Annotated in this window: 79 protein-coding genes, 1 tRNA gene, 2 pseudogenes and 1 riboswitch; of the genes and pseudogenes, 41 read left to right on the top strand and 41 right to left on the bottom strand. The window is 66.7% G+C overall.

The features are described from left to right. From BTE28158_RS28460 to metF, 20 genes are all read left to right on the top strand, one after another. The coding region (locus BTE28158_RS28460; RefSeq protein ID WP_174920209.1) for a chemotaxis protein CheW at positions 1-1,393 on the top strand (1,393 nt) is incomplete at its 5' end. 48 nt (positions 1,394-1,441) lie between these two features. Next, a complete protein-coding gene (cheW, locus tag BTE28158_RS28455) occupies positions 1,442-1,957 on the top strand; it encodes a chemotaxis protein CheW (protein WP_059601930.1) in 516 nt (171 codons plus the stop codon). Between the two features lie 37 nt (positions 1,958-1,994). Then, positions 1,995-3,941, top strand: coding sequence for a methyl-accepting chemotaxis protein (locus BTE28158_RS28450; protein WP_174920207.1), 1,947 nt, complete (start codon positions 1,995-1,997; stop codon positions 3,939-3,941). 3 nt (positions 3,942-3,944) lie between these two features. Continuing rightward, on the top strand, positions 3,945-4,931 hold the full coding sequence (locus BTE28158_RS28445; RefSeq protein WP_174920205.1) for a CheR family methyltransferase: 987 nt from the start codon (positions 3,945-3,947) through the stop codon (positions 4,929-4,931). Continuing rightward, entirely contained in the window at positions 4,928-5,674 is a 747-nt protein-coding gene (gene cheD / locus BTE28158_RS28440) for a chemoreceptor glutamine deamidase CheD (RefSeq protein ID WP_059601924.1), read from the top strand. The genes BTE28158_RS28445 and cheD overlap by 4 nt, the downstream gene beginning before the upstream one ends. Beyond that, the gene (locus BTE28158_RS28435; protein ID WP_059601922.1) at positions 5,671-6,762 is read left to right on the top strand and encodes a protein-glutamate methylesterase/protein-glutamine glutaminase; all 1,092 of its coding nucleotides are present in this window, start codon (positions 5,671-5,673) and stop codon (positions 6,760-6,762) included. Before cheD ends, BTE28158_RS28435 begins: the two co-directional genes overlap by 4 nt. Before the next feature lie 67 nt (positions 6,763-6,829). Next, positions 6,830-7,225, top strand: coding sequence for a chemotaxis response regulator CheY (gene cheY, locus BTE28158_RS28430; protein WP_006754880.1), 396 nt, complete (start codon positions 6,830-6,832; stop codon positions 7,223-7,225). A 1-nt stretch (position 7,226) separates the two neighbouring features. Further along, positions 7,227-7,958: a protein phosphatase CheZ gene (cheZ, locus tag BTE28158_RS28425; protein WP_059601920.1), complete on the top strand. Its 732-nt coding sequence runs from the start codon at positions 7,227-7,229 to the stop codon at positions 7,956-7,958. Positions 7,959-8,233: 275 nt separating this feature from the next. After that, on the top strand, positions 8,234-8,737 hold the full coding sequence (locus BTE28158_RS28420) for a DUF2844 domain-containing protein (protein ID WP_124628642.1): 504 nt from the start codon (positions 8,234-8,236) through the stop codon (positions 8,735-8,737). 16 nt (positions 8,738-8,753) lie between these two features. Beyond that, positions 8,754-10,007: a DUF3443 domain-containing protein gene (locus BTE28158_RS28415; RefSeq protein ID WP_151051835.1), complete on the top strand. Its 1,254-nt coding sequence runs from the start codon at positions 8,754-8,756 to the stop codon at positions 10,005-10,007. Between the two features lie 164 nt (positions 10,008-10,171). Continuing rightward, positions 10,172-10,669: a VOC family protein gene (locus BTE28158_RS28410; RefSeq protein ID WP_124628638.1), complete on the top strand. Its 498-nt coding sequence runs from the start codon at positions 10,172-10,174 to the stop codon at positions 10,667-10,669. Positions 10,670-10,713: 44 nt separating this feature from the next. After that, a complete protein-coding gene (locus tag BTE28158_RS32635; RefSeq protein ID WP_239007174.1) occupies positions 10,714-11,412 on the top strand; it encodes a DUF805 domain-containing protein in 699 nt (232 codons plus the stop codon). 305 nt (positions 11,413-11,717) lie between these two features. Next, positions 11,718-12,917 carry a flagellar biosynthesis protein FlhB gene (gene flhB / locus BTE28158_RS28400; RefSeq protein WP_151051837.1) on the top strand — a complete coding sequence of 400 codons (1,200 nt, stop codon included), beginning with the start codon at positions 11,718-11,720 and terminating at the stop codon, positions 12,915-12,917. After that, a complete protein-coding gene (flhA, locus tag BTE28158_RS28395) occupies positions 12,914-15,016 on the top strand; it encodes a flagellar biosynthesis protein FlhA (RefSeq protein WP_151051839.1) in 2,103 nt (700 codons plus the stop codon). Before flhB ends, flhA begins: the two co-directional genes overlap by 4 nt. Further along, positions 15,013-16,755 (top strand): flagellar biosynthesis GTPase FlhF, encoded by a 1,743-nt coding sequence (gene flhF / locus BTE28158_RS28390; protein ID WP_174920203.1) that lies wholly within the window; start codon positions 15,013-15,015, stop codon positions 16,753-16,755. Before flhA ends, flhF begins: the two co-directional genes overlap by 4 nt. Continuing rightward, the gene (locus BTE28158_RS28385; protein ID WP_151051527.1) at positions 16,748-17,557 is read left to right on the top strand and encodes a MinD/ParA family ATP-binding protein; all 810 of its coding nucleotides are present in this window, start codon (positions 16,748-16,750) and stop codon (positions 17,555-17,557) included. Before flhF ends, BTE28158_RS28385 begins: the two co-directional genes overlap by 8 nt. A gap of 24 nt (positions 17,558-17,581) precedes the next feature. After that, a complete protein-coding gene (locus BTE28158_RS28380) occupies positions 17,582-18,316 on the top strand; it encodes an RNA polymerase sigma factor FliA (RefSeq protein WP_059452641.1) in 735 nt (244 codons plus the stop codon). An 84-nt stretch (positions 18,317-18,400) separates the two neighbouring features. After that, a riboswitch (S-adenosyl-L-homocysteine riboswitch) is annotated at positions 18,401-18,517 on the top strand. 34 nt (positions 18,518-18,551) lie between these two features. Continuing rightward, complete coding sequence (ahcY, locus tag BTE28158_RS28375) at positions 18,552-19,970, top strand: adenosylhomocysteinase (protein WP_059533465.1); 1,419 nt, start codon at positions 18,552-18,554, stop codon at positions 19,968-19,970. Between the two features lie 106 nt (positions 19,971-20,076). Continuing rightward, the gene (locus BTE28158_RS28370) at positions 20,077-20,430 is read left to right on the top strand and encodes a phage holin family protein (protein WP_006477367.1); all 354 of its coding nucleotides are present in this window, start codon (positions 20,077-20,079) and stop codon (positions 20,428-20,430) included. Between the two features lie 24 nt (positions 20,431-20,454). Then, positions 20,455-21,285 (top strand): methylenetetrahydrofolate reductase [NAD(P)H], encoded by an 831-nt coding sequence (gene metF / locus BTE28158_RS28365; RefSeq protein ID WP_059601901.1) that lies wholly within the window; start codon positions 20,455-20,457, stop codon positions 21,283-21,285. A gap of 89 nt (positions 21,286-21,374) precedes the next feature. On the opposite strand, the gene BTE28158_RS28360 is transcribed toward metF, so the two are convergent. Together BTE28158_RS28360 and BTE28158_RS28355 are read right to left on the bottom strand one after the other, a co-directional pair. Beyond that, positions 21,375-22,853 carry an amidase gene (locus BTE28158_RS28360; RefSeq protein WP_151051525.1) on the bottom strand — a complete coding sequence of 493 codons (1,479 nt, stop codon included), beginning with the start codon at positions 22,851-22,853 and terminating at the stop codon, positions 21,375-21,377. A gap of 81 nt (positions 22,854-22,934) precedes the next feature. Continuing rightward, positions 22,935-23,627, bottom strand: coding sequence for a dienelactone hydrolase family protein (locus tag BTE28158_RS28355; protein ID WP_151051523.1), 693 nt, complete (start codon positions 23,625-23,627; stop codon positions 22,935-22,937). Positions 23,628-23,897: 270 nt separating this feature from the next. On the opposite strand from BTE28158_RS28355, the gene BTE28158_RS28350 reads away from it, so the two are divergent. Together BTE28158_RS28350 and BTE28158_RS28345 are read left to right on the top strand one after the other, a co-directional pair. Beyond that, positions 23,898-24,977, top strand: coding sequence for an NAD(P)H-dependent flavin oxidoreductase (locus BTE28158_RS28350; protein WP_151051521.1), 1,080 nt, complete (start codon positions 23,898-23,900; stop codon positions 24,975-24,977). Positions 24,978-25,396: 419 nt separating this feature from the next. Further along, positions 25,397-26,539, top strand: coding sequence for a branched-chain amino acid ABC transporter substrate-binding protein (locus BTE28158_RS28345; protein ID WP_059601894.1), 1,143 nt, complete (start codon positions 25,397-25,399; stop codon positions 26,537-26,539). A gap of 101 nt (positions 26,540-26,640) precedes the next feature. On the opposite strand, the gene BTE28158_RS28340 is transcribed toward BTE28158_RS28345, so the two are convergent. Beyond that, positions 26,641-27,855, bottom strand: a complete 1,215-nt coding sequence (locus BTE28158_RS28340) for an MFS transporter (protein WP_174920201.1) — start codon at positions 27,853-27,855, stop codon at positions 26,641-26,643. Positions 27,856-28,131: 276 nt separating this feature from the next. On the opposite strand from BTE28158_RS28340, the gene BTE28158_RS28335 reads away from it, so the two are divergent. The 3 genes from BTE28158_RS28335 (at position 28,132) to BTE28158_RS28325 (ending at position 30,833) form a co-directional block, all read left to right on the top strand. Further along, positions 28,132-28,791 carry a HugZ family pyridoxamine 5'-phosphate oxidase gene (locus BTE28158_RS28335; protein ID WP_151050112.1) on the top strand — a complete coding sequence of 220 codons (660 nt, stop codon included), beginning with the start codon at positions 28,132-28,134 and terminating at the stop codon, positions 28,789-28,791. Between the two features lie 354 nt (positions 28,792-29,145). Beyond that, a complete protein-coding gene (locus BTE28158_RS28330) occupies positions 29,146-29,439 on the top strand; it encodes an H-NS histone family protein (RefSeq protein ID WP_006491875.1) in 294 nt (97 codons plus the stop codon). A gap of 236 nt (positions 29,440-29,675) precedes the next feature. Further along, complete coding sequence (locus BTE28158_RS28325) at positions 29,676-30,833, top strand: cation diffusion facilitator family transporter (protein ID WP_059601887.1); 1,158 nt, start codon at positions 29,676-29,678, stop codon at positions 30,831-30,833. Positions 30,834-30,860: 27 nt separating this feature from the next. On the opposite strand, the gene BTE28158_RS28320 is transcribed toward BTE28158_RS28325, so the two are convergent. From BTE28158_RS28320 to BTE28158_RS28310, 3 genes are all read right to left on the bottom strand, one after another. Further along, entirely contained in the window at positions 30,861-31,331 is a 471-nt protein-coding gene (locus BTE28158_RS28320) for an Lrp/AsnC family transcriptional regulator (protein WP_006477376.1), read from the bottom strand. 79 nt (positions 31,332-31,410) lie between these two features. Beyond that, complete coding sequence (locus tag BTE28158_RS28315) at positions 31,411-32,070, bottom strand: 3'-5' exonuclease family protein (protein WP_059601885.1); 660 nt, start codon at positions 32,068-32,070, stop codon at positions 31,411-31,413. Then, on the bottom strand, positions 32,067-32,711 hold the full coding sequence (locus BTE28158_RS28310; RefSeq protein WP_151050110.1) for an MBL fold metallo-hydrolase: 645 nt from the start codon (positions 32,709-32,711) through the stop codon (positions 32,067-32,069). The genes BTE28158_RS28315 and BTE28158_RS28310 overlap by 4 nt, the downstream gene beginning before the upstream one ends. A gap of 662 nt (positions 32,712-33,373) precedes the next feature. Between BTE28158_RS28310 and BTE28158_RS28305 the strand changes: the two genes are divergently transcribed. Next, positions 33,374-33,985: a septal ring lytic transglycosylase RlpA family protein gene (locus tag BTE28158_RS28305; RefSeq protein ID WP_124628615.1), complete on the top strand. Its 612-nt coding sequence runs from the start codon at positions 33,374-33,376 to the stop codon at positions 33,983-33,985. 95 nt (positions 33,986-34,080) lie between these two features. Here BTE28158_RS28305 and rsmI read toward each other — a convergent pair whose 3' ends face one another. Further along, complete coding sequence (rsmI, locus tag BTE28158_RS28300; protein WP_059601879.1) at positions 34,081-34,959, bottom strand: 16S rRNA (cytidine(1402)-2'-O)-methyltransferase; 879 nt, start codon at positions 34,957-34,959, stop codon at positions 34,081-34,083. A gap of 46 nt (positions 34,960-35,005) precedes the next feature. On the opposite strand from rsmI, the gene BTE28158_RS28295 reads away from it, so the two are divergent. The 5 genes from BTE28158_RS28295 to BTE28158_RS28275 all read left to right on the top strand — a co-directional run bounded on the left by BTE28158_RS28295 (position 35,006) and on the right by BTE28158_RS28275 (position 37,459). Then, positions 35,006-35,434 carry a YraN family protein gene (locus tag BTE28158_RS28295; RefSeq protein ID WP_174910515.1) on the top strand — a complete coding sequence of 143 codons (429 nt, stop codon included), beginning with the start codon at positions 35,006-35,008 and terminating at the stop codon, positions 35,432-35,434. A 128-nt stretch (positions 35,435-35,562) separates the two neighbouring features. After that, a complete protein-coding gene (locus tag BTE28158_RS28290; RefSeq protein ID WP_059601875.1) occupies positions 35,563-36,147 on the top strand; it encodes an SIS domain-containing protein in 585 nt (194 codons plus the stop codon). A 17-nt stretch (positions 36,148-36,164) separates the two neighbouring features. Next, a complete protein-coding gene (locus BTE28158_RS28285) occupies positions 36,165-36,962 on the top strand; it encodes a BON domain-containing protein (protein ID WP_059601873.1) in 798 nt (265 codons plus the stop codon). Continuing rightward, positions 36,959-37,318, top strand: coding sequence for a c-type cytochrome (locus BTE28158_RS28280; protein WP_124905320.1), 360 nt, complete (start codon positions 36,959-36,961; stop codon positions 37,316-37,318). The genes BTE28158_RS28285 and BTE28158_RS28280 overlap by 4 nt, the downstream gene beginning before the upstream one ends. A 65-nt stretch (positions 37,319-37,383) precedes the next feature. Further along, a tRNA-Ala gene (locus BTE28158_RS28275) sits at positions 37,384-37,459 on the top strand. A 468-nt stretch (positions 37,460-37,927) separates the two neighbouring features. Here the strand turns inward: BTE28158_RS28275 and BTE28158_RS28270 are convergent. From BTE28158_RS28270 to BTE28158_RS28220, 11 genes and pseudogenes are all read right to left on the bottom strand, one after another. Continuing rightward, positions 37,928-38,209, bottom strand: a complete 282-nt coding sequence (locus BTE28158_RS28270; protein WP_006761785.1) for a PAAR domain-containing protein — start codon at positions 38,207-38,209, stop codon at positions 37,928-37,930. 11 nt (positions 38,210-38,220) lie between these two features. Beyond that, a complete protein-coding gene (locus tag BTE28158_RS28265) occupies positions 38,221-39,108 on the bottom strand; it encodes a DUF4123 domain-containing protein (protein ID WP_151050108.1) in 888 nt (295 codons plus the stop codon). A gap of 32 nt (positions 39,109-39,140) precedes the next feature. Continuing rightward, positions 39,141-41,321: a T6SS phospholipase effector Tle1-like catalytic domain-containing protein gene (locus BTE28158_RS28260; protein ID WP_151050106.1), complete on the bottom strand. Its 2,181-nt coding sequence runs from the start codon at positions 41,319-41,321 to the stop codon at positions 39,141-39,143. Continuing rightward, positions 41,318-41,842, bottom strand: a complete 525-nt coding sequence (locus BTE28158_RS28255; protein ID WP_420868014.1) for a DUF3304 domain-containing protein — start codon at positions 41,840-41,842, stop codon at positions 41,318-41,320. Before BTE28158_RS28255 ends, BTE28158_RS28260 begins: the two co-directional genes overlap by 4 nt. A 117-nt stretch (positions 41,843-41,959) precedes the next feature. Beyond that, positions 41,960-44,483: pseudogene (locus BTE28158_RS28250) on the bottom strand (type VI secretion system Vgr family protein). Positions 44,484-44,761: 278 nt separating this feature from the next. After that, positions 44,762-45,124, bottom strand: a pseudogene (locus BTE28158_RS28245) (type VI secretion system Vgr family protein); the annotation flags it as partial. Beyond that, positions 45,090-45,449 (bottom strand): T6SS phospholipase effector Tle1-like catalytic domain-containing protein, encoded by a 360-nt coding sequence (locus BTE28158_RS28240; RefSeq protein WP_239007173.1) that lies wholly within the window; start codon positions 45,447-45,449, stop codon positions 45,090-45,092. The gene BTE28158_RS28240 and the pseudogene BTE28158_RS28245, both read right to left, overlap by 35 nt. Positions 45,450-45,456: 7 nt before the next feature. Then, positions 45,457-46,074: a DUF3304 domain-containing protein gene (locus tag BTE28158_RS28235; protein ID WP_151050102.1), complete on the bottom strand. Its 618-nt coding sequence runs from the start codon at positions 46,072-46,074 to the stop codon at positions 45,457-45,459. A 249-nt stretch (positions 46,075-46,323) separates the two neighbouring features. Beyond that, complete coding sequence (locus BTE28158_RS28230) at positions 46,324-46,527, bottom strand: hypothetical protein (RefSeq protein WP_239007172.1); 204 nt, start codon at positions 46,525-46,527, stop codon at positions 46,324-46,326. Positions 46,528-47,092: 565 nt separating this feature from the next. Continuing rightward, positions 47,093-48,490 carry an enolase C-terminal domain-like protein gene (locus tag BTE28158_RS28225; RefSeq protein WP_151050100.1) on the bottom strand — a complete coding sequence of 466 codons (1,398 nt, stop codon included), beginning with the start codon at positions 48,488-48,490 and terminating at the stop codon, positions 47,093-47,095. A 65-nt stretch (positions 48,491-48,555) separates the two neighbouring features. Continuing rightward, positions 48,556-49,896: an MFS transporter gene (locus BTE28158_RS28220; RefSeq protein ID WP_124628566.1), complete on the bottom strand. Its 1,341-nt coding sequence runs from the start codon at positions 49,894-49,896 to the stop codon at positions 48,556-48,558. Positions 49,897-50,197: 301 nt separating this feature from the next. Between BTE28158_RS28220 and BTE28158_RS28215 the strand changes: the two genes are divergently transcribed. After that, positions 50,198-50,821 (top strand): DUF2239 family protein, encoded by a 624-nt coding sequence (locus BTE28158_RS28215; protein WP_174920199.1) that lies wholly within the window; start codon positions 50,198-50,200, stop codon positions 50,819-50,821. Between the two features lie 16 nt (positions 50,822-50,837). Next, entirely contained in the window at positions 50,838-52,175 is a 1,338-nt protein-coding gene (locus BTE28158_RS28210) for a carotenoid oxygenase family protein (RefSeq protein WP_151052698.1), read from the top strand. Between the two features lie 13 nt (positions 52,176-52,188). Here BTE28158_RS28210 and BTE28158_RS28205 read toward each other — a convergent pair whose 3' ends face one another. From BTE28158_RS28205 to BTE28158_RS28190, 4 genes are read right to left on the bottom strand one after another with little or no spacing between them, the layout of a single operon-like run. Then, a complete protein-coding gene (locus BTE28158_RS28205) occupies positions 52,189-53,355 on the bottom strand; it encodes an ABC transporter permease (RefSeq protein WP_059607761.1) in 1,167 nt (388 codons plus the stop codon). A 4-nt stretch (positions 53,356-53,359) separates the two neighbouring features. Further along, positions 53,360-54,514, bottom strand: a complete 1,155-nt coding sequence (locus BTE28158_RS28200; RefSeq protein WP_059607762.1) for an ABC transporter permease — start codon at positions 54,512-54,514, stop codon at positions 53,360-53,362. A gap of 18 nt (positions 54,515-54,532) precedes the next feature. Further along, complete coding sequence (locus BTE28158_RS28195) at positions 54,533-55,231, bottom strand: ABC transporter ATP-binding protein (RefSeq protein WP_059607770.1); 699 nt, start codon at positions 55,229-55,231, stop codon at positions 54,533-54,535. A gap of 10 nt (positions 55,232-55,241) precedes the next feature. Then, a complete protein-coding gene (locus tag BTE28158_RS28190) occupies positions 55,242-56,447 on the bottom strand; it encodes an efflux RND transporter periplasmic adaptor subunit (protein ID WP_151052364.1) in 1,206 nt (401 codons plus the stop codon). A gap of 174 nt (positions 56,448-56,621) precedes the next feature. Between BTE28158_RS28190 and BTE28158_RS32630 the strand changes: the two genes are divergently transcribed. After that, positions 56,622-57,050 (top strand): hypothetical protein, encoded by a 429-nt coding sequence (locus BTE28158_RS32630; RefSeq protein ID WP_244107999.1) that lies wholly within the window; start codon positions 56,622-56,624, stop codon positions 57,048-57,050. A 78-nt stretch (positions 57,051-57,128) separates the two neighbouring features. Here the strand turns inward: BTE28158_RS32630 and BTE28158_RS28180 are convergent, their stop codons facing one another. Further along, the gene (locus tag BTE28158_RS28180) at positions 57,129-57,896 is read right to left on the bottom strand and encodes a Mut7-C RNAse domain-containing protein (RefSeq protein ID WP_174920197.1); all 768 of its coding nucleotides are present in this window, start codon (positions 57,894-57,896) and stop codon (positions 57,129-57,131) included. On the opposite strand from BTE28158_RS28180, the gene BTE28158_RS28175 reads away from it, so the two are divergent. Both BTE28158_RS28175 and BTE28158_RS28170 read left to right on the top strand, forming a co-directional pair. Next, positions 57,820-58,863: an NAD(P)-dependent oxidoreductase gene (locus tag BTE28158_RS28175; protein WP_279608048.1), complete on the top strand. Its 1,044-nt coding sequence runs from the start codon at positions 57,820-57,822 to the stop codon at positions 58,861-58,863. The genes BTE28158_RS28180 and BTE28158_RS28175 overlap by 77 nt on opposite strands. A 71-nt stretch (positions 58,864-58,934) precedes the next feature. Next, the gene (locus BTE28158_RS28170) at positions 58,935-59,576 is read left to right on the top strand and encodes a LysE family translocator (protein ID WP_124628550.1); all 642 of its coding nucleotides are present in this window, start codon (positions 58,935-58,937) and stop codon (positions 59,574-59,576) included. Positions 59,577-59,649: 73 nt separating this feature from the next. Here BTE28158_RS28170 and BTE28158_RS28165 read toward each other — a convergent pair whose 3' ends face one another. Then, positions 59,650-60,927 carry an MFS transporter gene (locus BTE28158_RS28165; protein ID WP_174920195.1) on the bottom strand — a complete coding sequence of 426 codons (1,278 nt, stop codon included), beginning with the start codon at positions 60,925-60,927 and terminating at the stop codon, positions 59,650-59,652. A 97-nt stretch (positions 60,928-61,024) separates the two neighbouring features. Here BTE28158_RS28165 and BTE28158_RS28160 point away from each other — a divergent pair, with 97 nt between their 5' ends. Then, the gene (locus BTE28158_RS28160; RefSeq protein WP_059607769.1) at positions 61,025-61,945 is read left to right on the top strand and encodes a LysR family transcriptional regulator; all 921 of its coding nucleotides are present in this window, start codon (positions 61,025-61,027) and stop codon (positions 61,943-61,945) included. 204 nt (positions 61,946-62,149) lie between these two features. Here BTE28158_RS28160 and BTE28158_RS28155 read toward each other — a convergent pair whose 3' ends face one another. The 7 genes from BTE28158_RS28155 to BTE28158_RS28125 form a co-directional block, all read right to left on the bottom strand. Further along, on the bottom strand, positions 62,150-62,983 hold the full coding sequence (locus BTE28158_RS28155; protein WP_059608521.1) for an OmpW/AlkL family protein: 834 nt from the start codon (positions 62,981-62,983) through the stop codon (positions 62,150-62,152). A gap of 16 nt (positions 62,984-62,999) precedes the next feature. Continuing rightward, positions 63,000-64,241, bottom strand: a complete 1,242-nt coding sequence (locus tag BTE28158_RS28150) for a DUF2957 domain-containing protein (protein ID WP_059608520.1) — start codon at positions 64,239-64,241, stop codon at positions 63,000-63,002. Between the two features lie 155 nt (positions 64,242-64,396). Next, the gene (locus tag BTE28158_RS28145; RefSeq protein ID WP_124905739.1) at positions 64,397-65,815 is read right to left on the bottom strand and encodes a DUF2957 domain-containing protein; all 1,419 of its coding nucleotides are present in this window, start codon (positions 65,813-65,815) and stop codon (positions 64,397-64,399) included. Between the two features lie 426 nt (positions 65,816-66,241). Continuing rightward, positions 66,242-67,192, bottom strand: a complete 951-nt coding sequence (gene argC, locus BTE28158_RS28140) for an N-acetyl-gamma-glutamyl-phosphate reductase (RefSeq protein WP_124628539.1) — start codon at positions 67,190-67,192, stop codon at positions 66,242-66,244. A gap of 187 nt (positions 67,193-67,379) precedes the next feature. Continuing rightward, positions 67,380-67,952 carry a flavodoxin family protein gene (locus tag BTE28158_RS28135; protein ID WP_044846329.1) on the bottom strand — a complete coding sequence of 191 codons (573 nt, stop codon included), beginning with the start codon at positions 67,950-67,952 and terminating at the stop codon, positions 67,380-67,382. Positions 67,953-68,181: 229 nt separating this feature from the next. Then, positions 68,182-68,784 carry a YbhB/YbcL family Raf kinase inhibitor-like protein gene (locus BTE28158_RS28130; RefSeq protein WP_059608516.1) on the bottom strand — a complete coding sequence of 201 codons (603 nt, stop codon included), beginning with the start codon at positions 68,782-68,784 and terminating at the stop codon, positions 68,182-68,184. Positions 68,785-69,005: 221 nt separating this feature from the next. After that, positions 69,006-69,692 carry an orotate phosphoribosyltransferase gene (locus BTE28158_RS28125; protein ID WP_006752465.1) on the bottom strand — a complete coding sequence of 229 codons (687 nt, stop codon included), beginning with the start codon at positions 69,690-69,692 and terminating at the stop codon, positions 69,006-69,008. 461 nt (positions 69,693-70,153) lie between these two features. Between BTE28158_RS28125 and BTE28158_RS28120 the strand changes: the two genes are divergently transcribed. Further along, complete coding sequence (locus BTE28158_RS28120; protein ID WP_124628535.1) at positions 70,154-72,424, top strand: NADP-dependent malic enzyme; 2,271 nt, start codon at positions 70,154-70,156, stop codon at positions 72,422-72,424. Positions 72,425-72,562: 138 nt separating this feature from the next. Here the strand turns inward: BTE28158_RS28120 and BTE28158_RS28115 are convergent, their stop codons facing one another. Further along, a complete protein-coding gene (locus BTE28158_RS28115) occupies positions 72,563-76,153 on the bottom strand; it encodes an indolepyruvate ferredoxin oxidoreductase family protein (protein ID WP_151050632.1) in 3,591 nt (1,196 codons plus the stop codon). Between the two features lie 320 nt (positions 76,154-76,473). On the opposite strand from BTE28158_RS28115, the gene BTE28158_RS28110 reads away from it, so the two are divergent. Next, positions 76,474-76,665, top strand: coding sequence for a hypothetical protein (locus tag BTE28158_RS28110; RefSeq protein ID WP_124905731.1), 192 nt, complete (start codon positions 76,474-76,476; stop codon positions 76,663-76,665). A gap of 139 nt (positions 76,666-76,804) precedes the next feature. Here the strand turns inward: BTE28158_RS28110 and hppD are convergent, their stop codons facing one another. Next, positions 76,805-77,902 (bottom strand): 4-hydroxyphenylpyruvate dioxygenase, encoded by a 1,098-nt coding sequence (gene hppD / locus BTE28158_RS28105; protein ID WP_124905729.1) that lies wholly within the window; start codon positions 77,900-77,902, stop codon positions 76,805-76,807. A 211-nt stretch (positions 77,903-78,113) separates the two neighbouring features. Here hppD and BTE28158_RS28100 point away from each other — a divergent pair, with 211 nt between their 5' ends. Continuing rightward, positions 78,114-78,638: an Lrp/AsnC family transcriptional regulator gene (locus tag BTE28158_RS28100; protein ID WP_059608511.1), complete on the top strand. Its 525-nt coding sequence runs from the start codon at positions 78,114-78,116 to the stop codon at positions 78,636-78,638. A gap of 69 nt (positions 78,639-78,707) precedes the next feature. On the opposite strand, the gene BTE28158_RS28095 is transcribed toward BTE28158_RS28100, so the two are convergent. From BTE28158_RS28095 to paaA, 8 genes are all read right to left on the bottom strand, one after another. Further along, positions 78,708-79,355 (bottom strand): GNAT family N-acetyltransferase, encoded by a 648-nt coding sequence (locus tag BTE28158_RS28095; protein WP_151050630.1) that lies wholly within the window; start codon positions 79,353-79,355, stop codon positions 78,708-78,710. A gap of 234 nt (positions 79,356-79,589) precedes the next feature. Continuing rightward, positions 79,590-80,195, bottom strand: coding sequence for a TetR/AcrR family transcriptional regulator (locus tag BTE28158_RS28090; protein WP_006757885.1), 606 nt, complete (start codon positions 80,193-80,195; stop codon positions 79,590-79,592). Between the two features lie 23 nt (positions 80,196-80,218). Continuing rightward, the gene (locus BTE28158_RS28085) at positions 80,219-81,034 is read right to left on the bottom strand and encodes a DUF1835 domain-containing protein (protein WP_059608510.1); all 816 of its coding nucleotides are present in this window, start codon (positions 81,032-81,034) and stop codon (positions 80,219-80,221) included. 129 nt (positions 81,035-81,163) lie between these two features. Beyond that, positions 81,164-82,252, bottom strand: a complete 1,089-nt coding sequence (gene paaE / locus BTE28158_RS28080; protein ID WP_124628526.1) for a 1,2-phenylacetyl-CoA epoxidase subunit PaaE — start codon at positions 82,250-82,252, stop codon at positions 81,164-81,166. Positions 82,253-82,254: 2 nt separating this feature from the next. Next, entirely contained in the window at positions 82,255-82,818 is a 564-nt protein-coding gene (paaD, locus tag BTE28158_RS28075; protein ID WP_059608508.1) for a 1,2-phenylacetyl-CoA epoxidase subunit PaaD, read from the bottom strand. Positions 82,819-82,843: 25 nt separating this feature from the next. Continuing rightward, positions 82,844-83,647 carry a 1,2-phenylacetyl-CoA epoxidase subunit PaaC gene (paaC, locus tag BTE28158_RS28070; protein WP_124905727.1) on the bottom strand — a complete coding sequence of 268 codons (804 nt, stop codon included), beginning with the start codon at positions 83,645-83,647 and terminating at the stop codon, positions 82,844-82,846. 10 nt (positions 83,648-83,657) lie between these two features. Continuing rightward, entirely contained in the window at positions 83,658-83,942 is a 285-nt protein-coding gene (gene paaB / locus BTE28158_RS28065) for a 1,2-phenylacetyl-CoA epoxidase subunit PaaB (protein ID WP_006752453.1), read from the bottom strand. A 36-nt stretch (positions 83,943-83,978) separates the two neighbouring features. Further along, on the bottom strand, positions 83,979-84,977 hold the full coding sequence (paaA, locus tag BTE28158_RS28060) for a 1,2-phenylacetyl-CoA epoxidase subunit PaaA (protein WP_151050628.1): 999 nt from the start codon (positions 84,975-84,977) through the stop codon (positions 83,979-83,981). Positions 84,978-85,174: 197 nt separating this feature from the next. Between paaA and BTE28158_RS28055 the strand changes: the two genes are divergently transcribed. Then, positions 85,175-86,440, top strand: a complete 1,266-nt coding sequence (locus BTE28158_RS28055) for an SGNH/GDSL hydrolase family protein (RefSeq protein WP_151050626.1) — start codon at positions 85,175-85,177, stop codon at positions 86,438-86,440. The last annotated feature ends 152 nt before the right edge of the window (positions 86,441-86,592 follow it).

The raw sequence follows: 86,592 nt of genomic DNA, 5'->3' as shown, positions 1-86,592 counted from the left end.
ATTCGCGCAAGCCGCCGGTGCCGCACCGGCCGCCGCCGCACCGCAAGCGCCGGCGCAGCCGAGCGCCGCCGCGCAACCGGCGCCGCAACCCGCGCCGCAACCGCAGGCCGAACCCGCCGCGCCGGCTGCCCACGCTGCCGCGCACCACGACGACAAGCGTCCGCGTCCGGCCGCCGCCGCATCGGGCGCCGAAGGCAGCTCGATCCGCGTCGGCGTCGAGAAGGTCGACCAGCTGATCAACCTGGTCGGCGAACTCGTGATCACGCAGGCGATGCTCGCGGAAACGGCGAGCGCGTTCGATCCGGCGCTGCACGACCGCCTGTTCAACGGGATGGCGCAACTGGAACGCAACGCGCGCGACCTGCAGGAAGCGGTGATGTCGATCCGCATGATGCCGATGGACTACGTGTTCAGCCGTTTCCCGCGCCTCGTGCGCGACCTAGCCGGCAAGCTCGGCAAGCAGGTCGAGCTCGTCACGTTCGGCCAGGCGACCGAGCTCGACAAGAGCCTGATCGAGCGGATCATCGACCCGCTCACGCACCTCGTGCGCAACAGCCTCGACCACGGGATCGAGACCGTCGACAAACGCGTCGCCGCGGGCAAGGACGCGGTCGGCCAGCTCGTGCTGTCGGCCGCGCATCACGGCGGCAATATCGTGATCGAGGTCAGCGACGACGGCGGCGGCCTGAACCGCGAGCGGATTCTCGCGAAGGCCGCGAAGCAGGGGATGCAGGTATCCGACAACATCAGCGACGACGAAGTCTGGCAACTGATCTTCGCGCCGGGCTTTTCGACCGCCGAGACGGTGACCGACGTATCGGGCCGCGGCGTCGGGATGGACGTCGTGAAGCGCAACATCCAGTCGATGGGCGGCCACGTCGAGATCTCGTCGCAGGCCGGCCGCGGCACGACCACGCGGATCGTGCTGCCGCTCACGCTCGCGATCCTCGACGGGATGTCGGTGAAGGTCGGCACGGAGATCTTCATCCTGCCGCTGAACTTCGTGATGGAGTCGCTGCAGCCGTCGAACGACGACATCTACACGGTCGGCAACGGCGAGCGCGTGGTGCGCGTGCGCGGCGAATACCTGCCGCTCGTCGCGCTGCACGAGGTGTTCTCGGTCGAGGACGCGCGTACCGATCCGACCCAGGGGATCGTCACGATCATGGAAACCGAGGGGCGCCGCTTCGCGATGCTGATCGACGAGCTGGTCGGCCAGCAGCAGGTGGTCGTGAAGAACCTCGAAACGAACTACCGCAAGGTGCACGGCATCTCGGCGGCGACCATCCTCGGCGACGGCAGCGTCGCGTTGATCGTCGACGTCGCGGCGCTGAACCGTGAAACCCGTGCGACGCACGGCGCCCGAGCCGGCGCCGAGCTCGCAATCTTCTGACTCTCGCCATTCAACTGATTGGGGGCAAACGTGTCTGCTGAAGTCCAAATGATCAATACGGCCGCGGCGAACGCGGCGACCAGCCGCCGCGACGCGGAGCAGGGCGATGCGACGGGCCAGGAGTTCCTCGTCTTCACGCTCGGCGACGAGGAATACGGGATCGACATCCTGAAGGTGCAGGAAATCCGCGGCTACGACAGCGTCACGCGCATCGCGAACGCGCCCGAATTCATCAAGGGCGTGATCAACCTGCGCGGGATCATCGTGCCGATCGTCGACATGCGGATCAAGTTCCATCTCGGCCGCGTGGAGTACGACCACCAGACCGTCGTGATCATCCTGAACGTGTCGAACCGCGTGGTCGGGATGGTGGTCGACGGCGTGTCGGACGTGCTGACGCTGCAGACCGACCAGATCATGCCGGCGCCGGAATTCGGCGCGACGCTGACGACCGAGTACCTGACGGGCCTCGGCACGGTCGACGGCCGGATGCTGATCCTGATGGACATCGAGAAGCTGATGTCGAGCCGTGAAATGGCGCTGATCGAGACGCTCGGCGGGTAAGCGCGCCGCGCGCGCAGGAATTTCGGGAGAATCTGCAATGTTGCATAACTGGTCGATCCGCACGACGCTGACGGCGGTCGGACTCATCCTCGTGTGCCTGGCCGCCGCGGTTGGCGGGCTCGGCCTTTACGCGCTCGATCACGCGAGCCGTTCGCTCGACGAGATCGCGCACGTCGACCTGCCGGCGATCCACACGCTGGACGACACGGCCGCGCACCTGCTGCGCTCGCGCATTGCGCTCGATCGCTTCCGTACGCTGACCGAAGCCGGCAATGCGGCCGAGGCGGCGAAGGTGCTCGACCGCGCGCAGGAGCTGTACGCGAAGTCGAACCAGAACTGGCAGGCGTTCCAGTCGACGCCGAAGCTCGGTGTCGAGCAGGCGCTCGTCGACGAGCTCACCGCCCGCTACACGACGATCGTGAAGGAAGGCGTCGAGCCCGAATTTGCCGCGGCGCGCGCGGGCGACATGGCGGCGTACCACGCGATTGCCGACGCGAAGATCAGCCCGATGTTCGTCGCGTTCGACCAGACGGCGGCGGCCGTGATCGCATCGCTGCAGAAGCGCGCGGAAGAACGCCAGGCCGCGACGCAGTCGCAGATCTCGCTGATGGTCGGCCTGATCGCGGCCGGCATCGCGATCGCGTTCGTCGTCGTGATCGCGATCCGCTTCGCGCTGCGCGGGCTGATCGTGAAGCCGCTCGAGGACGCGATCGCGCACTTCGAGCGCATCGCAGGCGGCGACCTCACGCAGCCGGTGAACGTGTTCAGCACGAACGAGATCGGCCGCCTGTTCGGCGGCATCAAGCGGATGCAGGACGCCGTGACGACGATGGTGCAGGCCGTGCATCGCGGCACCGAATCGATCGACGTCGGCGCGCGCGAAATCTCGACCGGCAACACCGATCTGTCGCAGCGCACCGAGGAGCAGGCCGCGTCGCTGCAGGAAACCGCATCGAGCATGGAGCAGCTGACCGGCACCGTGCGGCAGAACGCGGAGAACGCGCGGCAGGCGAGCCAGCTCGCGGTGAACGCGTCGGACATCGCGACGCAGGGCGGCGAGGTGGTCGGCCAGGTCGTGTCGACGATGCAGGACATCGCGGCGAGCTCGGGCAAGGTCGTCGACATCATCGGCACGATCGAAGGCATCGCGTTCCAGACCAACATTCTCGCGCTGAACGCGGCGGTCGAAGCCGCGCGCGCGGGCGAGCAGGGCCGCGGCTTCGCGGTGGTCGCGGGCGAAGTGCGCTCGCTGGCGCAGCGCAGCGCGAGCGCCGCGAAGGAAATCAAGCAGCTGATCGGCGACTCGGCCGAGAAGGTCGACAGCGGGTCGGCGCTCGTCGCGCGGGCCGGCTCGACGATGGACGAGATCGTGCAGGCCGTGCGCCGCGTGACCGACATCATGGGCGAGATCAGCGCCGCGTCGGAAGAGCAGTCGACCGGCATCGAGCAGGTCAACCGCGCGGTCGGCCAGATGGATTCGGTCACCCAGCAGAACGCGGCGCTCGTCGAGCAGGCAGCGGCCGCGGCCGCATCGCTCGAGGAGCAGACGCGCCAGATGAAGGCGATCGTGTCGGCGTGGCGCGTCGCGGGCGGCATCGCGCTCGCGCCGGCGCGCAATACCGCACGCCCGGCCGCGCACGCACCAGCGCCGGCGTTGCCGTCGGCGCACCGTCACGAAGCCTCGCCGGCCGCGCTGCCGGCACCGCAGGCTGCCGTGCAGCCGGCCCGTCGCGCCGCACCGGCGCCGCATGCCGCGGCACCGGCCGCGAGCCACGAAACGAAGCGCGCGCCGGACGTCGCTGCCGCACGCGCATCGAAGGAAGCGCCGGCCGCGGGCGGCTATGGCCCGCGTCTCGCGAAGGCGGCCGCCGCACCGGCGCAGAAGCCTGCCGAGAAGCCCGCGCTGGTGCGCCCCGCGCTGAACGGCGAGAAGCCGGCGATGGCGGCGGCCGGCACGTCCGACGACGACTGGGAGACTTTCTAAGCCATGCCGTCCGCGCGCGCACCGTTTCGACCCGATGCACCGGATGCCTCGCCCCGCGCGGGCGAGCCGGGGCGCGACTTCGCGTTCACCAGCGCGGATTTCGCACGCATCCGCGCGCTGATCCATCAACGCGCGGGCATTTCGCTGTCCGAGCACAAGCGCGACATGGCGTACAGCCGGCTCGCACGCCGGCTGCGCGCACGCGGCCTCGACACGTTCCGCGACTACCTCGACCTGCTCGAGCAGGAGAACGATCCGCTCGAGTGGGAAGCGTTCACCAACGCGCTGACGACGAACCTGACCGCGTTCTTCCGCGAGTCGCACCATTTCCCGATCCTGGCCGACTTCGTGAAGGGTCGCGCGGCGCCCGTGTCGGTGTGGTGCTCGGCGGCGTCGACCGGCGAGGAGCCTTATTCGATCGCGATCACGCTGATCGAGGCGCTCGGCGAATCGGCCGCGCGCGGCGCATCGATCCTCGCGACCGATCTCGACACGCAGGTGCTCGCGAAGGCCGAGGCCGGCATCTATACGTACGACCAGGTCAAGCACCTGAGCCCGGAGCGGCTCAAGCGCTTCTTCCTGAAAGGCACGGGCGCGCAGGCCGGCCGCGTGAAGGTGCGCCCGGAACTGCGCGCGATGATCCGCTTCGAGCAGCTGAACCTGACCGATGCCGACTACGGGATCGCGAAGCCGTTCGACGCGATCTTCTGCCGCAACGTGATGATCTATTTCGACAAGCCGACGCAGGGGCAGGTGCTGTCGCGCTTCGAGCCGCTCGTGAAGCCGGGCGGCCTGCTGTTCGCCGGGCATTCGGAGAATTTCACGTACGTCTCGCAGGCCTTCCGGCTGCGCGGGCAGACGGTGTACGAACTGACGCGCGATGCCGCGCCGGGCCTGCGCCCGCGCGGCGCCGCGCCGGCCGCGGCGGTGCCGCCGCGCGCCCATGTACGTGCCGCGGTCGCCGCGCCCGCTTACGGAGAACGCGGATGAGCGCCCTGCCGATCGCGACCAATCGCTACTTCGACAACCACTTCGAACGCCCGGGCGTGAAGCTGCTTCCGAACGAGTTCTACACGACGTCCGAGGACATGGTGCTGATGACCGTGCTCGGCTCGTGCGTCGCCGCGTGCCTGCACGACCCGTTGGCGGGCATCGGCGGGATGAATCACTTCATGCTGCCCGACGACGGCGCCGATGCCGGCGCGGCCGCGTCGGAGTCGATGCGCTACGGCGCGTACGCGATGGAAGTGCTGATCAACGAACTGATCAAGGCCGGCGGGCGCCGCGAGCGCTTCGAGGCGAAGGTGTTCGGCGGCGCGGCCGTGCTGGCCGGCATGACGACCATCAACATCGGCGACCGCAACGCCGATTTCGTGCGCCGCTATCTGGCGCTCGAACGCATCCGCATCACCGCGGAGGACTTGCAGGGCGTGCACCCGCGCAAGGTCGCGTTCATGCCGCGCACCGGCCGCGCGATGGTGAAGAAGCTGCGGCTGCAGGTGCCGGGCGTGACCGAGCGCGAAGCCGCGCTGGCGCGCGAGGCCGACCGCGTGCGCGCCGACCGGCAGCGCGCGCACGTCGAGCTGTTCGCGGCGAAGCGGCCGGCCGCGCCGCCGCCGGCACGCCCGCGCATCGAGCTGTTCGGCGCACGCGGCGGCACGGGCGCGCAGACGACGAACACGAAGGCCGGCAGCCCGTATGCGGCCAACCTTTCGAGAAAGCAGGAGGCATGACCGCAGTGCAGAAGATCAAAGTGTTGTGCGTCGACGACTCGGCGCTGATCCGCAGCCTGATGACGGAGATCATCAACAGCCAGCCCGACATGGAAGTGTGCGCGACCGCGCCCGATCCGCTCGTCGCGCGCGAGCTCATCAAGCAGCACAACCCGGACGTCCTGACGCTGGACGTCGAAATGCCGCGCATGGACGGGCTCGACTTCCTCGAGAAGCTGATGCGCCTGCGGCCGATGCCGGTCGTGATGGTGTCGTCGCTGACCGAGCGCGGCTCCGAGATCACGCTGCGCGCGCTCGAACTCGGCGCGGTGGATTTCGTCACGAAGCCGCGCGTCGGGATTCGCGACGGCATGCTCGACTACGCGGAAAAGCTCGCGGACAAGATCCGCGCGGCATCGCGCGCGCGCGTGCGCCAGGCGCCGCAGCCGCAGGCCGCCGCGCGCGCGGCGAGCGGCCAGCCGGCCGCGCCGATGGTCAACAACCCGCTCGTCAGTACCGAGAAGCTGATCATCATCGGCGCGTCCACGGGCGGCACCGAGGCGATCCGCGAGGTGCTGACGCCGCTGCCGCCGGATGCGCCGGCGGTGCTGATCGCGCAGCACATGCCGCCCGGCTTCACGAAGTCCTTCGCGCAGCGGCTGAACGGCCTGTGCCGGATCGCGGTGAAGGAAGCCGAACACGGCGAGCGCGTGCTGCCGGGCCATGCGTACATCGCGCCGGGCCACGCGCACCTGCTGCTCGCGCGCAGCGGCGCGAACTACATCGCGCAGTTGTCCGACGAGCCGCCGGTGAACCGGCACCGCCCGTCGGTCGACGTGCTGTTCCGCTCGGCGGCGCAGCACGCGGGCAAGAACGCGATCGGCGTGATCCTCACGGGGATGGGCCGCGACGGCGCGGCCGGCCTGCTGGACATGAAGCGCGCGGGCGCCCACACGTTCGCGCAGGACGAGGCGAGCTGCATCGTGTTCGGGATGCCGCGCGAGGCGATCGCGCTCGGTGGCGCGGACGAGGTGGCGCCGCTTTCCGAGATGAGCCGGCGCGTGATGGCGCGGCTGGCGACGATGGGCGACCGCGTACAGCGCGTCTGAATGAAATGTCACGGGGCAGCTGCGATGCGGCGGGCCCCGACGGTAACGAATCTGCAAAGGAACGACGATGGACAAGAGCATGAAAATCCTGGTGGTGGACGATTTCCCGACGATGCGCAGGATCGTCCGCAACCTGCTCAAGGAACTGGGCTACACGAACGTCGACGAAGCCGAGGACGGCGCTGCCGGCCTCGCGCGGCTGCGCGGCGGCGGCTTCGACTTCGTGATCTCCGACTGGAACATGCCGAACCTCGACGGCCTCGCGATGCTGAAGGAAATCCGCGCGGACGCGACGCTCACGCACCTGCCGGTGCTGATGGTCACGGCGGAGTCGAAGAAGGAGAACATCATCGCGGCCGCGCAGGCGGGCGCGAGCGGCTACGTCGTGAAGCCGTTCACGGCCGCGACGCTCGACGAGAAGCTGAACAAGATCATCGACAAGATGGCCAAGGCCGGGAGCTGACGTGAACGAGCCGATCCATGCGGCGCTTGCCGGCGCGGCAATCAACGCCGACGGCCACGCCGAAGGCGCCGATTACGCGAGCGACCGGATCCTCGCGCGCATCGGCCACGTCACGCGCACGCTGCGCGATTCGATGCGCGAGCTCGGGCTCGACAAGCATGTCGAGCGCGCGGCGGAAGCCGTGCCCGATGCGCGCGACCGGCTGCGCTACGTCGCGACGATGACCGAGCAGGCGGCCGAGCGCGTGCTGAACGCGATCGAGGTCGCCAAGCCGATGCAGGAGCGCATCCAGAACGAGGCCGAGGCGCTCGATGCGCGCTGGGCGCAGTGGTATGCGGCACCGATCGAGCACGCGGAAGTGCGCGAGCTGATGGACGACACGCGCACGTTCCTGCGTGCGCTGCCGGAGGCGGCGTCGGCGACCAGCGCGCAGTTGCTCGAGATCATGCTCGCGCAGGATTTCCAGGACCTGACCGGGCAGGTGATCAAGAAGATCATGGACATGGTCTACCTGATCGAGCAGCAGCTGCTCACCGTGCTCGTCGAGAACATCGCACCCGAACGGCGCGAGCAGTTCGCGGCGACCGCGGCCGCGCTTGCGGCCGAGCAGATCAGCGCGACCGGCAGCCCCGAGTCGCTGCTGAACGGGCCGCAGATCGCGCCGGAAGGCAAGTCCGACGTCGTGCAGGATCAGGCGCAGGTCGACGACCTGCTTGCGAGCCTCGGCTTCTGAACCTGCCCATCGCATCGGCGCCGCGCCCGATCGCGGAGCGGCCCGATGCGCGTGGCTTTCGCAATGCTGGTCACACGAGCCCACACGTGCGGGTCGTGCCGCACGTCATGTTGCGTTGCGTCATGTCGCGTTGATTTGACACTCCGACACACTCCGCAGGCATACTACGCGTCAGCAGCAATGAAGCGTCATTCTTAAGACTTTCATTTGTTGACTGGCGGCGCCGGATCCGATGGCGGCGCGCCGGCAACGAAGCCAGTCCCTTGGGGGGGAACGTGAAGCTGAAACGCTTGGGCTGGGCCGCCGCGCACGCGACGGCCGCAATGGGTGTGCTGTGGGCCGTCCACGCACAGGCCGAACTGGGCGGCGCACCGATGTCGCCTCCGGCGGACGATCACGCCGCCACGGTGCGCGCGCTGCAGCGCGCGATGCGCTCCGCCGACGGCGCGCAGGCGAACGCGGCCGCCTACACCGTCCGCGAGATCACGCTCGGATCGGGCACCGTCATCCACGAATACACGACCGCGGCCGGCACCGTGTTCGGCCTCGCCTGGCGCGGGCCGAGCATGCCGGATCTCGAGTCGCTGCTCGGCAGCTATTTCCCGCAGTACACCGCCGGCGTCCAGGTCGCGCATGCGGCGCGCGGCTGGCGCGCGCCCGTGTCCGTCGATACGAGCGGCCTCGTGATCCGCACGGGCGGCCACATGGGCGCCTTCGCAGGCCAGGCGTGGCTGCCGGCGGCGCTGCCGGCCGGCCTGTCCGGCACCGACATCCAGTGACAGCGGGAGAGTGATCTTGCGAATTCCTCGTACCTTCAAGCGCTGGCTCGGCCTGCTGAGCGTCGCGGCCGTGATGGCCATGCTCGTGACCGCCTGCGGCGGCGGCGGTGACAACAACGGCGGGAGCGGCGGCAACAGCGGCGGTTCCAGCGTGTCGGACGGCAATACGGCGAACACGGCCGTGATCACCGTCGGCACCGGCGTCGCGCATGTGATCAACATCCCGACCGTCAACGTGAAGATCTGCGTGCCGGGCACGACGAACTGCCAGGTGGTCAACAACGTGCTCGTCGATACGGCATCGTACGGGTTGCGGCTGGTCAGCAGCGCGCTGTCGTCGGGTGTGTTGAACAACCTGCCGCAGACGACGAGCGGCGGCGCACCTGTGGCCGAGTGCGGCAAGTTCGTGTCGAGCTTCACATGGGGCTCGGTGCGCACCATCGACCTGTCGATCGGCACCGAGCAGGCGGGCTCCCTGCCGGTGCAGATCATCGGCGATCTCGGCACCAGCAACGTGCCGAGTTCATGCTCGAACAACGGTGCCCGAACGTCGGCCAACACGGCCAGCGATCTCGGTGCAAACGGCATCCTCGGCATCGGGCCGGCGCCGGTCGACTGCGGCACGAGCTGCGCGACGTCGACGTCGGCAACGTCCAACAACTACTACGCGTGCCCGAACGGCAATTCGAGCTGCACAGTGGCGCTGGTGCCGGTTGCGCAGCAGGTGGCCAACCCGGTCCATCGCTTTGCGACCGACAACAACGGCGTGATCGTGCAGATGCCGACCATCTCGAGCAGCGGGCAGGGCAGCGCGACGGGCCTGCTGACGTTCGGGATCAATACGCAGAGCAACAACGGGCTCGGGGCGTCGACGGTGTTGACGTCGACGACGACGGGCGACGTCGATGCGACGTTCCTCGGCGGCAGCGTGACCGCGTTCTTCGATACGGGTTCGAACGCGTACTTCTTCAACGATTTGTCGCAGAAGACCTGCTCGACCAATACGCAGTTCTATTGCCCGTCGTCGACGACCACCTACACGGCGACGCTGACCGGCAAGAACGGGACATCGGGCGGCGTGTCGATGCCCGTCGCGAACGCCGATGCGCTGTTCGCGAATTCGTCGACGTTCGCGTTCAACGACATCGCCGGCCCGTTCGGCCCAGCCGGGTGGCTCGATCTCGGCATGCCGCACTTCTACGGCAAGACGATCTACTTCGGGATGGATCGGACCGGCACCGGCGGCGCGCAGCCTTACGTCGCGTTCTGACCGCGCACGAACGGCGGCAGCAAAAGGGGGCGAGCGATCGCCCCCTTTTTTTTTGCCTTCGCCGGCGGCGACGCACTACGCTTCGGGCCGCCGCGCCGTGCCCGCACAGCGCCTACGATATAAGACCGGCACCGGTGCCGGCACGACATCGAGGAGACAGCGCCATGAGCCAGCGTATTCAACGCATCACGCCGTTTCTGTGGTTCGACCACGACGCCGAGGCGGCCGCGAATTTCTACGTGTCGGTATTCGACGACGCGCGCATCCTGCACGTCGCCCGCTACGGCAAGTCGGGTGCGCAGGCGTCGGGCCAGGCGGAGGGCGCGGTGATGACGGTGTCGTTCGAACTGGACGGGCAGGCGTTTCTCGCGCTGAACGGCGGCCCGGCGTTTCCGCTCACGCCGGCCGTGTCGTTCGTCGTCAACTGCCGCGACCAGCAGGAGATCGACCGGTACTGGACGGCGCTGGCCGAAGGCGGCGACGAGCGTGCGCAGCAGTGCGGCTGGCTGCGCGACCGCTTCGGCGTGTCGTGGCAAGTGGTGCCCGTGCAGATGCCCGAACTGATGGCGGGCGATCCGGCACGTGCCGAGCGCGTGATGGCGCAGGTGATGAAGATGAAGAAGCTCGATCTCCACGTGCTGGAGCAGGCGGCGGCAGGCTAGCGCGAACGCCGGCCAGCACGCGCCGTTTTCGACGTGCGCACGCGATGCCCGGCGATATTCCCGGCCGGCCGGTAAATGCGCGACGAACGATCGATTCGATTATCGATCGCGGTGCGTTTCATGCTGGTGTAATCAAGCCGTGGATTATCTGGTCGTTGTTTCCGTCCGGACGTCGCGATTATAAAAATGACGTGACATGCCCGCGGGCGATACGGCATGCCGCCGCTGAAGCCGCGCCAGTAATGCCAGAGCCAGCGTGCGAGCCGGTCGGCACGCGAAAAGAGATGCAAGGCTCGGAAATTCAAACTTATAATGCCCGCGATGTTTCCGGGGTCGCCGATATAAAACATGAGGGCAATAAAATGAATTTCACCGATGCTGTTCGTTCCGCATTCAATCAATATGCGAAATTCGAGGGCCGCGCGCGCCGTGCCGAATACTGGTATTTCGCGTTGCTGACCAGCGTCGTGTCGATCATCTGCCAGGTGATCACCATGGCGGGGCGCGACGCGAGCGCGCTCTCGCTGCTGTTGATGATCGTCGCGGCCGTCGTGTCGCTCGCGCTGGTGCTGCCGAGCCTCGCGGTCACCGTCCGCCGCCTGCACGATACGGGTCGCTCCGGCTGGTTCCTGCTGATCGCGCTCATTCCGATCGTCGGCGGGATCCTGCTGCTCGTGTGGATGTGCTCGCGCGGCACCAACGGCCCGAACCGTTTCGGCTCGGATCCGATTCCGGTGATCTGAGCGCCGCCCGCCTCGACGCGCGACGCCGTCGCGTCGGGGAGGGCCGACGATCGCTCCACGGCCGCTTCGATCTCCCGATTCCCCGCCTTACCCCTTCATCCGCGTCAACGCGCCCGCCCGCAAACGCGGTTTCCACCGCCTCCCGGCCCCCCGCGCCTGCCCGCGACCTCCCGCCGCACCGGCTCGCCCGATTCTCCGAAATACCCCCCTTTCCCGGCTTTGCTCGACCGATCGGCGTTTGACGTGCGCATGAATAATCGGTGTCACTGGAAAGCGGCATTTCGCCGTACCCGACTGGAGGCACCGTGGCAGACGAGAGCGATCTCGACAGAACCGAAGCCGCCACTCCGAGGCGCCGCGAGAAGGCGCGCGAGGAGGGGCAGGTCGCGCGTTCGCGCGAACTGGCTTCGTTCGCGCTGCTCGCGGCCGGGTTCTACGGCGCGTGGCTGCTCGCGGGTCCGTCGGGCGCTCATCTCCAGACGATGCTGCGCGGCGCGTTCGCGTTCGATCGCGCGACCGCGTTCGATACGCACCGGATGCTGTCGGCGGCCGGCAGCGCAAGCGTCGAAGGTCTCGCCGCGCTGCTGCCGATCCTCGCGCTCACCGGCCTCGCCGCGCTGCTCGCGCCGATGGCGCTCGGCGGCTGGCTGATCTCGCAGAAGACCTTCGAACTCAAGTTCGACCGCCTGAACCCGATAGCCGGCCTCGGCCGGATGTTCTCGATCCAGGGGCCGATCCAGCTCGGGATGTCGCTCGCGAAGACGCTCGTCGTCGGCGGGATCGGCGGGATCGCGATCTGGCGCAGCAAGGACGAACTGCTCGGCCTCGCGACCCAGCCGCTCGGCTCGGCGCTCGCGGACGCGCTGCATCTGGTCGCCGTGTGTTGCGGCACGACGGTCGCCGGGATGCTGGTGGTCGCCGCGCTCGATGTGCCTTACCAACTCTGGCAGTACAACAAGAAGTTGCGCATGACGAAGGAAGAAGTGAAGCGCGAGCATCGCGAGAACGAAGGCGATCCGCACGTGAAGGGCCGCATCCGCCAGCAGCAGCGCGCGATCGCGCGGCGCCGGATGATGGCCGCCGTGCCGAAGGCCGACGTGGTCGTCACGAACCCGACGCACTTCGCCGTCGCGCTGCAGTACACGGACGGCGAGATGCGCGCGCCGAAGGTCGTCGCGAAGGGCGTGAACCTCGTCGCCGCGCGCATCCGCGAACTCGCGGCCGAGCACAACGTGCCGCTGCTCGAAGCGCCGCCGCTCGCGCGTGCGCTGTATCACAACGTCGAACTCGAACGCGAGATTCCCGGATCGCTGTACTCGGCCGTCGCCGAAGTGCTCGCGTGGGTCTACCAGCTGCGGCGCTTCCGCTCGGAAGGCGGCGCCTTCCCGGCCGCGCCGGTCGATCTCGACGTGCCGGCCGAACTCGACAAGGGGTCGTCGGTAGCGGCCGACGACGAGCGTGAGGAAGCCGAAGACACGCTCGGCAAGCAAGGAAACGCAGCATGAGCACCCCGACCACCGGCTTCTTCGCCAAACGCCAGAATCCGTTTGCAGGTACCAACCTGCGCGCGCTCGCGGGCCCGATCCTCATCTGCATGATCCTGGGGATGATGATCCTGCCGCTGCCGCCGCTGCTGCTGGATCTGCTGTTCACGTTCAACATCGCGCTGTCGGTGATGGTGCTGCTCGTCAGCATGTACACGATGAAGCCGCTCGACTTCGCGGCGTTCCCGAGCGTGCTGCTGTTCTCGACCCTGCTGCGCCTGTCGCTGAACGTCGCGTCGACGCGCGTCGTGCTGCTCGAGGGCCACACCGGCCCGGACGCGGCCGGCCAGGTGATCGAGGCGTTCGGCCACTTCCTCGTCGGCGGCAACTTCGCGGTCGGCATCATCGTGTTCGTGATCCTGATGATCATCAACTTCATGGTGATCACCAAGGGCGCGGGGCGCATCGCCGAAGTGTCCGCGCGCTTCACGCTCGACGCGATGCCGGGCAAGCAGATGGCGATCGACGCCGACCTGAACGCGGGCCTCATCAACGAAGAGCAGGCGCGCAAGCGGCGCCTCGCCGTGTCGCAGGAAGCCGAGTTCTACGGGTCGATGGACGGCGCGTCGAAGTTCGTGCGCGGCGACGCGATCGCGGGCCTGATCATCATGGCGATCAACGTGATCGGCGGGCTGATCGTCGGGATGGTGCAGCACGACATGTCGTTCGCCGCGGCCGGCACCAACTACACGCTGCTGACGATCGGCGACGGCCTCGTCGCGCAGATCCCGTCGCTCGTGATTTCGACGGCCGCCGGCGTGATCGTGTCGCGCGTCGCGACCGACGAGGACATCGGCACGCAGATCACCGGCCAGCTGTTCACCAACCCGCGCGTGCTGACCATCACCGGCGCGATCATCGGGCTGATGGGGCTGATCCCGGGCATGCCGCACTTCGCGTTCCTCGCGCTCGGCGGCGGCGCGATCTGGCTGGCCCGCACGCAGGTCCGCCGCGCGGCGGCCCGCGTGGCGGCCGGCGACGTGACCGAGATCGCACCGCCCGCCGCGCTGCCGGGCGACAGCCACGAGGCGACCTGGGACGACGTGCAGCTGATCGATCCGCTCGGCCTCGAGGTCGGCTACCGGCTGATTCCGCTCGTCGACAAGAACAGCGACGGCGAACTGCTCAAGCGCATCAAGAGCATCCGCAAGAAATTCGCGCAGGAGATCGGCTTCCTGCCGCCGGTGATCCACATCCGCGACAACCTCGAACTGCGGCCGAACGCTTACCGGATCGCGCTGAAGGGCGTCGAGATCGGCGCGGGCGAAGTGTTCCCGGGCCAGTGGCTCGCCATCAATCCGGGCCAGGTGACGGCCGCGCTGCCGGGCGCCATGACGCAGGACCCGGCATTCGGGCTGCCGGCCGTGTGGATCGACGTCGCGATGCGCGAGCAGGCTCAGGTGTACGGCTACACGGTCGTCGATGCGAGCACGGTCGTCGCGACGCACCTGAACCATCTGGTCGTCCAGCACGCGGCCGAACTGCTCGGCCGCCAGGAAGTGCAGGCGCTGGTCGAGCGCACCGGCAAGGACGCGCCGTCGCTCGTCGAGGACCTCGTGCCGAAGACGATCTCGCTGACCACGCTGCAGAAAGTGCTGCAGAACCTGCTCGAGGAAGGCGTGCCGATCCGCGACATGCGCACGATTCTCGAGGCCGTGTCCGAACACGCGGGCCGTGGCGACGCGTTCGAGATCACCGCCGCGGTGCGGCTGTCGCTCGGCCGCGCGATCACGCAGCAGTGGTATCCGGGCGCGGGCGAGATGCAGGTGATGGGCCTCGATTCGAATCTCGAGCGCGTGCTGTCGCAGGCGCTCGCCACCGGCGCGAACCCGGGCCTCGAGCCCGGCCTCGCGCACAACCTTCTGACCGGCACGCAACAGGCGATGCTGCGTCAACAGAATCTCGGGCTGCCGCCGGTGCTGCTGGTGCAGCACGCGCTGCGCGCGATGCTTGCGCGTTTCCTGCGCCGCAGCCTGCCGCAACTGAAAGTGCTGTCGTATGCCGAAGTGCCGGACACACGCACGATCAAAGTCGTTAACGTCATCGGGGGTTCCGCTTGAACATTCGCAAATTCACCGGCGCGACCAGCCGCGACGCGCTTCGCCTCGTGCGCGAGGCACTCGGCGCCGACGCCGTCGTGCTGTCGAACCGCACGCTCGATGACGGCAGCGTCGAAATCGTCGCACTCGCCGACTCGGATCTCGCAGCGGTCACGCCGCCGGCCGCCGTCCGGGCGCGCACCCTCGCGCCGCGCGCGGCGGAATCCGTGCCGGCAGCGGCCGTTCCGGGCATCGTGTCGCGCCCGGGTGCCGCGCTCGCGCGCCCGGCCGTCAATCCGTATGCGGCAAGCGAAGGCGGCCTCCCGGACGTGTTCTCGTCGGTGTTCGGCGCGAGCGCCGAAGCGACGGAACCGGCCGCGGCACCGACCGCCTTCGACGCCGCCACGGACGCGGCATCGCCTGCGCCCGCTGCCGGCACGCCGGCGGCAGCGTCCGAACCCGCGCCGTGGCTCGTCGAGCACGCGAAGCGCCTGACCCAGCAGCGCGAAGCGCTGATCGCCCGCGCGCAGGCCGCACCGGCCGCGCCGCAGGCACCGGCCCGCGCGCAGCAGGACGCCGCGCCCGCGACGCCGGCCGGCTGGGCGCGCGACATCGTGCGCGACGCCGAACGCCGGATGCCGTCGGCCGCTGCTGCTGCCGCCATGGCCCGCCCGAGCGAAACGAGCGCCGCGAAGCCGGCCGAACGCACGCGCCTGTCCGCGGAAGCGGCGGCCGCGGTGGCGGATGCGGTGAAGACGCGCATCGAGAGCATCGTCAACGACACCGTGATGCACGAGCTCGGCGCGATGCGCGGGATGATGGAAGAGCAGTTCGACAGCCTGATGTGGCACGACCGCCAGCGCCGCAGCCCGGTGCACGGCGCGCTGACCAAGCACTTGTTCTCGGCCGGCTTCTCCGCGCAGTTGGTGCGCATGCTCGTCGACAACCTGCCGTCCGGCGACGACGCGCAAACCTTCGAGCAGGCCGCCGAATGGGCGCAGTCGGTGCTCGCGGCGAACCTGCCGGTGCTCGAGAGCGAAGACGCGCTGATGGAGCGCGGCGGCGTGTTCGCGCTGATGGGGCCGACCGGCGTCGGCAAGACGACCACCACCGCGAAGCTCGCCGCGCGTTGCGTGATGCGCTTCGGCGCGAGCAAGGTTGCGCTCCTGACCACCGACAGCTACCGGATCGGTGGCCACGAGCAGCTGCGCATCTTCGGCAAGATCCTCGGCGTGCCCGTGCACGCGGTGAAGGACGCGGGCGATCTCGAGCTCGCGCTGTCCGAGCTGCGCAACAAGCACATCGTGCTGATCGACACGATCGGCATGAGCCAGCGCGACCGCGCGCTGTCCGACCAGATCGCGATGCTGCACGGCGCGAACGCGCCGGTGCAGCGCCTGCTGCTGCTCAACGCGACGAGCCACGGCGACACGCTCAACGAGGTTGTCCAGGCCTACCGCAGCGCGGCCGAGTATCCCGATCTCGCCGGCTGCATCCTGACCAAGCTCGACGAGGCGACCCACCTCGGCGGCGTGCTCGACACGGTGATCCGCTACAAGCTGCCCGTCCACTACGTGTCGACCGGCCAGAAAGTGCCGGAAAACCTGTACGTCGCATCGACCCGCTTCCTGCTGAAGAGCGCGTTCTGCGTGCCGCGCGACGGCTCGCCCTTCGTGCCGCAAGACGAGGACATGCCGACGCTGCTTTCCGCCCTGACCGCACGTTCCACCGCCGAGCTGCACGAGGTGCGATTTGGATAAACGGATCATCGATCAGGCCGAAGGGCTGCGGCGCCTGCTGGCCGGGCGCGCGTCGCGCATCGTCGCGGTAACGGGCGGGCCGGCGGGCGTCGGCTGCACGACGACCGTCGTGAACGTCGCGGCCGCGCTGGCCGCGCTCGGCAAGGACGTGCTCGTCGTCGACGAGCGCGCCGACGTGCATTCGGCCGCGGCGACGCTCGCGGGCGCCTGGCTGCGCGACGGCGAACGCACCCGCGTCTCAGCCGGGTTCGGCCTGTGCGCGGCCGCGCGGGACGGCTACAGCGATTCGCAACTGAGCGACTTCGTCGACGGCCAGGCCGACATCGTGCTGGTCGACGCGCAGCTCGGTGCCGACGGAACGTTCTCCCCGCTCGCGCGCGAGGCGCACGACGTGCTGATCGTCACGCGGGTCGCCGCGCAGGCGATCACCGAGGCGTACGCGTGCATGAAGCGCCTGCATTTCGCGCACGCGGTCGCGCAGTTCCGCGTGCTGACCAATCACGTCGGCAGCCACGCCGACGCCAGGACCGCATTCGACAACCTCGCGGGCGTCGCGAGCCGCTACCTGACGGTGTCGATCGCCGACGCCGGCTGCGTGAGCGCCGATCCGCTCGTCGAGCATGCGCGCGACCTGATGCACACCGCGGTCGACGCGTTCCCGTCGTCGGTCGCCGCGCGCGATTACCGGCAGCTTGCCGCCGACCTGCTGTACTGGCCGATGCGCCCGCGTTCGGGCGCCGGCCGGGCCGTGCATGCGGGCGGCAAGCCGTCGTACGAGGCGGGTGCGGCACACGCCGCGTGAGCGCCACAGGAAGGAGAGAGAGCCATGATGTACAACGCTCAAGGAAAGATGACCCAGGCCGACGTGCTCGCGCAATACGCGCCGCTCGTGCGGCGCCTGGGGCTGCAGCTCGTCGCGAAGATGCCGGCGAGCGTCGATCTCGACGACCTGATCCAGGCCGGCATGATCGGCCTGATGGACGCGGCCGGCCGCTACAAGGAAGACCAGGGCGCGCAGTTCGAGACCTACGCGACCCAGCGCATCCGTGGCGCGATGCTCGACGAGCTGCGCAGCAACGACTGGCTGCCGCGCAGCCTGCGCAAGACGTCGCGCGAGGTCGAGTACGCGGTGCACCAGGTCGAGCAGCAGCTCGGCCGCTCGGCGAGCGAGACCGAGATCGCGCAGCACCTGAAGATGCCGCTCGACGAATACCAGGGGATGCTGCAGGACCTGCACGGCAGCCAGCTCATCTATTACGAGGATTTCGATCGCGCGGCCGACGACGAGCCGTTCCTCGACCGCTATCGCGTCGATCACGCCGATCCGTTGTCGTCGCTGCTCGACGAACACCTGCGCGAGGCGCTCGTCGAAGCGATCGAGCGGCTGCCCGAGCGCGAGAAGCTGCTGATGTCGCTGTACTACGAGCGCGGGCTGAACCTGCGCGAGATCGGCGCGGTGCTCGAGGTGAGCGAATCGCGCGTGTGTCAGCTGCACAGCCAGGCCGTCGCGCGCCTGCGCGCGCGGTTGCGCGAACAGGCATGGGTCGGCGCCGAGAACTGACCCTTTCATGACGCCCGCGCGCGCCGACGCCGCGCGCGGTGCATGGCGCGCATTTCCCGCGCCGATTTGCTACAATCCCTCCCGTTTTCCGAGGAGCGTTGCGACGGACCATCCTGCGTCCGCCAGGCTCGGAAAGCTTCACCAAGCAGCCGTGCGGCATCATTCGCGCCGGCCCCGCTTCCTGAACGGCGCTCACGTCACCAATTTCTAGAACTTTTTTAGAAAGGAGGGCGTGATGAACGCCATTATCGATTCCCAGGCTTCCAAGGATTACATCGTCGCCGACATGGCGCTTGCCGGCTGGGGCCGCAAGGAACTGAACATCGCCGAGACCGAAATGCCGGGCCTCGTGCAGATCCGCGACGAATACAAGGCGCAGCAGCCGCTGAAGGGCGCGCGCATCGCAGGTTCGCTGCACATGACGATCCAGACCGGCGTGCTGATCGAGACGCTGAAGGCGCTCGGCGCCGATGTCCGCTGGGCGTCGTGCAACATCTTCTCGACGCAGGACCATGCCGCTGCCGCGATCGTCGAAGCCGGCACGCCGGTGTTCGCGTTCAAGGGCGAGTCGCTCGACGAATACTGGGAGTTCTCGCACCGCATCTTCGAATGGCCGAACGGCGAATTCGCGAACATGATCCTGGACGACGGCGGCGACGCAACGCTGCTGCTGATCCTCGGCTCGAAGGCCGAGAAGGACCGTTCGGTGATCGCGAAGCCGACCAACGAGGAAGAAGTCGCGCTCTTCAAGTCGATCGCGAAGCACCTCGACGCCGATCCGACCTGGTACTCGACGCGCCTCGCGCACATCAAGGGCGTGACCGAAGAAACCACGACCGGCGTGCATCGCCTGTACCAGATGGAAAAGGACGGCCGCCTGCCGTTCCCGGCGTTCAACGTGAACGACTCGGTCACGAAGTCGAAGTTCGACAACCTGTACGGCTGCCGCGAGTCGCTCGTCGACGGCATCAAGCGCGCGACCGACGTGATGATCGCGGGCAAGGTCGCGGTCGTCGCGGGCTACGGCGACGTGGGCAAGGGCTGCGCGCAATCGCTGCGCGGCCTGGGCGCGACCGTGTGGGTCACGGAAATCGATCCGATCTGCGCGCTGCAGGCGGCGATGGAAGGCTACCGCGTCGTGACGATGGAATACGCGGCCGACAAGGCCGACATCTTCGTGACGGCGACCGGCAACTACCACGTGATCAACCACGATCACATGAAGGCGATGCGCCACAACGCGATCGTCTGCAACATCGGCCACTTCGACTCGGAAATCGACGTCGCGTCGACCCGCCAGTATCAGTGGGAAAACATCAAGCCGCAGGTCGACCACATCATCTTCCCGGACGGCAAGCGCGTGATCCTGCTGGCCGAAGGCCGCCTCGTGAACCTCGGCTGCGCGACCGGCCACCCGTCGTTCGTGATGTCGAACTCGTTCGCGAACCAGACGCTCGCGCAGATCGAACTCTTCACGCGCGGCGAACAGTACGAGAACAAGGTGTACGTGCTGCCGAAGCATCTCGATGAAAAGGTCGCGCGCCTGCACCTCGCGCGCATCGGCGCGAACCTGTCCGTGCTGTCGGACGAGCAGGCTTCGTACATCGGCGTGCAGAAGGACGGCCCGTTCAAGCCGAACCACTACCGCTACTGATGCACCGCCGCCGCCGCGCCGCACGCGCCCCGCAGCGGGCGTGCGCGGTGCGGCGGCCGGCCGCGGTCACCGACCGACCAGATCGACAACCGAACCGGAGCCCTCCATGAGCGTCATCCTCACCTGGGTCATCAACGCCCTCGCGCTGCTGATCATCACGTACCTCGTGCCGTCGATCCACATCAAGAGCTTCGGCACCGCGCTGATCATCGCGGTCGTGCTCGGCCTCATCAACACGGTGATCCGTCCGGTGCTGATCCTGCTGACGCTGCCGGTCACGATCGTCACGCTCGGGGTGTTCATCCTCGTCGTGAACGCGTTGTGCTTCTGGTTCGCGTCGTCGCTGCTGAAGGGTTTCGAGGTGTCGGGTTTCTGGTCGGCGTTCTTCGGTTCGATCCTGTACAGCATCGTGTCGTGGCTGCTGTCCGCGCTGATCTTCGGGCAGCGCGACATCGGCTGACGGCCGCGCCCATTCTTGCGAATCATGAAATCGATCGAACTCTCGTTTGAATTCTTCCCGCCGAAGACGGCGGACGGCGTCGAGAAGTTGCGCGCGACGCGTGCGCAGCTGCTGCCGCTGAAGCCGAAATTCGTCTCCGTGACGTTCGGCGCCGGTGGCTCGACGCAACAGGGCACGCTCGATACCGTGCTCGACATGCAGAAGGACGGCCTCGAGGCCGCGCCGCACCTGTCGTGCATCGGCTCGTCGCGCGACAGCCTGCGCGCGATCCTCGACCAGTACCGCTCGCACGGCATCCGCCATATCGTCGCGCTGCGCGGCGACTTGCCGTCGGGGATGGGCGAGGTCGGCGAGCTGCGCTATGCGTCCGAGCTCGTCAGCTTCATCCGCGCCGAGCATGGCGACTGGTTCCACATCGAAGTGGCCGGCTATCCGGAATACCACCCGCAATCGCGCTCGCCGAAGGCCGATCTCGAGAACTTCGCGCGCAAGGTGAAAGCCGGCGCGAATTCCGCGATCACGCAGTATTTCTTCAACGCCGACGCGTATTTCCGCTTCGTCGACGATGCGCGCAAGCTGGGTGTGGACGTGCCGATCGTGCCGGGCATCATGCCGATCACGAACTTCTCGCAGCTGATGCGCTTCTCGGAAATGTGCGGCGCGGAAGTGCCGCGCTGGGTCGCGCGCCGGCTCGAAAGCTTCGGTGACGATCGCGACGCGATCCGTGCGTTCGGCGCGGATGTCGTCACGAGCCTGTGCCAGCGCCTGATCGACGCGGGCGTGCCGGGTCTGCACTTCTATACGCTGAACGCGGCGACCGCCACGCGGACGATCTGCGAACGGCTCGCGATGTAAGCGCCGCCTCGCGTTTTGCATGTGCGAAAGCCCCGCCGGTCCTGCCGGCGGGGCTTTTTTTTCGATGTTTGCGGAAGCGGCCGCGCGCGTCAGCGCTGCGCCTGCATCAGCGGCGGACGCCGGTCGAACCACGGCCGCGCCTGTTCGAGCTGCCGCGCGAGTTTCAGCAGCAACGCCTCGTCGGCGTGGCGCGCGACGAACTGCACGCCGATCGGCAGGCCGCGCGCGTTCCAGTAGAGCGGCACCGACATCGCCGGCTGGCCCGTCAGGTTGAACAGCTCGGTGCAGCCGGCCCATGCGAACGCCTTCTCCGAAGCCTTCGCGAGCATTTCCCGCAGCAGCGGTTTGACCGGCAGCGCGCCGAGCAGCTTCATCTGCGCGGCTTCGAGCGGCGTCGGCTGCAGCTCGCCGATCTTGACCGGCGGCCCCGCGAGCGTCGCGCACAGGATCGCGTCGTAGCGCGACACGAGGCCCGCGACCTGCACGGTGAGCTGGCGCTGCCATTCGAGCACGTCCGGCAGGCGCGCGCGGGCGATGCGCCTGCCGACGACGGCCATCGCCCACGTCGCCGGTTCGAACTCCGCGCGCTTCGGCGTGCGCCCGGTCACCGCGCGCGCACCCAGCACCATCTCCTCGGCGATCGTCGCCCACAGCGTGAGAAAGGTTTCGGCCGCGCGTGCGTAGTCGATGTTCAGCGTCGCCGGCTCGACGTGATGACCGAGCGATTCGACGAGCGCGGCCGCGTCGTCGAGCGCCGCGCGCGTGTCGTCGGAGAGCGCCGGCGCGAGCATCGGGTCGACGACGAGGCCGATCCGCAGCGGCCCGGGCGGTGTGTCGAGCTCGCCCAGAAAGGTGCCGGGCGCGCCGGGCGGCAGCGTCTGGCCGGTCGTCACGTCGAGGAGCAGCGCGCTGTCGCGCACGCTGCGCGAAACTGCATGCTGGACGACCAGCTCGCCGTTCGACGGCAAGTCGACCAGCACTGGATTGCGGCTCGGTTTCAGGCCGAACAGCCCGCAGCACGACGCCGGAATCCGGATCGAGCCGCCGCCGTCGGACGCATGCGCGAGCGGCACGATGCCTGCCGCGACGGCCGCGGCCGCGCCGCCGCTCGAGCCGCCGGGCGTGTGATCGAGGTTCCACGGATTGCGGCACGCGCCGAACAGTTCGGGTTCGGTGTACGGCATCTGGCCGATTTCCGACGTGTTGGTCTTGCCGAACACGTTGAGTCCCGCCGCGCGGCTGCGCGCGATCACCGGTGAGTCGTCGGCGGGGACGAAGTAGCGATAGTGGCGGCTGCCCATCGACAACGGCAGCCCCGCGACCGCCGCGCCGAGATCCTTGACGAGATACGGGACACCCGCGAACGGCGCATCGGTGCTGGTAGCGATGGCCGAATCCGCCCGCTTGCGCGCATCGTCGTAGTCCTGCAGCACGATCGCGTTGATCGCGCCGTTCACCGCTTCGGCCTGGCCGATCGCGGCGTCCAGCAGTTCGCGCGGGCTCGCCTTGCCCTCGCGCACGAGTGCGGCAAGCCCGATCGCGTCATGCGCGAGATAGTCCGAGTGCATCGCAGTCACCCCCGTTGTGACCCGTGGCGATGAAAGGAGGATAACGCGGGCCCGACGTGCCGGGCCCGCTGCCGGCTGCCGTTACACGTGCTCGGCGAGGAACGTCAGCGTGCGGCCGTGCGCGAGCGCCGACGCGCGCTGGTTGTACGACGCGCGATCGGTGCAGTTGAAGCCGTGTTCGGCGCCCGGATACAGGTGGAACGATGCGTTGTGGCGGCCCGCGAACGCGGCCTTCACCTGCTCGACCGCGTCGAGGGGGATTCCGTGGTCGTTCTCCGCGTAGTGGAACAGGATCGGCTGCGTGACCTTGCCGGCAAGGTCGAGCGCATTCTGGATACCGCCGCCGTAATAGGCGACCGCCGCATCGACCTTGCCGGCCGCGGCCGCGCGGTACGCGAGCTGGCCGCCGAAGCAGTAGCCGATCGCGGCGACCTTGCCGGCGACTTCGGGGCGCGCGCGCAACGCGTCGGCGGCCGCGCCGATATCCGCGACCGCGAGACCGACGTCGGTCTTCTTCATCAGTTCGATGCCCTTGTCGCGATCGGCGCCTTCGTAGGTCAGTTCGACGCGCGGCTGCGTGCGCCAGAAGACGTCCGGCGCGAGCGCGACGAAGCCGTCGGCCGCGTACTGGTCGGCGACCGCGCGGATGTGTGAGTTAACGCCGAAGATCTCCTGGATGATGATGACGGCGGGGCCCTTGCCGCGCTTGGGCAGCGCGAGGTAGCCACCGAAGCTGTCGTTACCGGTCGGGATGTCGATCCATTGGGCAGTCACGTTGGAACTCCTGGCGAACGGGTGCGCGACGTGCGCACCGCGGATGGAAAAAAGGGCGGCCTAGTGTGCCACCAATCCGGTGGCGCTGCAGCGCGCAAGCGGCGCGCCTGGCGGGTGTGTGCGCGTGTCGAATCCGCGTCTCGGACCCGCTTCTCGCGCAGCGATCGTTTCGATCTCGATTATTCATTTTTCGGCGATGCGCCGCTTCGATAGAGTCGATGTGTAGGCCTTTACAAAGCGCTTTCGTACATCGTCATCGAAGGATTCGCCATGTCCACCCGTGCATTTTCCACGCCGTTTTCCGAGCGCTTCGGCCTGCGCCTGCCGCTCGTGCAGGCGCCGATGGTCGGCGCGACCACGGCCGCGATGGTCGCGGCCGCATCCAGTGCCGGCGCGCTCGGCAGTCTCGGCGCCGGCGCGTTCGAGCCGGATCGTCTCGCGACCGAAGTCGCCACCATTCGCGCGGCGACCGCGCGTCCGTTTGCCGTGAACCTGTTCGTGTTGCCCGAGGCCGTGCCCGACGCGGCGACCGTCGCACGTGCGCTCGCCGCGATCGATCCGTTGAACGCGACGCTCGGGCTGCCGCCGGGCACCGCGCCCGCGCGCTATGCACCCGACTTCCGCGCGCAATTCGACGCGCTCGTCGCGCTGCGCGTGCCGGTCGCGAGCTTCACGTTCGGCGTGCTCGACGCGGCCGACGTCGCGCGCCTGAAGGCCGCCGGTACCTACGTGATCGGCACCGCGACGCACGTCGCCGAAGGGCTCGCGTGGCAGGCGGCCGGGGCCGATGCGCTGTCCGCGCAGGGCGCCGAAGCCGGCGGCCATCGCGGTACCTTCATCGGCTCGGCCGACGATGCGCTGATCGGCACGCTCGCGCTGGTGCCGCAGCTCGTCGATGCGACCGGCCTGCCCGTGCTCGCCGCGGGCGGCATCATGGACGGCCGCGGGATCGCCGCCGCGCTCGCGCTCGGCGCGCAGGGCGCGCAGCTCGGCACCGCGTTCCTGACCTGTGCGGAAAGCGCGATCGCGGCGGACTGGAAAGCGCGGCTGCTCGCGAGCGCCGATACGTCGACGCAGGTCACGCGCGCGATCACGGGCCGCCATGCGCGCGGATTGCGCAATACGCTGATGATGCGGCTCGGCGAACGCGTGGCCGACGCCGCGCCGTATCCGGTGCAGAACGCGCTGACCCAGCCGCTGCGCCAGGCCGCCGCGCGCGCGAACGACGGCGACTACCTGTCGCTGTGGGCCGGGCAGGGCGCACCGCTCGCGCGACGGCGCGCCGCCGCGCTGACGACGTCGCAACTCGTCGACGCGCTCGACGCCGAATGGCGCGCAACGGCCGCCTGACCGGCCCGTATCGAAGCGAGAGAAGCGCGTGTTGTCACGCGCTTTTCATTCAATGATCCCGCGCACAAAATACCGAATCGAAATGACGCGAGAATGCTTTGAATCAACCTTTCATCCGGTCGTCCGAAATTAGCGGAAACCCTTATCTGGTGGGACTTGCAGCGAATTCGAGGATTCGTTCCAAAGCGCCCGTATCGGTAGTGTTACCACTACCCCAAAAAAGTCCCACAAATTAATTTGATCACCTACACTTGCGCGCAAGTACGGGCGGGCGGCCGCTACAAGCGGCTGTTTCCCTACGTGCTTGAGGCCAAGTGCATGAACGATGCAACCGGCGAATCGTCCAGTGAATGCAAACACAGGGATGGCAGCGGGGCACCGGGCGATGGCGTTTTTTGGGACCGAAACTGGAGACTTACATGAATATCAAGATGCAAAAGCTGTTGCCGATCACCGCAGCTGCGATGCTGTGTGCTGCAGCTGCAGGCAACGCAGCCGCCGATCAAGTCGTCAAGATCGGCCACGTCGCGCCGTTGACGGGCGGCATTGCACACCTGGGCAAGGACAACGAAAACGGCGCGCGTCTCGCAGTCGAGGAGATCAACGCCAAGGGTCTTACGATCGGCGGCCAGAAAATCACGCTGCAACTCGACCCGCAGGATGACGCGGCCGACCCGCGCCAGGCCACGCAGGTTGCGCAGAAGCTCGTCGACGACAAGGTCGTTGCGGTGGTTGGCCACCTGAACTCGGGCACGTCGATCCCGGCCTCGAAGATCTACAGCGATGCGGGCATCGTTCAGATCTCGCCGTCGGCGACCAACCCGGCTTATACGCAGCAAGGCTTCAAGACCACGTATCGCGTGGTGGCGACCGATGCGCAGCAGGGCCCGGCACTCGCGAACTACGCGCACTCGAAGGGCATCAAGAGCGTCGCGGTGGTCGACGATTCGACCGCATACGGCCAGGGTCTCGCGAACGAGTTCGAGAAGAAGGCGAAGGCGCTCGGCCTGAAGGTGATGTCGCACGACGCGACCAACGACAAGGCGGTCGACTTCCGCGCGATTCTGACCAAGATCAAGGGCGAGAATCCGGACGCGATCATGTACGGCGGCATGGACGCCACCGGCGGCCCGTTCGCGAAACAGGCAAAGCAGCTCGGCCTGCGCGCGAAGATCTTCGCGGGCGACGGCGTGTGCACGGAAAAGCTGGCCGACCTGGCCGGCGACGCGACCGACAACGTCGTGTGCTCGGAAGCCGGTGCTTCGCTCGAGAAGATGGCGGGCGGCGCGGCGTTCAAGGCGAAGTACGAGAAGCGCTTCGGCCAGCCGATCCAGATCTACGCACCGTTCACGTACGACGCCGTGTACATCATCGTCGATGCGATGAAGCGCGCGAACTCGACGGACCCGGCGAAGATTCTCGCGGCGATGCCGGCGACGAACTACTCGGGCGTGATCGGCACGACGACCTTCGACTCGAAGGGCGACCTGCGGCACGGCGTGATCTCGCTGTACAACTACAAGAACGGCAAGAAGTCGCTGCTCGACGAAGTGAAGATGTAAGCTGAAAAGCGGTCGACAGAAGGGGTGAAGGCGCGCCTGCGGCAACGCAGGCGCGCTTTCTTTTTGGCGATCTCGCAGCGGGTGGCCGGCTCGCCGCGCGGTCAGATCTTCAGGTGCGCGAGCACCTTCGGCGCGACGGCCGCGACGAGCGCCGCGCACAGCGCGACGACCGACAGGCCGACGGTCAGGTTCACGGCCTGCGCGACCGCACCGATCACGACCGGACCGAACAGCAACCCGAAATACGCGAGTCCGGCCACGTGCGCGAGCCCTTCGGCCGCGTGGATGCCTTTGACGCGCGCGGCGGCGGCGAACAGCACGGGCATCATGTTCGCGAGGCCGAGGCCCATCAGCGTGAAGCCCGTCAGCACGGCGATCGGGTTCGGCAGCAGCAGCGCGCCGATCATCCCGGCGCACGCGAGCGACGCGCTCGCGAACACGAGCTGCGGCGCGCCGAAACGCGCGCGCACCGCGTCGCCCGCGAAGCGCGCGATCGCCATCCCGCCGGAGAATGCTGCATAGGCCGCGCTCGCGAGCGCGGGGCTCGCCGCGACGACGTCGCGCATGTAGACCGTCGCCCAGTCGTACATCGCCCCTTCGGCGATCAGCGCGATCAGCGCGATGCCGCCGAGCATCCACAGCGCGGGCGAGCGCCAGCGGTTGCCGCCGCCGTGCGTGTATTCGTGATGCGGCACGTGCGGCAGCACGGCCGGGCTCGCGACGAGCAGCACGGCCGCGCTGACGGCCGCCGCGAGCGCGAGATGCACGGCCGGCGCCATGCCGGCCGACAGCAGCGCGCCGCCGGCCGCCGCCCCCGACATCCCGCCGATGCTGAACATCCCGTGCAGCGACGACATGATCGGCTTGCCGAGCGCGATCTCGACCGCGCTCGCCTCCGCGTTCATCGCGACGTCGAGCGTCGCCATCGAGAAGCCGAACAGCGCGAGCACGACGAGCAGCATCCAGTAATCGGGCACGGCGAGGATCAGCGCCGCGCACGCGGCCATCACGAGCCCGCCCGCGAGGCACGCGGTGCGCGAGCCGACGCGCGCGATCCAGCGCGCGATCGTGAGCATCGCGGCGATCGAGCCGCCCGCGACCGCGAACAGCGCGATCGACAGCAGCCCCGGGCTCAATGCGAACTTGTCGCGCACGGTCGGCACGTGCACGCCCCACGACGCGTACATCATGCCGGCGATGAAGAACAGTGCCATCGTGGCCGTGCGTGCGCGCTGGCGGACCGGCAAGGCCAGCAGGCGATGCGCGTCGGGCGGCGCGGCGAAGTCGGACGAGGATCGGGAGGAAGTTTCGGACACGGGGCGCTCTTGAATGGACGATGCGCGGGCGCGTCGCGCCCGTCGGATTGGTCCGATTCTATCGAACCGCTTACGGTCTTGCCGGCGTGCTGGCCGTTTGGCCGATCAGGCTTCGGCGCGCACGCCGCTTGCGCGGTCCGCGTCCGCCATCCGGCCGATGCCCGGCGGGACGCAGCCGCGAGTAACATCGGTGCGCAGGCGGCGTGCCCGAAGCGTTCCAGTGCGGCGCGTCATCGCCCCCGTTGCCGCTCAGGCTTTCCGACCGCAGGAGTCACCGTGAACATCGATCCCACCCTTGCCCTGCACCTGCTGCACCGTTGCGCGCTCGGCACGCTCGCGACCCACGCGCGCGACCCGCAAGGCTTTCCCTATCCGACGGTCGTGCCGTTCGCACCCGATGCGAATCATCGACCCGTGATTCTCGTGAGCGGCCTTGCCGAGCATACGCGCAACCTTGCCGCCGATCCGCGCGCGGGATTCCTCGTCGTCGACGCGCCGGACGGCGACGTGCTGAACGCCGAGCGCGCGACACTGCTCGGCCGCTTCATGTCGCTCGGCGACGATCCGCATGTGGCCGCGCGCTACACGCGTTACGAACCCGATGCCGCACGCTACCTCGCGCTCGGCGATTTCACGTTCTGGGCACTCGACATCGAGCGGCTGCGCTATATCGGCGGATTCGGCCGGATGGGCTGGGTGGACGGCACCGGCCTCGATGCGCTGCCGCCGCTTGGTTTCGACGAAGAACGGGCGTTGTGGGAGGCGTACGACTCGAGCGATGCGCGCCGCGACGGGCTCGACCTGCTCGGCGTCGATCGCCACGGAGCCGACTGGCGCTGCGACAACCGCCGCGTGCGCACGCCCTTCGATTCAGTGCCGGGCGACGCCGGTGCGTTGCGCGAACGGTTGATTGCCTGCGCTCGGGAGGTGACGTGATGCAGGGATACGGATATGTCTGAATAACGCCTCGCGCCGTACGATATTTCCGAACTTGTCGCCGGATGAAAGCTTTGATTTTCCCACATGCAGGGTAATTGCGTATGCTGATAGGCCGATTACCGGATCGATAATGTCCTAATCTCTATGCAAGTGCGTAAAAACTTGAGAAAAGGCCGCGGCCGGTCAAAATGACGTGCGTGAATTGCAATTGGTCTCGGGATTTTCATGAATCTCGCTTCTATCAAATCTTTTTTGTGCTAATCTCTGCCTTCGAAAATCCGAGGCACATATATTTCATGAATGGTGAGCTGGCAACAGACCGGCCCCATTGGTCAGATAGAAAGGGAAACTATGTCTTCTTACAAGGACCTGCTGGCCCAGCGGGAGAAGCTGGAGAAGCAAATCGAAGAAGCGAAGTCGCGTGAATACGCTGAAGTGCTGAATGACGTGAAGCAGAAAATTGCCGACTACGGCTTTTCGCTCGCCGAACTCGGTCTCAGCCGCGCGAAGGCAGGTAAGGTCGGCCGTCCGCGCGCAGGCGTGGCCGCGAAATACCGTGATCCGGAAACGGGCGCGACGTGGTCGGGCCGCGGCAAGCCGCCGCGCTGGATCGCTGGCAAGAACCGCGAACAGTTTGCGATTTAAACGATCGTTTAAGTCGACGTCTCGAAAAGAGCCGCGCATCCGTCGAGGAGCGCGGCTTTTTGCATTCCGGCACCGGATTGTATGCGTTTTGTCATGAAAGTGTCAGGCGCGGGTGTGAATGAAAATGCAACCCGTTCGCATAAGCGGTTGATTTGAATGGAAAATTTTGGGTTATCGGAATGCCGGGCGGACTTCGTTTGATAGAATTCCGTATCACAACCGATATCTAGCATTTCATGTCCACGTTTTCCGACGACGCGCAAAGCGCAGATAAGCACGCGGTCGCGCGCAAGAGCACCCTCGTTAGTATTGTGCTGAATGTGGTGCTCGCGACGTTTCAGATCGTCGTCGGCGTGGTTGCGCATTCGCAGGCATTGATTGCCGATGGCATCCATTCGATTTCCGATCTGATCTCGGATTTTGTCGTACTGGTGGCCAATCGCCATAGTGGTGCATCGCCGGATGCCGATCACAATTACGGACACAGCCGCTATGAAACCGTCGCGTCGCTGTTTCTCGGCGCGATCCTGATCGCCGTCGGCATCGGCATGCTCTGGCGCGCCGGCGACCGGCTCGTGAATCTCGAAAACATCCCGGCCGTCCATTTTTCCGCGTTGATCGTCGCGCTGACCGTGCTCGTGTCGAAAGAGGCGCTGTTCCGCTACATGCTGCGCGAGGCTCGGCGCGTGCGTTCGGCGATGCTCGTCGCGAACGCGTGGCATGCGCGCTCGGACGCCGCATCGTCGCTCGTCGTCGCGATCGGCATCGTCGGCAGTCTCGCCGGCGTGCGGCTGCTCGACCCGATCGCTGCGGCGATCGTCGGTTTCATGGTCGCGCGCATGGGCTGGACGTTCGGCTATGACGCACTTCAGGACCTGTCGGATCGTGCACTCGACACCGCCGATACGGCCGAGATCCGCGCGCTGCTCGAGGCGACGCCGGGCGTGCGCGACGTGCACGACCTGCGCACCCGCAAGATGGGCGATGCGGCGCTCGTCGACGCGCACATCCTTGTCGATCCGATGATCTCCGTCTCCGAAGGCCATTACATCGCGGAAACCGCACGTGCGCGCGTGCTGCGCGACCCGCGCGTGCTCGACGCGCTGATCCACGTCGATCCGGAGAACGACACGGCGCGCCGGCCGGCGCTCGCGCTGCCGCCGCGCGCCGAGATCGCGGCGCGGCTCGAGGCCGCGCTCGCGCAACGTGGGCTGCATCCGGCCGCGATCAACCTGCACTATCTGAGCACGGGGCTCGAGATCGACGTGACGCTCGACGCCGGCGCAGGCGATACCGACGCGTCGCTGGCCGGCCGGCTCGATGTCGACGCGCTGAAGCGGCAGTTCGGCGCGCGTCGGATCGGCTTCACGCGCGGATTGCCCGCGCAGGCCTGAGGGCATCGGCGACCGCGGGCCCGCGCGTTACAGCGGCAGTTGCGTGTCGAACTTGATTTCGCGCAGCACGACGCTCGTGCGCACCTGCGACACCGCCGGGATCTTGAAGATCCGTTCGTGCAGGAAGACGTCGTAGGCCTTGATGTCGGGCGCGACGATCTTGAGGATGTAATCGGCCTCGCCGGTCGTGCTGTAGCACTCGGTGACTTCCGGGCAGGTCGCGATCTCGCGCTCGAACTGCTCGACGCCGCCTTCGTTGTGGCGGGTCAGATGCACGTGCGCGAGCGCGCACACGTGCAGGCCGAGCTTCTCGCGATCGAGCAGCGCCGTGTAGCGCTGGATCACGCCCGACTGTTCCATGTCCTTGATGCGGCGCCAGCACGGCGTGCTCGACAGGCCGACCTGGTCGGAGATTTCCTGCACGGAACGGCGCGCGTCGAGTTGCAACAGGCGAAGGATTTTTTGCGAAAAGGAATCGAGCGTCACCTGCGCCTCCATGCGGCAGCTACAACACGCTGAATGTTAGAGGGCCGGGAAAGGAAAGGCAATCTGACGCGGCGCTGTTGAGCGAGATTCGCTAATTTGCTCGCGGATCCGTGGGGTTTTGTCCCGCCCCCGCGTTTTCCGACCGATCGGTGTCCGACACGGCGAGGCCCGCGAGCGCGGCCTGCTGACGGCGCAGGTCGGCGAGCATGTTGCAGAACAGCGCGCCTTGCTCGATCGCGTCGTCGAGCGCGACGTGCGTGTGCGGGTGATCGTCGAACCAGTGCTTCGGAAAGCGCGGCTTGATCGCCTTGCGGTACGGCAGGCCCGTCATCGCGAACGCGAGCGTCTTGATGTCGAGCGCCGACCACGAGAACGGGCAGCGCCCCGCGAAGCGCATCATGTACCAGAACATGAACGTGAAGTCGAAACCGGCGGGCATCGCGACGAATACCGGCTTGCCGGGCAGCGCCTCGACCCACTCGACGTAGGCGACCAGCGCCGCCTCGGGCGCCTGCAGGTCGCGCCGGCACGCGGCCCACGCTTCGGGCTCCGTCTTCCACCACGCTTCCTGCACCGGGTGGGCCTGCGCGCCGGGCAGCGTCTCGAGGTTCGCCGAGAACGTCGCGATCAGCTGCTTGTCCTCGGTATAGGCGGCCGACGCGAAGCTCAGCATCGAGTGCGGGCCGGGAATCGGGCCGTCGGCCTCGACGTCGGTGCTGACGTAGATTTCGGGGATGGCGGTCTGGTTCATCCGAACACCTTGTCGGACACGAACGGGTTCGTGCGGCGCTCGTCGCCGAACGTCGACACCGGGCCGTGGCCCGGCACGAACGTGACATCGTCGCCGAGCGGCCACAGCTTCTCCTTGATCGAACGCACGAGGTCCGCGTGGTTGCCGCGCGGGAAATCGGTGCGCCCGATCGAGCCGGCGAACAGCACGTCGCCGACGATCGCGACGCGATGCGCGCGGCTGAAGAACACGACGTGGCCGGGTGTGTGGCCCGGGCAGTGATAGACCTCGAACGTCTCGTCGCCGAACCGCACGGTGTCGCCGTCCTTCAGCCATTGGTCCGGCTCGAACGCCTCGGCGGCCGGGAAGCCGAAGCGCTGGCTCTGCATCGGCAGTTGCTCGATCCAGAAGCGCTCGTCTTCCTGCGGTCCCACGATCGGCACGCCGTAGTGTGTCGCGAGCGCCTTCGCGCCCGCGCAGTGATCGACGTGGCCGTGTGTGAGCAGCACCTTCTCGACCTGCACGTTCTGCCGCGCGATCTCCTGTTCGATCCGTTCGATGTCGCCGCCGGGATCGACGACGGCGGCGCGGCCCGTCTTCTCGCAGACGAGCAGCGAGCAGTTCTGCTGGAACGGCGTGACCGGAATGAGCGTGACTTTCATGGAGACACCGGCGGCTAAAAGGAGCGATTGTACCGGTCGCGCGCGCTGCCTGCCCGCCCTGCGGCGCGGCGTCGGGTGCGCGGTTCCGGGCAATCCCGGAGCATGCCGATTGTTACAGTCATAGTGAGAATCAATGGTCCGGAAGGGGCGCTTTTCTAGCCGGGCTTTTGGTTTATGTATAATGCGGCCCATTGCGCGTGAATTTCACGCAATTCGCTGGTGTTTCGGCCCCGTTAAAAAAGGGGTGTCGGATTCACCGTCAAGCATCGACCGCCGGGGAGTCCGGCGGTGTATCCAGCACCGAGCATTCGGTGCTCACGTCTTGTCCGGCCGGGTGCTGCGCGCCCGTTCTGCGGCCCTGCTGCCGCTCCGCCGGATGAGGCCTGTGCCGCCGTTCCTGTGCGTTGGCCGTACGCCACGCGCGCGAACGTGATAGCCATGTTCGATGGCGGCATGTGGGGTCTGGTCAGGCTGCCGGGGACAGGTTGCGCCAGACGTGAAAACTAATCAGGACGGTTGCGGCACAGACGAAAGCCGCGCCCATGCTAGCCGCCTGCTCGCTTGGCCGAGCGGGGCGTGCACGCATTTGCCGTCCGGGCCGCGTATCTGCGTTGTTGAGCAGCGTTGTATCGGTGCGGCCCGAACCAGAAGGCGACACGTCGATGAACTTTCGTTTTCCGACTCGATTCGGGACCATTGCATTATTTTTCGCGCTGACGGGCTGTGCGGTGCCATCCAGCCAGACCACCGGCAGCGCCAACCAGAAGAACGCGGTCAACAAGACGGCCGCTGCCGCGAAAGCGGACGACGACAAGCAGCAACTGAATTTCGATTCCGCGCTGGCATCGATGCCGGCTGCCGACAGCAAGGACGCGAAGAAGTCGTCGCTGGCGGACGCCGAGCCGATCGACGGCAAGGACGTGTCCGACTTCCGCCAGACGGGCCGGGCATCGTGGTATGGCCGGGATTTCCACGGCCGCCGCACCGCGAACGGCGAGCGTTTCAACATGAACGCGCTGACCGCCGCGCACCGCACGCTGCCGCTGTCGTCGTACATCAAGGTGACGAACGCGTCGAGCGGCAAGTGGGTCGTCGTGAAGGTCAACGATCGCGGGCCGTACAAGCGCGGCCGCGTGCTGGACCTGTCTTACGCGGCCGCCAAGATGATCGGCCTCGTGCATGCCGGCACCGGCCGCGTGAAGATCGAAGGGCTGTCGCCGCAGGAAGCGCGCGAGGCGCGCGACGAAATGCTTGCGTCGCTGTCGTCGAAGTAACGCGGCGGTTCGTCCGCACATGCAAAAGGGCTGCCTTCGGGCAGCCCTTTTTCGTTTCCGCGTGCCGGGCGGCGGGTGCCGCCCGCGCTCGCGCGTCAGCCTTCCTTCAGCGCCAGCGCGCGCGCATACAGCGCGTTGCGCGATGCGCCCGTCAGCGCGGCCGCGAGCTTCGCCGCGCTCTTCACCGGCACTTCTTCCAGCAGCAGCTTGAGCAGCGCGTCGTGCGCGGTGTCGTCGGCTTCGCCGACGTCGGCCGGCGCGCCTTCGACGACGAGGACGAACTCGCCGCGCTGCCGGTTCGCATCGCCGGCGAGCCAGCTCTGTCCTTCGGCCAGGGTGCCCTGGAACAGCTGCTCGTGTAGCTTGGTGAGCTCGCGTGCGATCAGCAGCCGGCGCGCCGGGCCGAACGCGTCAGCGAGGGCGGCGACGGTGTCCGTGATCCGGTGCGGCGCTTCGTAGAACACCAGCGCGTACGGGTGTCGCACGAGCGCCTGCAGCGCGCTCGCACGCTGCTTTGGCTTCGGCGGCAGGAAGCCCGCGAACGTGAACGCGCCGGCCCAGTCGCCCGCCACGCTCAGCGCGGTCACGGCCGCGCTCGGGCCCGGCAGCGGAATCACAGGGAAGCCCGCCGCGCGCACGGCGTCGACGAGCCGCGCGCCGGGGTCCGAAATGCCGGGCGTGCCGGCGTCCGACACGTACGCGACGCGTTCGCCCGCGCGCAACAGCTCGATCACGCGCAGCGCGGCTTCGCGCTCGTTGTGCTCGTGCACGGCGACGAGCGGTTTCGAGATGCCGTAGCGGGCCAGCAGCTGGCCCGTGTTGCGGGTGTCTTCGGCCGCGATGCGGTCGGCCAGGCCGAGCACGTGCAGCGCGCGCAGCGTGATGTCGGCGGTGTTGCCGATCGGCGTTGCGACCACATAGAGCGCGGCGTCCGGGTAGTGCTGCGTTTGCGCGAGTTCGAGGAGGGCAGTCATGGCAGGCAATGCGCGCAATCGCGGCGCAGGCGGAACAAGGACGGCATTGTGCCACGCGGCGCCGGCCGCGCCGGGCAACAAGCGCGATTTGCCGACCGGCGGCGGCAACTTTTCCGGCACGGCGCGATCAAGATCGATTGGCGCGACGTTCGAGCAGCGGGCGCGGCAGTTCCTGGAACGTCGCGGTCTCGCGTTCGTCGCGGCGAACGTGACGATGCGCGGCGGCGAACTCGACCTCGTGATGCGCACGCCCGACGGCACGCTCGTGTTCGTCGAGGTGCGCGCGCGGCGCAGCGCCCGGCATGGTGGCGCGGCCGCGAGCGTCGGCTTGCGCAAGCGGCGGCGTCTGGTCGCGGCCGCGCTCCATTTCTGGGCGCGGCACGGCGCGGGTGCCGCATGCCGTTTCGACGTCGTTGCGTTCGAGGCGGGTCGGCTCGAGTGGCTGCGCGATGCATTTCGTGCCGACGACGCGTAGCCGCGAGCTGTGACGAGATGTAAAGAGTTCTTGTCATACCCCCGGAGAGGGTGCCGGAGTGCGGTAAACTCGCCGCACCCATGACGTTGCGCGCTGCGTGCCATGCGCGCCCAGTTCACCAGGAATCGATGTCAGTCGAACGTATTCAGCAACATTTCCGCGACAGCGCCGCGCTTCACGCCGAAGCGGCCGATGCGCTGTCGTTGCCGATCGCGGCCGCGGTCGACGCAATGTTCGCCGCGCTGGCGAACGGCAACAAGATCGTCGCATGCGGGGATGGCCCGTCGGCCGCCGCAGCGCACTACCTCGCCGTGTCGCTCGTCGGCGGTTTCGAGCGCGAGCGTCCGGGCCTTCCCGCGATTGCGCTGGCCACCGATGCGTCGCAGGGCGGTCTCACGGGGGCAGTCGCCGCCGATCAGCTGTTCGCGCAGCAGGTGCGCGTGCTCGGGCAGACCGGCGACATCCTGCTGGTGCTCGACGCGAGCGGCGCGTCGCCGCGCGTGCTGGCCGCGATCGACGAGGCGCACGAGCGCGAGATGACCGTCGTCGCGCTGACGGGCGGCGACGGCCATGCCGTCGGGGCCGCGCTGTCCGACACCGATATTCCGATCAGCGTGCCCGCCTCGCGTGCGGCACGCGTCCACGAAGTCCATCTGCTGACCATCCACTGCCTGTGCGACGGCATCGACGCGATGCTGCTGGGTGAGGATTGAACGAAGGAGAGCCGTCGATGAATCAAAGTCGCGTCAAACAGACGCTCGTCAGAACCACGTTGCTCGCCGCGCTGACGGCGGGCCTCGCGATGTCCCTGCAGGGCTGCGTGCTCGGCGTGCTTGGGGCGGCGGCCGGCGGCGGCGCGCTGATCGCGACCGATCGCCGTACGCTCGGCGCGCAGACGGAGGATCGCGAGATCCAGGTCAAGTCGCTCTCGCAAATCAACAACGGGCTGCCGGATCAGTCGCACGTGAACGTGACGGTGTTCAACCGCCGCGTGCTGCTGACGGGCGAAGTGCCGAACAACGCGTCGAAGCAGCGCGCCGAGGAAATCGTGCGCGGCATCAACAACGTGAACGGCATCGTCAACGAGCTGTCGGTCGAGCCGTCGTCGTCGCTGTCGTCGCGCGCGAACGACTCGTACCTCGAAGGGCGCGTGAAGTCCGAGCTGATCGCGACGAAGGGGCTGTCGGCGAACTACTACAAGGTCGTCAGCGAGCGCGGCAACGTCTACCTGATGGGGCTCGTGACGGTCGACGAAGGCAATCGCGGCGCCGATGCAGCCAGCCAGGTGCCGGGCGTCGAGAAGGTCGTGAAGGTGTTCCAGTACATCCAGCCGCAGGACGCGCAGGCATTGCAGGCCGCGTCGCCGAGCGGCGCGTCTGGTGCGCAGGCCGCCGCCGCGCCTGCGGATGCCGCGACCGTCGGTGCGGTGCCCGATGCGTCGGTCCAGTCCACGCCGCTGCAACCGCCGGCACCGATCTCGAATTCATCGAGCGTGCACCCGGGCAACCCGAAGGCAACGCCGCAATGAAGTCGACGCAAATGAAGATCAGGCAATGGATGGTGCAGGGCGCCGCAGCCGCGGCGCTCGCAGCCGGTGCGCTCGGCACGGCGCAGGCGGACGTCGGCGACGGCCTCAAGGTCGCGCGCGGCAACGCGTGCATGGGTTGCCACGCAGTGGACCGCAAGCTCGTCGGTCCGTCGTTCAAGGACATCGCCGCCCGCTACAAGTCCGATCCGCAGGCCGTCGCGAAGCTGTCGAAGAAGGTGAAGGACGGTGGCTCCGGCGTCTGGGGCGCGATTCCGATGCCGGCGCATCCGCGCATGAGCGACGCGGAGCTGCGTTCCGTGGTCGAATGGGTGCTGGCCGGCGCGCCGTCAAAGTGACGCGCCGGGGTGACGGAACCCCTATTGCCAAGCGCGGAAATGCGTGTGTATGATTAAAGACTGTTGGGGCGGTAGCTCAGCTGGGAGAGCGTCGCGTTCGCAATGCGAAGGTCGGGAGTTCGATCCTCCTCCGCTCCACCAATAGAATCAAGGGCTTAGCCGATGGCTAGGCCCTTTTTCTTTGGTAGATTCGATTTATTGCGCCAAATTTGCGCCACTCGGGCTGTCGAAGCCTTGGACGCAGCACTTGAGGAGCAGTGAATGGCATCTATCACCCGTCGAGGCGATCTACAGTGGCAGGCCCGCGTTCGCCGCAAGGGCTACGGTCCCGTGATCGCTCAGCTTTGCTGATGGCGGACTCGAACCCCACAACCGCGGGTTCGGCGGCGTGACTAAATGCACAAGCTGAAGAGGTCCCGCGTGTCGAGCCGATCGCCGAAGATGTCCAATTCATGGCCTTCCTCGAAGATTCGTGGAGGGGAGGAAGGGACTGTGAACGGTTCGGCGGAGTCTGCGTGTGTCGTAGTTTCTTAGATCAAGGATGCCCCGACGTCGATAACGAAAAAATCAAGTCTGTGCCATACGAGGTCCGCTTCGGACGTCGTTGGTTCAGTCGCCGACGCGGGCGGTCATGCTGCCAATCAAGGTGCACCCGCACTCGGTGTGATGGCCGTGCAACGCGACGCGCTGGCCATCGATCGTCACCGTCGGATGCGCCTCGATGATTTTGTTGATGCCGTGCGGTCGCCCGTCCGGATATTTTTCTGGACAGTCCACGAGGTCATGCAGGCGTGCAATCTTTTTGCCGTCGATGCTGTGGGTTTCCGAACCGGTGATCACTCGCCCGCCGTGCGAAGTTTCATCACCGACCACGATCATCTGTAATGCCATCTTGCCCCCCCTTATAGCGTGACTGACTGCGGCGCGGGCCCTGCGTCGCGCGCCGCCGGTCTCTCAACCTCTGCCCAGACGTTCATCGGGACCCGGGCGATGGCGACGCCGAACAATTCGTGCGACTGCTGACGCTGAGTCAGCAGATCATGAACAAACTGATGCCGATCAAAATCCATGCCGTACAGGTAGGTGTACTGGCAGAAAACTAGCCGATCCCCTGGCTCACTGATTCCCCACTGCACCGCGCGGTGGTATCGGGGAATGAAGTCCTCAAATCGGTCAAAATAAGGGCGATCGCCGTTGGCATCACCGGACTCGATCAGTGCTGCAAGAATCTCGTCCGGCTCCGTGTGTGCCGTGAGAAGGTCAATGTCAGCCTGCTCGAGCTGGACCATGACGGAGCGGCATATCCGCGCGTTGGAGGTCGAATCGTTTTGGATGCGCTGCCACTCCTTGTGGCGCCCCCGATACATCCACTGCTCGATCGGGCTCATGAACATGGCGCAAACCTGCTCGCCCCATGCGTCAAAGACCACCCCGGTGTTACGCGGGTCAAAGAACCGGACCATAGCGGTCATGTTGTCGCCAATGTCCGCAAACAGGAACGCTTGCAGGTGCGTGACCAGCGCATCCATTTCGACCCGGCTCCAGATCAACGACAGACATGGACTTTGAAGGTCGAGTTGATCGAGCTCCGCAAACCAGTCCGCATCCGTGTCGCTCACCGGCACCAAGAACAGCGAAGTGGGTCCGAGCTCTTCTTCGGGCAGCCCGGCGAAAACGGAGCGGAACGGTACGCCGGCGCGTTCGAGTAAAGGCACGACTTTCGGCGGACACACCGCCGCGTCGATCAACCCCATCAGGCGCGCTGGCGGGGACGTAGTCTGTAGTTCCATCGAAAATCCAGGTTAGCGGCTTCCAGCCCACGTCACGCCCAGCCGGCTTGGGTTTGGCCAGTGCCGAGGTCCAGTTGCGAAGCGTTTGATGCGAGGCCGAGATAGGCCTTGCGATTGTCCCCGCCTGCAAATATGACTCGCGGGAAACCATATCCCCCAGGTGCATATTCATGGAAATACGGTATCCGGAACCAGCAGCGGCTGTCGTGCACGTAGTCGTCAAACAGGGTGATGGCGGCCGCGGGCAACTTGTTCACGGCGTCGGGCGACGTATGCTGGCGCAGGAATGATTCCACGCCAGGCAATGGCGCAGCCATCACGTCGTCCTGCACTCGATAATGTTGCACAATCGTCGACCAGGTCGAGTTGAGCAATATTCCGCTATACGCAAGTGTGACGCAGGGAGAGTCGCTCCCCGGTTGATCGTGCGCGACAACAAGAGTTGGCGGCACCTTGATCATTTCGCCGCCGGGAATCACCACCGGACGATGTTCCGTGCGCTTCACCTGCCACCGTTCGCACTGGTCTGGATACAGGTGCCCCAGAAGCAGCCGCATTTCTTCCGCGCCCTGCCGCAGGTCGGTCTGATCATTGGTCGCAACATCCAGCGGTCCTTCCCCCGGACGCGCAGGCTTGGGCTTATTGACCCCGGGATGAGCCACCGCGCCGGCCAGTTGTTCGTTGCGCCGATCCATTGCCTCGCGAATCACCTTCACCTGTGGTGTCGAGCTCATGTACGACGCGTATCCGCCGATCGACGATGTCATAGCATTTGCCCGAAGGAGATCGTATTGCGACTGCAGTTTCTTCATCGTCGCATCGTTCTCTGCCGCCTTTGGGAGCGCCTGCTGAACCTTGTGCGGCGTCATCTGGTCTTCGTGGGCGCGCTTGAAGAATGGCTGTCCGGTGACATAGCGCTGCGGATTGCCGATATCCGCACGCAGCGTTCGCCATGCCAACATCTGACCTAGTCCGACCTTCAGCGCGTCTTCTACGCTGCTGACATTCTCGACGGTCTTGCGCCACGCATTGAACGCATCAATCAGTGACGGGGCCAGCGCGAAGTCGGCAACGAGATCTGCGCGTTTGCTTATCGAATCACTATCCACCAGCGGCACACCATACGAGGCCGCCTTCAGGTACATATCGTGCAGCGGGATCTGACTTAGCTTGTGGCTGTCGTCATTCGCTTTCGACGTGGCTCCTCCTTTGCCCTGTTCGTTGGGGGCGTAACCGCCACCCACGTCTGAATGGACGCCTGGATAGGCCACCTCTTCACGAATGCCGCCACCGTAGCTGTCCCCGTTGCGGATCGAGTCAAGCGGGAAACTCATGCGTTGCTCATGTACCGAGAACGCGTGATAACAAAATCGCACATCCTTCGGGATATTAAGCCGGCCGTCGTCAGCGAATGCGAAGTGCCCGTCGAATGCGCCGAAGTCCACGGTTGCGCGCGTCGAGTCGGGTGGTCCGACGGAGGCAACCGTATCGAAAAGACCGACGAAGTTGACCTTGTAGTTCAGTGCATACTTGCCAGTCTGATAGCCAATCCGCCCATTCGGTGCCCATTCATTCATCAGCTTGTTCACGAACACGCGCGCGGATGCCGCCCCCCGCGAGAAGCCGATCACGTTGATCCAGATCTGCTTGACCGTCTGCGGATATCGTCCCTCATCGACGGCCTGCTTGTGGGCGAGACCCAGCCGATCGGTGCAGCCGACCAGCGGGAGTTTGTGGCCATCGGCTACGGCTGCGCAAATGTCGTTGGCTTTGTCATCGGGAATCAGGATCCGGGTTTTATCCGTAGCAATGGCCTTGTAAATGGCATTCAGTACCCTTGTATAGCCCCACACGCAACGACTGCCGAAACCCTTTGCCATCGACTTACCATCAGTCGAGTACGTCAGCTCGCCAATCTCTTTAAACGGAGTACCTACACCGGGAATGTAGAACGCGAAAATCCCCTCTTCGTTCTTATCCTGTGCTGCGTTGTAGAGTCGAGCAACGTTGCTATGTGTACGAACGAGCGAATCCCGCAACGGATTGGTCTGTACGTCGTTATTGTTCGTGCCGTCAAAGAACAGTGTGATGTGGAGCGTCTGGGGGCAGGACATCAACGCATCGCACACCAGCGCGCGCCCTTTTCTCAACGCCGTGACACTGCCCGCCACACGCCCTCCCTGAGGCATCGGGTCGGCCCATTTGAGGCTCATTGCGCGTTTCCTCCGTCACGGTATAACCGGTTCCATTCCTGATCCACCGCCCCATGTGCGATGTACGGATCATTGTCCGGGGGGCGTATGCCAGGGTCGTTAGCGTCGCCTCTCTGGCCATCGGCCACCATGATGCGGACGCGATCACCCGGCAGGAACACGGCCCACAAGCCGCCCATGACTCGCCCATATTTCGGTATCCGAACGTTTTCGGCCTTGTACCAATACCCCGGTGTCTTCCCGTCTTGCTTCTTGTCAACGAGCCAGCGCACCGTCAGCCTCAGATCCGGCTGCCATGCTGTCGGAATGTCACTGCAGCAAGTTTCCTTGCCACCGCCGGACGGCTTGCCGTCCGCTCCCGCCGGCCATACATTAGGGCCACCGCCAGTCACCCCTGACCCATCGGGTCCCTCGATCCCCCACTGATGGATGTACCAAGGTGTGTAGTTCAGCGTCAAGGAACTCGCGCCGAGCGTGTCGTAGTGCTTCGGCAGGTTCGCCAAGTCGAGTTGTTGCGCCACGGGGCCAGGATGCTTGTCGCATGCGCCGAGGCCAAACAGTGCAACGAGGGCGGCGGTCTGGATCGTACGTCGCGCGTAACGGGGAAATCGGTCTGTCATCGTGAATAGGTCTACGGTTTAACGGGGCACCAGGGCTGCTCCGCCCCGGGCCGCCTTAAGCATGCATTCGACACAGATCTTCTTCGGCGACAGATCAACCATCTGGTCCTTCGGGCCCGGCAAGTCGTGCGTCGCCGCAAACGCAGTAAATTTGCCCGTTGTGCCGCTCACCACGCCGCTCGCGTCCATGTTCAAGAAACTGCCGTTGACCTCGACGCGGAATTTGTGCGCCCGCAGCAGGATCTCCTCGCTTTCCAGCAGGATCTGCTTCTGCGCCCGCGCCACGATGGACTTCGTCAACGCGTTCAATACGATGTCGCCTGCCGCCGACACCAGGTGCATCGGGCCGGTCTGCGCGAACAGGCGAAGGGTGTCGCGCACCGTCGCGAAGAAGCTGCGGCCACTGGCAATACCAATATGGCCTTCCGTCGTAATCGCGGCCTGCTGGGACGCCACATGCACGGTCGCTGGCGTTGTGATCTCGACGCCGGCCTTGCCATCGATCACCAAGTGCGGCTCCGACAACTCCGGGAACGTATTGCTGCCGCTTGCGCCTGAGCCGCGGATCTGTTCGTTCTGTGCCGCAATGGTGTTGACGAGATCGGCCTGATGGCCGTCAGCATCCTGTGCCTCGCTCTGCTGCGCGATCTTCGTGAGTGCATCATGCAGTTGCTGCGCTTTCCCGAGTCGATCGACAGTCTCGCTCATGTCTTTCGCCGCCGCGGTCGCGCCCGCGCGCGTCTCGGTCGTCACCAGCATGCCGCGATTGGCGCGCAACACCCCCCAGGAATCCGTTGCCAATTCCCAGCCGGTACCGCGCGCTTCGGCCCGCCCCGCGTTGCCGTCAATGCGAGTGTTGTACCCGACGACAAGGCGTGACTGGTCGTGGTCGCTCGAAACTTGTACCTGCGGTTTCCCCGGCGTGTCGTCGGCCACAACCTGATTTGCCGCCGTGCCCTCGAGGTCGCGAGAGCGCAGACCTGAAAGCGTCTGGTTATCCGGGAGCTTCCACTGCACAAAGTTAGTGCCGTTCGGCACGCGCCCTGTAATGATCGGACGGTCCGGCGCGCCATCCAGGAATGACACGACAACTTCGTCACCGATGCGAGGGACATGGATCATCCCGAATCCCTCGCCCGCCCATGGATGGCTCACGCGGACCCAACAGGAGCTCCGCTCATCGCGTTGCCCGATCCGATCCCAGTGAAACTGCACCTTGACGCGGCCGAGTTCGTCGGTATAAATGCGTCGACCTTGCGGACCCACCACGGTCGCCGTCTGCATCTGCATGACGGGCTTACGGTGTTCGAACGGGCTGCGGAAGGGCACGGATTTGCGCTGCGCTTCGATCTCGACGAGGAAGAAGCCCTCTGAGCCATCGAAATGCGTGGGGCCGGAGGCAGGCTGCCCTCCAAAGTTTGCTTTCGCCGCAGCCAATCTCCCAGTCAGACTATGCGGCAGATCGCCGTGATGGCTCGATCCCGGCAGGTTGTTCTCGATCAGCCACGCCGCTTCGATGACGGCAAATTCACTGCGCTCACCAGGCTCGCGGTCGTGTTCCGGGTGCCCGGTCAGCTCAAACCACCGTCCGGCGTCGACGCCACGCAACCCGCCCGTGCCATAAAATCGCTTTGCGCGTGATTCCCATTCCTCCATGCGCACCTTGGAGAGGTGATCGCCACGTTCCTGCTCGAGATACGTATAGGGGCCGGTGTACTCATACATCTACAACTGGTCCGGCAACTCCTGCGACACCGTTGGAATATTGGTGCCCTTCGGATTGGCGAGCGGCGACGGATACTTATAGTCGAATGTGCGCGTGGTCAGGATGGCGCTATGGAGGGTTCGCGCGCCGGACCAGTGAACCAACGCATCAACCTCGCTGTTCGTGCCGTATCTCGAGAATTGAACTGATCGCGCCGCGAGCGGCTCGCACGTATCCAGATGATCCGTGATGGTCAGGGTGTGGGATTTGCCGTCGTCAGCCTGTTTCCAGATGCTCAACAGGCCTTCTTCTTCCATCAACCGGTGGACGAAATTCCAATCGTCCTCATACTGCGTACAGTACGATCTCGGCGGAAGCGGTTTTGAGAGTGCGAAATCGAATCGGCCTTTCGCGGGCGGATGCGCGTTGAACACGTCCCTGAGGATTTCGTCGACGGGTTTGTCCTGCCAGATGCGCTGATCGCGGCGAAACTTCAGGAAATGCATCCATGACGCAAAACAGATCTGATAACTGGTCAACCCGCCTTCCGATCCCAGTCTTCGCACGGCATAGACGTAACCGTTTCGGGGAAGGTAGGACTGATCTGCCTGCTGAATCCACAGCGTAACGGGTTGCCCGATCAGTTTTTTCAGCTTGAGGTCGCTGCGCGTTGACAGGACATCGAGTGTGAAGTCGAAATGCCGGCCGATTCGGGACCAGCCGACAGCGCGTTGGGGGAGCAATACACTATCCCCGAGCGGGGTATCGAGTTTCAGCAGACGGTCTTGCTGAAGTAGCCCCCCCTTGAATCGCCCTCACGATGTCTTGCGCATCCATTTCCATCCCTTTATTACTTTTCGTTACTTACTTATTTATTGTCACTAATATGACACGGGCTCTCTTGCGCGATTCTACAGTCAAAAGCACCCTGGGCAAGGTGAACCAAGGTCAAATACGAATCTGAAGAGGTAGAAACGCGCTTGACCGAGTGAGAAGTAGCCCGGATGCAACGTCAGGATGTCGGAACGAAGGGCAGCCCATAGAGCCGGCGGGCAATCGTCAGCTCCAACTCCAGCGCGCCCTTGCTATTCTTGGTGTACTGCATCACCTTGAACCGCACCCACATCGGCGCCCCAGGTATTGCCGTCCTGGACGATCTGGTGACCGAGATGCAGGCTGCTCATGCCATGGCTACTCATCACCCGCATCCGCGTCTGACCGGTCGAATCATCCATGACGTGCTGGTTGTAGCCGCCACCGCCGCCATACTCCCGTGACTGATAGCCGGACAGCGGGTCGTTCGAATGCCGCTGCGGTTTCGCCGCGCCGTTGTACACGCGGTGAAGGGCAATCGGGCGGTCGATGTCGTTGCCGATATGGCCGATCAGGAGCTCCTCGCCCGCACGCGGCATGTGGACGCCGCCATAGCCTTCGCCGGTACCCTCAGCCCCACACACAACGGTTGCCGAAACCCTTTGCCATCGACTTACCATCAGTCGAGTACGTCAGCTCGCCAATCTCTTTGGACGGCGTACCTACGCCTGGAATATAGAAGCGAAATACTCCTTCTTCGTTCTTATCCAGCGCAGCGTTGTAGAGTCGGACAACGTTGCTATGTGTGTGAACAAGCGAGTCCCGGAACGGATTGGTGGGCAAGTCGTTATTGTTCGTGCCGTCAAAGAATAGCGTGATGTGGAGCGTCTGGGGGCAGGACATCAACGCATCGCACACCAGCGCGCGCCCCTTCCTCAACGCCGTGGCGCTGCCCGCCACACGTCCCCCTGGGGCATCGGGTCGACCCATTTGAGACTCATTGTGTGCTTCCTCCGTCACGGTATAACCGGTTCCATTCCTGATCCACCACCCCTTGAGCGATGTATGGATCATTGTCTGGGGGGCGTATACCTGGGTCGTTAGCGTCGCCTCTCTGGCCATCGGCCACCATGATACGGACGCGGTCACCCGGCAGGAACACGGCCCACAATCCGCTCATGACTCGCCCATATTTCGGTATCCGGACGTTCTCGGCCTTGTACCAATTCGTCGTGTGGTCCTGTTTCCTGTAGACCAGCCAGCGCACCGTCAGCCTCAGATCTGGCTGCCAAACTGAAGGGATGTTGCTGCAGCACATTTCACCACCGCCGCCAGACGGCTTATCGTCAGCCGTCGCTGGTGACACATTGGGGCCACCACCTGCCACCCCTGACCCATCGGGTCCCTCGATCCCCCACTGATGGATGTACCAAGGGGTATAGTTCAGCGTCAAGGAGCTCGCACCAAGCGTGTCGTAGTGCTTTGGCAGGTTCGACAAGTCGAGTTGTTGCGCCGCGGGGCCGGGATGCTTGTCGCATGCGCCGAGGCCAAACACGGCAATAAGGGCGATGGTCTGGATCGTACGTCGCCCATAACGGGAAAATCGGTCTGTCATCGTGAATAGGTCTACGGTTTAACGGGGCACCAGGGCTGCTCCACCCCGGGCCGCCTTAAGCATGCATTCGACACAGATCTTCTTCGGCCACAGATCAACCATCTGATCCTTCGGGCCCGGCAGGTCGCGGGCTGCCACAAACGCAGTAAATTTGCCCGTCGTGCCGCTCACCACGCCGCTCGCGTCCATGTTCAAGAAACTGCCGTTGACCTAGACGCGAAATGTGTGCGCACGCAACAGGATCACGGCCTAGGAAATCAGCGTTTTGAGCTGAACGTCGCAGGACGCGGAGACGCAATCGAGCAGAAAGAGATAATCGCGGGCGATCCGCGAACGCCCGCTAACGGGATGGGGCAGCAGGACATTCTGACCTGCCGGCGTATCCAGTTTTAGAAGACGATCTTGCTGCGATAATCCGCCGCCCATTACACCGATTGTGTCGCGCGTGCCCATACCGATTTTTGCTATCCGCGAGATTGTACGGTGAGAGTCCTCATTTGATTTATCAGGAATTGAAAAAATCCAGAGTGGTTAAGCGTGAAACGAATATTGGGGGGCCTTGTCGATGAATAAACGTCAACTCATACATACCCATATTTGTATCGTGGGCCACGCATAATTTTCATCAAGGACGGATCAGGTCGCTGAAGCGCGAGCGATACCATGGGTCCATGGCGGTTGGCCTGCGCGGCCAGTGCGCACCTCAGCAGTGCGTGTCGACTGATTATCCTTCCACCCAGCCATACCCGCACCGACTGGGAATTTGCATTAGAAGCGGGCCATCACTACCGCCACGCCACGTGTACAAAGCGCAACGAAATCGGTGCTGCCAGCACAGCTAGGACAAAGTACAGAGAATTGCTTCCATCTGTTCGGGCTTCGTTGTTTGCTGAGGCCTTTGATTTCCGCGGTCGGAGTGCAAAGATATGCTTCCTCGCGCGTGCAAGGATTTGCTCCCTGTCTCACGCAAGGCCAAGCCCTTTTTGTTTTTTCGCATGTCCGCCCCCCCCCCCCGCCGTCACCCGCGCCCGAAACTCGGCCGCTTCGGATCGTACGTCCACCCCGGCACCAGATACCGCATCGCCATCGCATCGTCGCGCGCCGTGCCGCCGACTTGCACGTACAGCGCATGGGCAGCCTTGACCTGCGCCATGTCGAGTTCGATCCCGAGCCCGGGCCGCTCGGGCACGGCCACCTGGCCGCCGACGATCTCGAGCGGCTCGCGCGTGAGCCGCGCGTCGCCTTCCTGCCAGATCCAGTGCGTGTCGATCGCGGTGATCGTGCCGGGTGCCGCCGCGGCCGCGTGCGTGAACATCGCCAGCGAAACGTCGAAGTGGTTGTTCGAGTGCGAACCCCACGTGAGCCCCCAGTCGCGGCACAGCTGCGCGAGCCGCACCGAACCCTGCATCGTCCAGAAGTGCGGATCGGCGAGCGGAATGTCGACCGCCTGCAGCCGCACCGCGTGATCCATCTGCCGCCAGTCCGTCGCGATCATGTTGGTCGCGGTCGGGATGCCGGTGGCGCGCCGGAATTCGGCCATCACCTCGCGGCCCGAGTAGCCGGCTTCCGGCCCGCACGGGTCCTCCGCATACGCGAGCAGATGACCTTGCCCGCGGCACAGCGCGACGGCTTCATCGAGCGACCACGCGCCATTCGGGTCGAGCGTCGCGCGCGCGTCGGGAAAGCGCGCCTTGATCGCCGCGATCGCCTCCATCTCGTCCGCGCCGGCCATCACACCGCCCTTCAGCTTGAAATCGACGAAGCCGTAGCGCTCGACCGCAGCCTCGGCCTGCCGCGCGATCGCGGCCGGTGTGAGCGCGGCTTCGTTGCGCAGGCGGAACCACGGATCGGCCGCGTGCATCTCGTCGCGATACGGCAGGTCGGTGCGGCGCCGCTCGCCGATGTAGAACAGGTACGCGAGCATCGGCACTGCGTCGCGCTGCTGGCCTTCGCCGAGCAGCGCGGCGACGGGCACGTCGAGATGCTGGCCGAGCAGGTCCAGCAGCGCGGCCTCGATCGCGGTGATCACGTTGTCGAGCCGCAGGTTGATCTCGTGCGGCTGGCGCAGCACGGCCGCCTCGCCGGCCGACGTCACCTCGTGCCGGATCGTGCGTCCCGCACCCGCAGCGGTGCCGGACAGCGCCGCGCGCACCGCGTTGAGCGTCGCCTGGTAACGCCCGATCGACTGGCCGACCACGAGATCGGTCATCCGTTCGAGCGCCTGTCGGATGCCTTCGCCGCCGGGCACTTCGCCCACACCCGTGTGGCCGCTGCTGTCGTCGAGGATCACGAGGTTGCGCGTGAAATACGGCGCGTGCGCGCCGCACAGGTTCAACAGCATGCTGTCGCGGCCGGCGACGGGAATCACTTGCATGCGCGTGACGCGCGGGGTGCCGGCACGGCTGGGTTCGGACATCGGTTCGCTCCTGGTTCAGGTGGCGTGCGGGCCGCTGGGTGCACTGGCGCAGCCCACGCCGTTCATCATTGAAGCTCGACGCGGCGAATTTCGCCGACGACGAACAGGTAGCAGATCACGGCGACGAGCGCGTGCGCGACGACGTACACGAGCGCGCCGTTGAACGAGCCGCTGCGGTCGACGATGTAGCCGATCGCGATCGGCGTCGTAATGCTGGAAAGATTGCCGCACGTATTGAGCAGCGCGCCGCTCAGGCCGGCGATCTGGCGCGGCGCGGTATCGGCGTTGACGGCCCAGCCGAGCGCGCCGAGCCCTTTGCCGAAGAACGACAGCGCCATGAACAGCACCACGAGCACGTGCGAATCGGTGTAGTTGCAGACGATCATCGACATCGACAGCAGCATGCCGATCACGATCGGCACCTTGCGCGCGACCGACAGTGACTGCCCCTGCTTGAGCAGCGCGTCGGACACGATGCCGCCGAGAATCCCGCCGAGGAACCCGCACACGGCCGGGATGGACGCGACGAGCCCCGCGTTGAGGATCGACATCCCGCGCGCCTGCACGAGATAGACGGGAAACCACGTGATGAAGAAGTAGGTGAGGGCGTTGATGCAATACTGCGCGACGTACACGCCGACGAGCATCCGGTTCCTCAGCAGCGCCTTCACGTGACGCATCGACGGGCCGCCGTCGCGCGCGCCGGTCGCCTGGTCGATGTTGACGAGCGCACCGCCTTCGGTGAGGTAGTCGAGCTCCGCGCCGTTGATGCGCGGGTGCACCTTCGGGTCGTACATCGTGCGGTTCCACACCAGCACGAACGCGAAGCCGAGCACGCCCATCACCGCGAACACCGACTGCCAGCCGTACGCGTGCACGAGCCAGCCCATCAGCGGCGCGAACACGACGGTCGCCGCGTACTGAGCGGCGTTGAAGATCGCCGACGCGGTGCCGCGCTCCGCGGCCGGAAACCACGTGGACACGATCCGGCTGTTGGCCGGGAACGACGGCGCCTCGGCCGCGCCGACCAGGAAGCGCAATCCGAACAGCAGCGCGAACGCGGTCGCGCCGCCGACGAAGCCGATGCCGCCCTGAAGCAGCGTGAACAGCGACCAGAAGAAGATGCTGAACGCATAGACGATGCGCGAGCCGAAGCGGTCGAGCAGCCAGCCGCCTGGCAGTTGCGCGATCACGTACGACCAGCCGAACGCCGAGAAGATGAAGCCCATCTGCACATGGCTCAGGTGCATCGTGCGGGCGAGCGCCGGGCCCGCGATCGCGATCGCCGCGCGATCCGCGTAGTTGATCGTCGTGACCGCGAACAGCACGGTCAGCACGAGCCAGCGCACGCGGGTGCGCCGGGCCGTTGCCGACGCGGACGCCGGCAATGCGTGAAGCGGATTCATGACTGTCTCCTCCGAAGGGCGGAAGGTGCCGTCGTGCGGCTGCGCGTCGGTGCGCGCGATTTTTGTGGTGGTCTTGCCGGCCGGAGGCCGGGGGCCGGACGCCGATGCCCGGAGGCGGGGCGTCCGGATCATTCTGTCATGGCGAAAATTGCGCTTTCATGCCAATTGCTGACTTGATCGATTCAGGAATTGGATCGATCCATGGCATCGGCATGCCTCTTTTTTACCCGGGTGATATTGACAACGATTTATACCCGGATAAAAATTGCGTCATTCCGATTCCTGCCCACGGGCAACCACGATGACTCTCTCCATGCTTCTCCCTTCCTACACGGCGTTCGATGGCCATCGGCGCTTCGCGTCGGGCCCGCTCGCGACGGTGGCGGTGGCGGTCCGTCAGGCGGCCGGCAATGCGATGTCCGGCACCATCGTGATCTTCGACGACGCGACCGGCCGCTCGATCGACCTCGACCTGCGCGGCACGGCGGACGATATCCGTGCGCGTTACGCGCCAGTGCCGGGCGAGGCATCCGCGCCCGCCGAGCCCGCCGGCGCGGCCGAACAACGCGGCCGCGGCCGTCCGAAGCTCGGCGTCGTCTCGCGCGAGGTCACGTTGCTGCCGCGTCACTGGGACTGGCTCGCCGCGCAGCCGGGCGGCGCGTCCGTCGCGCTGCGCAAGCTGGTCGAGGACGCGCGGCGCACGCACGCGGCGGCCGACCGGCGCCGCGACGCGCAGACGCGCGCATACCACTTCATGTCGGCGATCGCGGGCGACCTGCCCGGATTCGAGGAGGCCGCGCGTGCGCTGTATGCGAACGACCTCGAGCGGATGACCGAACTGATTGCCGGCTGGCCGGACGACGTGCGCGACCATGCACTCGCGCTGGCGCGCGGCGATTTGCCGCCGTCGACCGAAGACTGCTGACGGAGCAGACGACGCGATGACGACGTTCGATCTGAACCGCGGCGCGATCGCGCCGGTCGCCGACGAAGTCGACCTCGTCGACCTGCGCGTGACCGGCACGATCCCGCCCGAACTCGACGGCACGCTGCTGCGCAATGGCCCGAATCCGCCGGGCGGCCGTTTCGAGGGTAACGACGTGCTGTCGTGGTGGCCGGAAGCGGCGATGCTGCACGCGATCGCGTTCGAACGCGGCCGCGCGGCCGGCTACCGGAACCGCTGGGCGCGCACGCGCCGCTGGGCCGATGTGCACGCGCCGGAGCAGGCGCCGCACCTGCCCGACACGAATCCGAACGTGAACGTGCTGCAGCACGCCGGCGAATTGCTCGCGCTGGCGGAAGGCGGCGCGCCGCTCGCGATCACGGCCGCGCTCGATACGCTCGGTGCGCCCGCGCGGCACACGGCGTTCGGCGGCGCGATGACCGCGCATCCGAAAGTCGATCCGGTGACGGGCGAACTGATCCTGTTTCACGCGGACTGGCGCGCGCCGTGGCTGCGCTACGGCGTCGCGGATGCGCAGGGCGTGCAGCGCGTCGACCTCGCCGTCGACGTGCGTGCGCCGTCGATGATGCACGACCTCGCGATCACCGAAACCCGCAGCCTGCTGCTCGACCTGAACGTCGGCTACGACTTCGCGATGCTGAAGCAGGGGCACCGGATGCCGCTGCGCTGGCACGACGACCGCGACGCGCGGATCGGCGTGATGCCGCGCCACGGCGGCGACGTGCGCTGGTTCGGCATCGAGCCGTGCTTCATCCAGCACGTCGTGAATGCGTACGACTGCGATGCGTCGTGCATCGTGCTCGACGCGGTGCGCTATCCGTGGTTCCTGCGGCTCGACGCGCGCACGGGCCGCTTCGCGGACAACCCGGTCGGCGAGCTGTGGCGTTACGTGATCGATACCGCGAACGGGCTGATCGACGAAGGGCCGCTGGCCGACGGCGGCATCGAGCTGCCGCGCATCAACGAAAGCCGGACGGGGCGCCGCTACCGCTACCTGTATGCGGTCGAGCAGCCGAACAACGCCGAGATGCGCGGCGTGATGCGTTTCGACCACGTGCGCGGCACGACGACCCGCTACGCGGTGCCGGCCGGCGACCAGAACGGTGAGCCGGTGTTCGTGCCGCGCCCGGGCGGCACCGACGAGGACGACGGCTGGCTGCTGGTGGTGGTCTACCGCGCGGCGACGGATACGAGCGATGTCGTGATCCTCGATGCGCGCGCGATCGACGCGGCGCCGGTCGCGACGGTGCACCTGCCGCGCCGCGTGCCGGCCGGGTTCCACGGCGCGTGGGTGCCGCGCGAGCGTCGGGCGTGAGGGGCCGCGCGCGTCACTGCGCGCGCAACGCGTCGACGATGTTCAGCCGCGCGGCGCGCATCGCCGGCAGGAAGCCGCCGACGAGCCCCATCACGAGCGAGAACAGCAGCGTCTTCACGACGATCGCGGGCGTCAGCACGAAGCGGAACGACAGGTCGGAGAAGGTCTGGAAGTTGGTCGTCGAGAACGACGCGAACTCCATCAGCGATGCGGATGCGAGCCCCGCGACACCGCCGACGAAGCCGAGCAGCAGCGCCTCCAGCAGGAACGCGGCGAGCACGTTCATGCGCTTGAAGCCGAGCGCGCGCAGCGTGCCGATTTCCGCGGTGCGGTTCGCGACCGACGCATACATGGTGATCATCGCGCCGATCATCGCGGCGATCGAGAAGATCGTCGACAGCGTGATGCCCAGGATGTTGATGAAGGTCGACAACGCCTTCGACTGGTCGCCGTAAAACGTCTGCTCGCGTTTCGCTTCATCCGTCAGGCGCGGGTCGACGTCGATGTCGGCCTTGAAGCGCGCGAAGCCGTCGGCGCTCGGGATGCGCAGCACCATCGACGAGTAGCTGGTGCGCCGGAACGACTGCATCAACTGGTCGACGTCACCCCAGATCTCCGAGTCGAAGCCGCTGCCGCCCGCATCGAAGATGCCGACGACGGTCCAGTCGCGCTGCGCGAAATGCAGGCTGTCGCCGAGTTGCGTGCCGCTGAACCCCTTCGCGATCGCGCTGCCGACGATGATCTCCGACGAGCCGGGCGTGAACATGCGGCCGGCGACGAGCTTCACGTGCGGGCGCAGCGCGAGGCCGGCCGGCGACACGCCGCGGATCACGACGTTCGACGGCTTGCCGGACGACGTCTTTACCAGCGAAATCAGCACGACCGCTTCCTTCGACACGAGCGGCCGGCCGTCCGGGCCGAGCGCGACAGCCGGGTGCATCTCGAGCGCGTTGGCCTGCTGGTGGTCGATCGCACTCTGAATCTCGGTTTCGGCGCCTTTGCGGATCACCACCGCGTTGTCCGGTTCGCCGGTCGACACGAGCGTCTGCGTGAGCCCCGCGTCGAGCATCTGCACCGTCGCGAACACGAAGATCACCAGCGCCATCCCGCCCGCGGTGAGCGCGGTGGTGAGCCGGCGCGTCCACAGGTTGCGCGCGATGTAGGTGAGTGGAATGGCCATGCGCCTATCCGATCGCCCGCAGGCCTTCGACCACGCGCACGCGCGCCGCCTGCCACGCCGGCACGAGCGCGGCCGCGAGGCCGACCGCGACCGAGCATGCGGCCTGCAGCGCCATCGTTTCGGCCGACACCTTGAATACCGGGAAGATGCCGCCCGCGGCCTGCTTGAAGAGGCTCGCGGCCGGCGGTGTCGCGAGCATCGCGAGCCCGCCGCCGACCACCGCGATCACGACCGATTCGCCGAACACGATCAGCGCGAGAAAGCCGGGGCCGAAGCCGAGCGCCTTCAGCGTCGCGTATTCGGCGGTGCGTTCGCGCGCGCTCATCGCCATCGCGTTGGCCATCACGGCCATGATGATCAGGATCACCACGTACGACACGACGCGGATCGCCGCGATGATCTGGTTCGACATCGCGACGAAGCCGAGCTGGAACGCCTGCTCGGTCTCGGTCAGCGTTTCGGCGAGCGAGTTCTTGAACACCGCGTCGACGTTTCGCGCGATCGCTGCGCCGTCGTCCGGGTTCGCGACCCCGAGCACGAACACGCCGACCTGGTCGGCCTGCTTCGGCGTCCGCTTGCGCACCGTCTCGTTCAGGTAATCCCAGTGGAACACCAGCTGGCGCGTGATCGTCGAATCGTCGCGGCCGTCGAGAATGCCGCGCACGACGAAGTCCCACGTGCCCGGGTAGATCGTGCCTTTCAGCGGAATCACGTCGCCGACCTTGAAGCCGAACTGCGTCGCGAGCTGGCGCCCGACGAGGCAGCCGCGGCGGTCGCGGTCGTAGTCGGCGCGCTGCTGCGCCGGGAGGATGAATTCCGGATACAGGTCGAGATAGTTCTCCGACACCGCGAAACTCGCGAAGAAGTTCTTGGGGTCGCGGTAGATGCCGCCGAACCAGTTCGAGCGGACCACGGCCGTCACGCCGTCGACGCCGCGGATCCGGTTCTCGTAGCTGACCGGCAGCGGGAACACGAGCGAGATCGCGTTGCGCGTGACGAGCCGGCCGCTGGACGCGGCGGCCGCGCCTGCGTACCACGCGTCGACGACGGTGTGCAGCAGCCCGAACGCCAGCACCGCGATGGTCAGCCCGAGCACGGTCAGCAACGTGCGCAGCCGGTGCCGCAGCGCATTGCGCGCGATCAGCTTCAGCACGTACATCGCGCGCGCTCCCGTCCGTCAGACGGCGTGCCCATCGATCAGCTCCCCTTTTTCCAGATGCACGACCGAGCGCGCGGCGGCGGCCGCGTGCGCATCGTGGGTCACCATGATGATCGTCTTGCCGAGCTCGGCGTTCATCCGCTGCAGCATCGCGAGCACGTCGGTGGCCGATGCGCGGTCGAGGTCGCCGGTCGGCTCGTCGGCGACGATCAGCACCGGATCGGTGATCAACGCGCGCGCGATCGCGACGCGCTGCTGCTGGCCGCCCGACAGCTCGGACGGGTAATGGGTCTTCCGGTCGCCGAGATTCACCATGTCGAGCACCATCTCGACGTGCTCGCGCCGTTCGCGGCGCGACAGGTGCGTGAGCATCAGCGGCAGCTCGACGTTCTCGAACGCGGTGAGCACGGGCATCAGGTTGTAGAACTGGAAGATGAAGCCGACGTTCGCCGCGCGCCATTCGGCGAGTTGCGCTTCCTCGAGCCGCGAGATGTCGAGGCCGCCCACGCGCAGCTCGCCGCTGTCGGGCCGGTCGATGCCGGCGATGAGATTGAGCAGCGTGCTCTTGCCGGAACCCGATGGCCCCATCAGCGCGACGAAGTCGCCTTCGCCGATGTCGAGCGTGATGTCGGTCAGCACCGGCACGATCTGGTGGCCGCGCCGGTACGACTTCGCGACGTGGCTGATCTCGACGAGCGGTGGCGAGGCGTCGTTCACGCTCACCACGCTACTTCTTCGCGACGGTCACTTTCGCGCCGTCCTTCAGCTTCGCGCCCGGCGCGAGCACGACCGTGTCGCCGGGCTTCACGCCGCGGATCGCGACGAGTTCGCCGATCCGCGCGCCCTTGGTCACCGCCGTTGCATGCACGGTGTCGTCCTTCACGACGAACACGACCGGCCGGCCGTCGCGTTCGACCACCGCGCTCGCCTGCACGGCGGTCACCGGCTGCCGGTCCTGCGGCGAAGCAGGCTTCGACAGGAACGCGATCTTCGCGCTCATGTCGGGCAGCACGCGCTCGTCGCGGTCGACGAAACGCACCTTCACGAGCACCGTCGCCTTCGAGCGGTCGACGGTCGGCACGATGCGCGACACGCGGCCCGCGAAGCGCATGTCGGGCAGCGCGTCGAGCTGGATCTCGCACGGCTGCTCCGCGCGGATCTTCGCGATGTTCGATTCGGCGACGTCGGCCTCGACCTCGAGCGTGTCCATGTCGGCAATCGTCACGACCGCGCCCTTGCTGTCCGACGCGGACGAGAACGGCGTGATGTTGTCGCCGACGTTCGCGTGCTTTGCCAGCACGATGCCGTCGAACGGCGCGCGGATCACCGTCTGATCGACCGCGACCTGTGCGGCCTGCGCATTGGCCTCGGCGGACGCGATCGCGGCCTCGTCGCTGTTGACCGATGCGCGCGCCTTGTTCACGCGGGCCGTGTCGATGTCGAGCTGTGCGGCCGGCACCGCACCCTTCGGCGCGAGCACGGCGGTGCGGCGCAGCGCGATCTCCGCGTCCTTCAGCTCCGCCTGAGCGACGCCGAGGTTGGCGCGGGAGACTTGCGCCTGTGCGCGTGCTTGCGCCAGCGACGCTTCCACGTCGCGGCTTTCGAGCCGCGCGATGATCTCGTCCTTTTTCACGCGCGTGCCTTCGAGCACGCCGAGCCATTCGACGCGCCCCTGGCCTTTCGACGCGACCGCGGCCTTGCGCTGCGGCACGACGTAGCCGGTCGCGTTGAGCTGGGTGTCGTTCTGGTACGGGTAGGCGGACGTGACGGCGGTCGTGTCGACCGTCGGGCGGCCGGTGAGCGCCAGCACGGCAACGATCGCGACGATGACGAGCGCGGCGGCGACCGCGTAGCGGACCCACCGGCGCCGGCGTGGCGCGGTTGCGACGGGACGCCGGTCGATTTTCAGTTTGTCCAGATTGTGATCGGGCAATTTGGGCGCCTCGCGACGGCGGCGGTCTGTGACCGGCCGCGTCCGGTTGGGACGGAAGGAGGCCAGTATAGCGTCGCCGCGGCGGGCGTGAGAGACGGTTTGTCGGACGATTGATGCACGTCCCGCGGCGCGTCGCGCGGGCCCGAAACCGGCGCCCCCGGGGAAACCCGAAGGATGCAAGCGGCATGTCAACTCGTCGCGCGGGCGATGCGTTATGGAGCCAGTGCATCAGTATTTGTCGAGGCGGAAAGGCATGAGCCGGCCCGCCCGGCGGCGACCGGCGATCCGGCGCGACTGATGTTACGATGCGGATGCCTCGCATCACTTACCGGTACGTTTGACTTTTTCTCCGCTAAAGGAAGAACAATGAAGAAGACGCTCGCTTCGATCATGACCGCAGCATTCGCTCTCGCATCGGTTTCGGCATTCGCACAGGAGTCGGCGTCGGCTCCGGCAGGCGCGATGGCACCCTCTTCCGCACCGATGAAGAAGGATCACAGCAAGCCGAAGCACAAGCTGAAGCACCACGGTTCGGCAAAGGGCAAGGCGAAGGCCGCAGCCGCTTCGGCCGCCGGCACGAACGACTCGGGCGCAGCCAACTAAGCGCGCCTCGCCGGAGCTGGCGCTGCCAGCCATCCGTCGCGAAACCCCGCACGCTTCGGCATGCGGGGTTTTGTTTTTTCAGGCGTCCGCCACGTCCGGAACGTCGAGGGCACCGGGCGGCGGCGCGCGCATCGCGTCGACCACCGCGCGCATCCGGCGCCAGTGCGATCCTTCCCAGAACACCCGCTGGCACACGTCGCACGCGGCAAAGCGGCGGTGCCGCTGCCGGACGCCGGCCGGCACGCGCGGCGCGGCGTCCGCCGCATCGAGCGCGTGCAGCGGCGCGTTGCAGCGCAGGCACAGCCGGAACGGCCACATGTGCGGCGCGAGGTCGAGCCGCGCGAACAGCTCGCGCAACTGCGCGTCCGGCTGCTGCGCGTGCAGGTAGCAGCCGCGTGCGACCGCGCGGCGCTTGAGCAGCTCGCGGTCGCGTGTCAGCACGATCCGGCCTTCGCGCGAGGCGAGCGCGACGAGTTCGTCGTCGCGGTAGTGGTTGTCGTAGCAGGTGTCGAAGCCGGCGAGGCGCAGCAGCTGCGCAAGGCCGCCGAGGTGCGCGTCGGCGACGAAGCGCCAGCGGTCCGGTTGCGGCTGCGGGGATGCGGCCGACGGCTGCGGGCGCTCCGGATGGATGTCGACGCGGTCGCCGTCGCCGAGCGGCCGGTCGAGGGCGGACGGTGCGCCGTTCACGCAGAGCCGGCCGATTTCCGTATGCGGGACGCCGAGCGCCTCGATCGCATGTTTGACCGTCGCGTCGCGGGAAAACGCGTGCGTGAACACGCGCTCGCGCTGGGCGCGAGCGAGAAATGCGTTCAGTTCACCGTGGAAGCGGAAGATCGCGGTCGCCATCCGGGCAGTATCGCACCGCGTGCAGCCGGTCGCCGGGGCTGCAGGTCACCGCCATCTGTGTTTAACTCCACGCTTCACGAGTCGAAGGAGCGGGGAAATGGATCTCGGATTTATCGGGCTGGGCGAAATGGGGCAGGCGATCGCGACGAACCTGCTGAAGGCGGGGCATGACGTGCGGGTCTGGAACCGGTCGCGCGAGCGCGCCGAGCCGCTTGCCGCGCTCGGCGCACAGATCGTCGCGACGCCTGCCGACGCGTTTCGCGGCGATGCCGTTTTCTCGATGCTCGCCGACGATGCCGCGGCGCGCGAAGTATTCGACGACGCGCTGCTCGCGCAGGCACCGCGCGGCCTGATTCACGTGAACATGGCCACGGTGTCGGTCGCGCTCGCCGAGTCGCTCGCGCACGCGCATGCGTCGCGCGGCCTCGCCTACGTCGCCGCGCCCGTGATGGGGCGTCCGGACGTCGCGGCCGCCGCGCGCCTGACGATCATGGCCGGCGGCCCGGCCGAGGCAATCGACCGCGTGCAGCCGCTGTTCGACGCGATCGGCCAGAAGACCTGGCGCTTCGGCTCGCTGCCGCAGCACGCGAACGTCGCGAAGATCGCCGCGAATTTCACGCTCGCGTCGGCGATCGAGACGCTCGGCGAGGCGTCCGCGCTGCTCGGCGCGCACGGCGTCGCGATGCGCGACTTCCTCGACGTCATCACGAACAGCGTGTTTCCGGGGCCGGTCTACGAAGGCTATGGCGGGATGATCGCCGAGCGCAGCTACGAGCCCGCGCGTTTCAAGGCGCGCCTCGGGCTGAAGGACGTGCGGCTCGCGCTGCAGGCCGGCGACGCCGCGTCGGTCCCGCTGCCGGTGGCGAGCGTCGTGCGCGACAGCCTGCTCGATGCGCTCGCGCACGGCGGCGGCGAACAGGACTTCGCGGTGCTCGGCGAAGTCGCGCTGCGCCGCGCGGGCCGCTGAGCCGGCGCGGGACAGACACGCCGCGTGCGCGGCATAATCGACGTTTCGTTTCTCTTTCGGTCGGGGTGGTCATGAACCTGCATACGTGGTGGCTTTTCGTGGCGACGGTGTTCGTCGTGTCGGCGATTCCGGGTCCGAACATGCTGCTCGTGATGACGCACGGCGCGCGGCACGGGCTGCGGCGTTCGGCGTGGACGATGGCCGGCTGTCTCACCGCGCTGGTGCTGATGCTGTCGGTGTCGGCGGCGGGCCTCGGTGCCGTGCTCGAGGCCTGGCCGGCGATGTTCAACACGTTGCGCTTTGCGGGCGCGGCCTACCTGATCTACCTCGGCGTGAAGGCGTGGCGCGCGCGCGTCGACGACGAGCAGCCTGCCGCCGACGTCGAAACCGTGTCGCGCCAGGTCGCGTCGGCATCGCGCTCGGCGCTGTTCCGCAACGGTTTCCTGGTCGCAGGCAGCAACCCGAAGGCGATCCTGTTCGCGGCCGCGCTGCTGCCGCAGTTCATCAACGCATCCGAGCCGACGCTGCCGCAGTTCGGCATCCTCGTCGTCACGTTCGCGGTGATCGAGGTCAGCTGGTATCTCGTCTACGCGTCGTTCGGCACGCGCATCGGCGCGACGCTGAAGAGCCAGAGCGTCGCGAAGGTCTTCAACCGGCTGACGGGCGGCATCTTCGTCGGCTTCGGTGCGATGATGGCGCTGGTCCGTCACTGAATTAAGCCCGCGCGGTCCGCCGGACGCCCCGCACCTCGTCAGAGGGCGGGGCGTTTTCCTGTCCGGGCCCGCGTCAAGCGCGCGGCCACGCGGCGGCGCCGGCCCGGCGGCTCGCCGACAAGCCGAACACCGCGGCCGCGCCTGCGAACGCGAAGCCGACGCCGCACACGGCGCTCCACCCGCCCCACGCCCACGCGCTGCCAGCGAGCGCCGCGCCGAGCGCCCCGCCGACGAAGAACAACCCGACGAACAGCCCGTTCAGACGCCCGCGCGCGGCCGGATTCAGCAGGTTGATTTCCCGGCGGCCGATCGTCTGGTCGACGATTACGCCCGCGTCGAGCAGCGCCGCGCCGCTGGCCAGCAGCGCCAGCGCGAGCCCGCGGTGCGCGTGCGCATCGAAGCCGAGCCAGCCGGCGCCGGCGATGCCGAGCACGGTGAGCGCGGCGAGCATCGTCACGTGCGCGATGCGCTGCGCGGCCGGGCCGTGGCCGCGATCGCCGGCGCGGCCGGCCAACGGCGTGACGATCGCACCGCTTGCGCCGGCGAACGCGAACAGCGCGATTCCGTGCAGGTCGAGGCCGAACGGCGGCTGCGCGAGCCGCAGCCCGACGGCGGTCCAGAACGCGCTGAACGCGGCCATCGCGAGCGCGGCCGACAGCGCATGTCGGCGCAGCACCGGTTCGTCGGCCAGCAGGCGGCCCATCGACGCGAGCAGCGCGCGATAGCCGGCCGTCACCGGCGGCACGCGCGGCGGCAGGCGCCGCGCGAGCACCGCCGCGATCGCCGCGTTCGCGAGCGCGGTCAGCGCGTAGAACGCGCGCCAGCCGGCCGTGCCCGCGATCAGGCTGGCGAGTGGCCGCGACAGCAGGATGCCGAGCATCAATCCGCTCATCACGTTGCCGACTGCCCGCCCGCGCTGCGCTTCGGGCGCCATCGACGCGGCCATCGGCACCAGCATCTGGATCACGCTCGACGCGGCGCCCGCGGCCAGCGTCGCGAGGAGGAAGACGGTGCCGGACCGCGTGAACGCCGGCAGCGCGAGCGCGGTCGCGCACGCGATGAGCGTCGCCACGATGAGGCGGCGGTTCTCGAGCAGGTCGACGAGCGGCACCAGCAGCACGAGGCCCGCTGCGTACCCGAGCTGCGGCAGCATCGCGACGAGGCCCGTGAGGCCGGGCGGCAGCCGCAGGTCAGCGCTGATCGGGCCGGTCAGCGGCTGCGCGGCGAACAGGTCCATGACGATCACGCCGACCGTCGCGGCGAAGAAGAGCGTCATGCCTGCACTGAGCGCGGGCGGTGCGCCGCGCGCGGGGTGACCGGCGGGCGGGCAGGAATCGGCAGGGCAGTTCATCGAAGGCCTCGGGTCTTGAGCGAAGGAAGTCCCATCGTAGGTGCCTGATGTTTATGCGACAATTGAAATATGTCTAACATGATTATGCGAGTTTGCTTTGAATACGCGTGATCTCCAGGCGTTCGTCGCGGTGGTCGACAGCGGGTCGATGGTCGCCGCCGCCGCGAAGCTCCATCTGACGCAGCCGGGCCTCACGCGACGCGTGCAGAACCTCGAAACGCTGCTGGGCATGCCGCTGCTCGAGCGGCAGAGCAAGCCGCTGAAGCCCACGGCCGCCGGGCGCGACGTCTATGCGCTCGCGCGCAACGTGCTGGGTGCGGTCGACGAATTGATGGCGGCTGGCGCACCCGACAGCGAGCCGTCCGGCGAACTGCGCATCGGCGTGCCGCCGTTCCTGTCCGAGCTGGCGCTCGAGCGGCCGATCGACCAGCTGCGCGACACGTTTCCGCGACTGACGCTGCGCGTGACGGCAGGCTGGTCGCCGGCGCTGGTGCAGGGCATCGAACGCGGCACGCTCGATGTCGCGACGGTCATGGTGCCGACCAGCGCGGCGCTACCCGACACGCTGACGGCCACGCTGCTCGGCACGCAACCGACCGTGCTCGTCGCCGCGCGCGACTTCCCGCTGCCGGACGGCCCGCTGTCGCTCGATGTGCTGTCGGGTTTTCCGTGGGTGCTGAGCCAGGACGGCTGCGGGATGCGTTCGGCGCTGAGCCGTGCGCTCGGCGCGGCCGGGCTGCCGTTCGACGTCGCGGTCGAGGCGTTCGGTTCGGAGTTGCAGTTGTCGCTCGTCGCGCGCGGTGCGGGCATCGGGATTGCGTCGCCGAATGCGCTGGCGCGCAGTGCGCATCGCGATGCACTGAGGGTGGTGGAAACGGCGGGGCTGGAGACGCGGATCAACGTGTGGATCGTGCACGGTGCGTTGCCGGGCCGCCTGACACGGCCGGTCGCGCTGCTGCGCGATGCGCTGGGAGCGGTGCTCGACCGGGAGAACGAGAAGGGGTCGGATGCGAACTAGCGCGCTAGAGTGCGCATTCGAGGGAAAATCCTGATTTTCTCTACGGAAATGTTGCAATGCGGAAATCAATTCGCTATAGTTACACCTGTCTCCTCCATGTCTCCTCTGATATGGATTCAGCCCGCCTCTTAGGCGGGCTTTTTTTTGCCCGCGTTTTTTGCGCGGGCCATCCATTCGTCCTCTGTCCGTCCTCGGTTGGCGGCGTCAGAACTTGTAGGTCATCCCGACATAGCTGATGATCGGGTCGGCCTTCAGGTCCGATTTCGACTCGGCGAGCACCGTGCCGTCGGCCGCCTTGATCGTCACCGTCGACGTCGTCTTCAGCGGGATGTACGTCACCGACGCGATCAGCCCGAAATGCTCCGTCATGTTGTACTGCAGGCCCGCGTTGAACACCGGCTGCCACGACGACGACGCCTTCGCCTCCACCGATGTCGTACCCGGCTTGCCCGCGCCCGCCGCGAGAATCGCGCCGAGGTTGTCCTGCGTCTGCTTGATGAAGTTCGTGTTGAGCTGCAGGTCGCTGAACCAGTTGTACGACACGCCGAGGCCGAGGAACGGCCGGAACTTCGCGGTCGCCTGTCCGAAGTAGTACTGCAGCAGCACGGCCGGGCTCCACTGCCGCACGCTCTTCACGATCGGGTTCACCGACGCCAGCCCGATGTTCTGCGTGCCGAGTGCGCCGGCCGGGCCGGGCGGCTTGATCGTGCCCTGGCCCGACACCTTGAACACCGGCGGCACGCCTGCCACCGACGTGACCGCGATGTGGTCGGTCAGGAAGTGGCTGACCGTCAGGCCGACCGTATCGGCACCGCTCGTACGCAGCCCGGTGCCCGGCGACGTGAACGACGGCGGCAGCCGCAGCGGCGTATTGATCGGCGTCGGCGCGACGTTGGTCGTCATCGGCGTGCTGCTTTGCTGCGGCATCACGTGGAACCAGCCCAGCGTGACGACGTTGCTGCCGGCGCTCTGCGCGTGCGCCGCGAGCGGCGCCAGCGCGGCGGCGCCGGCCGCCGCGCAAAGAAGGGTCTTCTTCATCACGGCTTGCCTCCGCTTACTGGACGAACGCGCCGATCGTGAAATACGGCGTCGAACCCGCGTTGTCGAGGAAACCGAACACGCCACCCGTGAAGATGAACTTGCCGGTCGGCGACGTGCTGCCCGAACCCGTGTGGATCGTCGTGACCGTGCCCGGCACCTTCTGCGTGTAGTCCAGGTCGAGCGCGGTCGCGAGCGATGCCTGCGACGGCTGGAACGGATCGAGCAGCGTGGCCTGGTTGTTGATCAGCGCGGTGGTCCTGTAGTCGAACTGGCTGTCGACGCCGATGTATTCGCCGTTCTGCGAGCCGGCCGCGATCGCGGTCTGCGGCGAGAGGATCGAGATGCTCGATTCGTCGTCGGCGGTCAGGCCCGGCACGCCGTTGCTGTCGGGCGTCGGGTTCGGGTTCGCGACGCCCGTGCGCACGAGGATCGGCACCAGCTGGTTGCGCAGCTTGCCGACGATCATGAAGCCCTTGCCCTGCGGCGTCGCCGACAGCGTCGGCTTCAGCTGGCTCTGGTAGTTGTTGCTCTGGAACGCGCCGCTGCCGTCGGCCGACTGCACGAAGTTCGTGCCCTGCTGCATGCACGCGCCGCCGGCGAACTGGCCGGTCGTGTCGCACTTGGTCCACGTGCCGTCCGCGTTGATCGTCACCTTGGCGTCGATCGACGCCGGCGCGAATTTCTGCGACGGCACTTCGCCGAAGCCGACGTGGCTGTACGTGCCCGCGACCTTCGTGATGTCGGTTTCGATCGACGAGAAGCCGATGAACGGGTAGTACGGGAATTTCGTGTCGGGCACCGCCGCCTGGCCGAGCACGCCGTCGAACTGGATCTCCTTGCCGGGAATCGTGCCGCCCGCCACGCCGAAGCCGACGAAGATGCGCGCCGGACGCGACGCATCGAGGCTCGCGCCATTCAGCCGGAACGCGCACTGATTCAGCTTGTTGGTCGGCAGCAGCGTTTCCTGCGTGAGCGTGCCGCTGTCGACAGTGCCCGCGCGGGTCGGCGTGACGGTGCCGGTCTTTTGCGGAACCGCCGATTCGACATAGGTGACCTGCCAGGTCATCTTGGTCGTATCGAGCTGGACCTTGGCCAGTTCGCCGCTGCCCGCGCCGCCGGTAAACACGGTGCTGTAGTCGAGCGTCGCGGGGCAGAGCCGGTCTTCGACGAGCGGAGGCGGATTGTCGCTGCCGCCACCGCACGCGGAAAGAAGGGGGGCGGCAAGGGCCGCCGCCAGAACGAGGTTGCGCTTCATGTTGCTCCTCCAGATTTGTCTTGTCAGGCGGCCGGCTCCCTGTCGACCGCTTCTGTTGCTTGTGCTCGTGCTGCCTGCGCCGTGCCGGGCGCCGTCGTTTCGTGCCTTCCCTGCATCCCGCGGCGGCATATCGAGCGCCGCCGCGTCCCCGATCGTTACTTGCTGATCTGTGCGCCCACGCCGAAGTACGGTGTCGACGACGTGCTCGAGTTCGCCGACGTCGACGTGACGCCGCCGTTCACCGTGCCCTGGATGAGCGCCGCGTACAGGCCGCCCGTCGCGATCACCACGCCCGATGCGGACGGATAGGTCGCGCCGCTTGCCGGCGTCGTCGTCGTGTTGAGCAGGCCCGGCGTCCCCTGGCCGTAGTCGAGCGTGAAGGCGTCTTCCTCTGCCTGCGTGGTCGGGTTGATGAACGACGCGTTGCTGCCGCGGATCAGTGCGGCCGTGTACTTGAAGTTCGAATCGGCGCCCGCGTAGCCGCCGTCGATCGCGCCCGACTGGATCGCGCTCGCCGCGCCGAGCACCGCGATGCCCGATTCGTCGTCGACCTGCGCGTCGGCATGCAGCGGCGGCGTGCCGAGGTTCACGTTGCCCGTGCGCACGACCACCGGCACGGTCGCGCCGTTGAGCTGGCCGATCACCATGTGCGCGGTGGCCGACTTGCCGGTTGCGCCGATCAGCGGCAACTGCGTTTGCGGCAGGATCTGCGGCGCCTTCGCGCTGTTGAGGTAGCCGCCGGTCGCGTTCACTGTCCATGGATCGCCGGTCGTCTGGCAGCCGCCGGCATTCGTCGACGTGCATGCGCCATTCGCGTCGAACGTCTCGCTCGAATTCGTGCCCTTCGTCGCGTAGTTGCTCGACGGCACGAGGTGGTAGATCAGCGCGTTGTACGTGCCCGGCAGCTTCGTGAGGTCGGTCGTCGTGTTCGCGAAGCCGAGGAACGGATAGAAGTCGAAGTGGCGGTTCGGCACCTGGCCGACGTTCTGGATCACGCCCGGGATGATCGTCAGCCCGTCGTACTGAACCGTCGCGCCGGGGATGCCGCCGCCGGCCACGCCCATGCCGACCAGCAGCATCGGCGGGTTCGCCTGGTTGAAGTCGGCGGCCGTCGAGTAGGTCGAGCCGTTCGGTGCCGTGCCCGAACCCGGCGTGAGCACGAACGCGCAGCGCGTCTGTTCCGCGGTCGGCAGCGTGCCGGTCGGCGGGTGGACGACCTTGCCGGTGATCGTGGTGCCGGCGCGGCTCGGCGTGACCGTGCCGGTCGCGAGCGGAATCGGCGATTCGAGCCACTTGAGCGTGTAGGTCATCGCGACCGCGTCGATGTTGACGCTGACGATCTCGCCGCTACCGGCGCCGCCGAGGTACGTGCTCTTGACGATGTCGGCGTCGGCCGGGCACAGCGCGCCGTTTATGGGCTGCGACGGCGGCGGCCCTTGCGTGCCGCAACTCGATCCGGAACATTGGGGTGCCTCGATCGGCGCGGGCGCGCCGCCGTCCCCTCCACCACAGGCAATCAGGAAAGGGGCGATGGCAAAGGCCGTTGCCACCCCCTTCGATAAGGCGTGCGACATGCCGCTGTCTCCAATCGTTTAATTGTGCGAGCTAATGTCGCTGTCTGGATTTTTGCTGTCAATTGATGAACTCGTCTAAAAAAGACGATTGAAACGGCGTGCGCGCGATGAATCCTTGCAGGATCGGGATTTCAGTAAGAATTAAAACGCGTGAAGGGTGCTAGAGTGCTGCCGAAGTGGGGTGGCTGCCACGCACGGAGGGCTCTCGAGGCGCTCACGCGTATAACGGCAGCGTTTAAAGCGGCGGTATCCGGTTTATCCCTATTCGGGATTGACTGGAGAAATTGGGGTAATTAATTCATCGGTAATCGCGCAATGGAAAGCTTGTAAATATTTGTAAATGCGCGAATCGGATTTTATTGATTGCCTGATACGGGAAAATAAAAAGCCGGCCATCGGCCGGCTTTGCATCGCATGCAAGCGCAATCAGCGTTTGAGGCCTGCATCCTCGGCGGCGCCGATGTTGAGGTTCATGCACTGGATCGCCGCGCCCGATGCGCCCTTGCCCAGGTTGTCGAGGCGCGCGACCGTGACGAAGCGCTCTTCGTTGCCGAACACGAACAGGTCGACGCGGTTCGTGTCGTTGTTCGCCTGCACGTCGAAGAAGCCGCTGTCGAGGTTCGCATCCGCGTTGAACGGCGCGACGCGCACGAACGGTTCGTCCGCGTAGTACTCGGCGAACACGCGCTGCACGTCCTGCGGCGTCGCGCGCTTCGCGAGCTGTTCGGGCGAGAAGTAGGTCGTCACGGCAAGGCCCTTCAGGAACGGGCCGACGATCGGCGTGAAGATCGGTGCGTGCGCGAGGCCCGTGTGCGCGGCCATTTCCGGCAGGTGCTTGTGCGCAAGCGCGAGCGCGTACGGACGCGGGCTCGCGAGCTTGCCGCCCGGCGCCGCGTTCTCGTATTCGGCGATCATCGACTTGCCGCCGCCGCTGTAGCCGGTGATCGAGTAGCTGTGCGCGGCGAAGGTCGGCGCGACGATGCCGGCATCCACGAGCGGACGCATCGCGAGCACGAACGCCGATGCGTGGCAGCCCGGCACGGCGATGCGCTTCGACGTGCGAATCTTCTCGCGCTGCGCGCGCGTCAGTTCCGGCAGGCCGTACGCCCAGTCGGCGTGCGTGCGGAACGCGGTGCTCGCGTCGATCAACGTTGTGTTCGGGTTCTCGACCAGCGATGCCGATTCGCGCGACGCGACGTCCGGCAGGCACAGGAACGTGACGTCCGATGCGTTGATCAGGCGGCGGCGCTCGTCGACGTCCTTGCGCTTCGCTTCATCGATGCGCAGGATCTCGATGTCGTTGCGCGCCGACAGGTATTCGAAGATCTTGAGGCCGGTCGTACCTTCCTGGCCGTCGACAAAAACTTTGGTGCTCATTTCGTTCTCGCTGAATGAAACGGGAGCCGCGGCGCCCTTAAACCGCCATTTTAAGACCTCATCCGGCGGGCCTGCACCGCACGGGGCGAAAAAAAGACGGCCCGCGGGCCGTCTTGTACCGCTCTCGCGCGCCTGCGCGGCATTGCCGCGTCACCGGCGGCGCGGCCGGGCGCGCGTGCCGCCGCGTTCAGCGGCCGCCGGCCAGCCAGCGGGCGGTCGCCTCGGCGACGCGCCGGCCGAACGCCTTCGCGGTCTCGAGGTCGCCCGGCAGCGGGCCCTCGTCGGGCGTCGCATCCGCCGGCGACTGCGCGAGCAGGCCCGTGAAGCCGCCGACGTAGTTGATGTCGTTGCGGGTGGCCGCCTTCGAGTTGGCCGGCATCATGCCCGTGCCGACCCACACCATCCCATGCTGCATCGCCAGTGTGACGAAATACTGAATGGTCGAGAACTTGTCGCCGTTCATCGTCGCGGAGTTCGTGAAGCCCGCGGCGATCTTGTCCTTCCATTTCTGCGTGAACCACGGTTTCGACGTGGCATCGGCGAACTGCTTGAACTGCGCGGACGGGCCGCCCATGTAGGTCGGCGCGCCGAAGACGATCGCGTCCGCCGCGTCCAGCGCGGCCCAGCCCGCGTCGTCGAGTTCGCCGACGGCGATCAGGCGTGCGGTGGCGCCGGCGTCCTGCGCGCCTGCGTGGACGGCGTCGGCCAGTTTCTGTGTGTGACCGTAGCCGCTGTGATAGACGATGACGATGTTCGACATGAAGCGTTCTCCGGAAGGGGACGAAACGGCGGGCGTCGCAGCCTGCCGCGTCACGCGCCGCGGTCGGGCGGCGCGGCGGATGCGCGGCGGGATGCCGCGACCGGTGACGCCGAGTCTAGCAAGTCGAAATGACGGGGGAAAAGCGCGCAGGCGAGGCGGGGAAATTCGCGGGCGCGGGAGAGGGAGGCCGGAGACACGCGCAACGGGGCAGGCGGCGGCGCGTGAGCGCTCACTGGCCGTAAGTGACCGTGAGCCGCGCGGTGCCGATCGTCAGCGTGCCGATCTCGTGCTCGAACATCGGTGCGGGGCGTCCTTGCGCGACGCGCAGGTCCGTGCCCTTAAGCGCATAGACGGTGATGACGTAGCGGTGCGGCTTGCCGGGGGGCGGGCACGGGCCGCCGTAGCCGTCGATCCCGAAGTCGTTGCGCGCCTCGCTCGCGCCGATGCGGCGCAGGAGGCCCGACGCGCTCGCGTCGGCCGGCAGGCTCGTGACGCTTGCCGGGATGCCGGCGACGGCCCAGTGCCACCAGCCGTGCCCCGGCGCATCCGGATCGAAGATCGTGATCGCGTAGCCCTGCGTGCCGGGGGGCGGGTTGCGCCAGCTCAGTTGCGGCGAACGATTGGCGCCCTTGCAGTCGCCGCGGTCGAACACGTTCGCGGCGCCGACGCGGCCGCCGGCCGTCAGGTCGTTGCTCGACACGGTGAACGGGCCTTCCGCCCGCGCGGGCAGGACGGCGAACGCGACGCACGCGGCGGCGCAGGCAAGGGCGGCGATGAACGGCGAAGGACGACCCGGGGACGCAGGCGAAGTGATCCGGCGATCCACACGCATATGGCGCTTCTCCCGTCACGTGGGCCGGACCGATGCTCCCGGCATTGTTGGCGTTGTGCGTTGCCCGCGCAGCTGATGGCGACGATGGATCAAGTCTAGCATTAGGGTTCGATGCGCGATGCGGGCCGGCCCCGGTGCGGATCGGTGGACGAAAAAAAAGCCGCTCGCGATCAGGCGAGCGGCTCGTTCGGCCAGGGTGCCGGCTGCGTGCCGGCCCGGCATTACTCCTTCGGAGCCGTCGCGCCGCCGTGCGCGGCCGACCACTCGGCCGGCGCGTGCAGGAACTTCTCGACTTCGTCGAGCGTCTTGGTCTCGAAGTAGCCCGAGGCCTTCGCGACGCGCAGCACGTCCCACCAGGTCGCCAGCGCGTGCAGGTCGACGTCGATGTCCTTCAGGACCGACACGCTTTCCTTGAAGATGTTGTAGTGGAACAGCACGAAGCAGTGATTCACCGTCGCGCCCGCGGTGCGCAGCGCGTTGACGAAGTTGATCTTGCTGCGGCTGTCGGTCGTCAGGTCTTCCACGAGCAGCACGCGCGAGCCTTCTTCCAGATGGCCTTCGATCTGCGCGTTGCGGCCGAAACCCTTCGGCTTCTTGCGAACGTACTGCATCGGCACCATCATCCGGTCCGCGAGCCATGCCGCGAACGGGATGCCGGCCGTCTCGCCGCCCGCCACCGAGTCGATCTGCTCGAAGCCGACGTCGCGCATGATCGTCGTTTCCGCCATTTCCATCAGCGCACGGCGCACGCGCGGATACGAGATCAGCTTGCGGCAGTCGATGTAGACGGGGCTTGCCCAGCCGGACGTGAAGATGAACGGTTTTTCTGCATTGAAGTGCACTGCCTGTACTTCGAGCAGGATTTTGGCGGTCGTATCCGAGATCGACTGACGATCGTAGCCTGTCATGGGCATTCCTTGGGTGATGAGCGAAGAGCGGGCGCGGGCCCCATGGCGCAGCAAGGGGAACCTGCCCGAGGGGCCGGGGCGCGATCGGAGGGCCAATCGCATCGCTGCGCGCGTAGCCGGCTATTTTACCCGATTCAGGCCGGTTTTCGGCGGAATTCGCGCGGGTTTGCCGCGTGGCTCACCACCGGCGAAACAAACGGGGCCGGACCGCTCGCGCGCTGATGCAAAGGATGCGGCGCTGCACCAACATGCGTCATGCGCGGGGTGTACACTAGGCGACCCTTAGAAATCGCTCAGTACTTTGTACTTTCCTCTTGCCACCCGCCAAGGTTCGATGGCGTGCCGACCCGGCGCGCTGCGTGCCGTCTCGCAGTCGACCACCCCTTCGATTCAAGTAGACGCGGCCCAAGGTGCTGTGTACTGAACCGTCAAAAATTTCGCATGTCTCTCGCAGGTCAATCATGGACGAACAACTGAAGCAGGCCGCTCTCGCTTATCACCTGAACCCGAAACCCGGCAAGATTTCGGTCACCCCGACCAAGCCGCTGTCGAACCAGCTCGATCTGTCGCTCGCGTATTCGCCGGGCGTCGCCGCCGCGTGCGAGGCGATCCACGCCGATCCGCTCGACGCGCAGAAGTACACGTCGCGCGGCAACCTCGTCGGCGTCATCACGAACGGCACGGCCGTGCTGGGCCTCGGCAACATCGGCCCGCTGGCCGCGAAGCCGGTGATGGAAGGCAAGGGCTGCCTGTTCAAGAAGTTCGCGGGCATCGACGTGTTCGACATCGAACTGTCGGAATCCGACCCCGACAAGCTCGTCGAGGCGATCGCGATGCTCGAGCCGACGCTCGGCGGCATCAACCTCGAGGACATCAAGGCGCCGGAATGCTTCTACATCGAGCAGAAGCTGCGCGAGCGCATGAAGATTCCCGTCTTCCACGACGACCAGCATGGCACCGCGATCATCGCGTCGGCCGCGATCCTGAACGGCCTGAAGGTGGTCGGCAAGAAGTTGTCCGAAGTGAAGCTCGTGTGCTCGGGCGCGGGCGCGGCGGCGATCGCGTGTCTGGACCTGCTGGTGAACCTGGGTCTCACGAAGGCGAACATCCTCGTCGCCGACTCGAAGGGCGTGATCTACGAAGGGCGCGGCAACCTCGACCCGTCGAAGCAGCGCTATGCGGCTGCGACCGACGCGCGCACGCTCGCCGACGCGATCGTCGGCGCCGACGTGTTCCTCGGCTGCTCGAGCGCGGGCGTGCTGAAGCAGGACATGGTCAAGACGATGGGCGACCGCCCGCTGATCCTGGCGCTTGCGAACCCGGAACCGGAAATCCGCCCGGAAGACGCGAAGGCCGTGCGCCCGGACGCGATCGTCGCGACCGGCCGTTCGGACTATCCGAACCAGGTCAACAACGTGCTGTGCTTCCCGTTCATCTTCCGCGGCGCGCTCGACGTCGGCGCGACGACGATCACGGAAGAAATGAAGCTCGCGTGCGTGCGCGCCATCGCCGAGCTGGCCGAGGAGACCGACCAGAGCGAGGAAGTCGCGAAGGCGTATGAAGGCCACTCGCTCGAGTTCGGGCCGGAATACCTGATTCCGAAGCCGTTCGATCCGCGCCTGATCATCAAGATCGCGCCGGCCGTCGCGCAAGCCGCGATGGATTCGGGCGTCGCCACGCGTCCGATCCAGGACATGGACGCATACCGCGAGCAGCTCGGCGCGACCGTCTACCGCACCGGCATGGTGATGCGTCCGGTGTTCGCGACCGCGAAGAAGAAGCAGGCGCGCATCGTGTTCGCCGAGGGCGAGGACGAGCGCGTGCTGCGCGCCGCGCAGTTCGTGCTGCAGGAAAAGATCGCGAAGCCGATCATCGTCGGCCGTCCGTCGGTCATCGAGATGCGCTTGCAGAAGATCGGCTCGAAGCTCAAGGCCGGCGTCGATTTCGAGATCGTGAATCCGGAAGACGACACGCGTTACCACCGCTACTGGCAGGCCTACCACGAGATCGGCGCGCGCGACGGCGTCACGCCGGAAGTCGCGAAGGCCGCGATGCGCAAGTTCAACACGCTGATCGGCGCAATGCTCGTGCATCTGGGCGACGCGGACGGGATGATCTGCGGGATGATCGATACGTACCACACGCACCTGAAGTTCATCGAGCAGGTGCTGGGCCGCGCGAAGGGCGCCGAGCACTTCGCGGCGATGAACCTGCTGATGCTGCCGGGCCGCAACCTGTTCCTGTGCGACACGTACGTGAACGAACTGCCGAGCGCCGAACAGCTCGCCGACATGACGATCCAGGCGGCCGCCGAGATCGAGCGCTTCGGCATCGTGCCGAAGGCCGCGCTGCTGTCGAACTCGAACTTCGGCAGCGCGCCGTCGGCGTCGTCGCGCCGCATGGCCGAAGCCCGCAAGCTGATCAGCGAGCGTGCGCCGAACCTCGAGGTCGACGGCGAAATGCACGGCGACGCGGCGCTGTCGGAAGCGGTCCGCAAGGCCGCATTCCCGGGCACGACGCTGTCGGGCGAAGCGAACCTGCTGATCATGCCGAACGTCGAAGCGGCGAACATCGCGTACAACCTGCTGAAGATGGTCGGCGGCGAAGGCGTGACGGTCGGCCCGCTCCTGCTCGGCGCGGCGAAGCCGGTCCACATCCTGACGCCGGCCGCGACCGTGCGCCGGATCATCAACATGACGGCAGTGGCCGCCGCGAACGCGAACACGAAGTAAGTTCGCGCCCGCGTGTGCCGCGCATCGCGCGCGGCGCAATGAAAAACGCCACGGAACCTGCGTTCCGTGGCGTTTTTTTTGTGAACCGCCCACCGCGCGGAGGCGGACGTCCCGACCGCGAACGTCCGCCTCGCGCCGTTACGCGACCTGCTGGCGCGACTGCCCGCCCGTCGGCGAACGCCACTTCGCGAGCAACGTGTTCCACTTCTGGCGTACCGCGCGCAGGTTGTTCTCCTTCACGTGGCCGTAGCCGCGAATGCCGTCCGGCAGCGCCGCCAGCTCGAGCGCGAGCGGGTGGTTGGCCGCGTTCAGCCTGGCCAGCACTTCGTCGATCAGCGCTTCGTACTCGCCGATCAGTGCGCGCTCGGTGCGGCGCTCCTCGGTGCGGCCGAACGGGTCGAGGCCCGTGCCGCGCAGGAACTTTGCCTTCGCGAGCAACCGGAACGCCGACAGCATCCACGGGCCGTACGCCTTCTTCACGAGATGGCCGTGAGCGTCCGTCTTCGCGAACAGCGGCGGCGCGAGATGGAACTTCAGTTTCCAGTCGCCTTCGAACTGCGACGACAGGCGCGCGAGGAACGCCGGATCGGACTGCAGCCGCGCGACTTCGTATTCATCCTTGTACGCCATCAGCTTGAACAGGTTGCGCGCGACCGCTTCGGTCAGTTGCTCCTGCATCGTGTCGCCGTCTGCCAGCGCACGCTCGGCTGCTCGCACCTTGTCGACGAAGGCTGCATAGCGTGCTGCGTATGCGGCGTTCTGGTACGCGGTGAGGAATTCCACGCGCTTCGCGATCAGGGCGTCGACCGCCTTCTTCGTGTGCAACGCGATCACCGTGGCGCCTTGCGCCGGGCGTGCGTCGCCGGCCGCGGCCTGCTTCACGCTCGCGAGGTCGTGGGCGGCGCGGCGGCCCCAGTCGAATGCCGCACGGTTCTTCTCGACCGATACCGCATTCAGCTCGATCGCTCGGACGAGCGACGCAAGCGTGAGCGGCAGCCAGCCTTTCTGCCACGCGTAGCCGAGCACGAACGGGTTCGTGTAGATCGCGTCGCCGAGCAGCGCGACCGCGAAGCGGTTCGCGTCGATGAAGTCGACGGCTTCACCCGCCGCCGCGCGGATGTCGTTTTCCGCGGACAGGCCCGGGAACGCCCAGTTCGGATTCTTGATGAACTCGGCGGTCGGCGTCTGCGCACTGTTGACGACCACGCGCGTCGCGTCATGGCGCATGCGCGACGTGCATTCGTCGCCAGCCGTGACGATCGCGTCGCAGCCGATCACGAGGTCGGCTTCGCCCATCGCGATCCGCGTCGCGTGGATGTCGGTCGGCGCGTGCGAGATCTGCACGTGGCTCATCACGGCGCCGCCCTTCTGCGCGAGGCCCGTGACGTCGAGCACGGTCACGCCCTTGTTCTCCAGGTGCGCGGCCATCCCGAGCAGCGCGCCGATCGTGACGACGCCCGTGCCGCCCACACCCGTGACGAGCACGCCGTAGGCACGGTCGATCGCCGGCAGCGTCGGCTCCGGGATCGGCGGCAGCGCACCGCCGTCCACCGACACGGCCTTGGGCTTCTTCAGCTGGCCGCCTTCGACCGTGACGAAGCTCGGGCAGAAGCCCTTCACGCACGAGAAGTCCTTGTTGCAGCTCGACTGGTTGATCTGGCGCTTCGTGCCGAATTCGGTTTCAAGCGGCTCGACCGACAGGCAGTTCGACTGCACCGAGCAGTCGCCGCAGCCTTCGCACACCGCGTCGTTGATCACGACGCGCTTCGCCGGATCCGGATACGTGCCTCGCTTGCGTCGGCGGCGCTTCTCGGTCGCGCAGGTCTGGTCGTAGATCAGGATCGTCGTGCCTTCGATCTCGCGCAGCTCGCGCTGCACGTCGTCGAGCTGGTCGCGGTGATGGATCGTCACGCCTGGTGCTAGGAGCGCCTTCTGGCTGTCGTACTTCTCCGGTTCATCGGTGACGATCACGATCTTCTTCGCGCCCTCGGACGCGAGCTGGTGCGTGATCTGCGGCACCGTCAGCACGCCGTCGACCGGCTGGCCGCCCGTCATCGCGACCGCGTCGTTATAGAGGATCTTGTAGGTGATGTTCGCCTTCGACGAGATCGCCGCGCGCACCGCGAGCAGGCCCGAGTGGAAATAGGTGCCGTCGCCGAGGTTCGCGAATACGTGCTTCTCGTCCGTGAACGGCGCCTGGCCGATCCACGGCACGCCTTCGCCGCCCATCTGGCTGAAGGTGCTCGTGTTGCGGTCCATCCAGACCGTCATGTAGTGGCAGCCGATCCCGGCGATCGCGCGCGAGCCTTCCGGCACGTTGGTCGACGTGTTGTGCGGGCAGCCCGAGCAGAACCACGGCTTGCGCTCGGTCTGCACGTGCGGCTTCGCGAGCGCCATTTCCTTCGCGTTGATCACCGCGAGCCGCGCGGCGATGCGCGCGCGCACGTCGGACGGCAGCTCGAACTTCTCGAGGCGCGTCGCGATCGCCTTCGCGATGATCGCGGGCGACAGTTCGTAGTGCGCGGGCAGCAGCCAGTTGCCCATCGGTACCGACCATTCCCCGCCGGCGCCGTCCTTCTCGTCGAACTTGCCGAACACGCGCGGGCGCTGCGCATCGGGCCAGTTGTACAGTTCTTCCTTGATCGCGTATTCGAGGATCTGGCGCTTTTCCTCGACGACGAGGATTTCGTCGAGGCCGCGCGCGAACGCCTGCGCGCCCTGGGCCTCGAGCGGCCACACGCAGCCGACCTTGTACAGGCGGATGCCGATCCGCGCGCAGGTTTCGTCGTCGAGGCCGAGGTCCGTCAGCGCCTGGCGCACGTCGAGGTACGCCTTGCCGCCCGTCATGATCCCGAAGCGCGCATTCGGCGAGTCGATCTCGATGCGGTCGAGCTTGTTCGCGCGCACGTACGCGAGCGCCGCGTACCACTTGTAGTCGAGCAGCCGCGCTTCCTGGACGAGCGGCGGGTCCGGCCAGCGGATGTTCAGGCCGCCTTCCGGCAGGATGAAGTCGGTCGGCAGCACGATCTCGGTGCGATGCGGGTCGATGTCGACCGATGCCGACGATTCGACCACGTCCGTCACGCACTTGAGCGCGACCCACAGGCCCGAGTAGCGGCTCATCGCCCAGCCGTGCAGGCCGAAGTCGAGATATTCCTGCACATTGGACGGAAACAGCACCGGCAGCCCGCAGGCCTTGAAGATGTGTTCGGACTGGTGAGCGAGCGTCGACGATTTCGCCGCGTGGTCGTCGCCGGCCAACACCAGCACGCCGCCGTGCTTCGACGAGCCGGCCGAGTTCGCGTGCTTGAAGACGTCGCCGGTGCGGTCGACGCCCGGGCCCTTGCCGTACCACATGCCGAACACGCCGTCGTGCTTCGCGCCGGGATACAGGTTCACCTGCTGCGAGCCCCACACGGCGGTTGCGGCGAGATCTTCGTTGAGACCGGGCTGAAAGACGATCTGGTGGGCCGCGAGGTGCTGCTTGGCCTTCCAGAGCGAGAGATCGAGGCCGCCGAGCGGCGAGCCGCGATAACCGGAGATGAAGCCGGCCGTGTTGAGGCCGGCGGCGCGGTCGCGTTCCTGCTGGAGCATCGGCAGGCGCACGAGCGCCTGAATGCCGCTCATGTACGCGCGGCCGCGTTCGAGCGTGTATTTGTCGTCAAGCGTGACGGACTTCAGCGCGGCTTCAAGCGACGCGCGTTGGCCTGCGTCTAGCGGGGCATTCATTGAACTGTCTCCTCCACCCAGTTTGGGATCACCAAAGCTTCAATTGCGTCGACGTCTTGTGAACGTCTCGGCAGTGGCCGGCATATTCGCCGGTTTTAAGCGATGGTAGCACTGGGATAAACCCGTCGCTCACCGGCCGGTTGGCCTCGGCGCATCGACGAAACGGCGCGCCGCAATGCGTTACATCATGTAAAAGCATGTAAAGCCGGTCCCATCTTCGTACAAATGCCGTTAATCTTGTCGGCCTGCCGGAGGTGCCCGGCCGCGTCGGCCTGTTTCGACGCAACCGGGGAGGCGCCGGCAGTTTTAAAGGAGGTGCAATGAACACACGTCATATCCAGAGTTTCCTGATCGTGTCCGCCGCGTTTTTCGCGATGACCGGCCCGGTGCACGCGCAAGGCGCGAGCGCACTGGCGGCAGCCGGCGCGCAGATGCGTCAGATCGCGCCGGCGCAGGCTGCCGACGCGCAGCCGGCAGCCGCGCGCGTCGTGTCGAAGGCGAACGTGCGTTGATCTGTTCGCGCGGCGCCAGGCCGCGCCGAAACCACGCAAAAGACGAAAGGGCGGGAATCGCAGGATTCCCGCCCTTTTTTTCATGTGCCGCCGAGGCTCGCGCGGCCCCCGGCTGTCGGGCGCCGGGCGGCCGTCTGCGTCAGGCCTTGTCCTGGACCACGCCGCGGCGGATCTGGTCGAGTTCGATCGATTCGAACAGCGCCTTGAAGTTGCCTTCGCCGAAGCCCTGATTGCCCTTGCGCTGGATGATCTCGAAGAAGATCGGGCCGATCTGGTTCTCGGTGAAGATCTGCAGCAGCAGGTCGTCGCGGGCACCGTCGATCAGGATCTTGCGCTTCTTCAGTTCGTCCAGCGATTCGCCGTGGTTCGGCACGCGGCGGTCGACCAGCTCGTAATACGTGTCGATCGTGTCGAGCAACTTCACGCTCTTGCCGCGCAGGCCGTCGACCGCGCCGTAGATGTCGTTCGTGCCGAGCGCGATGTGCTGGATGCCTTCGCCGTGGTACGCGTCGAGGTATTCCTGAATCTGGCCGGCCGTGTCCGAGCCTTCCTCGTTGATCGGGATCCGGATCTTGCCGCACGGCGAGGTCATCGCCTTCGACTTCACGCCGGTCACCTTGCCTTCGATGTCGAAGTACCGCACTTCGCGGAAGTTGAACAGGCGCTCGTAGAACTCGGCCCATTCCTGCATGCGGCCGCGATGCACGTTGTGCGTCAGGTGGTCGATGTAGGTGAGGCCGTGGCCGACGGGGTTCGGGTTCGCGCCGGCGATCGGCTCGAAGTCGACGTCGTAGATGCTGATGTCACCGATCGCGCCCGGCTGCGCGCCGTTCTTGCCGCGCCAGCGGTCGACGAAGTAGATCAGCGAATCGCCGATGCCCTTGATCGCCGGGATATTCAGCTCCATCGGGCCCGTCTTGTTGTCGAAGCCCCACGCGCCGAGTTCGAGCGCGTGCTTGTACGCCTTCGCGGCGTCCTGCACGCGGAACGCGATCGCGCAGATCGACGGGCCATGCAGGCGTGCGAAGCGTTGCGCGAACGAATCGGGTTCGGCGTTGATGATGAAGTTGATGTCGCCCTGGCGGTAGACCGTCACGTCCTTGTGGCGATGGCGCGCGATCGCGGTGAAACCCATCCGTTCGAACAGTTGTCCGAGCGCTTTCGGATCCGGAGCGGTGTATTCGATGAATTCGAAGCCGTCGGTGCCGACGGGGTTGTCCCATTGGGGGATCTGCATGTCGTGTCTCCTGTGCGGGGCGATCGGCCGGCGCGACGTGCGCGCGCGGCCCGGTTCGATGTCGAACGCGGCGCACGCATCGGCGTGCGCAACGAATCGGTACGTGCGACAAAGTGTAGCGGGCGGCCGCGAGCGTAAACTTGCGAACTTAATCGTCAATGCCTACGATGGCGCAATTTCCAGTCTCTGAACCATCATTGGAGGGCAGAAGATGGCGCAAGCCGAATTGGATGCCATCGACCGGCGGATTCTCGCGATTCTTCAGGAGAACGGCCGCTTGTCGAACCAGGAGATCGCCGAGCGCGTGAACCTGTCGCCGAGCCCGTGCCTGCGACGGATCCGGCGGCTCGAGGAGATCGGTGTGATCACCGGCTACGTCGCGTTGCTCGATCCGCAGAAGCTGGGGCTCGACCTGCTCGCATACGTGAGCGTGCGGCTCGAGAAGCGCGGCGGCCTGGCGCCGGCCCGTGCCGACGAGACGTCGGCGCGCGCGGGCGCGACCCACGCGGAACTGTTCCGCGCGGCCGTGCAGACCTGGCCGGAAGTGGTGGCGTGCCATGCGATGACGGGCGACATGGATTACCTGCTGCGGGTGCAGGTCGAGGACATGGCGCACTTCTCCCGCTTCGTGCAGGAGCATTTGCTGCACCATCCGTCGGTGATCGACGTGAAGACGAGCTTCTCGCTCGAGTGCTTCAAGGAGACGACGGCGTTGCCGATCCGGTCGGTGCGCTAGAGCGCGGTGCGGGAAGGGGAGAAAGAAGGCTGAGCCGGGCGCCCCGCAAGGCAGCCCGGTCGGCCGATGTCATGCCGTCAGCGCGGCGGGCATCAGCGATTCGATGAACTTCGACGTGCGGTGCGCCTGGCGCTTGAGCGCGTAGTCGAATACCGCGGCCTGCTCCTGCAGCATCTCGGCGAGGATCGTCGAGTGGTCGGCCGGTGGCAGCGACAGGTACGCATCGGCCTCGCCGTAAGCGTACTCGATGCGCATCCCGGACTTCTTCGCGATGTGCATCATCGTCGCGTTGCGCGACAGGCAATGCATGTACAGCATCGTCACGCGGGTGTTGCGGCTGCGGATCGCCGCGCGCTCGAACAGTTTCGAGCCGACACCGCAGCCGCGGGCGCTTTCGAGCACCGACACGCCGAATTCGGCCGTACGCTTGTCGCCTTCGGCGGGCAGATACGCCAGGTGGCCGACCCCGATCAGCTCGAGCGCATGGTCGAACACGCCGAACACCGTGTCGCGACCGAAGTCGATCGTACGGACATAGTTCTCGATCACATGGTCGGGCACCATCTGGCCGAAGCGCAGCAGGCGGTCCTCTTCGTTGAGCGAGAGAAAGTGGGTGAGCATTTGCTCACGGTCTTTGGAAGCCAGTTCCCTGACGAGAACCGGCGCAGTACCGGCGTGGCCGACTGCATCGGCACGGCGGTCGAGTTGCGTGTTCATCGTGGGTTCCTCAGTGTGTAGCTGCACGAGCAACTTGTGCAATGCAGCGCATTTTACCTGAGCGGGGTTGGGGAAAACCCGTATTTGACGTTATTTGTGCTGAGGGGGAATTCTAAATCCGCTTAGTTCATTCTCTATCTATTTGATTTTTAACGGATTTAAAATTCATCACATGAAATGCGCGGCGGCCTGTCGCAGTGTGCCCGCCGCGCAACGCATGCTGCTGCGCGGCAATCACGCGCCGGGCGACAGCCCGCGTTCCATCAGGTCGATCACCTGTTCGGCGAAGTCGCGGTAGCCGAGGCGGCCACCCGGCTTGAGCCACGTGAACGTCCAGTTGATCATCCCGAACACCATCATCGTGACCGACGTCTGGTTTTCCTTCGAGATCCGGTCCGGGTAGGCGCGCGCGAGCTGACGCGCGAATGCCGCGACGATGTCGCGCTGCCGGTCGAGCACGATTTCGCGCTGCGCGTCCTCGAGATACTTCACGTCGTTGAGCAGCGCGACATGGCGGCTGTGCGACGTCTCGTACTCGGCGAGGAACGCGCGCACCAGCTCGGCGAACGCGTCGCGCTCGCTGAGGCCGCGCCGCTGGCTCGCGCCTTCCACCTCGGCGATGATCAGCATCAACCGCTTCGTGTAGCGGTCGAGCAGGTCGAACAGGATCGCTTCCTTGCTCTCGTAATAGTGATAGAGACGTGCCTTCGACGTGCCGCTCGCGGTCGCGAGATCGGACATCGACGTGCTCGGATAGCTCGTTTGCGCGAATTTCTCGGCGGCGAGATCGAGGATCTGCTCGCGCTGGGATTCGTGGTCGGGCGCTCGGGTACGGGCCATGGTCGAATGCGAAAGTTGTAGCGTTAGCGAGGCGCGGCTGCCGCGCGCACCTGCGTGGAAGAAAGGGCGGCCGGCGCGTCGTCCTGCAGCTCGAGCCGGCCGGCAGCCGCGAGTTCGCGGCAGCGCCACCAGGCGATCGAATCGCTGACGAACAGCCCGCCGCGGTCGGCGTTGGCCATGATGTCGCCGACGACACGTCGCGCGGGCAGCCAGCCGGGTTCCGCGTGCGCGACGATCAGCGCGTCGAGGTCCGCGTAATGGCCGCTCTCGATCGTGTTGCTGACCCAGTAGCGCAGCTCGGCATTCAGGTGCTTCGCCTCTTGCCATTCGAGCGCGAGGCGACCGATGCGCAGTACCGAGATCGGCGCGGCCACCGGCCGTTTGCGAGCGAGTGCCGCGGGCGAGAACATCCCGGTCGAGCAGGCCTGGTCGGTGCGGGTCAGCGCCGCGCGCTGCGGGGCGTCGAGGTCCGCGGCCGACAACCGCACCTCGTTCAGCCGCTGCGGCGCGTTGCGCAGGTGATAGGCGACGCGGCGCAACAGCAGCTTGTCGCCGACGCTCGGTGCGTGCCAGACGACTACCTGGTCCGTATCCATCGCGAGCTGGTCGAGGCGGGTGAATTCACCTTCGATCTCCGCATTCCAGTCGGGAATCTGGTCGCCGAGCACGCGCTGCCAGAAGGCGGCGCGCGTGTCGGGCGTCTCGTCGGCGCCCTTCAGCGGCCCGACCGCGAGATCGTCGAGCAATCCGACGACGCGCTCGTCGCGTCCGGCTTGCGCGAGCGCCTCGCGCAGCGACGCGGCGGCGGTGCCGCCCTGAATCACGTGAATGGTACTCATCGGCCTGTCATCAACAAAAGAAAACCGCCGGCCGGGCGGACGTTGCGACGTCCAGCCGGCCGGCGGCCCCTAGTGTAAGCGAGATGTGTGACGACGAGAAACCGGCGCGCCGCGCCGGTGCGACACCACTCAACGCTCGTCGAAGCTCACGACGACCTTGTCGCTGATCGGATGGCACTGGCACGTGAGCACGAAGCCGTCCTTCACTTCATGTTCCTCGAGCGTGTAGTTCTTCTCCATCCGGACTTCGCCTTCGACCACCTTCGCGCGGCACGTGCAGCACACGCCGCCCTTGCACGCATATGGCAGCGCGAGGCCCGCGCGCAGGCCGACGTCGAGCAGGCTCACGCCCTCGTACGGCAGGCGCAGCTTGCGCTTCTTGCCGTCGAGCACGATTTCGAGATCGGCGGCCGGCGTCTGATCGGTGATCTCGACGACGGGCGCGCCGGCTTGCGGCAGCGGCGTGCCGAAGCGTTCGACATGTACCTTCGCCGGCGGCACGCCGGCTGCCTTCAGCGCGGCTTCGGCCGCGTCCATCATCGGCGCCGGGCCGCAGATGAACGCTTCGTCGATCGCGTCGGCCGGCGTCAGCGTGGCAAGGAATTCCGCGCATTTCGCCTGGTCGAGCACGCCGTTGAACAGCTCGACGTCCTGCTGGTCGTCCGACAGCACGTGGTACAGGACGAAGCGGTTCATGTAGCGGTTCTTCAGGTCCTCGAGCTCCTCGGCGAACATGATGGCGTCGACGCTGCGGTTGCCGTAGATCAGCGTGAACGTGCTGCGCGGCTCGAGCTCGAGCGTCGTCTTCACGATCGCGAGCACCGGCGTGATGCCCGATCCGCCGGAGAACGCGACGTACTGTTTGCCGTGGTCGGCGTTCAGGTGCGTGAAGAAGCGACCGTCCGGTGTCATCACGTCGATCGTGTGGCCGGGCTTCAGCGTGTCGAACGCGAAGTTCGAAAACCGGCCGCCGCGCACGCGCTTGATGCCGATGCGCAGCTCGCCGTCACGGTCGTAGTCCGTCGTACCGACGCAGATCGAGTACGAGCGGCGCGTTTCCTCGCCGTCGATGTGAGTCTTCAGCGTGACGAACTGGCCCTGCGTGAAGCGGTACGCGTCGCGCAATTCGGGCGGCACGTCGAAGGAGACGGTAACGGCGTCGGCGGTCTCGGGGCGCACATCGCGGATACGCAGCGGGTGAAATTGCGGGGTCGCCATGATCAATAAGGTTTGAAGTAGTCGAAGGGTTCGCGGCAGTCGACACAGCGATACAACGCCTTGCAGGCCGTGGACGCGAATTGCGCGAGACGCTCGGTGCGGGCGGAACCGCAGCGCGGGCAGACGGGCGCCGCGACGGGGCGCGGCACGAAACGCACGACGTTTTCCCGCGGCGCGGCGCCGGCGCACTGGCCGACGGGCGGCGCGATGCCGTACGCGCGCAGCTTGTCGCGCGCTTCCTGCGTGATCCAGTCGGTCGTCCATGCGGGCGCGAGCACCGTCTCGATCCGGTGCGGCGGCAGGTCGGCGGCGTGCATCGCCGCGGCGATGTCCTCGGCGATCTGCGACATCGCCGGACAGCCGGAGTAGGTCGGCGTGATCACGACTTCGAGCAGGCCGTCGTCTGCGCGACGGACGTCGCGCAGGATGCCGAGCTCACGGATCGACACGACTGGAATCTCGGGATCGGGCACGGCTTCGAGCACGTCCCACGCGCGCGCGAGCAACGGATCGTTGCGGTGCGCGGCGGGTGCGGCGTCGGCGGGGGCGGCAGTCTGGACGGACATCGTCGGGCTCCGTTGGGTCGGCCGGTTACCAGGTCGCGCCGGGGTGCTGGCGCGCGAGGCTCTGCATTTCCGCGAGCAGGTAGCCCATGTGCTCCGAGTGCTCGCCCTGCTTGCCGGTCGTCACATGCTGCACGGGCGCGGGCAGGGTGAGCGTCGCTTCCGCGAGCGCATCGTCCACGTCCGCGCGCCATGCGGCTTCGAGCGTGGCCGCTGCCGGGCCGATGCCGGATGCGGCGATCGCGTCGTCGACCGCGTCGGCGGCGAAGAATTCGCGCGTGTACGGAATCAGGTAGTCGAGCGCGGCCTGCGCGCGGCGATGCGATTCGTCGGTGCCGTCGCCGAGGCGCAGCAGCCATTCGCGGGCATGCTGCACGTGATAGCGGGTTTCCTTCACCGATTTCGCGGCGATCGCGGCGAGTTGCGCGTCCGTCGACGTTTCGAGCGCCGTCCACACGTGCAGCATCAGCGTCGCGTAGAGGAAATTGCGCACGATGGTCACCGCATAGTCTTTGTCGGCGTGCGCGGTGCCGGCGATCGGGCCGTAGTGCGGCAGCTCGGCGAGCGTGAAGTTCGCGAACTCGCGCTCGGTACGGAAGTACGCGTAGTCGTCTTCCGTCTTCGCCGCGCCGTTCAGTTGGCGGTCGAGGTCGGCTGCGTGCGTATACAGCATGCGGGCCTGGCCGATGAGGTCGAGGCTCATGTTGGTGAGCGCGATGTCTTCCTCGAGGATCGGGCCGTGGCCGCACCATTCGGCGTTGCGCTGACCGAGGATCAGCGCGTTGTCCGCGAGGCGCAGCACGTAGGAGAGGTGTTCGGGCGTGATCGTCATGGCGCGGGCGTTACATGTGGTTGACTTCGTCGGGCAGCGTGTAGAACGTCGGGTGACGGTAGATCTTGTCGCCCGCCGGTTCGAACAACTCGGCCTTCTCGGCCGGATCCGACGCGGTGATCGCCGACGACGGCACCACCCAGATGCTCACGCCTTCCTGGCGACGCGTGTAGACGTCGCGCGCCATGCGCAGCGCCATCGACGCGTCGGCCGCGTGCAGGCTGCCGCAATGCTTGTGGTCGAGGCCCTGCTTGCTGCGTACGAACACTTCCCAGATCGGCCATTCCTTGTTCATCACTCTCTCCTGAATCCTGTATTCGATAGTTGCCGCTCAGGCGGCTTGCTGCTTGGCGCGGGCGCGGCGCTTTGCTTCGTGCGCGAGCGCGGCTTCGCGCACCCACGCACCGTCGTCGTGCGCCTTCACGCGCGTCGCGAGGCGTTCCTTGTTGCACGGGCCGTCGCCGTTGACGACGCGCCAGAATTCATCCCAGTCGATCACGCCGTAGTCGTAGTGGCCGCGCGCCTCGTTCCATTTCAGGTCAGGGTCGGGCAGCGTCACGCCGAGCACCTTCGCCTGATCGACCGTCGCGTCGACGAACTTCTGCCGCAGGTCGTCGTTCGAGATCCGCTTGATGCCCCATTTCGCGGACTGGTTGCTGTGGACCGAATCGGCGTCGCTCGGGCCGAACATCATCAGCACCGGCCACCACCAGCGGTTCACCGCCTGCTGGACCATCGCGCGCTGCGCGTCGGTCCCCTTCATCATCGACAGCAGTGCATCGAAGCCCTGGCGCTGGTGGAACGACTCTTCCTTGCACACGCGGATCATCGCGCGCGCATACGGGCCGTACGTGCAGCGGCACAGCGGGATCTGATTCATGATCGCGGCGCCGTCGACGAGCCAGCCGATCACGCCGACGTCGGCCCAGGTCGGCGTCGGGTAGTTGAAGATGCTCGAGTATTTCGCCTTGCCGGCGTGCAGCGCGTCGATCAGCGAATCGCGCGATACGCCGAGCGTTTCGGCCGCGCTATATAGATAGAGGCCGTGACCGGCTTCGTCCTGGACTTTCGCGAGCAGGATCGCCTTGCGCTTCAGGCTCGGTGCGCGCGAGATCCAGTTGCCTTCCGGCAGCATGCCGACGACTTCCGAGTGCGCGTGCTGCGAAATCTGGCGGACCAGCGTCTTGCGATAGGCATCGGGCATCCAGTCCTGCGGTTCGATCTTGCCGTCCGCGGCCATGACCGCGTCGAACCGCGCCTGCTCGGGCGACTCGGCTGCGGCGTCGAGCGGTGCGACGTTGCCGGGGATGTCGAGGGATTGCGTGTACATGGCGGAGGATCTCGTCCGGTTGAATGTGTGCGAAGTATAAACCAACCGACCGGTCGGTTAATAAATTTCTTGCGGATTTGCAGCGGGACTCGGGTAAACGTGGGGCGATGGGCGCGATCGCCGGTCGGGAGGGCGGTGGCGCGTGAGACGGGTGGCTTCTGCGGCACAATGCCTGCTTTCCGATGAGGATTTCGCCGATGTCATTTCGAAGCAGTTTCGTCGCGACCGTGCTGGGCGCGTCCGTTTTCATGTCGCCGCTCGCGGTCTCGGCCGCACCGGCCGGGTGGGTCGCCGCGTGGGCGACCGCGTTGCAGCCGATTCCCGACCTGACTGCGCCGCCGCCGCTCTACCGCGCGCCCGACGTGGCCGGGCGAACCGTTCGGCAGATCGTCTACCCGACGGTTTCCGGGCATGCCGCGCGGATTCGTATCAGCAACGCCTACGCTCGCGCGCCGCTGTTGATCGAGGCTGCCAGTCTCGCGCGCGCCGGTGACGGCGCGGCGCTTGCCGACGCGACGGGCGCTTCCGTCCGCTTCGGCGGCAAGACGTCGGTGACGCTCGCCCCGGGCCAGGAGCTTGAAAGCGACCCGGTGGCGATCGACGTGACGGCCGGGCAGCCGTATGCAATCAGTCTGCGGATGGGGGCAAACCAGCGGATGACGGTGTGGCACCGTGTGTCGAACCAGCTCAATTACGTATCGGCGCCGGGCGATCATGTGAACGATCCGGGCGCCGGCGCATTCCGCACGCGCTTTACCCAGTATGCGTGGGTGACCGAACTGGCCGTCGAGGCGGGCGCCGCGCGGGCGAGTGTCGCCGCGATCGGGGACTCGATCACCGACGGGCTACGCTCGAGCCTGAACCGCAACCGTCGTTGGCCGGATGCGCTGGCGCGTCGGCTGGCCACGGCAGGTTCGGATTCGCTCGGCGTCGTGAATCTCGGGATCAGCGGCAATCGGCTGCTGAGCGATTCGGCATGCTACGGCACGTCGCTGGCGTCACGGTTCGAGCGCGATGCGCTTTCGCGTGCAGGGGTGAAGGCGGCGATCGTGCTGATCGGCATCAACGACATCAACTTTGCGGCGATGCCGCCGCGTGCGGGGCTCGATTGCGACAACCCGCATACGCAGGTCACGGCCGCTTCGTTGATCGACGGCTATCGCCGGTTGATCGAGGCAGCACATCACCAGGGCGTGAAGGTCTTTGGCGCGACGCTCACGCCTGCGGCGTTGCCGGCCGGGCGCGAGGCGGTCCGACTCGAGGTGAACCGGTGGATCCGGAGCGGCGGCGGGTTCGACGGCGTGGTGGACTTCGACGCGGTGCTGCGCGACCCGGCTCGCCCGAGTGTGCTGCAGCGCCGGTATGACAGTGGCGACGGCATTCATCCGAGTGACGCGGGTTACACGGCCATGGCCGATGCAGTGCCGATGGAGCGGCTGCGGGCCGCAGTCGGCGGCAAGTGACATCGCCTTATATATAGAGCGACGAACCACCGGCTTCCTCGAGATTGTGGGCGGCGCTCGGTCCCTCGAGCCCCAAAAGCCCCCGTGCGCGTTAGCGCGCGGGGGCTTTTTCAAAATATTTTCACAAAGGGGTTGCGGAGACCGGGGCGGGT

Source organism: Burkholderia diffusa (assembly GCF_902499115.1).
Lineage (GTDB): Bacteria > Pseudomonadota > Gammaproteobacteria > Burkholderiales > Burkholderiaceae > Burkholderia > Burkholderia diffusa.
Note: the sequence above shows the minus strand (reverse complement) of the source record. Positions and strands in the feature narration are given on the sequence as shown.

Coding starts and splice junctions, on each gene's coding strand:
- cheW (WP_059601930.1), top strand. CDS start 1,442: ATGATCAATACGGCCGCGGCGAACGCGGCGACCAGCCGCCGCGACGCG.
- BTE28158_RS28450 (WP_174920207.1), top strand. CDS start 1,995: ATGTTGCATAACTGGTCGATCCGCACGACGCTGACGGCGGTCGGACTC.
- BTE28158_RS28445 (WP_174920205.1), top strand. CDS start 3,945: ATGCCGTCCGCGCGCGCACCGTTTCGACCCGATGCACCGGATGCCTCG.
- cheD (WP_059601924.1), top strand. CDS start 4,928: ATGAGCGCCCTGCCGATCGCGACCAATCGCTACTTCGACAACCACTTC.
- BTE28158_RS28435 (WP_059601922.1), top strand. CDS start 5,671: ATGACCGCAGTGCAGAAGATCAAAGTGTTGTGCGTCGACGACTCGGCG.
- cheY (WP_006754880.1), top strand. CDS start 6,830: ATGGACAAGAGCATGAAAATCCTGGTGGTGGACGATTTCCCGACGATG.
- BTE28158_RS28410 (WP_124628638.1), top strand. CDS start 10,172: ATGAGCCAGCGTATTCAACGCATCACGCCGTTTCTGTGGTTCGACCAC.
- BTE28158_RS32635 (WP_239007174.1), top strand. CDS start 10,714: ATGCCCGGCGATATTCCCGGCCGGCCGGTAAATGCGCGACGAACGATC.
- flhA (WP_151051839.1), top strand. CDS start 12,914: ATGAGCACCCCGACCACCGGCTTCTTCGCCAAACGCCAGAATCCGTTT.
- BTE28158_RS28380 (WP_059452641.1), top strand. CDS start 17,582: ATGATGTACAACGCTCAAGGAAAGATGACCCAGGCCGACGTGCTCGCG.
- ahcY (WP_059533465.1), top strand. CDS start 18,552: ATGAACGCCATTATCGATTCCCAGGCTTCCAAGGATTACATCGTCGCC.
- BTE28158_RS28370 (WP_006477367.1), top strand. CDS start 20,077: ATGAGCGTCATCCTCACCTGGGTCATCAACGCCCTCGCGCTGCTGATC.
- metF (WP_059601901.1), top strand. CDS start 20,455: ATGAAATCGATCGAACTCTCGTTTGAATTCTTCCCGCCGAAGACGGCG.
- BTE28158_RS28360 (WP_151051525.1), bottom strand. CDS start 22,853: ATGCACTCGGACTATCTCGCGCATGACGCGATCGGGCTTGCCGCACTC.
- BTE28158_RS28350 (WP_151051521.1), top strand. CDS start 23,898: ATGTCCACCCGTGCATTTTCCACGCCGTTTTCCGAGCGCTTCGGCCTG.
- BTE28158_RS28345 (WP_059601894.1), top strand. CDS start 25,397: ATGAATATCAAGATGCAAAAGCTGTTGCCGATCACCGCAGCTGCGATG.
- BTE28158_RS28330 (WP_006491875.1), top strand. CDS start 29,146: ATGTCTTCTTACAAGGACCTGCTGGCCCAGCGGGAGAAGCTGGAGAAG.
- BTE28158_RS28325 (WP_059601887.1), top strand. CDS start 29,676: ATGTCCACGTTTTCCGACGACGCGCAAAGCGCAGATAAGCACGCGGTC.
- BTE28158_RS28320 (WP_006477376.1), bottom strand. CDS start 31,331: ATGGAGGCGCAGGTGACGCTCGATTCCTTTTCGCAAAAAATCCTTCGC.
- BTE28158_RS28315 (WP_059601885.1), bottom strand. CDS start 32,070: ATGAACCAGACCGCCATCCCCGAAATCTACGTCAGCACCGACGTCGAG.
- BTE28158_RS28310 (WP_151050110.1), bottom strand. CDS start 32,711: ATGAAAGTCACGCTCATTCCGGTCACGCCGTTCCAGCAGAACTGCTCG.
- BTE28158_RS28305 (WP_124628615.1), top strand. CDS start 33,374: ATGAACTTTCGTTTTCCGACTCGATTCGGGACCATTGCATTATTTTTC.
- rsmI (WP_059601879.1), bottom strand. CDS start 34,959: ATGACTGCCCTCCTCGAACTCGCGCAAACGCAGCACTACCCGGACGCC.
- BTE28158_RS28290 (WP_059601875.1), top strand. CDS start 35,563: ATGTCAGTCGAACGTATTCAGCAACATTTCCGCGACAGCGCCGCGCTT.
- BTE28158_RS28285 (WP_059601873.1), top strand. CDS start 36,165: ATGAATCAAAGTCGCGTCAAACAGACGCTCGTCAGAACCACGTTGCTC.
- BTE28158_RS28280 (WP_124905320.1), top strand. CDS start 36,959: ATGAAGTCGACGCAAATGAAGATCAGGCAATGGATGGTGCAGGGCGCC.
- BTE28158_RS28270 (WP_006761785.1), bottom strand. CDS start 38,209: ATGGCATTACAGATGATCGTGGTCGGTGATGAAACTTCGCACGGCGGG.
- BTE28158_RS28265 (WP_151050108.1), bottom strand. CDS start 39,108: ATGGAACTACAGACTACGTCCCCGCCAGCGCGCCTGATGGGGTTGATC.
- BTE28158_RS28260 (WP_151050106.1), bottom strand. CDS start 41,321: ATGAGCCTCAAATGGGCCGACCCGATGCCTCAGGGAGGGCGTGTGGCG.
- BTE28158_RS28240 (WP_239007173.1), bottom strand. CDS start 45,449: ATGGGTCGACCCGATGCCCCAGGGGGACGTGTGGCGGGCAGCGCCACG.
- BTE28158_RS28235 (WP_151050102.1), bottom strand. CDS start 46,074: ATGACAGACCGATTTTCCCGTTATGGGCGACGTACGATCCAGACCATC.
- BTE28158_RS28230 (WP_239007172.1), bottom strand. CDS start 46,527: ATGGGCACGCGCGACACAATCGGTGTAATGGGCGGCGGATTATCGCAG.
- BTE28158_RS28225 (WP_151050100.1), bottom strand. CDS start 48,490: ATGTCCGAACCCAGCCGTGCCGGCACCCCGCGCGTCACGCGCATGCAA.
- BTE28158_RS28220 (WP_124628566.1), bottom strand. CDS start 49,896: ATGAATCCGCTTCACGCATTGCCGGCGTCCGCGTCGGCAACGGCCCGG.
- BTE28158_RS28215 (WP_174920199.1), top strand. CDS start 50,198: ATGACTCTCTCCATGCTTCTCCCTTCCTACACGGCGTTCGATGGCCAT.
- BTE28158_RS28210 (WP_151052698.1), top strand. CDS start 50,838: ATGACGACGTTCGATCTGAACCGCGGCGCGATCGCGCCGGTCGCCGAC.
- BTE28158_RS28205 (WP_059607761.1), bottom strand. CDS start 53,355: ATGGCCATTCCACTCACCTACATCGCGCGCAACCTGTGGACGCGCCGG.
- BTE28158_RS28200 (WP_059607762.1), bottom strand. CDS start 54,514: ATGTACGTGCTGAAGCTGATCGCGCGCAATGCGCTGCGGCACCGGCTG.
- BTE28158_RS32630 (WP_244107999.1), top strand. CDS start 56,622: ATGCAAGCGGCATGTCAACTCGTCGCGCGGGCGATGCGTTATGGAGCC.
- BTE28158_RS28180 (WP_174920197.1), bottom strand. CDS start 57,896: ATGGCGACCGCGATCTTCCGCTTCCACGGTGAACTGAACGCATTTCTC.
- BTE28158_RS28170 (WP_124628550.1), top strand. CDS start 58,935: ATGAACCTGCATACGTGGTGGCTTTTCGTGGCGACGGTGTTCGTCGTG.
- BTE28158_RS28165 (WP_174920195.1), bottom strand. CDS start 60,927: ATGAACTGCCCTGCCGATTCCTGCCCGCCCGCCGGTCACCCCGCGCGC.
- BTE28158_RS28155 (WP_059608521.1), bottom strand. CDS start 62,983: ATGAAGAAGACCCTTCTTTGCGCGGCGGCCGGCGCCGCCGCGCTGGCG.
- BTE28158_RS28150 (WP_059608520.1), bottom strand. CDS start 64,241: ATGAAGCGCAACCTCGTTCTGGCGGCGGCCCTTGCCGCCCCCCTTCTT.
- BTE28158_RS28145 (WP_124905739.1), bottom strand. CDS start 65,815: ATGTCGCACGCCTTATCGAAGGGGGTGGCAACGGCCTTTGCCATCGCC.
- argC (WP_124628539.1), bottom strand. CDS start 67,192: ATGAGCACCAAAGTTTTTGTCGACGGCCAGGAAGGTACGACCGGCCTC.
- BTE28158_RS28135 (WP_044846329.1), bottom strand. CDS start 67,952: ATGTCGAACATCGTCATCGTCTATCACAGCGGCTACGGTCACACACAG.
- BTE28158_RS28130 (WP_059608516.1), bottom strand. CDS start 68,784: ATGCGTGTGGATCGCCGGATCACTTCGCCTGCGTCCCCGGGTCGTCCT.
- BTE28158_RS28125 (WP_006752465.1), bottom strand. CDS start 69,692: ATGACAGGCTACGATCGTCAGTCGATCTCGGATACGACCGCCAAAATC.
- BTE28158_RS28120 (WP_124628535.1), top strand. CDS start 70,154: ATGGACGAACAACTGAAGCAGGCCGCTCTCGCTTATCACCTGAACCCG.
- BTE28158_RS28115 (WP_151050632.1), bottom strand. CDS start 76,153: ATGAATGCCCCGCTAGACGCAGGCCAACGCGCGTCGCTTGAAGCCGCG.
- BTE28158_RS28110 (WP_124905731.1), top strand. CDS start 76,474: ATGAACACACGTCATATCCAGAGTTTCCTGATCGTGTCCGCCGCGTTT.
- hppD (WP_124905729.1), bottom strand. CDS start 77,902: ATGCAGATCCCCCAATGGGACAACCCCGTCGGCACCGACGGCTTCGAA.
- BTE28158_RS28100 (WP_059608511.1), top strand. CDS start 78,114: ATGGCGCAAGCCGAATTGGATGCCATCGACCGGCGGATTCTCGCGATT.
- BTE28158_RS28095 (WP_151050630.1), bottom strand. CDS start 79,355: ATGAACACGCAACTCGACCGCCGTGCCGATGCAGTCGGCCACGCCGGT.
- BTE28158_RS28090 (WP_006757885.1), bottom strand. CDS start 80,195: ATGGCCCGTACCCGAGCGCCCGACCACGAATCCCAGCGCGAGCAGATC.
- BTE28158_RS28085 (WP_059608510.1), bottom strand. CDS start 81,034: ATGAGTACCATTCACGTGATTCAGGGCGGCACCGCCGCCGCGTCGCTG.
- paaE (WP_124628526.1), bottom strand. CDS start 82,252: ATGGCGACCCCGCAATTTCACCCGCTGCGTATCCGCGATGTGCGCCCC.
- paaD (WP_059608508.1), bottom strand. CDS start 82,818: ATGTCCGTCCAGACTGCCGCCCCCGCCGACGCCGCACCCGCCGCGCAC.
- paaC (WP_124905727.1), bottom strand. CDS start 83,647: ATGACGATCACGCCCGAACACCTCTCCTACGTGCTGCGCCTCGCGGAC.
- paaB (WP_006752453.1), bottom strand. CDS start 83,942: ATGAACAAGGAATGGCCGATCTGGGAAGTGTTCGTACGCAGCAAGCAG.
- paaA (WP_151050628.1), bottom strand. CDS start 84,977: ATGTACACGCAATCCCTCGACATCCCCGGCAACGTCGCACCGCTCGAC.
- BTE28158_RS28055 (WP_151050626.1), top strand. CDS start 85,175: ATGTCATTTCGAAGCAGTTTCGTCGCGACCGTGCTGGGCGCGTCCGTT.